The sequence below is a fragment of the Methylorubrum populi genome (assembly GCA_036946625.1).
In the GTDB taxonomy this organism is placed as follows: Bacteria; Pseudomonadota; Alphaproteobacteria; order Rhizobiales; family Beijerinckiaceae; genus Methylobacterium; species Methylobacterium populi_C.
Window position 1 is genome coordinate 1,581,405 of sequence record JAQIIU010000002.1, and the last position, 108,596, is coordinate 1,690,000.

At 70.2% G+C, this 108,596-nt stretch carries 95 protein-coding genes, 1 tRNA gene and 4 pseudogenes (1 of these 100 only partly in view); 45 read left to right on the forward strand and 55 right to left on the reverse strand.

Going from position 1 to position 108,596, the window contains the following annotated elements; translation table 11 throughout:
• Window positions 1-64 carry the end of an inorganic diphosphatase gene (gene ppa / locus PGN25_09430; GenBank protein ID MEH3117797.1) on the forward strand. 476 nt of this gene lie to the left of the window's left edge, so only the last 64 of its 540 coding nucleotides appear in the window; its start codon lies off the left edge, out of view; its stop codon occupies window positions 62-64.
• Window positions 65-380: 316 nt separating this feature from the next.
• Here ppa and pyrH read toward each other — a convergent pair whose 3' ends face one another.
• The 5 genes from pyrH to PGN25_09455 form a co-directional block, all read right to left on the reverse strand.
• Window positions 381-1,103 (reverse strand): UMP kinase, encoded by a 723-nt coding sequence (pyrH, locus tag PGN25_09435; protein ID MEH3117798.1) that lies wholly within the window; start codon window positions 1,101-1,103, stop codon window positions 381-383.
• Between the two features lie 127 nt (window positions 1,104-1,230).
• Window positions 1,231-2,151, reverse strand: coding sequence for a translation elongation factor Ts (gene tsf / locus PGN25_09440; GenBank protein ID MEH3117799.1), 921 nt, complete (start codon window positions 2,149-2,151; stop codon window positions 1,231-1,233).
• A gap of 152 nt (window positions 2,152-2,303) precedes the next feature.
• Window positions 2,304-3,371, reverse strand: a complete 1,068-nt coding sequence (locus PGN25_09445) for a 30S ribosomal protein S2 (protein MEH3117800.1) — start codon at window positions 3,369-3,371, stop codon at window positions 2,304-2,306.
• A 161-nt stretch (window positions 3,372-3,532) separates the two neighbouring features.
• Window positions 3,533-5,203 (reverse strand): methyl-accepting chemotaxis protein, encoded by a 1,671-nt coding sequence (locus PGN25_09450; GenBank protein ID MEH3117801.1) that lies wholly within the window; start codon window positions 5,201-5,203, stop codon window positions 3,533-3,535.
• Window positions 5,204-5,680: 477 nt separating this feature from the next.
• Entirely contained in the window at window positions 5,681-7,663 is a 1,983-nt protein-coding gene (locus PGN25_09455) for an acyl CoA:acetate/3-ketoacid CoA transferase (GenBank protein MEH3117802.1), read from the reverse strand.
• A gap of 835 nt (window positions 7,664-8,498) precedes the next feature.
• Here PGN25_09455 and PGN25_09460 point away from each other — a divergent pair.
• Both PGN25_09460 and PGN25_09465 read left to right on the forward strand, forming a co-directional pair.
• On the forward strand, window positions 8,499-9,809 hold the full coding sequence (locus PGN25_09460; protein ID MEH3117803.1) for an IS4 family transposase: 1,311 nt from the start codon (window positions 8,499-8,501) through the stop codon (window positions 9,807-9,809).
• A 128-nt stretch (window positions 9,810-9,937) separates the two neighbouring features.
• On the forward strand, window positions 9,938-11,140 hold the full coding sequence (locus PGN25_09465; GenBank protein ID MEH3117804.1) for a pyridoxal phosphate-dependent aminotransferase: 1,203 nt from the start codon (window positions 9,938-9,940) through the stop codon (window positions 11,138-11,140).
• Between the two features lie 60 nt (window positions 11,141-11,200).
• On the opposite strand, the gene PGN25_09470 is transcribed toward PGN25_09465, so the two are convergent.
• Window positions 11,201-11,641 (reverse strand): type II toxin-antitoxin system VapC family toxin, encoded by a 441-nt coding sequence (locus PGN25_09470; protein ID MEH3117805.1) that lies wholly within the window; start codon window positions 11,639-11,641, stop codon window positions 11,201-11,203.
• On the reverse strand, window positions 11,638-11,961 hold the full coding sequence (locus PGN25_09475) for a type II toxin-antitoxin system Phd/YefM family antitoxin (GenBank protein ID MEH3117806.1): 324 nt from the start codon (window positions 11,959-11,961) through the stop codon (window positions 11,638-11,640). The genes PGN25_09470 and PGN25_09475 overlap by 4 nt, the downstream gene beginning before the upstream one ends.
• Window positions 11,962-12,405: 444 nt before the next feature.
• On the opposite strand from PGN25_09475, the gene PGN25_09480 reads away from it, so the two are divergent.
• Entirely contained in the window at window positions 12,406-12,705 is a 300-nt protein-coding gene (locus PGN25_09480; protein ID MEH3117807.1) for a hypothetical protein, read from the forward strand.
• A 59-nt stretch (window positions 12,706-12,764) separates the two neighbouring features.
• Here PGN25_09480 and ppx read toward each other — a convergent pair whose 3' ends face one another.
• The 4 genes from ppx to PGN25_09500 form a co-directional block, all read right to left on the reverse strand.
• Window positions 12,765-14,261, reverse strand: coding sequence for an exopolyphosphatase (gene ppx, locus PGN25_09485; protein ID MEH3117808.1), 1,497 nt, complete (start codon window positions 14,259-14,261; stop codon window positions 12,765-12,767).
• Between the two features lie 188 nt (window positions 14,262-14,449).
• Window positions 14,450-16,816 carry an RNA degradosome polyphosphate kinase gene (locus tag PGN25_09490; GenBank protein ID MEH3117809.1) on the reverse strand — a complete coding sequence of 789 codons (2,367 nt, stop codon included), beginning with the start codon at window positions 16,814-16,816 and terminating at the stop codon, window positions 14,450-14,452.
• A 94-nt stretch (window positions 16,817-16,910) separates the two neighbouring features.
• Window positions 16,911-17,666 (reverse strand): hypothetical protein, encoded by a 756-nt coding sequence (locus PGN25_09495; GenBank protein ID MEH3117810.1) that lies wholly within the window; start codon window positions 17,664-17,666, stop codon window positions 16,911-16,913.
• Window positions 17,667-17,693: 27 nt separating this feature from the next.
• Window positions 17,694-18,806 carry an AI-2E family transporter gene (locus tag PGN25_09500; protein MEH3117811.1) on the reverse strand — a complete coding sequence of 371 codons (1,113 nt, stop codon included), beginning with the start codon at window positions 18,804-18,806 and terminating at the stop codon, window positions 17,694-17,696.
• Window positions 18,807-18,963: 157 nt separating this feature from the next.
• On the opposite strand from PGN25_09500, the gene PGN25_09505 reads away from it, so the two are divergent.
• The 3 genes from PGN25_09505 (at window position 18,964) to purN (ending at window position 21,175) form a co-directional block, all read left to right on the forward strand.
• Window positions 18,964-19,221, forward strand: a complete 258-nt coding sequence (locus PGN25_09505) for a DUF6429 family protein (GenBank protein ID MEH3117812.1) — start codon at window positions 18,964-18,966, stop codon at window positions 19,219-19,221.
• 118 nt (window positions 19,222-19,339) lie between these two features.
• Window positions 19,340-20,407 carry a phosphoribosylformylglycinamidine cyclo-ligase gene (gene purM / locus PGN25_09510; GenBank protein MEH3117813.1) on the forward strand — a complete coding sequence of 356 codons (1,068 nt, stop codon included), beginning with the start codon at window positions 19,340-19,342 and terminating at the stop codon, window positions 20,405-20,407.
• Window positions 20,408-20,512: 105 nt separating this feature from the next.
• A complete protein-coding gene (gene purN / locus PGN25_09515; protein MEH3117814.1) occupies window positions 20,513-21,175 on the forward strand; it encodes a phosphoribosylglycinamide formyltransferase in 663 nt (220 codons plus the stop codon).
• Window positions 21,176-21,178: 3 nt separating this feature from the next.
• Here the strand turns inward: purN and PGN25_09520 are convergent, their stop codons facing one another.
• Window positions 21,179-24,181 carry a glycosyltransferase gene (locus tag PGN25_09520; protein MEH3117815.1) on the reverse strand — a complete coding sequence of 1,001 codons (3,003 nt, stop codon included), beginning with the start codon at window positions 24,179-24,181 and terminating at the stop codon, window positions 21,179-21,181.
• Between the two features lie 348 nt (window positions 24,182-24,529).
• Here PGN25_09520 and PGN25_09525 point away from each other — a divergent pair, with 348 nt between their 5' ends.
• Both PGN25_09525 and PGN25_09530 read left to right on the forward strand, forming a co-directional pair.
• Window positions 24,530-25,846, forward strand: coding sequence for a hemolysin family protein (locus PGN25_09525; GenBank protein MEH3117816.1), 1,317 nt, complete (start codon window positions 24,530-24,532; stop codon window positions 25,844-25,846).
• An 8-nt stretch (window positions 25,847-25,854) separates the two neighbouring features.
• Window positions 25,855-26,568 (forward strand): NAD-dependent deacylase, encoded by a 714-nt coding sequence (locus PGN25_09530; protein ID MEH3117817.1) that lies wholly within the window; start codon window positions 25,855-25,857, stop codon window positions 26,566-26,568.
• Between the two features lie 48 nt (window positions 26,569-26,616).
• On the opposite strand, the gene PGN25_09535 is transcribed toward PGN25_09530, so the two are convergent.
• From PGN25_09535 to map, 6 genes are all read right to left on the reverse strand, one after another.
• The gene (locus PGN25_09535) at window positions 26,617-27,363 is read right to left on the reverse strand and encodes a peptidase (GenBank protein ID MEH3117818.1); all 747 of its coding nucleotides are present in this window, start codon (window positions 27,361-27,363) and stop codon (window positions 26,617-26,619) included.
• A gap of 237 nt (window positions 27,364-27,600) precedes the next feature.
• A complete protein-coding gene (locus PGN25_09540) occupies window positions 27,601-28,497 on the reverse strand; it encodes a transglutaminase family protein (protein MEH3117819.1) in 897 nt (298 codons plus the stop codon).
• A gap of 365 nt (window positions 28,498-28,862) precedes the next feature.
• Window positions 28,863-29,807 (reverse strand): alpha-E domain-containing protein, encoded by a 945-nt coding sequence (locus PGN25_09545; protein ID MEH3117820.1) that lies wholly within the window; start codon window positions 29,805-29,807, stop codon window positions 28,863-28,865.
• Between the two features lie 107 nt (window positions 29,808-29,914).
• On the reverse strand, window positions 29,915-31,369 hold the full coding sequence (locus PGN25_09550) for a circularly permuted type 2 ATP-grasp protein (protein ID MEH3117821.1): 1,455 nt from the start codon (window positions 31,367-31,369) through the stop codon (window positions 29,915-29,917).
• A 336-nt stretch (window positions 31,370-31,705) separates the two neighbouring features.
• Window positions 31,706-32,458, reverse strand: coding sequence for a DNA repair protein RadC (radC, locus tag PGN25_09555; GenBank protein ID MEH3117822.1), 753 nt, complete (start codon window positions 32,456-32,458; stop codon window positions 31,706-31,708).
• Window positions 32,459-32,468: 10 nt separating this feature from the next.
• Complete coding sequence (map, locus tag PGN25_09560; GenBank protein MEH3117823.1) at window positions 32,469-33,308, reverse strand: type I methionyl aminopeptidase; 840 nt, start codon at window positions 33,306-33,308, stop codon at window positions 32,469-32,471.
• 241 nt (window positions 33,309-33,549) lie between these two features.
• On the opposite strand from map, the gene PGN25_09565 reads away from it, so the two are divergent.
• From PGN25_09565 to PGN25_09575, 3 genes are all read left to right on the forward strand, one after another.
• A complete protein-coding gene (locus PGN25_09565) occupies window positions 33,550-33,816 on the forward strand; it encodes a zinc-finger domain-containing protein (GenBank protein ID MEH3117824.1) in 267 nt (88 codons plus the stop codon).
• Window positions 33,817-33,832: 16 nt separating this feature from the next.
• Window positions 33,833-35,020 (forward strand): FAD-dependent oxidoreductase, encoded by a 1,188-nt coding sequence (locus tag PGN25_09570; protein MEH3117825.1) that lies wholly within the window; start codon window positions 33,833-33,835, stop codon window positions 35,018-35,020.
• A gap of 33 nt (window positions 35,021-35,053) precedes the next feature.
• A tRNA-Leu gene (locus tag PGN25_09575) sits at window positions 35,054-35,140 on the forward strand.
• 222 nt (window positions 35,141-35,362) lie between these two features.
• Here the strand turns inward: PGN25_09575 and PGN25_09580 are convergent.
• A pseudogene (locus PGN25_09580) lies at window positions 35,363-36,346 on the reverse strand (IS481 family transposase).
• Window positions 36,347-36,475: 129 nt separating this feature from the next.
• Complete coding sequence (locus tag PGN25_09585; GenBank protein MEH3117826.1) at window positions 36,476-37,015, reverse strand: hypothetical protein; 540 nt, start codon at window positions 37,013-37,015, stop codon at window positions 36,476-36,478.
• 415 nt (window positions 37,016-37,430) lie between these two features.
• On the opposite strand from PGN25_09585, the gene PGN25_09590 reads away from it, so the two are divergent.
• The 3 genes and pseudogenes from PGN25_09590 (at window position 37,431) to PGN25_09600 (ending at window position 38,320) form a co-directional block, all read left to right on the forward strand.
• On the forward strand, window positions 37,431-37,634 hold the full coding sequence (locus tag PGN25_09590) for a hypothetical protein (GenBank protein ID MEH3117827.1): 204 nt from the start codon (window positions 37,431-37,433) through the stop codon (window positions 37,632-37,634).
• Between the two features lie 93 nt (window positions 37,635-37,727).
• Window positions 37,728-37,982: pseudogene (locus tag PGN25_09595) on the forward strand (recombinase family protein).
• 242 nt (window positions 37,983-38,224) lie between these two features.
• Window positions 38,225-38,320, forward strand: a pseudogene (locus PGN25_09600) (SOS response-associated peptidase).
• Between the two features lie 129 nt (window positions 38,321-38,449).
• Here the strand turns inward: PGN25_09600 and PGN25_09605 are convergent.
• Entirely contained in the window at window positions 38,450-39,337 is an 888-nt protein-coding gene (locus PGN25_09605) for a TIGR01459 family HAD-type hydrolase (GenBank protein MEH3117828.1), read from the reverse strand.
• A 218-nt stretch (window positions 39,338-39,555) separates the two neighbouring features.
• On the reverse strand, window positions 39,556-40,068 hold the full coding sequence (locus PGN25_09610) for a TetR-like C-terminal domain-containing protein (protein ID MEH3117829.1): 513 nt from the start codon (window positions 40,066-40,068) through the stop codon (window positions 39,556-39,558).
• Window positions 40,069-40,336: 268 nt separating this feature from the next.
• Between PGN25_09610 and PGN25_09615 the strand changes: the two genes are divergently transcribed.
• Window positions 40,337-43,753, forward strand: a complete 3,417-nt coding sequence (locus PGN25_09615) for an acyl-[ACP]--phospholipid O-acyltransferase (protein ID MEH3117830.1) — start codon at window positions 40,337-40,339, stop codon at window positions 43,751-43,753.
• Between the two features lie 195 nt (window positions 43,754-43,948).
• Here the strand turns inward: PGN25_09615 and PGN25_09620 are convergent.
• Window positions 43,949-44,203 (reverse strand): annotated as a pseudogene (locus PGN25_09620) (type II toxin-antitoxin system prevent-host-death family antitoxin).
• 108 nt (window positions 44,204-44,311) lie between these two features.
• Between PGN25_09620 and PGN25_09625 the strand changes: the two are divergent.
• A complete protein-coding gene (locus PGN25_09625; protein ID MEH3117831.1) occupies window positions 44,312-45,010 on the forward strand; it encodes a thioredoxin domain-containing protein in 699 nt (232 codons plus the stop codon).
• 7 nt (window positions 45,011-45,017) lie between these two features.
• On the opposite strand, the gene PGN25_09630 is transcribed toward PGN25_09625, so the two are convergent.
• Window positions 45,018-46,037: a gamma carbonic anhydrase family protein gene (locus PGN25_09630; GenBank protein ID MEH3117832.1), complete on the reverse strand. Its 1,020-nt coding sequence runs from the start codon at window positions 46,035-46,037 to the stop codon at window positions 45,018-45,020.
• 163 nt (window positions 46,038-46,200) lie between these two features.
• Here PGN25_09630 and PGN25_09635 point away from each other — a divergent pair, with 163 nt between their 5' ends.
• Both PGN25_09635 and PGN25_09640 read left to right on the forward strand, forming a co-directional pair.
• The gene (locus tag PGN25_09635) at window positions 46,201-46,653 is read left to right on the forward strand and encodes a molybdenum cofactor biosynthesis protein MoaE (GenBank protein MEH3117833.1); all 453 of its coding nucleotides are present in this window, start codon (window positions 46,201-46,203) and stop codon (window positions 46,651-46,653) included.
• A gap of 82 nt (window positions 46,654-46,735) precedes the next feature.
• The gene (locus tag PGN25_09640) at window positions 46,736-47,896 is read left to right on the forward strand and encodes an AI-2E family transporter (protein MEH3117834.1); all 1,161 of its coding nucleotides are present in this window, start codon (window positions 46,736-46,738) and stop codon (window positions 47,894-47,896) included.
• 297 nt (window positions 47,897-48,193) lie between these two features.
• Here PGN25_09640 and mqo read toward each other — a convergent pair whose 3' ends face one another.
• Entirely contained in the window at window positions 48,194-49,927 is a 1,734-nt protein-coding gene (gene mqo, locus PGN25_09645; GenBank protein MEH3117835.1) for a malate dehydrogenase (quinone), read from the reverse strand.
• 170 nt (window positions 49,928-50,097) lie between these two features.
• Entirely contained in the window at window positions 50,098-51,090 is a 993-nt protein-coding gene (locus PGN25_09650) for an IS481 family transposase (protein ID MEH3117836.1), read from the reverse strand.
• Window positions 51,091-51,332: 242 nt separating this feature from the next.
• On the opposite strand from PGN25_09650, the gene PGN25_09655 reads away from it, so the two are divergent.
• Entirely contained in the window at window positions 51,333-51,755 is a 423-nt protein-coding gene (locus tag PGN25_09655) for a phage integrase N-terminal SAM-like domain-containing protein (protein ID MEH3117837.1), read from the forward strand.
• A gap of 26 nt (window positions 51,756-51,781) precedes the next feature.
• The gene (locus PGN25_09660; GenBank protein ID MEH3117838.1) at window positions 51,782-52,447 is read left to right on the forward strand and encodes a DUF2268 domain-containing putative Zn-dependent protease; all 666 of its coding nucleotides are present in this window, start codon (window positions 51,782-51,784) and stop codon (window positions 52,445-52,447) included.
• A gap of 385 nt (window positions 52,448-52,832) precedes the next feature.
• On the opposite strand, the gene PGN25_09665 is transcribed toward PGN25_09660, so the two are convergent.
• Window positions 52,833-54,185: an MFS transporter gene (locus PGN25_09665; GenBank protein ID MEH3117839.1), complete on the reverse strand. Its 1,353-nt coding sequence runs from the start codon at window positions 54,183-54,185 to the stop codon at window positions 52,833-52,835.
• Window positions 54,186-54,312: 127 nt separating this feature from the next.
• On the opposite strand from PGN25_09665, the gene PGN25_09670 reads away from it, so the two are divergent.
• The 9 genes from PGN25_09670 to PGN25_09710 all read left to right on the forward strand — a co-directional run bounded on the left by PGN25_09670 (window position 54,313) and on the right by PGN25_09710 (window position 65,731).
• Window positions 54,313-55,188: a dienelactone hydrolase family protein gene (locus tag PGN25_09670; GenBank protein MEH3117840.1), complete on the forward strand. Its 876-nt coding sequence runs from the start codon at window positions 54,313-54,315 to the stop codon at window positions 55,186-55,188.
• 353 nt (window positions 55,189-55,541) lie between these two features.
• Complete coding sequence (rlmH, locus tag PGN25_09675; GenBank protein MEH3117841.1) at window positions 55,542-56,039, forward strand: 23S rRNA (pseudouridine(1915)-N(3))-methyltransferase RlmH; 498 nt, start codon at window positions 55,542-55,544, stop codon at window positions 56,037-56,039.
• Window positions 56,036-57,424: a peptidoglycan DD-metalloendopeptidase family protein gene (locus PGN25_09680; protein ID MEH3117842.1), complete on the forward strand. Its 1,389-nt coding sequence runs from the start codon at window positions 56,036-56,038 to the stop codon at window positions 57,422-57,424. The genes rlmH and PGN25_09680 overlap by 4 nt, the downstream gene beginning before the upstream one ends.
• On the forward strand, window positions 57,424-58,746 hold the full coding sequence (locus tag PGN25_09685) for a S41 family peptidase (GenBank protein ID MEH3117843.1): 1,323 nt from the start codon (window positions 57,424-57,426) through the stop codon (window positions 58,744-58,746). The genes PGN25_09680 and PGN25_09685 overlap by 1 nt, the downstream gene beginning before the upstream one ends.
• Before the next feature lie 152 nt (window positions 58,747-58,898).
• The gene (locus PGN25_09690) at window positions 58,899-60,104 is read left to right on the forward strand and encodes a divergent polysaccharide deacetylase family protein (GenBank protein MEH3117844.1); all 1,206 of its coding nucleotides are present in this window, start codon (window positions 58,899-58,901) and stop codon (window positions 60,102-60,104) included.
• A 385-nt stretch (window positions 60,105-60,489) separates the two neighbouring features.
• Entirely contained in the window at window positions 60,490-62,178 is a 1,689-nt protein-coding gene (locus PGN25_09695; protein MEH3117845.1) for a methyl-accepting chemotaxis protein, read from the forward strand.
• Between the two features lie 152 nt (window positions 62,179-62,330).
• Window positions 62,331-62,915, forward strand: a complete 585-nt coding sequence (locus PGN25_09700) for an RNA pyrophosphohydrolase (protein ID MEH3117846.1) — start codon at window positions 62,331-62,333, stop codon at window positions 62,913-62,915.
• 30 nt (window positions 62,916-62,945) lie between these two features.
• A complete protein-coding gene (locus PGN25_09705; GenBank protein ID MEH3117847.1) occupies window positions 62,946-63,602 on the forward strand; it encodes a DUF2939 domain-containing protein in 657 nt (218 codons plus the stop codon).
• 200 nt (window positions 63,603-63,802) lie between these two features.
• On the forward strand, window positions 63,803-65,731 hold the full coding sequence (locus tag PGN25_09710; GenBank protein ID MEH3117848.1) for a KUP/HAK/KT family potassium transporter: 1,929 nt from the start codon (window positions 63,803-63,805) through the stop codon (window positions 65,729-65,731).
• 192 nt (window positions 65,732-65,923) lie between these two features.
• Here the strand turns inward: PGN25_09710 and PGN25_09715 are convergent, their stop codons facing one another.
• The 10 genes from PGN25_09715 to PGN25_09760 all read right to left on the reverse strand — a co-directional run bounded on the left by PGN25_09715 (window position 65,924) and on the right by PGN25_09760 (window position 73,797).
• Window positions 65,924-66,229, reverse strand: a complete 306-nt coding sequence (locus PGN25_09715) for a hypothetical protein (protein MEH3117849.1) — start codon at window positions 66,227-66,229, stop codon at window positions 65,924-65,926.
• A gap of 206 nt (window positions 66,230-66,435) precedes the next feature.
• Window positions 66,436-67,227 carry a hypothetical protein gene (locus PGN25_09720; protein ID MEH3117850.1) on the reverse strand — a complete coding sequence of 264 codons (792 nt, stop codon included), beginning with the start codon at window positions 67,225-67,227 and terminating at the stop codon, window positions 66,436-66,438.
• Window positions 67,228-67,319: 92 nt separating this feature from the next.
• Complete coding sequence (locus PGN25_09725) at window positions 67,320-68,048, reverse strand: pseudouridine synthase (protein ID MEH3117851.1); 729 nt, start codon at window positions 68,046-68,048, stop codon at window positions 67,320-67,322.
• Complete coding sequence (locus PGN25_09730; GenBank protein ID MEH3117852.1) at window positions 68,045-68,971, reverse strand: methyltransferase; 927 nt, start codon at window positions 68,969-68,971, stop codon at window positions 68,045-68,047. The genes PGN25_09725 and PGN25_09730 overlap by 4 nt, the downstream gene beginning before the upstream one ends.
• 192 nt (window positions 68,972-69,163) lie before the next feature.
• Window positions 69,164-70,108: a GTPase Era gene (era, locus tag PGN25_09735; protein ID MEH3117853.1), complete on the reverse strand. Its 945-nt coding sequence runs from the start codon at window positions 70,106-70,108 to the stop codon at window positions 69,164-69,166.
• A 20-nt stretch (window positions 70,109-70,128) separates the two neighbouring features.
• Window positions 70,129-70,902: a ribonuclease III gene (rnc, locus tag PGN25_09740; GenBank protein ID MEH3117854.1), complete on the reverse strand. Its 774-nt coding sequence runs from the start codon at window positions 70,900-70,902 to the stop codon at window positions 70,129-70,131.
• 19 nt (window positions 70,903-70,921) lie between these two features.
• On the reverse strand, window positions 70,922-71,701 hold the full coding sequence (gene lepB, locus PGN25_09745; protein MEH3117855.1) for a signal peptidase I: 780 nt from the start codon (window positions 71,699-71,701) through the stop codon (window positions 70,922-70,924).
• 1 nt (window position 71,702) lies between these two features.
• Window positions 71,703-72,509 carry a signal peptidase I gene (gene lepB / locus PGN25_09750; protein MEH3117856.1) on the reverse strand — a complete coding sequence of 269 codons (807 nt, stop codon included), beginning with the start codon at window positions 72,507-72,509 and terminating at the stop codon, window positions 71,703-71,705.
• A gap of 125 nt (window positions 72,510-72,634) precedes the next feature.
• Entirely contained in the window at window positions 72,635-73,051 is a 417-nt protein-coding gene (gene acpS / locus PGN25_09755; GenBank protein MEH3117857.1) for a holo-ACP synthase, read from the reverse strand.
• Window positions 73,048-73,797 carry a pyridoxine 5'-phosphate synthase gene (locus tag PGN25_09760; protein MEH3117858.1) on the reverse strand — a complete coding sequence of 250 codons (750 nt, stop codon included), beginning with the start codon at window positions 73,795-73,797 and terminating at the stop codon, window positions 73,048-73,050. Before PGN25_09760 ends, acpS begins: the two co-directional genes overlap by 4 nt.
• Window positions 73,798-74,107: 310 nt before the next feature.
• On the opposite strand from PGN25_09760, the gene PGN25_09765 reads away from it, so the two are divergent.
• Entirely contained in the window at window positions 74,108-76,696 is a 2,589-nt protein-coding gene (locus tag PGN25_09765; GenBank protein MEH3117859.1) for an FtsX-like permease family protein, read from the forward strand.
• Window positions 76,697-77,130: 434 nt separating this feature from the next.
• Window positions 77,131-77,898: a Bax inhibitor-1/YccA family protein gene (locus PGN25_09770; protein MEH3117860.1), complete on the forward strand. Its 768-nt coding sequence runs from the start codon at window positions 77,131-77,133 to the stop codon at window positions 77,896-77,898.
• A 198-nt stretch (window positions 77,899-78,096) separates the two neighbouring features.
• On the opposite strand, the gene yidD is transcribed toward PGN25_09770, so the two are convergent.
• Window positions 78,097-78,417 (reverse strand): membrane protein insertion efficiency factor YidD, encoded by a 321-nt coding sequence (gene yidD / locus PGN25_09775; protein MEH3117861.1) that lies wholly within the window; start codon window positions 78,415-78,417, stop codon window positions 78,097-78,099.
• Window positions 78,418-78,419: 2 nt separating this feature from the next.
• Entirely contained in the window at window positions 78,420-78,881 is a 462-nt protein-coding gene (locus tag PGN25_09780; protein MEH3117862.1) for an iron-sulfur cluster assembly scaffold protein, read from the reverse strand.
• Between the two features lie 257 nt (window positions 78,882-79,138).
• Here PGN25_09780 and folE point away from each other — a divergent pair, with 257 nt between their 5' ends.
• The 3 genes from folE to PGN25_09795 are packed head-to-tail and all read left to right on the forward strand — an operon-like array spanning window position 79,139 to window position 81,452.
• Window positions 79,139-79,954 (forward strand): GTP cyclohydrolase I FolE, encoded by an 816-nt coding sequence (gene folE, locus PGN25_09785; GenBank protein MEH3117863.1) that lies wholly within the window; start codon window positions 79,139-79,141, stop codon window positions 79,952-79,954.
• A gap of 20 nt (window positions 79,955-79,974) precedes the next feature.
• Window positions 79,975-80,397, forward strand: a complete 423-nt coding sequence (hisI, locus tag PGN25_09790) for a phosphoribosyl-AMP cyclohydrolase (GenBank protein ID MEH3117864.1) — start codon at window positions 79,975-79,977, stop codon at window positions 80,395-80,397.
• On the forward strand, window positions 80,394-81,452 hold the full coding sequence (locus PGN25_09795) for a patatin-like phospholipase family protein (GenBank protein ID MEH3117865.1): 1,059 nt from the start codon (window positions 80,394-80,396) through the stop codon (window positions 81,450-81,452). The genes hisI and PGN25_09795 overlap by 4 nt, the downstream gene beginning before the upstream one ends.
• Window positions 81,453-81,595: 143 nt before the next feature.
• Here PGN25_09795 and PGN25_09800 read toward each other — a convergent pair whose 3' ends face one another.
• The 3 genes from PGN25_09800 to PGN25_09810 all read right to left on the reverse strand — a co-directional run bounded on the left by PGN25_09800 (window position 81,596) and on the right by PGN25_09810 (window position 84,346).
• Window positions 81,596-82,027, reverse strand: coding sequence for a CBS domain-containing protein (locus PGN25_09800; protein MEH3117866.1), 432 nt, complete (start codon window positions 82,025-82,027; stop codon window positions 81,596-81,598).
• A 455-nt stretch (window positions 82,028-82,482) separates the two neighbouring features.
• On the reverse strand, window positions 82,483-83,367 hold the full coding sequence (locus PGN25_09805; GenBank protein MEH3117867.1) for a transporter: 885 nt from the start codon (window positions 83,365-83,367) through the stop codon (window positions 82,483-82,485).
• Window positions 83,368-83,521: 154 nt separating this feature from the next.
• Window positions 83,522-84,346 (reverse strand): rhomboid family intramembrane serine protease, encoded by an 825-nt coding sequence (locus PGN25_09810; GenBank protein MEH3117868.1) that lies wholly within the window; start codon window positions 84,344-84,346, stop codon window positions 83,522-83,524.
• Between the two features lie 284 nt (window positions 84,347-84,630).
• Here PGN25_09810 and PGN25_09815 point away from each other — a divergent pair, with 284 nt between their 5' ends.
• The 6 genes from PGN25_09815 (at window position 84,631) to PGN25_09840 (ending at window position 90,465) form a co-directional block, all read left to right on the forward strand.
• On the forward strand, window positions 84,631-85,308 hold the full coding sequence (locus tag PGN25_09815; protein MEH3117869.1) for a PAS domain-containing protein: 678 nt from the start codon (window positions 84,631-84,633) through the stop codon (window positions 85,306-85,308).
• A 136-nt stretch (window positions 85,309-85,444) separates the two neighbouring features.
• Entirely contained in the window at window positions 85,445-86,071 is a 627-nt protein-coding gene (locus PGN25_09820) for a PilZ domain-containing protein (protein MEH3117870.1), read from the forward strand.
• A gap of 478 nt (window positions 86,072-86,549) precedes the next feature.
• Window positions 86,550-87,227, forward strand: a complete 678-nt coding sequence (locus PGN25_09825; GenBank protein ID MEH3117871.1) for a transglutaminase-like cysteine peptidase — start codon at window positions 86,550-86,552, stop codon at window positions 87,225-87,227.
• Between the two features lie 211 nt (window positions 87,228-87,438).
• On the forward strand, window positions 87,439-88,143 hold the full coding sequence (locus tag PGN25_09830) for a transglutaminase-like cysteine peptidase (GenBank protein MEH3117872.1): 705 nt from the start codon (window positions 87,439-87,441) through the stop codon (window positions 88,141-88,143).
• 35 nt (window positions 88,144-88,178) lie between these two features.
• Window positions 88,179-89,369, forward strand: coding sequence for an ATP-binding protein (locus tag PGN25_09835; GenBank protein MEH3117873.1), 1,191 nt, complete (start codon window positions 88,179-88,181; stop codon window positions 89,367-89,369).
• A 169-nt stretch (window positions 89,370-89,538) separates the two neighbouring features.
• Complete coding sequence (locus tag PGN25_09840; GenBank protein MEH3117874.1) at window positions 89,539-90,465, forward strand: TIM44-like domain-containing protein; 927 nt, start codon at window positions 89,539-89,541, stop codon at window positions 90,463-90,465.
• 406 nt (window positions 90,466-90,871) lie between these two features.
• Here PGN25_09840 and PGN25_09845 read toward each other — a convergent pair whose 3' ends face one another.
• The 6 genes from PGN25_09845 to PGN25_09870 all read right to left on the reverse strand — a co-directional run bounded on the left by PGN25_09845 (window position 90,872) and on the right by PGN25_09870 (window position 96,413).
• Window positions 90,872-91,078, reverse strand: coding sequence for a Trm112 family protein (locus PGN25_09845; GenBank protein ID MEH3117875.1), 207 nt, complete (start codon window positions 91,076-91,078; stop codon window positions 90,872-90,874).
• A gap of 60 nt (window positions 91,079-91,138) precedes the next feature.
• Window positions 91,139-91,807 carry an LON peptidase substrate-binding domain-containing protein gene (locus PGN25_09850; GenBank protein ID MEH3117876.1) on the reverse strand — a complete coding sequence of 223 codons (669 nt, stop codon included), beginning with the start codon at window positions 91,805-91,807 and terminating at the stop codon, window positions 91,139-91,141.
• 67 nt (window positions 91,808-91,874) lie between these two features.
• Window positions 91,875-92,786: a co-chaperone YbbN gene (locus tag PGN25_09855; protein MEH3117877.1), complete on the reverse strand. Its 912-nt coding sequence runs from the start codon at window positions 92,784-92,786 to the stop codon at window positions 91,875-91,877.
• 127 nt (window positions 92,787-92,913) lie between these two features.
• Window positions 92,914-93,438 carry a hypothetical protein gene (locus PGN25_09860; protein MEH3117878.1) on the reverse strand — a complete coding sequence of 175 codons (525 nt, stop codon included), beginning with the start codon at window positions 93,436-93,438 and terminating at the stop codon, window positions 92,914-92,916.
• Window positions 93,439-93,717: 279 nt separating this feature from the next.
• Window positions 93,718-95,406 carry an acyl-CoA dehydrogenase family protein gene (locus tag PGN25_09865; protein ID MEH3117879.1) on the reverse strand — a complete coding sequence of 563 codons (1,689 nt, stop codon included), beginning with the start codon at window positions 95,404-95,406 and terminating at the stop codon, window positions 93,718-93,720.
• Window positions 95,407-95,522: 116 nt separating this feature from the next.
• The gene (locus PGN25_09870) at window positions 95,523-96,413 is read right to left on the reverse strand and encodes a DMT family transporter (GenBank protein ID MEH3117880.1); all 891 of its coding nucleotides are present in this window, start codon (window positions 96,411-96,413) and stop codon (window positions 95,523-95,525) included.
• A gap of 107 nt (window positions 96,414-96,520) precedes the next feature.
• Here PGN25_09870 and PGN25_09875 point away from each other — a divergent pair, with 107 nt between their 5' ends.
• Window positions 96,521-97,468: a YihY/virulence factor BrkB family protein gene (locus PGN25_09875; protein MEH3117881.1), complete on the forward strand. Its 948-nt coding sequence runs from the start codon at window positions 96,521-96,523 to the stop codon at window positions 97,466-97,468.
• On the opposite strand, the gene PGN25_09880 is transcribed toward PGN25_09875, so the two are convergent.
• From PGN25_09880 to PGN25_09895, 4 genes are all read right to left on the reverse strand, one after another.
• Window positions 97,380-98,408 (reverse strand): hypothetical protein, encoded by a 1,029-nt coding sequence (locus PGN25_09880; protein ID MEH3117882.1) that lies wholly within the window; start codon window positions 98,406-98,408, stop codon window positions 97,380-97,382. The two genes, PGN25_09875 and PGN25_09880, sit on opposite strands and share 89 nt — an antisense overlap.
• Before the next feature lie 89 nt (window positions 98,409-98,497).
• Window positions 98,498-99,904 carry a sulfate adenylyltransferase subunit CysN gene (cysN, locus tag PGN25_09885; GenBank protein MEH3117883.1) on the reverse strand — a complete coding sequence of 469 codons (1,407 nt, stop codon included), beginning with the start codon at window positions 99,902-99,904 and terminating at the stop codon, window positions 98,498-98,500.
• Window positions 99,904-100,833, reverse strand: coding sequence for a sulfate adenylyltransferase subunit CysD (gene cysD, locus PGN25_09890; protein ID MEH3117884.1), 930 nt, complete (start codon window positions 100,831-100,833; stop codon window positions 99,904-99,906). Before cysD ends, cysN begins: the two co-directional genes overlap by 1 nt.
• Complete coding sequence (locus PGN25_09895; protein ID MEH3117885.1) at window positions 100,833-101,642, reverse strand: phosphoadenylyl-sulfate reductase; 810 nt, start codon at window positions 101,640-101,642, stop codon at window positions 100,833-100,835. The genes cysD and PGN25_09895 overlap by 1 nt, the downstream gene beginning before the upstream one ends.
• A 249-nt stretch (window positions 101,643-101,891) precedes the next feature.
• On the opposite strand from PGN25_09895, the gene PGN25_09900 reads away from it, so the two are divergent.
• The 3 genes from PGN25_09900 (at window position 101,892) to PGN25_09910 (ending at window position 106,315) form a co-directional block, all read left to right on the forward strand.
• Window positions 101,892-102,395, forward strand: a complete 504-nt coding sequence (locus PGN25_09900; protein ID MEH3117886.1) for an Lrp/AsnC family transcriptional regulator — start codon at window positions 101,892-101,894, stop codon at window positions 102,393-102,395.
• 112 nt (window positions 102,396-102,507) lie between these two features.
• The gene (locus tag PGN25_09905; protein MEH3117887.1) at window positions 102,508-104,283 is read left to right on the forward strand and encodes a flavodoxin domain-containing protein; all 1,776 of its coding nucleotides are present in this window, start codon (window positions 102,508-102,510) and stop codon (window positions 104,281-104,283) included.
• A gap of 193 nt (window positions 104,284-104,476) precedes the next feature.
• On the forward strand, window positions 104,477-106,315 hold the full coding sequence (locus PGN25_09910; GenBank protein ID MEH3117888.1) for an NADPH-dependent assimilatory sulfite reductase hemoprotein subunit: 1,839 nt from the start codon (window positions 104,477-104,479) through the stop codon (window positions 106,313-106,315).
• A 121-nt stretch (window positions 106,316-106,436) separates the two neighbouring features.
• On the opposite strand, the gene panC is transcribed toward PGN25_09910, so the two are convergent.
• From panC to PGN25_09925, 3 genes are all read right to left on the reverse strand, one after another.
• Entirely contained in the window at window positions 106,437-107,294 is an 858-nt protein-coding gene (gene panC / locus PGN25_09915; GenBank protein MEH3117889.1) for a pantoate--beta-alanine ligase, read from the reverse strand.
• Between the two features lie 73 nt (window positions 107,295-107,367).
• A complete protein-coding gene (locus tag PGN25_09920; protein ID MEH3117890.1) occupies window positions 107,368-107,739 on the reverse strand; it encodes a hypothetical protein in 372 nt (123 codons plus the stop codon).
• A gap of 69 nt (window positions 107,740-107,808) precedes the next feature.
• Window positions 107,809-108,414: an XRE family transcriptional regulator gene (locus tag PGN25_09925; protein ID MEH3117891.1), complete on the reverse strand. Its 606-nt coding sequence runs from the start codon at window positions 108,412-108,414 to the stop codon at window positions 107,809-107,811.
• Window positions 108,415-108,596 lie beyond the last annotated feature (182 nt).

Sequence of the window (108,596 nt, forward strand, 5' to 3'; positions counted from 1 at the left end):
GGAGGAGGCCCACCGCCTGATCCTCGAAGGCATCGAGCGCGAGAAGGCCCACAAGGCCGGCTGAGTTTTTTCTTTCCGAAAGATCCTCTGGAGTTGCGGCGATCTCGCCGCGGCTCCTGCCGTTTCGGCTCTTCGCCAAGACAGGTGATGCCCCGCGCTTGTCGCGGACTTTCTGCGGTCCCGGCGGCCATGGGCGATCGAAATCGTCACCGTCGCGGTGCTGGATTGCTTCGCTGCGCTCGCAATGACGGTGCGGGCTTTCCTTTCCCGTCATTGCGAGGCGGAGCCGAAGCAATCCAGCAGCGCCACGTTTCCGGAAGGACGGTGTCTCCGACTTTCGGCACCGACCCTTCGGAGGAGTCCGTCGTGGCGCACGCCCCTCAGGGCACCACGCGGGTCGAGACCGAGGCGCCCGTCAGGATCGCGCCGATCGAGCTCGGCGCGTGCACCGAGCCCACCACGATGGTGAGCCGGCTCTCGCGGGCGAGGGCGAAGGCGGCGGTGTCCATCACCTTGAGGTCGCGGGCGATGGCCTCGTCGTGGGTGAGCCGGTCGTAGCGGATGGCGTCGGGGTCGTTCTTCGGATCGGCCGAGTAGACCCCGTCCACCTGCGTCGCCTTCAGCACGGCGTCGCAGCGCAGCTCCGCCGCGCGCAGCACGGCCGCCGTGTCGGTGGTGAAGTACGGGTTGCCGGTGCCGCCCGCGAGCACCACGACCTGACCCTTGTCGAGGTGGTGCAGGGCCGGCTGGCGGGCATAGGTCTCGCAGATCGTCGGCATCGAGACCGCCGACATGGTGCGGGCCTGCACGCCGGCGGCGTTGAGCGCGGTCTCGATGGCGAGCGAGTTCATCACGGTGGCCATCATGCCGAGGGAATCGCCGGTCGCCCGGTCGATCCAGCCGGCCTGGGAGATGCGCGCCCCACGGATCATGTTGCCGCCGCCGACCACGACCGCGACCTGGATGCCCTGGGCGATGGTGTTCGAGATGTCCTCGGCGAGCGCGGCCAGCGTCGGCGGGTGCAGCCAGTAGCCGTCGGGAGCGGCCAGCGCCTCGCCGGACAGCTTGACGAGGACGCGGCGGTAGGTCGTCGTTTCCGACATCGAAGATCCTCGTCGTCTCGGGCCTGGTGCGCCGCGGCTTCTAGCAACACGGGAGCCCGAACGTCGAGGGGCGGCGGCATCGCTGCCGCCGCCCCTTTATCGGACGACCTGTGAGGATCGGTGACGATCAGCGCGACATGCTCGCCACTTCGGCGGCGAAGTCCGGGCCCTCTTCCTTCTCGATGCCCTCGCCGAGCGCGTAACGGACGAAGCCCTTGATCGCGACCTCGCCGCCGGCCTTGCCCGCGGCCTCCTTGAGGACCTGGGCGACGGTCTTGGAGCCGTCGTGGACGAAGGGCTGCTCCAGGAGGGTGACCTCCTTGTAGTAGCTCTTCAGGCCGCTCTCGACGATCTTGGCGAGCACGTGGTCCGGCTTGCCGGCGTTCTTCTCGCGCAGGATGTTCGACTCGCGCTCGACCACCGACGCATCGACGCCCGAGGCGTCGAGCGCCGCCGGGTTGGTGGCGGCGACGTGCATGGCGATCTGACGGCCGAGCGTCGAGAGGACCTCGACGTCGCCCTCGGACTCGAGCGCGACGAGCACGCCGATCTTGCCGAGGCCCTCGCTGATCTGGCCGTGGACGTAGGAGGCGATCACGCCCTTGGCCACTTCGAGCTTGGCGACGCGGCGCAGGGTCATGTTCTCGCCGATGGTGGCGATGAGGTTCGAGAGCGTGTCCTTCACGGTCGCGGACGAACCGGGGAAGGTCGCGGCCTCCAGGCCCTCCAGGGTGCCGTCGGTGTTCAGCGCGAGCTTGGCGGCCTCGCGGGCAAACGCCTGGAAGCCATCGTTGCGGGCGACGAAGTCGGTCTCGGAGTTCACCTCGACGACCGCGGCGTGGCGGCCGGCGGACTCGACGGCGACGAGACCCTCCGCCGCGACGCGGCCGGCCTTCTTGGCGGCCTTGGCGAGACCCTTCTTGCGCAGCCAGTCAACCGCCGCTTCGAGATCGCCGTCGGTCTCGTTGAGCGCGCCCTTGCAATCCATCATGCCGGCGCCGGTCTTTTCGCGAAGCTCCTTCACGAGAGCGGCGGTGATGTTGGCCATGGCGGTCCTCTTGAGGTCTGGAAGAGCAGGTCTTGAAGTGAGCGAGCCCGGCGCTCGTTGAAAGCACCGGGCTTTGCAAAACAGATGACGATCGGCAAAACAGATGACGATCGGGCCGCCGGGCGGGAAACCCGGCGGCGGAGCGTTGCAACTTACGCCGCAGCCGCCTCGACGAAGGCGCGGGACTGTTCGATCCAGCCATCGCGGGCGAGGCGGCCGTTGAGCTTCAGGTCCGTGTCGAGCTTGGCCACGTCCTCGGGCTGCATGGCGGCGATCTGCCAGTAGTGCCACACGCCGGCATCGTTGAGCTTCTGCACGAGCTGCGGGCCGACGCCGTTGAGCTTGGTCAGGTCGTCGGGCGCGCCGCGGGGTGCGGCGAGCTGCTCGAAGTGCCCGGTCGACTCGGCGAGCGCGGCGACGTCGGCCGGGGCGATCGCGTCGGAGGCGACGGAGGCCGCGAGGTCGTCGTTGGCCGGCGGCAGCTCCTCGGCGGTCGGCTCCTCGGAGGCGCCGACATCGATGCCGAGGGCGCCCTGGCCGCGGCCGATGCCCTCGATCGCCGCGCGGGCGATCAGGTCGCAGTAGAGCGCGATGGCGCGGCCGGCGTCGTCGTTGGCCGGGACGATGTAGGAGATGCCGTCCGGGTTGCAGTTCGTGTCGACGATGGCCGCGACCGGGATGCCGAGGCGCTGGGCCTCCTTGATCGCGAGCTGCTCCTTGTTGGTGTCGATCACGAACAGGAGGTCGGGCACGCCGCCCATGTCCTTGATGCCGCCGAGCGCCTTCTCGAGCTTGTCCTTCTCGCGCGTCAGCATGAGGCGCTCCTTCTTGGTGAGGCCGACGGCCCCGCCTTCGAGCGTCTCGTCGACCTTGCGCAGGCGCTGGATCGAGCCGGAGATGGTCTTCCAGTTGGTCAGCATGCCGCCGAGCCAGCGGGAGTTGACGTAGTACTGGGCCGAACGCTTGGCCGCCTCGGCGATGGCGTCCGCCGCCTGGCGCTTGGTGCCGACGAACAGAACGCGGCCGCCGCGGGCCACGGTGTCGCTCACCGCCTGGAGCGCGGCGTGGAGCGCCGGCACCGTCTGGGCGAGGTCGATGATGTGGATGTTGTTGCGGGTGCCGAAGATGTAGGGCTGCATCTTCGGGTTCCAGCGGTGCGACTGGTGCCCGAAATGGGCGCCGGCCTCGAGGAGCTGGCGCATAGAGAAATCGACGGCCATGATCTTTTGGTCTCTCCGGTTGATACCGCCGCGGAGGATGCAGCCGGCGTTTCGCCGGCCACCGGAAACGCCTCATTCAGGCATGAGGCCGGCTCCGCGTGTGGAATGGGCGCGGCGTTAGCAGGGAAAGTCCGGAATGGCAAGCCGGCGCGGCTCGGACCCTACGCAGCTCTCACCGACGCGAGGAAGCGGGACATCTCGGTGCTGAGACGTTCGGCCTGCCGCGACAGGTCGGAGGCCGAGGCCAGCACTTGAGCGGCCGCCGCTCCGGTTTCCTCCGCCGCCGTGGCGACGCCCGCGATGTTGCTCGTCACCTCGCCGGTGCCGGTCGCCGCCTGGCCGACGTTGCGCACGATCTCCTGCGTCGCCGCCCCCTGCTCCTCCACCGCCGCCGCGATGCCGGTGGCGACGCCGCTGATCTCGCGGATGCGGGTGCTGATCCCGTCGATGGCCGTCACGGCCTCGCCGGTCGCGCCCTGGATCCGTGCGATCTGGCCCGAGATCTCCTCGGTGGCCCGCGCGGTCTGGTTGGCGAGTTCCTTGACCTCGGCGGCCACCACCGCGAAGCCGCGGCCCGCCTCCCCGGCGCGGGCGGCCTCGATCGTGGCGTTGAGCGCGAGCAGGTTCGTCTGCGCTGCGATGGTGGAGATCAGCGCGACCACGTCGCCGATCCGCGCGGCGGCCTCCGACAGATCCCGCACCAGCACGACGGTCTGCCCCGCCTCGCCGGCCGCGACCCCGGCGAGTTCGGCCGATCCGGCGACTTGCCGGCCGATCTCCCACACCGAGGAGCCGAGTTCCTCGGTGGCGGCGGCGACCATTCCGACATTGCCGGCCGCCTGCTCGGCGGCGGCCGCCACGGTGGTGGACTGGCCGGCGGTCTGCGTGGCGATCGCGGTCATGCTCTGGGCGGTGGCCTGCAGCTCGGTCGCCGCCGCGGTGACGGTTTCGAGAATGCCGCCGACCGCGTGCTCGAAGCCGTCGGCCATGCTGCGCATGCCGGCCTTGCGCTGCTCCTCGGCCGAGGCGCGGGCGAGGGCGGTCTCCTCCTCCAGGGCACGGGCGCGCAGAAGGTTGTCGCGGAACACGTGGACGGTGGCCGCCATCGCGCCGATCTCGTCCCGACGCCGGCCGAAGGGGATCGGCGAATCGGTATCGCCGCCCGCGAGACGCCGCATCGCCTCCGTCATCCGCTCGATCGGGCGCGACACGCCGACGAAGGAGAAGATCATCGCGCCGACCGCCGTCAGGGTCGTGATGCAGAGCGCGGCCAGGGTGATGCGTATCGCGGTGGCCTGCTCGGCACGGACGGCGGCATCGGCGGCCTTGCTCCCCTCGATGTTGACGTCGACGAGGGCCCGCGCCGCATCGGAAACCGCGAGATAGCGCGCGTTCATGGATCCGCGGAAATGGGCGAGCGCCTCGTTCTGCCGGTCGCTCGGGAAGGCGCGCAGCCGGTCCCATTCCGGCTTCAGCAAGTCGAGCTTGGCCAGGAGATCGTCGTAGGCCCGCCGCTCCTGCGCGGACGAGATCAGCGCCGCATAGGCCGCGACCTTGGCGTTGCGGTCGCGCATGAAGGTCGCGACCTTCTCGGCGTAGCCCGCCCGTGCCGCTTCGTCCTCGGCCGTGACGTAACGGAACTGCCAGAGCCGCGTCCGGATCACGAGGGCGTTGATGGTGTGGGCCTCGTTGATCGACGGAATGGTGTTGTCGAGGAGGCTCGACGTTCGCGCGCCGATCGCGTCGAGCTTGATCAGGGCGAGGACGCCCTGCCCGACCGCCAGCAGCAGCATGAGCGCGAACAGGCCCGCGAGGGTGCGCTTGAGTGTCATCGTCATGGGAAGCATGCGCCTTTCCTTGGCTCATGCACGCATTGCGCTGCGACAATTAATGAGCTGCAAATTCGAGAGAGATCCGTTGAAACGATGGTAAACGCCAAGGCACACAGATATGCGTCGAGATAATCCTCGTATATCCAAGGAAATTTGGCGATATGCTTTAATTCGAACGATCCAGCTCCGCACGTTCGGTATGGCGCTCCCCTGGTTCCGCCCGCTCCGCCAACCGGATTTGTGATCATCCTCCGATGGGCGCATGCGGCCACCGCGGGCCGCTAGAGCATCCTCCCGAAAGGCGGCCTCCGGCTTTCGGAAAAAGACGATGCAAAAACAAGAGTCCAGCGCATCCCTGCCGGCTGTCGGTGCCCGGCGAGGCCGCCTCCCGAACGGTGACTGCCGGGATGCTGCCGAACGAAAGCCTTCCCCCGTCGGCGGAAGGCACATTCCGCCGCGAACCCGGAGCCTCCGCCGTCAGGCGGCGGAGGCCACCGCCGGCGAGATCATTTTCCGCGCGCGTCTGTCCTCGGTGCTGCCGAGGAAGGCCTGGGCCTCCTCCTTGCGCTCGAAGACGTGGGGGGCGACGCCGCGCTTGGTCAGGGCCTCCTCCATCTTCAGGCGCAGGAAGGCGCTGGTCGCGTAGCGGGTCGTCGTCGCGTAGTAGTTCGCCTGGAGATACTGGATCATCCCGGCATAGTCGTCGTAGAGGTTCTCGTTGAGCCGGAAGCCGTCGTGGTTGATCACGGCGTTGACCCGCTGGCCGGCCTTCCGGCAGGCCTCGACGATGGTCATGCGCAACTCGTCCATGTCGCTCTTCACCCGGCAGTACCAGCCCTCCAGGTTGATGAAGAGGATGTTGCGCTCGGCATCCAGGCTGACGCGCGACGTGAGATCGAGGTTGAGCAGGTCCGAGATCAGGCCCATCGGCCCGTCGCGGAAGATGCGGGCGTCCATCGTCACCGGATTGCGCACCACGGGGGCGAAATCCATGTGGGCGAGGATGTCGCGCTCGATGTCGATCCCGGGCGCCACCTCGATCAGTTCGAGCCCGTCCTTCGTGAGCTGGAACACGCAGCGCTCGGTCACGTAGATCACCGGCTGCGCGCGCTCGACCGCGTAGGGGCCGGAGAAGGTGTTCTGCTGCACCTGGGTGACGAACTTCCGGGCCCGGCCCTCGGTGACGATCTTCACTTGGCCCTCTTGCACGGCGATCTCCAGGCCGCCCGCGGTGAAGGTGCCGGCGAAGACGACCGAGCGGGCGTTCTGCGAAATGTTGATGAAGCCGCCGCAGCCGTTGAGCTTGCCCCCGAACTTCGAGGTGTTGACGTTGCCGGCGCCGTCGCACTCGGCCATGCCGAGGCAGGTCATGTCGAGGCCGCCGCCGTCGTAGAAGTCGAACATCTGGTTCTGGTCGATGATGCAGTCGGCATTCGTCGCCGCGCCGAAGCTGGAACCGGAGGCCAGCACCCCGCCGACCGCGCCGGCCTCGGTGGTCAGCGTGATGTAGGGGGTGATCTTTTCCTCGTTCGCCACGGAGGAAATGCCCTCGGGCGCACCGACGCCGAGATTGACCACGCCGTTGGGCGGCAGTTCGAAGGCGGCGCGCCGCGCGATGATCTTGCGCTCGTTGAGCGGCATCCGCTTGATGCCGGTGACCGGCACCCGGATCTCGCCGGCGAGCGCCGCATCGTACACGACGCCGTAGTTCATGCGGTGCATCTCGGGCTCGGCGACCACCACGCAATCCACGAGGATGCCGGGGACGCGGACATCCTTGGGCAGCAGGTAGCCGTCGTCGACGATGCGCTCGACCTGGGCGACGACGATGCCGCCGTTGTTGCGCGCGGCCATGGCCTGGGCGAGGCAGTCGAGGGTCAGCGCCTCCTTCTCGAAGCTCAGGTTGCCCGACGGGTCGGCGGAGGTGGCGCGGATGAAGGCCACATCGATCTTGGTGGCGGTGTAGAACAGCCACTCCTCGCCATCGACCTCCACCAGCTTGACGATGTCCTCGGTGGTCAGGTCGTTGACCTTGGCCCCGCCGTGGCGCGGATCGACGTAGGTCTTCAGGCCCACCTTCGAGAACAGCCCCGGCTGGCCGGCGGCGCAGGCGCGGTAGAGCTGCGAGATCACGCCCTGCGGCAGGTTGTAGCCGCGGATCAGGTTGGCCTGCGCAGCCTGGGCGACCTTGGGCATGCGCCCGAAATTGGCGGCGATGACCCGCGACAGCAGTCCGTCATGGTGCAGGCGGCCAGTGCCGAGGCCTTTCGAGTCGCCCGCGCCCGCGGTCATGATCAGGGTGAGGCCCCGCGGCGAACCGGTGTCGACGAAGCGCTTTTCGAGGGCCGCGTGCAGCGCCTCCGGGATGCAGCTCTGGACGAAGCCGGTGGTGGTCAGGACATCGTTCTCGCGGATCAGCGCGATCGCCTCCTCGGCCGTGATGACCTTGTTCTTCTTCATGGGACCGCCGTCCTCCGCTCGCCTTCGGTCCGGCCGGGCGGTGCCCTCCGCCTCTTGCCGTCTCCACCCGACATCCTCCCGGCCGCCCGCGAAAATTCGGACGGCTTCCGCCGCCGGCCAGCCGGTCGAATCCTGCATGCATTCATCGTTGCGGCGCATCGATATGCTGTCGCACTGCAATAAACTGCACGTCTTTCGTGAGATAATACCGCAGAACCCCGGCAGCGTATGCCTGAAAAACTCTTCGTTCCAGCTTGAGAAAAATTGCAGGGCTTTTCACCCCGATCGTCGGCAGGCCGCCCGCGCCGGGAAGCAGAGTCCCGCCGGGACAATCGCTCGAAGCCGCGTGAGCGGCTTCGCGGCGCCAAGAGGCACAATCAAGAGCGCCGCGCGGAGCGGGCTTTTCAGGACGGATGTCCTGAAAAGCGTCGAGCGGAGCGAGAGCCCAAGGAGCCGAGATGTCCGCGGAGGCGGGCGCCGGCGACTGAGAGCCTGTTTGACTGCGATCATCCCCTCCCCACCCTCATCCTGAGGTGCCGCGTGAGCGGCCTCGAAGGATGCTCCAGGGATCGCGCGGGATCTGGAGCACCCTTCGAGGCCTCCGCTGCGCTCCGGCACCTCAGGATGAGGGTCGGGATGGGAGTCATGGCTTTCCTCTCGCCTTGCCGTGGCCCGACGAAGACACGTCGGCCGGCCGAACAGGCTCTAAGAGTTATGCCTTTTAAGGTTCGTTTATATTAACTATATCCTTGCAATGAGCGAAGCATTGCAAGGATCCGATCCAGTCTGGTCTGCCGTCATTGAACGGTTCGAGAACTATGCGCCGACGAGCCTGATGGCCCGCACGGCCTTGGAACACGCGCTGCCGGCCGGCTGGATCGACGAGGTGTTCGAGCAGCATCGCCAGCGGCAATACACGCGGGAGTTGCTGTTCTCCACTGTCGTCAGGCTGACGATGCTCGTCGCTCTCGGCCTGCGCTCGTCGTTGCACGCCGCTGCGCGCGAAGCCGAAGACCTGACCGTCTCGCTGCCCGCCCTCTACGACAAGGTCAACCGCACCGAGCCCGACCTGCTGCGCGCCCTCGTGCGCGGCAGCGCGACCCGACTGGCCCCGGTGATGACCGCGGCGGGCACCGGCCATCCGAGCCTGCCGGGCTACGCACTGCGCGTGCTGGACGGCAACCATCTGCCCGGCAGCGACAAGCGCCTGAAGCCTCTGCGCGCGCATCGCGGCGCCGCCCTGCCGGGGCAGACCCTGGTCGTCTACGATCCCGATACCGGCCTGGCCGTCGATCTGGTGGCGGCCGAAGATGCTTATGCCGACGAACGGGCGCTGGCCCGGGCCCTCCTGGACGCTGCCGCGCCCGGTCAGGTCTGGGTTGCCGATCGGCACTTCTGTGTCCGGACCTGGCTGCAGGGTCTGGTTGAGGCAGGCAGCCACTTCGTGGTGCGTCGGCACGGCAACCATCCCCGCCTGGGCGCGCAGGGGGATTGGCAGGCGTGCGGCTCCTGCGAGACCGGCACACTGTGTGAGCAGAGCATTACGCTGGAGGGGAGCGGCGATGCGTGGCGGCGCATCGCGCTGAGCTTGACGGCGCCAACGACGGAGGGAGACCGGACGATCTGGCTGTGGAGCAACCTGCCGGCGAGCGTCAGTGCGGCGCAGATCGCGCAGGTGTATCGGCGACGCTGGCGGATCGAGGGTCTGTTCCTGCAGATGGAACGGGTGCTGCACAGCGAGGCCGGTCGCCTGGGTCGTCCGCGGGCGGCCCTGCTGGGGTTTGCCGCTGCCGTTCTGGCCCACAACGTGCTGAGCCTGCTGAGCGCGTGCATCGAGCAGGTGCACGGGCCCGAGCCGCGGGTCTCGGTGTTCCACCTGAGCCGTCAGATCGGTGCCGGCTACGAGGGGCTGATGGTGGCGCTCGGACACGGCTCTGTGTTGACGGGCCAGGAGGATGCGGCGAGCGTCGCGGCCCGCTTGCTCGCCTTGGCGGAGCGGGTCGACCCAGGGCGGATTGCAACCAGCCCGCGTGGTCCCAAGCGCAAGGTCGACAAGCCCTATGTAGCGGCGGCTACGGCCCGAAAACACGTCGCCACCGCCAGGGTCCTCGAAAAGGCCAAGCTAATGGCTAAGAAAACACCTTAAAAGGCATGGCTCTAAGAGTCCCGCCCGCCGCGCTTGCCCGCGCGGCAGCGCATGATTACGAGGGCCGGCGATGCCCGAGACACCCTTCGGGCTCATGCACGCTCGAAGACCTTTTTCGGAGACCTCCCATGGGCTTTCTCGCCGACGCCCTCTCGCGGGTGAAGCCGTCCGCGACCATCGCGATGACCCAGAAGGCGCGCGAGCTGAAAGCCTCGGGCGTCGACGTCATCAGCCTCTCGGTCGGCGAGCCGGACTTCGACACGCCCGACCACATCAAGGAGGCGGCGATCGACGCGATCCGCCGCGGCGAGACCAAGTACCCGCCCGTCTCCGGCATCAACCCGCTGCGCGAGGCCATCGTCAGGAAGTTCAAGCGCGAGAACGGGCTCGACTACAAGGTCTCCCAGACCATCGTCGGCACCGGCGGCAAGCACGTCATCTACAACGCCCTGCTCGCCACCCTGAACCCCGGCGACGAGGTGGTGATCCCGCGCCCCTACTGGGTCTCCTACCCGGAGATGGTGATCCTGTGCGGCGGCACGCCGGTCTTCGCCGACACCGACATGGCGCACGACTTCAAGCTGCAGCCGGAGGATCTCGAGCGCGTCGTCACGCCCAGGACCAAGTGGATCATCCTCAACTCGCCGTCGAACCCGTCGGGCGCCGCCTATACCCGCGACGAGATGAAGAAGATCACCGACGTGCTGATGCGCCATCCGCAGGTCTGGGTGCTCACCGACGACATGTACGAGCACCTGACCTACGGCGACTTCGCGTTCGTCACGCCGGCCCAGGTCGAGCCCGGCCTCTACGAGCGCACGCTGACCATGAACGGCGTCTCGAAGGCCTACGCCATGACCGGCTGGCGCATCGGCTACGCCGCCGGCCCGGAGCCGCTGATCAAGGCGATGGACTTCGTGCAGGGCCAGCAGACCTCGGGCGCCTCCTCGATCTCGCAATGGGCGGCGGTGGCCGCGCTCGACGGCACGCAGGCGCACCTCGCCCGCTTCAAGGCGGCGTTCCAGGAGCGGCGCGACCTCGTGGTCTCGATGCTGAACCAGTCGAACGGCCTCAAGTGCCCGGTGCCGGAGGGCGCGTTCTACGTCTACCCGTCCTGCGCCGAGCTGATCGGCAAGACCACCGAGAGCGGCAAGACCCTCGCCTCGGACGAGGACTTCGTCACCGAACTGCTCCAGGCCGAGGGCGTCGCCGCGGTCCACGGCTCGGCCTTCGGCTTGGGGCCCAACCTGCGCATCTCGTATGCCACCTCCAACAAGACCCTGGAGGAGGCCTGCCGGCGCATCCAGCGGTTCTGCGGTTCGCTGCGGTAGGTGCGCCGCCCGGCGGCTGTCGTGGCGTGGGACGGGCCTCCCGCGGCAGCCGCTGCGGCCTCAATCGACGGCAGTCCCTTCAAGCCAGGGATTCAGCACCACGACACGCGCCCTCCTGAAATCATCGACGTCGCGCGTCACGAGCGTCAGCCCATGCTGGAGCGCGGTCGCCGCGATGATGAGATCGGGTTGCGGAAAGGTGTGGCGAACCGTCCGGCCCTCCTCGACGAGCATTCGCCAGCGGAGCATGACATCTTCGCTGACCGGTAGGATGCGCTCCGCGAACATCGGCCGGATGCGGGCGTCGAGCCAGTTGCGAAGGGCTGCCCGCTTCGCTTCGTCATCCGCGCGCTCGATACCGTATCGTATCTCGGCCAAGCTGACCGTACTGACATGCAGGCTGACGAGCGGCTGAGTGCTGACGAAGGCGGTGACTCTCGGATTCGGGCGCGGTCGACGAAGTTCCGAGAGCACGTTCGTATCGAGGAGCCAACCCGTCACAAGATCGGATCGCGTACGGGCATTGGAAAACGCTCCGGCTCGATCTCGATCTCCCGATCCGGCGAGGCCTGAAGGGCTGCGACCAGAGCCTCCCCCGTCGTCTGGCCCTTCAAACGGCGAAAGTCCTCGGCAGAGATGACGACGACCTCCTCCTGCCCGCGAACGGTGACATGCTGCGGCCCTTCGCTCCGGACGCGCCGAACGAGTTCGCCGAAACGCGCCCTGGCATCGGCCAGACGCCAAGAGCGCTCGGGCGTGGTCTCCGGGTCGGTCGAGTGGGTGCGTCCCGTCATACGGTTCAAAGTAGCAGGTCCGATCATCGCTTCAACGCGGCAGATCAAGGGATCGACGCGCCGTATCTCCGATCTCTGCGGAGCGACGTCACGGCGCGGTTGCCCGCGGCGGCGCAGACATCTACATCGGCCCTCCCCGCAACCGAGGCGCCCGATGGTTTCGCGAGCCCTCTCGGGCCGGCGTGGCGGCGGGGCCGGCAGTGACGGGGCGGTGCGGACCAGTTCTCTGCGCCGTTCCTGTGACGCTCAGTGGGCCGAGCGGCTGTCGGTGCGTCGGGAGCACGGGGAACAGGAACCGCGATCCCGGCGCATGGCCCACCTGTCGGTTTTCCGCCGGCCACGATCCGGCATGCGTCGGGACGGCCGCGGGGTTCCCGGGCTCCGGCGCGAGAACCGTTAACGATCTTTCTCAAGGGAAAGCGAACCGGTCGCGTGCAATCTTTTCGGACCTTATCGCTAAAAGGTTCCACCATGTCCCATTCCGGCAGAGCCCGCGCCGCCGCCCGCCAGTACCTGCCGGAATCGAAGCTGGAAGACCTCGCCAGCAGCCTGAGGCGGCTCGCCAACCATCGCGGCCTCGTCCGCAGCGAGATCGCCAGTCCGATGCTGCTGCGCCTGCTGCCGCCGCCCCGGCGCGCCGAGCAGAAGAGCTACGAGGCCGACCTGCGCCAGCGCCTCGCCGACGCCAATCTCGACGCACCCCGCATCGCCTATCTCATGGCCGACGCCGAGCGGGAGATCGCGGTCGCCCATACACGGCTGTCGGGCTGAGCCGGCCCGTCAGCGAAAAGCGGCGATACCGAAGCGAACAGTCACCGGGCCGACACCGGTCAGGCGACCTCGACCCGCCCGTCGAGGCCGATCAGGCGGCCGAGGCCACGCACCCGGTTCAGCAGACGCTCGCCATTGAGCTCGGCCCATTCGGCCGGCAGGCGCAGCACCACCTTGCCGTCCTCCACCGCGAGCGGCATCCGCTTGAGCGGCCCCTCCATCCCGGCCGAGACCGGGAAGGCCACGCGCATCAGCGCGCCGACGAGGCGGGCGCGGTCGAACAGGCGGGGACCGGCGAGCGCCCGCAGGGTCGGGCTCGCCCGTTCCGGCGCCACGCCCTCGTGGCGGAAATAGCCCGACAGGGCGAGATAGGCGCGGCCGGGATGGTCGATCCCGGCGAAGGCGGCGTTGGCGATCACGTTGAGGCTCTGCTCGCCGCGATAGTCGGGATGGGCCCGCCAGCCGATATCCGAGAGCAGGCAGGCGGCGTGGCGCAGGCGCCGCTCGCCCGCGGTCTCCGGGCCGTCGAGGGTGGCGATGAAGTGGTCGGTCCAGTCGCGCAGTTCCTCGCCGTGGCCGGGGGAGCGGGCGCGCTGCCCGTTCAGCGCCTGCGCCGCGACGATCAGCGGATCGGTGAGTCGGGCCTCGCGGTCGAGCTGCTCGAACAGCAGCCCCTCGCGCACGCCGGAGGCGGAGATGGCGATCTCGCGGGGGCGCCCCAGCCGGATGATCTCCTCCAGCACCACGGCGCCGAAGGCCAGCAGCGGCCGGCGCGCCTCGGAGATGGTCTCGACCTCCTGCAGGGTCGCGGCGTCGCTCGCCTCGACCATTTCGAGGAAGCTCAGCTCGTCGGAGGGCTCGACCGCGTAGCCGTGCATGACGTGGAGCGGGTAGCCGCGCGCCGCCTGATGCAGCCGTGCCAGCGCCCGCCACGTGCCGCCGACCGCGTAGAACGAGCGCCCGCGCAGGGTGTCGAGCTGCGGCTCGGCCTTCTTCAGGTGCTCCCGCGCGAGCTTGCGCGCCTTCTTCAGCGAGCCCTCCGAGAGATCCTGAAGAGCGAGTCCCCCGAGCGGCATGGTCACGCCCTGGCCGACGGTGGTGCCGTTGACGTCGACGAGTTCGAGCGAGCCGCCGCCGAGATCGCCCACCACGCCGTCGGGCGCGTAGAAGCCGGAGACGACGCCGAGCGCCGACAGCTCCGCCTCGCGCCGGCCGGAGAGAAGCTGGATGTCCTGGCCGAGCGCCGCGCGCGCCGCTTCCAGGAAGGCCGGGCCGTTGGCCGCGTCCCGGGCGGCGGCCGTCGCCAGCACGAAGATGCGGGCGATCCGCATCGTGTCGCACAGGACGCGGAAGCGGCGCAAAGCGGTCAGCGCCCGCTGCACCGCATCCTCGTTGAGGCGCCCCGTGGAGAAGACGCTGCGGCCGAGCCCGCACAGCACCTTCTCGTTGTAGAGCGGCGTCGGCGCCCGCTGCAGCCCGTCATAGGCGACGAGCCGCACGGAATTCGAGCCGATATCGATGATCGCGACGGGGCTGGGCGTCTGTGCGGTCGTCATGGAGGCCGGCCGTTCGGCGGAGTGGGCGAGCGTCAGGTGCGGACGTGTCGGACCCATGCATCCCCCATTTGAGCGCATCGTCCCGAAAGCCGGAAACCACCTTTCGGGACGATGCTCTAGGACGGCGCCCCGCGCCGGGAGCGCCCACGTTCGTGCCGGGCGGGTCGCCCGCCCGGCGCAGCCCGTCGTCAGGACCGCTGCGAGCGGCGGCTGAGCGCCCGCGGGCTCGATTTCTTCGACGACTTGCCGCGCCCGGACAGGCTCGGATTCGTCATGAAATACTTGTGGGCGTTGAACGGTTCCTCCCCTTCCGCGGGGCCGATCCGCTCGCTGGCGCCCGATGCCAGTACACGCCAGCTTTGCCGGTTGTCGAGGAGGTTGGCCAGCATGATCTGGTCGAGCACCTGCTGATGCACAGTCGAGTTCGTGATCGGCAGGAGCGCCTCGACCCGCCGGTCGAGGTTGCGCTGCATCAGGTCGGCCGAGGAGATGTAGACCGTGGCCTTCGGATGCGGCAGCCCGGCGCCGTTGCCGAAGGCGTAGACGCGCTCGTGCTCGAGAAAGCGCCCGACGATCGACTTGACGCGGATCGTGTCGGACAGGCCCGGGATGCCGGGCCGCAGGCAGCAGATGCCGCGCACGATGCAGTCGATCTGCACGCCCTCCTGGCTGGCATCGTAGAGCGCGTCGATGATCTGCGGATCGACCAGCGAGTTGCACTTGATCCAGATCGCCGCCGGGCGCCCGGCCCGGGCATGGGCGATCTCCTCCTCGATGTGCTGGAGCAGGCGCGGCTTCAGCGTCAGCGGCGAGACCGCCATGCGCTCCAGTTCCGCCGGCTCGGCGTAGCCGGTGACGAAGTTGAAGATGCGCGAGACGTCGCGGCCGATGGCCGGGTCGGCGGTGAAGAAGGACAGGTCGGTGTAGATGCGCGCGGTGATCGGGTGATAGTTGCCCGTGCCGACGTGGCAGTAGGTGACGAGGCGGTCGCCCTCGCGGCGCACCGCCATCGACAGCTTGGCGTGGGTCTTCAGTTCGACGAAGCCGAACACCACCTGCGCGCCGGCCTTTTCGAGGTTGCGCGCCCAGCGGATGTTGGCCTCCTCGTCGAACCGGGCCTTCAGCTCGACGAGCGCGGTGACCGACTTGCCGGCCTCCGCGGCCTCGGCGAGCGCGGCGACGATCGGCGAGTTCGAGGAGGTGCGGTAGAGCGTCTGCTTGATCGCCACCACGTTCGGGTCGCGGGCGGCTTGCGCCAGAAACTGCACCACCGAGTCGAACGACTCGTAGGGGTGGTGGACGATGAAGTCCTTCTGGCGGATCGCGGCGAAGACGTCGCCGCCCGATTCACGGATCCGCTCGGGGAAGCGCGGATTGTAGGGCTTGAACTTGAGATCCGGCCGGTCGATCCCGACGATCTGCGACAACTCGTTGAGCGCCAGCATCCCCTCGACCACGAACACCGAGTCGGGGGCGATCTCCAGTTCGTCGGCGACGAAGGCGCGCAGCTCCTCCGTCATCCCCGCCTCGATCTCTAGGCGGATCACGACGCCGCGGCGGCGGCGCTTGATCGCCGATTCGAAGTGCAGGACGAGGTCTTCGGCCTCCTCCTCGATCTCCAGATCGGAATCGCGCACCACGCGGAAGGCGCCCTGCCCTTTGAGCGAGTAGCCGGGAAAGAGCCGGCCGGCATACTTCGCGATCACCTGCTCGATGGCGACGAAGCGGGCGGTGCCGTCGCCGGCCACGTCGGGCAGGCGCACGAAGCGGTCGAGCAGCGACGGCAGGCGGATCAGGGCGCGCAGGGTGCGCCCGTCGCGGGGCCGCACCATCATCAGCGCGACGGTGAAGCCGAGATTGGGGATGAACGGGAAGGGGTGGGCCGGATCGATGGCGAGCGGCGTCAGGACGGGGAAGACGTAGGTGAGGAAGTAGTCGTCGAGCCAGGCGAGGTGCTCGGGCGACAGCTCGGCCGGATCGGCCAGATGGATGCCGTTGGCGTTCAGCTCCTCGCGTAGCGCCCGCCAGCGCTCCTGCTGGTCGAGGGCCAGCCGCGACACCTCGTTGCCGATCCGCGCGAGCTGCTCGGAGGGGGTCAGGCCGTCCTGCGAGGGCACGACGAGGCCGGCGCGGACCTGATCGTGCAGGCCGGCGACGCGCACCATGAAGAACTCGTCGAGGTTGTTGGCCGAGATCGAGAGGAAGCGCAGTTGCTCCAGAAGCGGGTGATTCGGGTTGGAGGATTCCTCCAGGACCCGGCGGTTGAACTGGAGCCAGGACAGCTCGCGGTTGACGAAGCGCTCGGGCGAGTGGCGCAGCGACCGGCCGGCCTCGAGCACCGGCTCGCGGGCGGCCTCCGCCGCAGCGCCCTCGGCCCCCGCGTCGGGTTCGGCCGGCTTCTCCGCCGCCTTCTCGGCGGCGAGGATGCGGGCGGCACGGGCGGTGCGGGCGCGGGCGGATTCGCTGCGCACGCCCCGCTCGGTGGCGAGGCTGGTCTCCTCGGCCTCGGTCGCCTCCACGTCCCGGGCGACGACATCCGACTCCCCTTCCGACAACGCGCTGGCTCCCTTCCGCTTCGGTCCTGTCCGGCGGCTCCCTAGCACGGGGCGGCCGGCCCTGTTTGACGGTTTCGTGACAACGGGCCGGGGCTCACGACGCTCCCTCGTCCGCGTCAGTCCCTTCATCGCCGCCCACTTCGCCGTCCTCCTCCGGGCCGTCGGCGCCGTCGAGCCGGTCGAGCACGGCGAGCGCCAGCGGGCGGGTGATGCGGCGGCGGCGGCCGAGCGCGTCGCGGTCGAGTTCGGCCACGACCTCGCGGGCGCGGGCGAGCGAACGGTCGATGCGCAGCGCCAGGGCGTCGACCACCGAAGTGTCGATGCCGAGCTGCCGGTCGGCGAACAGCTTGACGATGACGGCCTTGAGCAGCGCGTCGTCCGGCGGGCCGATCTCGGCGCCGGGCGCGAGCCGCAGGCGCGAGCGAAGATCCGCCACTTTCAGACCGAACCCGTCGACGGGTCCGCAGGCCGTGAGCAGGACCGGAAAACGCCGCTCGCGGGCGAGGTTGAGCAGGTGGAACAGCCCCGCCTCGTCGCGGCCGGCCTCGCGGTCCACGTCCTCGATCACCAGGGCGCCGTTGGAGATCAGGTGCGAGACACGCTCCATCGCCACGTCCGAGGCCGAGACCGTCCAGGCTTGCGCCCGCGTCGCCCAGATCGAGGCGAGATGGCTCTTGCCGCTGCCTGCCGGTCCGCGCAGCAGGAACACGGTGTCCGGCCAGTCGGGCCACGCCTCGATCAGGGCGCAGGCCTCCTCGTTGGAGGGGCTGACCAGAAAGTCCTCGGCACCGTAGCGCGGATCGAGCGGCAGGTCGAAGGCGAGCTGCTTCGGGGGGGCGTTGTCGCGCATCCGGGCACTCTACACCGTCGCGCGCGATCAATCGCGGGCCGGCAGCGGGCGACCCTCGGCATCCCCGATCAGCACCGGCCCGTCGCCCCGGTAGAGCCGGCTCTCGAGATAGCGCGCGATGCCGAAGCGCACGACGACGCCGATGGAGGCGGCCACCGGCACGGCGAGCAGCAGCCCGAGGAAGCCGAACAGCGAGCCGAAGGCCAGCAGCGCGAACATCAGCCAGACCGGATGCAGGCCGACCGAGTCGCCCACGAGCTTGGGCGAGATCACGTTGCCTTCGAGGAACTGCCCGACCAGGAACACGCCGACGGTGAGCCCGATAGGCAGCCAGTCGCCCGAGGGCCACCACTGCACCAGGGCGACGCCGACCGAGAGCATGAAGCCGGTGAGCGTGCCGACATAGGGGATGAAGGTCAGAAACCCTGAGATCATCCCGATCAGTACGCCGAAGTTCAGCCCGACGAGGAACAGGCCGACCGCGTAGAACGAGCCGAGGATGAGGCAGACGAGGCTCTGGCCGCGCACGAAGCCGGTCACCGCCCCGTCGATCTCGCCCGCGAGCCGCCGCGCGGTCGGGCGGTGGCGCGGCGGCACCCAGCCGTCGAGGGCGGCGATCATCCGGTCCCAGTCGTGCAGCACGTAGAAGGCGACGACCGGCGTGACGACGAGGAGCGAGGCGATGGAGACGAGCGCTTGGCTTCCCGTCCAGAGCGACTTGAGGAAGGCCAGGAACCACGTCCCGCCCTGCCCGACCAGGGCACCGACCGAGGATTGCAGCTCGTTGACGACTTCCGCGCCGCCGATGCGCTGGAGGAGCGGCCCGGCGCGCTCGACGAGGATGCTCTGGAGCCGCGCCACCATCGTCGGCAGGGCGTTGACGAGCGAGGCGATCTGCCCGGCGGCCAGCGGCACGACGATGATGAGCACCACCACGAGCCCGATCACGAAGCCCGCCAGGATCAGCAGGGTCGCGGCGAGCCGCCCGAGGCCGAGCCGTTCCAGGCGGTCGGCGAGCGGATCGAGCAAGTAGGCCAGCGCCAGCCCCGCCACGAAGGGCAGCATCACCTCGCGCAGTTCGTAGAGCAGGAAGACGAGGACCGCGAGAATGGACAGCCCGATGATTGCCCGCCCGCGCATCGAGACCCCCTTCGCCGCCCTTTCGCAATGCGAAAGAGTGGGAAGCGTGGCGGTCCCGGTCAAGGCGGGCGATCGATTCGGGACTTGCGGCGCGGCCCGCGGCGCGTTCGATGGTGCCCCGATTCCGAGGGAGATGCGCGAGGGAGATGTGCGAGCCATGGGATCTTACGAAGACCTTGATCGAACCCACGACCTCGACCGGATCGACGATACGGTGCTGGCCCTCCTTCAACTCACGCTGCACGACGGCGTCCGAGCCTGGAAGGGCCATTCCTGGGACGTGCTGGGCCGGCTCCACGCCAAGGGGCTGATCGACGACCCCGTCGGCAAGGCGAAGTCGGTCTGGCTCACGCCGGAGGGCCAGGAACGCTCGGCCGCCCTGTTCGAGGAACTTTTCGCCCGCAGCCAGGCATGATGCTGTGCCCGAACGGGCCGCCTTCCATCCGTGACGGTGGTCAATCGCGGCGCGATGTGGCAGCGGGTTTGCGCATGATCAGCCAAAAGACCAGCATAGACCGGACGACGGGGCGGCGATGACGGCGCAGGACGGGAACGGGCTCACCTACGCGCAGGCCGGCGTCGACATCGACGCGGGCAACGCGCTCGTCGAGACCATCAAGCCGCTGGTGCGCGCCACGCGCCGGCCGGGGGCGGATGCGGAGATCGGCGGCTTCGGCGGCCTGTTCGACCTGAAGGCCGCCGGCTTCAAGGATCCGATCCTGGTGGCCGCCAACGACGGCGTCGGCACCAAGGTGAAGATCGCGATTCTGACCGGGCGCCACGACACGATCGGCATCGACCTCGTGGCGATGTGCGTCAACGACATCGTCGTCCAGGGTGCCGAGCCGCTGTTCTTCCTCGACTACTACGCCACGGGCAAGCTGGTGCCGGGAGTCGGCGCGGCCATCGTGCGCGGCATCGCCGAGGGCTGCCGACAGGCGGGCTGCGCGCTGATCGGCGGCGAGACCGCCGAGATGCCGGGCCTCTACGACGGCTCCGACTACGACCTCGCCGGCTTCTCCGTGGGTGCGGCCGAGCGCGGCACGCTGCTGCCGCGCCCCGGCATCCTGCCCGGCGACGTCGTGCTCGGCCTGTCCTCCTCGGGCGTGCACTCGAACGGGTTCTCGCTGGTGCGGCGGATCGTGGCCAAGACGGGCCTCGGCTGGGATGCGGACGCCCCGTTCGCACCGGGCCGCAGCCTCGGCGAGGCGCTGCTGGAGCCGACCCGGATCTACGTGAAGCCGCTGCTCGCCGCGCTGAAGCGGGCCGGCGGCATCCGGGCGCTCGCCCACATCACCGGCGGCGGCTTCCCCGACAACCTGCCCCGCGTCCTGCCCGAGGGTGTGGGCATCGCGATCGACCTCTCGGCGATGGCCGTGCCGCCGGTCTTCGGCTGGCTGGCGCGGGAGGGCGGCGTCGCGGAACCCGAGATGCTGCGCACCTTCAACTGCGGCATCGGCATGGTGGTGGTCGCCGCCGCCGACGCGGCCGACGCCGTGGCGGATGCGCTCTCCGAGGCCGGCGAGGCGCCGATCCGGCTCGGGCGCATCACCCGGCGCGGGGCGGACGCCGTGACGTTCACGGGGCAATTGGCGCTCTGAAAGCGCATCGTCAGGTCAGCAAACCGGCTGGTCACGGCACCATCCCTCCCCCCGCAGAGGGGGGAGGGTTACCGCGCGTCGAAGCTCCGGTTCGTCGGAAGTCGCATGAACGTCGCTCCCCGCCCCAAAAAACGCGTCGCGATCCTCATCTCCGGCCGCGGCTCGAACATGGCCTCGCTGATCGAAGCGGCCCGGGCGCCCGATTACCCGGCCGAGATCGTGCTCGTGCTCGCCAACCGCCCCGAGGCAGGCGGCCTCGCGCGGGCGCGGGAGGCCGCCATCCCGGCCCGCACCGTCGACCACAAGGCCTATCCCGACCGGGCGAGCTTCGACGCCGCGCTTCAGGCGGAGCTCGAGGCCGCCGGGATCGAGCTGATCGTGCTCGCCGGCTTCATGCGGATCCTCACCGACGCGTTCGTGGAAGCCTGGGCCGGGCGGATGATCAACATCCACCCCTCCCTGCTGCCGTTGTTCAAGGGCACGCACACCCACGAGCGGGCGCTCGAAGCCGGCATGCGCCTGCACGGCTGCACCGTCCACTACGTCGTGCCGGAACTCGATGCCGGACCGATCGTGGCGCAGGCGGCGGTTCCGGTTCTGCCCGGCGACGACGCCGAGGCGCTCGCCGCGCGGGTGATCGTGCAGGAGCACCGGCTCTACCCAGCGGCGCTGGCCCTGATCGCGGCGGGCGACGCCGTGCTGGAAGGCGGACGCGTGCGCTTCACCACCCGTGACCGCAGCGCCGATGCGGCGATCCTGGCGCTCTGAGGATCAACCTGCGGCCGCGGGCCGGCGCGTTTCGGCGGGGGGTGCGGCCAGCCCGTAATAATCCTCCAGAATCCGCGGGTAGACCGTGGGGCGAAACGGCCGGCGGACGGCCCAGAGCGCGTCGACGGGGAGCGCGAGCAGCGCCGCGTTCAGCGCCTGCGGTTCGTCGGCCAGGCCGATGTCGAGCCGGTGGCCGCCCCCGATCGCGCGCAGGCGCTCGGCCTGGGCGCCGAGATCGAACACCACCGGGGGCACGCCCGCCGCCAGCGCCAGGGACAGCGTGTAGCAGTAGGTCTCCGGCCAGATCGACGGGAGCAGGGCGAGGTCGGGATCGAGCCGGGCGATCTCGGCGAGCGCTGCCGCGTCGCTGCGGTAGAGCCCGGTCTCGCGCACGCCCGCGGCCTCCATCGCCCGCGGCTCGGCGGAATGTCCGACGATGGTGAAGACGATGGGAAGCTGCCTCAGGCGGGCGTCGAGGGCGAGGTTGTGGACGATGTCGTAGCCCTTGTGCGCGCCGATCGATCCGATCACGGCCACCCGCAGGGGACCTTCCCTGCGGCGGCGCGGCGCGAGCGCGACGCTCGAAAGCGTCTCCTCGTGCGGGCGCAGGGTGATGCGGTCGAGGGCCAATACCCCGCCGATGCGGCCGGCGAGGTCGGCCGAGGGCGCGAAGACCGCCCGGGCCTTCCCCAGGAAGGCGGCCCAGATCCGGCGCCGCTCCTCGGGATCGGGCGGCGCGATCGCCTCCGCGTCGCGGTCGAGGCGGATGCAGTCGCGGCAGGCGGCGGGCGCCGCCAGCCCACAATAGACGCCGTCGGGCCGCACGAGGTTGTTGCGGTGGCAGACCGGGGCGTAGTCGTGGAGCGTCACGTCGTAGCCGGCTCCCAGCCCCTCGATCAGGCGCATGGCCGCGCCGGTGGCGGGCGCGTCGAGCCCGGCCAGGGAGTGGACGTGCACCATCGCCGGATCGAGCCAGCCGATCAGCTCGGCGAGGAGGTCGGCGTCCCGGCCGAGGGAGAGCGGATCGAGCAGGGAGACGGGGAAGTCGACGGCGCTCGCCTCCGGCAGGTCGAGCCTGAGCGCGCCGGGCTCCTCGATGCGCAGCAGCACGGCGGCGCGACCGGCCTCGGCGAGCCGGGCGCTCATCGCCTCGATATGGGTCTCGATGCCGCCGCCGAGATCGTGGGTGACGATCAGGGCGATGCCGTGCTCCGCCCCCGCCCGCGCGCACCGGGCGAAGCGGTAGAGATCGAGCCGGCGGCGGGCGAAGCGGGCGGGATCGAGCGCGATGTGGTTGTGGACCCGGCGCTGATAGTCCGGGTGCTTGGTCAGGATCGTGCGGAAGATGTCGGCGCCCTTGGTCGCGAGCAGCGTGCCGAAGGAGACGCTTCCGGAGTGGAACACGAACACGTCGTGGGCGAGGCGGTTGGTGAAGCCCGCCTTGAGGGCGCGCATGCAGAAGTCGTTCTCCTCGCCGTAGCCGCGCCCGAAGGTCCCGGCGTCGAGGAGGCCGACCGCGGCGATGGCCGCGCGGCCCATCGCCATGCAGAAGCCGACTCCGGTCGGCACCGGCGAGCCGGTGCGGGCGTTGCAGACGCGCGCATAGGCGTCGATCTCGGCGGGCGCGACCTCCAGCCGGGCCTGGTTGTCGACGTTCGGGGTCGGGTAGCTGCAGATCGTGGCGTTGTTGGAGAACGGCGTGACCGTCGCGACGCGCGGATCGGCGTCCAGATGCCAGAGCAGGCGGTCGAGCCAGTCGCCGTGGACGACGATGTCGGCGTTGAGGAGCACGGCGTCCTTGCCCGCCGCCCGCTCCAGGCCGCGGTTGCAGGTGCGCACGAAGCCGAGATTCTCGTCGTTGACGGCGAGGACGAACAGGCCGTCGGCGGCCCGTTCCGCCAGCGCCGCGCTCAGGCGCGCGTCCGGGCTGCCGTCGTCGATGACGAGGAGGGCGAAGGGCGTCGCCTGGGGGGCGCTCAGCACCGCGTGGATCGCCCGCAGGGTGTCGTCGTAGCCCTTGTAGACCGGCATGATCAGCACGGCCCGCGCCCCGTCGATGTCGGCGGCGGGGCGCGCCGAGCGCCACTCGGCCGGCGTCGGCGCGACCTGTGCGGGCCACGTGCCGAGGCCGAAGGCGGTCGGGCGAAAGCCCCTGGCGCGCCCCGCCGCGAGGTAGTGGAAGTACGGGTTGACCCCGGTGCCGATCTCCCGGCGGTACTGCTTGCGGTAGTAGCGCACCGAGAAGTCGGGGCTGGGGTCGCGGTCTTCGCGGGCGCCGAAATCGAGGAAGTGGCGGACCGGATCGACGCCGGACCGGCGGATGTCGGCGTTCTTCTCCAGGTAATGCTCCCGGTCGAACGCGGCCGCGACGGTCTCGTAGACCTGCGCGTCGGACGCCTCCGCCGGATCGCCGGGAAGCGAGGCGGCCTGCGGCCTGGGGCGCGGGATCGACGGGGCCGCCTCCGCCGCCTGGAGCCGGCGCGTGGCGACGAAATGGTAGAACGGGCTGACGTCGAGGCGCCGCATATGGGCGTGGCGCTGAAGGTAGGTCTCCCCCCTGAAGGCGTCGTTCGGGTCGAGCCCCCGCCGCCATCCCTTGGTCAGGTAGTGGGCGAGCGGATCCTCGCCGCCCTCCAGCCCGGCGACACGGGCGTAGAACGCCGCGTCGAAATAGGGCGCGACGCCCTCGGCCTGCAGGGCCGGGAAGTCGGCTCCCGGCAGGGTCGCGACCCGCAGCCGTTCCGCCCCGGACAGTCGCGCGTAGTGCAGGAGCGGATTGGTCGGCGCGCCATCCGCGAGGTGGCGATCGAGGTAGTACAGGGTCGAGAACACCGCCGAGGGGTCGCGGCCCTCCCGCCAGCCGTGATCGAGATAGTGCAGGAGCGAGTCGCCCCCGCCCGCGGCGACGTCGGGATAGGCGGAGCGGTAGAAGGCGGGATCGAAGAAGGGGGCGGCGATCGCCGCATCGCGGCGCTTGGGCCGAAGCAGCCTCGGCAGCTTGATCACGACCACTTCCTTCGAAACGCGGATACGGGGCCCGGCGCGCCGGACGCACGGATCCCCGCCGCCCGCTCGACCGCCCTGGTTCCGGCCCGGCGGGAAGCATGGGAACGAAGTGTGGCGCGGCCGGGGCGGCGTTTTCCCCACAACCGAAGCCGGACGCAAGGCGGGAATGGCTCCGAACCCCTTCCCCCGTCACCGGGTTCGGCTCTAAGAGTGCCTCACGAAACTCCCGATCACCGACCGCGCTCGCTCCGGGTGCGACGGCGCAGCGGGAGTTTCGTGAGAGACACTGAGCATCGGTGCCGCCGTCGCGCGCGGCGGTTGGGTGCGGCTTGGCCCCGGGAGGGCACGATTTCGGACGGTCTCTGGTCTTCGGCGCTCGGCCTCGTCGCCGTCGTCGCGCTCGTCTTCGCCAACGGCTTCTTCGTCGCGGCGGAATTCTCCCTCGTCGCGGTGCGGCGCAGCCGGATCGCCGAGCTGGTCAACGCGGGCCGGCTCAATGCCCGGGCGCTCCAGCGCGCCACCGACCGGCTCGACGCGCATCTCGCCGCGACGCAGCTCGGCATCACCCTCTCCTCGCTGGCCCTGGGCTGGGTCGGCGAGCCAGCTCTGGCCCACCTGATCGAACCGCTGTTCGGCTGGCTGCCGCCGACGGCCGCCGGCATCACCGCGCACACGCTGTCGATCGCGCTGGCGTTCGCGGTCATCACCACCCTGCACATCGTGCTGGGCGAGCTGGCGCCGAAGAGCCTCGCGCTCCAGCGCAGCGAGCGCACCGCGCTGGTGATCGTGCGCCCGCTCACGATCTTCCTGACGATCTTCGGCCCGGCGATCCACTTCCTCAACGGGCTCGGCAACGGCGTGCTGCGGCTGATGGGCCTGCAACCCGGCGAGGGTGAGGGCAACCTCCCCTCGCCGAAGGAGCTCAGCCTGCTCGTCACCGCGAGCCACGAGGCGGGCCTGCTGCACGAGGCGCAGGAGGACGCCGTGGCGCGCATCCTCGCCATCGGCGGACGGCGCATCCGCGAGATCATGACGCCGCGCAACGAGGTGGACTGGGTCGACCTCGACGAGACCGAGGAGGAGATCATCGAGGCGGTGCGCACCTGCCGCCACGAGCAGATCGTGGTGAGCCGCGCGCAGATCGACGACGTGCTCGGCGTTCTGAGGAAGCAGGACCTGCTCGACCAGTTCCTCGACGGCAAGCCCCTCGACGTGAAGGCCGCCACCCGCGAGCCCATCGTCGTGCACGAGGGGCTGGCGATCCTGAAGGTGCTGGAGATGTTCCAGACCAAGCCGGTGCGCATGGCCATCGTCGTCGACGAGTACGGCAGCCTGGAGGGCATCGTCACCCAGACCGACCTGTTGGAGGCGATGGCCGGCGAGATCCCCGAACCCGGCGAGGAGCGGATGGTGACCGAGCGCGAGGACGGCTCGCTGCTCATCGACGGCATGATGTCGGCGACCGACGCCTTCGACCGCCTCGGCTTCCCGGACCGGCCGCGCTCGGACGACTTCTCGACGCTGGCCGGCTTCGTCATCGTCCAGCTCGGCCGCATCCCCACGGAAGGCGACGCGATCGAGACGCAAGGGTGGCGCATCGAGGTGGTCGACATGGACGGGCGGCGCATCGACAAGGTGCTCGCCACCCGGCTGGCGGACGCCTGAGCGGCCCCATGTCCAACACCATCTTCATGCTGACCGGGGCCGGGATCTCCGCCGAGAGCGGGCTCGGCACGTTCCGCGACACGGACGGGGTCTGGGCCCGGTTCGATCCGATGCGCCTCGCCACGCCCGAGGGCTTCGCCGCCGACCCGGTGCTGGTGCACGACTTCTACAACATGCGCCGCCGCGACACGCTCCGGGCCGAGCCCAACGCCGCGCACGCGGCCTTGGCCCGGCTGGAAGCGGGACTGGCGAAGCGCGCCGGCCGGCTGTTCCTGTGCACGCAGAACATCGACGACCTGCACGAGCGGGCGGGGGTGCGCCACGTCGTGCACATGCACGGCGAACTGCTGAAGGCGCGCTGCACCGTCTGCGGCACGCAAGCCGTCTGGCACGACGACCTCACCGTCGGGACCGCCTGCCCGCATTGCCGGCAAGCCGGGGGAATGCGCCCCGACGTGGTGTGGTTCGGCGAGAGCCCGAAGCACCTCGACACGATCGACGAGGCTCTGGCCGAGGCCGGCCTGTTCGTCGCGGTCGGCACCTCCGGCGCGGTCTATCCGGCGGCGGGCTACGTGGCGCAGGCGCGCGCCTTCGGCATCCCGACGCTGGCCCTCAACCTGGAGGCCGCCGACAATGCCGGGATGTTCGAATCGACCCGCCTCGGACCGGCGAGCGAGACGGTGCCGGCCTTGGTGGAGGAGGTTCTGGCCGGGCGGGTGTGACCCTGCCGCCGTCATCGCTTCGCTGCCGCTCGCGATGACGGCAAGCGCCTACCGCGGCGGCCCGTAGGGCGGCCTCGGGATCGCGCGGTGGGCGGCGCGCAGGGCCGCCGACCAGCGCTCGCGCAGATCGTGGAAATAGCTCTCGCCGGCCTCGATGCGGTGGCTCACTTCGAGGTCGAGGTGGCCCCGGCGCTGCACCGCGATGTCGAGGGGCAGGCCGACGCCGAGATTCGAGCGCATGGTCGAATCCATCGAGACGAGGCCGACCTTGAGCGCGTCGTAGAGATCGGTCTCGTAGGTCACCGCCCGGTCGAGGATCGGCTTGCCGTATTTGTGCTCGCCGATCTGGAGGAAGGGCGCCTCGCGGCTGCACTCGATGAAGTTGCCGGCCGAGTAGATCATGAACAGCCGCATCGGCTCGTCGCCGATCTGCCCGCCGAACAGGAACGAGACTTCCATCCGCAGATTGGCCGCCTCGAACCCCGCCGCCTCGATCTCGCGCACCCGGCGGATCGCCCGGCCGACGAGCTGGGCCGCCTTGAACATGCTGGCCGCCTCCCTGAGCTTCGGCGGCGTCTCGCCCTCGACGTCGTCCACGCCCTCGCGGAGCATGCTCAGCACCGACTGCGTCATGGAGAGGTTGCCGGCCGAGGCCAGCATCATCACGCGCTCGCCGGGCACGTTGAACATGTGCAGCTTGCGGTAGGTCGAGATGTTGTCGAGCCCCGCATTGGTGCGGGTGTCGGCGATCATCACCAGCCCGTCCTCGACGAGCACTCCCACGCAATAGGTCATGGCGGCATCCGCCTTGAGACAGGCCCGGGCGCCGGGCGGGATCGGGCGGTCCGCATCGCACGCACCGCCCCGACGCGGCAAGACACCTTTAATACCAAGCTGCAGGGAAGCCGACCGATGGTCGTATCCCTTGCGTCCGGCGGACGCCCGCCGCCGCGCCTTCGCGCGGGCAACGGGCGATGCGTCGGGATCATCGCCCGTTGGTATAAGACACCTTTTGAAACGCGGCCGCCGGGCTCAGCCCTGCGACTGGCTCTGCTGGCCGCGGGCTTGGGCTTGGGCTTGGGCTTGGGCTTGGGCTTGGGCTTGGGCTTGCGACTGGGATTGCACCTGCTCGACCCGCAGGGCCACGTCGAGGGTCTCGGTGCCGCCGCCCATGCGGCTGCCGCGGATCGGCGCCGCGCCGAGATAATCGAGGCCGACGGCGACCCGCGCATGCGCCTCGGTCGCCGAGAGGCCGTTGGCCGGATCGAACCCGATCCAGCCGAGATCCGGCACCAGCGACTCGGCCCAGGCATGCCCCGCCTTCTGGTCGTCGCCGCCGTCGTTGCGGCGGAAATAGCCCGAGACGTAGCGCGAGGGGATCGCCAGGTGCCGGGCGGCGGCGAGGAAGATGTGAGTGAGGTCCTGGCACACCCCCTTGCCCGCCTCGAAGGACTGCGCCGCGCTGGTGCTGGCGCTGGTCGGGCCCGGCTCGAAGGCGACGGTGTCGTGCACGGCGGCGAGCAGACGGTGCAGGGTCGGGAGCGGGTCGCGCTCCCCCTCGCCGGCGACCCGCTCGGCGAAGGCCCTGATCTCCGGGCTCGCCTCGGTGAGCGGGGTGTCGCGCAGGTAGAACAGGTCGGGCAGGCGCTCCACCGCGCCGCGAACGATGCCGCTGGTCTCGAAGGTCTCGATCTCGCCGGTCACCCGCACGGTGAGCGCGTCGGTGGGATCGTCGGCGGTGAACCAGTGGACGAGGTTGCCGAACCCGTCCTCGCGGGCGGTGAGCCGGCCGTTGACCGAGGGCTCGATCCGCCACTCGCGCACGTGCTGCCCGTCATGGTCGCGCGGCGTCAGCCGCAGGATCTGGATCAGGCCGCGGGCCGGCTGCTCGTAGGTATAGACCGTATCGTGGACGATCCGGATGCGCATGCCTTGATCCTGCCGGGACGAGTCGGGTCAAGCTAGGGCACGAGGCCCGATTTGGAAATCGGTGGCCGTGCCCAAAGCGTTGCCATAACGGGATTTCCCGGCCTTCGGCATCGCGAGCGACGGCGCGGCGCGACCTTTCCGGACAGGGCGGTGCACCGGACCGCTTCGCTCACGCGCGCTGACGGGAGGCGGACGTCCTCATACCGTTTCCGCTTGATCGCTTCGGGTTTGGCCCCACGCCGTCCTCGCGAGCGGCCGCGAAGCGATCCAGGGCGCGACAGGTCCGGAAAGGGCGCGCCCTGGATCGCCACGGCTTCGCCTCGCGATGACGCAGGACAGGCCGAAGTCATCAACCGGATGGCGTATCACACCAGATACTGCTCGCTGATCGCCGCGCCGAGCCCGTTGTTCTCGGCGATGAAGCCCTGGATGAACTCGTGCAGGCCCGAGGCGAAGATGCGCTCGATGTCGGCGCCGCCGAGCTTCGCCCGCATGTTGCTCGCCAGACGCTGGCTCTCGCCGCGGCGGCCGTAGGCGTCGGCGATCAGGTCGAGATGCTCCACCAGCATCCGGTAGCAGCTCGCGAGCGAGCGCGGCATCTCGGTATTGAAGATCAGCAGGTCGGCCACCAGCAGCGGCTTGATGCTCTCGCGGTAGACCCAGTGATAGGCGTTGAAGGCCGAGACCTCGCGCAGGATCGTGGTCCACTGGAAGTAGTCGAGCGAGCCGCCGACCCGCTCGGAGGCCGGCAGCAGGATCTGGTACTTCACGTCGAGGATGCGCGCGGTGTTGTCCGCCCGCTCGATCGCGGTGCCGGCCCGGGTGAACCAGTAGGCGTCGTTGCGCAGCATCGTCCGGTAGGCCGAGCCGTCGAAGGTGAGCGAGACCCGCTTCACCCAGTCGAGGAACTGCGTGAGCTCTTCGCGCGAGAGGTCGCGGCCCTCGTAGGCGCGCAGTTCGAGCCACGCACCGTTGATCGTGTCCCACATCTCGGTGGTGAGCGCCGTGCGGATCGAGCGGGCGTTCTCCCGCGCCGTGGCGAGGCAGGAGCGGATCGAGGACGGGTTGTGGGGCGAAAACGCCAGGAAGTTGCAGACCGTGTGCTCGTTGACCGCGTCGTAGAGCGTCTTGAACAGTTCGGGATCGCCCGCCGAGGACAGGGCCGAGGCCCACTCGTTCGAGGTGCGCCCGCCGTAGCTCGACGGCAGCGCCGTGAGCCGCAGGGCCGCGTCGAGGATGCGGGCCAGGAAATCCGCCCGCTCGGCGTAGCGCGAGAGCCAGTAGAGATTGTCGGCAGTCCGGGACAGCATGGGGTCAGCTCGCGGGCGCGGTGGCGACCGGGGCGGCATCTGCGCGGTGTTTCGGCACCGACGCCGCCCGGCTCGCCTGAAAATTGCAAAACGATCGGGCAAATCGCTCAGGCATCGAGCACCCAGGTGTCCTTGGTGCCGCCGCCCTGGCTCGAATTGACCACGAGCGAGCCCTCCTTCAGGGCGACGCGGGTCAGCCCGCCCGGCACGATGCGGATCTCGTCGGCGCCGGCCAGCACGAAGGGGCGCAGGTCGACGTGGCGCGGGGCCACGCCCGAGGCGACGAAGGTCGGACAGGTGGAAAGCGAGAGCGTCGGCTGGGCGATGAAGTTGTCCGGCGCGTGGCGCAGTTTTTTCGCGAACTCGTCGATCTCGCGGCGCGTCGCGTGCGGGCCCACCAGCATGCCGTAGCCGCCCGAGCCGTTGACCTCCTTCACCACGAGGTCCTTGAGGTTGTCCATCACGTAGGAGAACGCTTCCCTCTCGCGGCAGCGATGGGTCGGTACGTTGTGCAGGATCGGCGCCTCGCCGGTGAAGAATTTCACGATTTCCGGCATGTAGCTGTAGACGGCCTTGTCGTCCGAGATACCGGTGCCGACGGCATTCGAGAGCGTGACGTTGCCGCGCTCGTAGGCGTTCATCAATCCTGGCACGCCGAGCACGGAATCGGGCCTGAAGACGAGGGGATCCAAAAAGTCGTCGTCGAGGCGGCGGTAGATCACGTCGACGCGGCGCGGCCCCTCGGTGGTGCGCATGTAGACGATCTCGTCCTTGGTGAAGAGGTCGCCCGCCTCCACCAGCTCGACGCCGAGCTTGTCGGCCAGGAACGAGTGCTCGTAGAACGCCGAGTTGTAGCGGCCGGGGGTGAGCAGCACCACGGTCGGGTCGCGGGTGGCGGAGGCCGGCGCGAGGCTGCGCAGGGTCGCGAGCAGGGCGTCGGGATAGTTCTCGACCGGCGCGACGCGGTGGCGGGAGAACAGTTCGGGGAAGAGCCGCATCATCACTTCGCGGTTCTCCAGCATGTAGGAGACGCCGGACGGGGTGCGGGCGTTGTCCTCCAGCACGAAGAAGTCGTTCTCGCCCGTCCGCACGATGTCGATGCCGGCGATGTGGACGTAGAGGTCGTGCGGCACGTCGAAGGCGCGCATCTCCATGCGGTAATGCGGGTTGCGGTAGACGAGGTCGGGCGGGATGATCCCCGCCTTGATGCACTCCTCAGGCCCGTAGATGTCGTTGATGAAGGCGTTGAGTGCGCTCACCCGCTGCTTGAGGCCGCGCTCGAGAAAGTCCCATTCGGGCTTGGTCAGCACCCGCGGGATGATGTCGAAGGGGATCAGCCGCTCGGTCGACTCGTTGGCGCCGTAGACCGCGAAGGTGATGCCGATGCGCCGGAACAGCATCTCGGCCTGGCTGCGGCGGGTGTGGAAGTGCTCCGGCGGCGTCTTGTCGAGCCAGGCCTTGAGGATGTCGTAGGCCTCCCGCACGCTGGCCGGATCGGACTGAGCCGGGTCGGGCCGGCCCTCCCCTCCCCCGTTCATCTCGTCGAACGCCGTGAGCGCCATCCGCGCGATTCCCCCTGATGTCTCGTCCCGATGGAGCAAGAGGCAGGCCACCCCGAAAGGATACCGCTTACCCCGTCCGGCCTCGCCTCAACCTGCCGTGGCACCCTACCCCGGGCAACGGCGCCCGCGCCCCGCTCGGCGGCGGGTTTGTCGGACAACCTGTCATCGATGTAGCGGACGGAGCGCGCGCGCCTAGAGCCTCGTCCTGGATACCGGATCCAGGACGAGGCTCTAGGTTTTTGATTCCGCATCGTCTTTTCAGACAGGCCGGCCGCCGCCTTTCGGGACGATGCCCTACCTCGCGGCCATGCTCGCCTCGCCGGCCCGCGCCGGGCGTCAGATCAGCTTGAGCCCCTTCAGGCTGGCATGCCCGTCGCGGCCGAGGATGACGTGGTCGTGCACCACGATGCCGAGCGGGTCGAGCACCGAGACGATCTCCCGCGTCATGCGGATGTCGGCGCCCGACGGCGTCGGATCGCCGGACGGGTGGTTGTGGGCGAGGATGATCGCGGTGGCGGCGAGTTCGAGGGCCCGGCGGGCGACCTCGCGGGGATAGACCGGGGTGTGGTCGACGGTGCCGCGCCCCTGCACCTCGTCGGCGATCAGGTGGTTGCGCCGGTCGAGGAACAGCACCCGGAACTCTTCGCGGCCCGAGAAGGCCATGGTGGCGCGCAGGTACTCGATGACGGCGCTCCACGCGGAGAGGAGCGGGCGCGCGGCGATGGCCCCCCGCGCCAGCCGCCGGCCCGCGGCCTCGATCAGCTTCAGGTCGGCGGCGACGCCGGCGCTGACGCCCTCGACCTCGGCGAGCCGGGCGGGATCGGCGCTGACGACTTCGGCGAACGAGCCGAACCGGCGGATCAGCGCCTTGGCCAGCGGCTTCACGTCCCGCCGCGGGATCGCGCGGAACAGGGCGAGTTCGAGCAGTTCGTAATCGGCCAGAGCCTCGGCGCCGGCTTCCGCGAAGCGGGCGCGCAGGCGTTCGCGGTGGCCGTGATAGTGCGGCGCCTCCCCGGCGGCCGACACCGTCGCGGCCGACGCCTCGGAGAGGCCCGGCAGGGCGGGCGGTTCGGCCGTCCGGCGGGCCATGCTCGCCTCGTCAGGTTTCGGACGCGCCCTGCGGCTTCGGCTGGTCGAGCCCCTTGGGCGAGAGGGTGAAGATCTCGAAGCCGTCCTCCGTCACCGCCACCGTGTGCTCGAACTGGGCCGAAAGCGAACGGTCGCGGGTCACGGCGGTCCAGCCGTCGGAGAGCACCTTCACCGCCGGGCGGCCGAGATTGATCATCGGCTCGACGGTGAAGAACTGTCCCGGCTTCAGGGGCACGTCGTAGCTCGCCTCGACGTAGTGCAGGATGGTCGGCGCGTCGTGGTAGACGCGGCCGAGCCCGTGGCCGCAGAAATCGCGCACCACCGAGCAGCGCTCGGATTCGGCGTAGGTCTGGATGGCGAGGCCGATGTCGTTGGTGGAACCGCCGGGCTTCACCGCGCGGATGCCGCGCATCAGCGCCTCGTAGGTGATCTCGCACAGGCGCTGCGCCTTGCGCGGCACCTCGCCGATATAGGCCATGCGGCTCGAATCCCCGTGCCAGCCGTCGAGGATCAGGCAGATGTCGAGGTTGACGATGTCGCCCTCGCGCAGGGGCTTGTCGTTGGGGATGCCGTGGCAGACGACGTGGTTGATCGAGGTGCAGATCGACTTGCGGTAGCCGCGGTAGAACAGCGAGGCCGGATAGGCGCCGTGGTCCATCCCGAACTCGAAGGCCAGCTTATCCAGATGCTCGGTCGTCACGCCGGGCCGGGCGGCCTCGACCAGAAGGTCGAGCGCCTCCGCCGTGAGGCGGCCGGCGCGGCGCATCCCCTCGAACCCCTCCGGTCCGTGGATCGGCGGCTCGGGGGCGCGGCGCCCGCCTTCGGCGACGGCTTGCTCTTCACGGCTCATGGGAGGATCGGGCGCTGGCGAGGACAATTCGAGGCGGTCGAGAACGTCTTACGCCGCCCCGGGGCCGGCGCCAACCCGAGCGCGCGTTCCGTCGGGGCCATCGCTTGAAGCGATCGCCCTGGTTTTTTAAGGCCTCGGTCGCCGAAGGCGCCCTTCGCAACGGACCCGAGCCAGGGCGCCCCTGTCTAGGATTGCGGCCGCGAACGCGCTAGACCATCGGCTCGATCTTCAGGGACGTGCGATGGCTGACAAGGCGGTTCCCCACTTCCACAACCAAGCCGGCATGAGCGTGATCGCGGTGGGCTCGAAGGAGCTCATGTGCATCGGCGCGCTGCCGCCCTTCGATCACCCGCACGTCTTCCTCGACATGGGCAGCGACACCGAGATCATCTGCCAGTACTGCTCGACCCTGTTCCGCTACGATCCGAAGCTGAAGCCGGGCACGGCGGAGCCGGCCGGGTGCGCGTGGCACGACGAGGCGTCCGAAGAGACCTCCAAGGCGGCCTGACGGGCCGGGCCTCCCCGTGGCGGCGCTCTCCATCGTCATCGTCGGCGCGGGCATCGGCGGGCTCACCGCCGCCCTGGCGCTCGCCGATGCGGGGCATGCGATCACGCTGATCGAGCGCCGCACCGGTTTCTCCGAGGTCGGGGCCGGGCTCCAGCTCTCGCCGAACGCCAGCGCCGTGCTGATCGGCCTCGGCCTCGGGGCGGCCCTGCGCCGGGCCGGCGACGAGCCGCCGGGCGTCACCGTGCGGGCGCTCGCCACCGGCCGCGTCATCGGCGGCATCCGGCTGGGCCCGGGCCTGCGCGAGCGCCACGGCGCGCCCTATTACGTGCTGCACCGGGCCGACCTTCAGACCATCCTGCTCGATGCCGTGCGCGGGCGTCCCGGCATCCGCCTCTGCGTCGGGCGCGAGGTCTCGGATCTCACCGAGCGCGAGGACGGCGTCGGCCTGACGATGAAGAGCGTCGCCGGCGACCGCAGCGAGACCTTGAACGCCGATCTCGTCGTCGGTGCGGACGGCGTGCGCTCGAACCTGCGCCGACGTTTCGACGGGCGCCCCTTGCAACTCCATCGGCAGGCGGCGTGGCGGGCGGTGATCCCGCGGGAGGCGGCGCCGGAGACCCTTCAGGGCAGCGAAACCGGCCTGTGGCTGGGACGCGGGCGCCACGTCGTCCACTACCCGATCAACGGCGGCAGGCGGCTCAACGTCGTGGCGATCGCGCCCGAGCGCGACGGCGACGAGGATTGGGGCCGTCTCGGCGACCCGGCGGCCCTGCGCGGCCATTTTCCGGACGCGGCCCCCCCGCTGATGGCGCTGCTCGGCCTGCCCGATACCTGGGTGGTGTGGTCTCTGGTGGACCGCCCGGCGGCGCGGCCGATGGCGCGGGGCCGGATCGCCCTGCTCGGCGACGCCGCCCACCCGGTGCTGCCCTTCCTGGCCCAGGGTGCGGCGCTCGCCATCGAGGACGCCGCGGTGCTGGCGTCGAGCCTCGCGGCCCACGCCGCCGTTCCGGAGGCGCTGGCCGCCTACGCCGCGGCACGCCAGCCCCGGGTCCGCGCGGTGCAGCGCGCCGCCCGCCGCAACGGCCGCTTCTACCACGCCGGCCGCCTGATCGGCCTGGCCCGGGACACGGCGATGCGGCGCCTGGGGCCCGAGGGCATGAGTGCGCGCTACGCCTGGGTCTACGGCTGGCACCCGCCCGCTTGATCTGCCCGCACCGGCCCGCTACCGCTGCCTTATGCGGACGTGGCGAAACCGGTAGACGCACGAGACTTAAAATCTTGCGGTCGCAAGGCTGTGCGGGTTCGAGTCCCGCCGTCCGCACCACGGATTTGAAATTGCAAGCCCCGCCAGTAAGATACTGGCAGACAGGTGTTTTTCGGCGCCCACCGCTACAAAGGGCGCTACAAAGTGGCCGTTCCCATGACATCCCTGAGCCGCGCCGCGAATGGCGATTGGTTCGCCCGCAAAGGCATCCCTAAGGACATCCGAGCGGCCTACAAGGCGGCCTACGGCGTGGCCCAGGAGGAGCGTTTCCGTCGCCCTGTTTGGTCCCGGCATTTGGTGGAGCGGGTTTGACCTGAAGCGGCCGGGCTCAGCGGACCATGCCTTGCAGATGGCTTCGTAGGGCGTGAGGCCGCGCAGGGTCTTCAAACGGCGTGCGAAGTTGTAGGCGCTGACAAAGTCGGCCAAGTGCGCACGGAGTTGCGCGTGGCTGTCGTAATGGTAGCGCTTGACCGTCGCGTCCTTGATCGTGCGGTTCATCCGCTCGACCTGACCGTTCGTCCAGGGGTGGCGCGGTTTGGTCAGCCGATGGTCGATATCGTTGCGGGCGCAGGCAAGTTCGAAGCTGTGGGCTCGGAAGGTCTCGCCGGCTACAATCGCCTCCTTGATGACGGAAGCGGCCGAGGCGACGTTGCCGGGCGTGGTGAAGTGGGTGCCGTTGTCGGTGAGCACCGTGTGCACCTTGTAAGGCACGGCCTCGATGAGATGGCGGAGGAAGTCACCTGCGACCCGCCGCGTGGCCTTCTCGTGGAGCTCAACGAAGGCGAACTTGGTCGTGCGGTCGATAGCGACGAGCAGGTAGAGTCGCCCTTCGGCTGTGTGAACCTCGGCCAGATCGATGTGGAAATAGCCGAGCGGGCAGGTCTTGAAGCGTGACCGCTTGGGCTTGTCACCGTCGACCTCCGGCAGTCGGCTGATGCCGTGGCGCTGCAGGCACCGATGCAGCGACGAACGGGTCAGGTGCGGGATCGTCGCCTGGAGCGCGTAGAGGCAGTCGTCCAACGGCAGGAGCGTATGGCGGCGAAAGGCGACGACGACCGCCTCGTCCTCCTGTGACAGCACCGTCGAGCGGGGATCCTTCGGACCCGTGCGCTGATCGGCGACCGAGGTCCGCTGCCGCCACTTGGCGACCGTCTTCCGGTTGATCCCGTAGCGCTTCGAGAGCGCCCTCAGGCTCGCTTGACTATGCTGGATCGCTCGACGGACTGCCTCCGTCGTGGTGGCGCTGCCGTGAAGAACTTGGCCCATAGCGCGTCCCTCCACTCCAACGTGAAGAGTGCACCATCAAACCCTGGGATCAAACATCAAGCGCGAGGCTGGGACGGCGGTTCGATCTCCGGGCCGCCGTTCTCTTGTGCGATGCCTGCAAAGTCGTTTTCAGGTTCCGCGCGGGATGCGAACACTGATGCCCGAGCCGGGACCGGGCGGAATACCTAATGCGGTCTCCACCCCAACGCTGCCCCGAACGTCAATAAGAAGCACTTCTGGATCAACAAGGAGCCCAATCAATCGCTCAGACTCGGGGCGTGGTTGGGCAACCTGTTTGGCTCTATAAACCTCAAGCCTAGGGATACCGTTTGCTATTGCCCTTCGGCTTAGGCCGCGGACGTAGAACCGATTGAACTCACTCTCAGCTAGAACTTCGGCTGCATTGTGCGGCACTTTAACTTGGGTAAAGCCACTTTTCGTCCGTCGCATTGTCGTAGCGGTCAGCGACGTTGTAGACCTGAGCTGCGAAGCTAAGCCGTCGTCTGAGCCGTTTCTGGCTGCATCTCGAAGATAGTCCGGCCAGTTGCCCTGTGCTTGCTGGGTCAGATATGCGCTGATGTAGAGCTTTTCCTCCGCCGCATCCATCTCGATTTCTTCGAGCATGAAGGCACGCGTCTCAGCAACCAAGTTCTCGAAATTCAGTCCCATAGCTCTCACACATTTATAAGTAACAACATTGAAAAAAACATCGACTGGCAGTGATTCGTCAACGATTAAATACCAACTTTCTTGTGGTTTAGTGATTTAACTCAGATTAATACAATTATGATTGCCACGAAACATAGCACCATAGAGTACGACAACGAGTTGCCAAAATATCAAATGTGCTTTGCCGCTGGATTTTACCGAAATATTTTTGGCAAAAATCTGAGAGGGCATCGATCAATCGGCACGCACGTAATTCCCCCCGTGCCCCCTGGGGTGTCCGCCTCCGCCCACCCAGGCACGCGCCCGCCCGCGGCATCGAGCACGCCCGCACAGGCGCGTTCAGCGGCACGTGAGCACGCGCGGAGAGACGACCCTAGATTGGCACGGGATATCGCCGAGGCTGGAGGTTTGAGACGTGGTGACGGTCCATCATTTCCGGGTGTGGGACGCGGCCAAGGACGAATGGCGCTATCCACCGCTCAAGATCCCGGAGAGCCGCATCCGGGATGAGGCGCGAGGCGAGATCATTCCCGGTACCTCGGAGGACGTTGACCCTTCGAACCTGGACGCATCCGGCCGATACGATCCTGCGAAGAGCGCTCGGCAGCGGGACGAGTGATACGGGCCGCCAAACCCTAATGCGCCGCTTGACGATGGGTCACGAGCATCACAACAATCTGGTCAACGCTCGTTGATTGGAATGTGATGGCTCATGGCACAGGGTGCGTTCGTCGCCTACTACCGCGTTAGCACGGCCCGTCAGGGCGCTTCTGGGCTGGGCCTTGAGGCGCAGAAGGAAGCCGTCCGCCGCCACCTCAACGGGGGTGGCTGGAGCATCCGGTCCGAGTTCGTGGAGGTGGAGAGCGGACGCAAGAACGACCGCCCTGCCCTGGAGAAGGCACTGGCCGCCGCTCGTCTTCATCGCGTCCCGCTCATCGTCGCGAACGTCTCCCGCCTCACGCGCTCAAACTCGCCTACGCCCGTGCTCGTGCACCCGTCACAACCATCATCACGACCCTTTCAATCACCTGGACGGGGCCCCTTCGCGGGGGCTCCGCCCACCCCTTACGCATGGAATGAAACGATGACCGAAGAGACCCCGCGAGAAGTGACCGTGACGTTCACCGGGAGCTGCAAGGGCAATCCCGGACCGGGGAGCTGGAAGGCTCACCTGTGGGAACCGGCGACCCGCAAGCAGGACACCGCGACACGGAAGAGGCGTTGAGGCTGCAACGCCCGTTGCCTGATGGGTTGATGAAGGAGGTGGCGCGGGGTGAACGTCACGACGGAGAGGCTCGGAGCTGAGACGCGGCCGGCACCTTCCGCCCCCTCGCCAGCCGCCACAAAAGCCGCTACAAAGAGCCCTCCGTTCGCGCTCGAAAAACATCAACAATTTCAACGCGCAATGCTGGTACGGAGGGTCTCCCGCCGAGCCTACCAGACCAGCCGCTCGATCACCGCGTCGGGCCGGACCGGCTGCCTCGAGAGCCAGTCGGCGATGTCGCCCAGGCTGTGGTGCTCGGCAGTGACGCCCAATTCCTCCGCGTGGATGCCGCAGGCCACCAGGATCGAGGGGATGCCGAAGCCGGAGGCGCCGGCGATGTCGGTGCGGATCGCGTCGCCCACCGCGACGGTGCGGGCCACCTCCGGCGCCGGCCCGCCATCGAGGTCGCCGGCCATGGCGAGCGCCGTCTCGTAGACCGGTCGGTAGGGCTTGCCGGCATAGACCACATCGCCGCCGATGGCCTCGTAGGCTTGGGCGATCAGGCCGGCGCAGGGGATCAGCCGCTTGTCGCGCTCGACCACGAGATCGGGATTGGCGCAGATCATCGGCACGTTTCGCCGACGGAAGCCGGCCAGCGCCGCGCGGTAATCCTCGGCCGTCTCGGTGTCGTCGTCGAACAGGCCGGTGCAGACGATGCGCTGCGCGTCCTCCGCCGGCACCAGGGTGAGGTCGAGGCGATCGAAGACCGGCCCGTCGCGCTCGGGCCCCAGGTGGTACACCCGCTCGCCCGGATGCGCGGCGATCAGGCGCCGGGTCAGGTCGCCGGAGGTGAGGATCGCGTCGTAGGCCTCCCGCGGCACGCCGTAGCCGTCGAGGATTTTCTGGACGCCCTGCCAGGGTCGGGGAGCGTTCGACACGAGGATGACGCGTCGTGGCCGGGGGCCGGGGAGCGCCCGGAAGCGGATCAGGGCCTCGCCCGCGGCCGCGTGTCCGCGCGTCCCGTCATGCAGCACGCCCCAGACGTCGCACAGGATCAGGTCGTAGCGCTCGGCCACCGCCTCGAAGCGGCGGAGCGTCGGGACGGGCGGATGAGTCATCGATGCGGAAATCCGGTCGGGCGGCGTTGCGGGCTCCGGCGCCTCGTCCTGGACATCGGCTCCAGGACGAAGCGCTGGACTCTTGTTCTGGCATCGTCCCGAAAGCCGGAGGCCGCCTTTCGGGACGATGCCCTATAGCGGGCTTTGCCCGTCCGAGGGGAGCGCCGTCTCCGGAGAGACCGCCTCCGGAGAGACCTGGGCCGGCCCCTCGCCCACCTTCACCCCAGGAACCGCCCCACCAGCAGCCGGGCGAGGTCCCGCGGCGGGTCGGGGGTGAGGACGGCGAGCTTGCCCGAGGTCGCGAGGGAAGCCAGCCCGTGCAGGGCGGCCCAGAGGGCGGCGACCGCCCGGCGGCGCTCCTCCGGGTCGGCGATCAGCGGCGCCAGCACCGTATCCACGAGCCCGACCGGCCGGGTGAGTTCCGTCGCGTACCAGTCCGGAAACGGCTGGTCCGGCGCGGCGAAGTGCTCGAACAGCAGGCTCCACACCCGCGGGTCGGCGGCGACGAAGACGAGGTAGGCCTCCGCCAGCGCCAGCGCGTTCTCCCGCGGCGCCCGGGCCGGGTCGATCGTCGCCGCCAGGGCCGCGTGCAATCGGGCGAGCGTGCGGGCATTGACCCGCAGGACCACCTGATCGAGGTCGCCCACCGCGTTGTAGATCGAGTTCGGGGCGTAGCCGATGGCGGCGGCCAGCCGCCGCATCCCGAGCGCGCGAAAGCCCTCGTTGCGCACGAGGCTCTCCGCCGCGCCCGCGACGAGGGCGACGAAGCCCTCCCGGTCATGCTCGCCCCGTGGGCCGCTGCCGCGCGCCTTCTCCGTCAAACCGGCCTCGCTCCACACGTCGCCGTGCGTGTCCGCACCCGACGCGGCGATAGATTGCACATCGTGCAAAATCAAGCTTGCGCCCGATCCGGACCGCCATAATTTGAACGTCGTGCAAAAGCCCGATTTGACGCCTCGCCCCTGCGCAGGCAGTCATTCCTGAAGCCGGGAGACCACGATGTTCCGCACGCTGATGACCACGCGGCGCTTCGCGCCGCTGTTCTGGTGCCAGTTCTTTTCCGCCTTCAACGACAACTTCCTGAAGAACGCGCTCGCCCTGCTGATCCTGTTCCAGGTCGGCGCGCGGGGCGAAAGTTCGGGCGGGGTGCTCGTGACGCTGGCGAGCGCCGTGTTCATCGGCCCGTTCTTCATCCTCTCGGGCCTGGGCGGGCAGCTCGCCGACCGCTACGACAAGGCGGTGCTGGCCAAGCGCCTGAAATTCGCGGAGATCTTCGCCGCCCTGCTCTCGGTTCTGGGCTTCTGGCTGCACGCGGTTCCGCTTCTCTTCGCGGCCCTCGGGCTGTTCGGGGTCATCGCGGCGCTGTTCGGGCCGATCAAGTACGGCATCCTGCCCGACCACCTGAAGCGCGAGGAACTGACGGCGGGCAACGCGCTGGTCGAGGCCGCGACCTTCCTGGCGATCCTGCTCGGCACCATCACCGCCGGGCTCGCCATGGCGATGGGCGGCCACGCGCTGGGGCTCGGCGCCGGGCTGATGGGCATGGCGGTCCTGTGCTGGCTCTCCGCGCGGATGATTCCGGCCACCGGCGAGGGCGCGCCCGATCTGCATGTCGACCGCAACGTGGTGCGCTCCACCGCCGCCCTGCTGCGCGACCTGTGGTCCGACACGCGGCTGTGGCGCGGCTCGGTGATCGTGAGCTGGTTCTGGCTCGTCGGCGTCGTCGTGCTCTCGCTGCTCCCCGTTCTGGTGCGCCAGACGCTCAACGGCACCGAGATCGTCGCCACCACCCTGCTCGCGATCTTCTCGGTCGGCATCGCCGTCGGCTCCGGCCTCGCCTCGTGGCTCGCCAGCGGACGCATCGTGCTGCTGCCGACTCCCGTCGGCGCGGTGCTGATGGGCCTGTTCGGGCTCGACCTCGCCTGGACGGTCGCGCACCTGCCCCCGCCCGCGGGCGAGCCGGTCGGCGCCTGGGACTTCATCGCCAGCGCCACCGGCCTGCGCATCGCCGCCGACTTCGCCGGGCTCGCGGTCGCGGGCGGGCTCTACGTCGTGCCCTCCTTCGCCGCGGTGCAGGCCTGGACCGAGAAGGCCAAGCGCGCCCGGGTCATCGGCGCGGTCAACGTCCTCACCGCCGCCTTCATGGTCGGCGGCACCCTGGCGCTCGCCGTGCTGCAAGGGCTCGGCCTGTCCATGGCGCACCTGCTCGCGCTGGTGGGCGTGCTCAACCTGATCGTCGGCGCCGTCATCCTGAAGACCCTGCCGACGAACCCCTTGCGCGACGCCCTGTCGATCCTGTTCCGCGCGGTCTACCGCCTGGAGGTGAAGGGCCTGGAGAACGTCGAGAAGGCGGGCCCGAACGCCATCGTCGCGCTCAACCACGTCTCCTTCCTCGACGCGCCGCTGGCGCTGTCGCTGCTCGACAAGGATCCGGTCTTCGCCATCGACCACGGCATCGCGCGACGCTGGTGGGTGAAGCCCTTCTTGAGCGTCGCCAAGGCGATGCCGCTCGATCCGACGCGCCCGCTCGCCACCCGCACGCTGATCAGCGCGGTCAAGGGCGGCGAGACGCTGATCATCTTTCCCGAGGGACGGCTCACCGTCACGGGGAGCCTGATGAAGGTCTACGACGGGGCGGGCCTGATCGCCGACAAGTCCGGCGCCATGGTCGTGCCGGTGAAGATCGACGGGCCGGAGCGCACCGTGTTCTCGCGCCTGAAGCGCGATCAGGTGCGCCGCGCCTGGTGGCCGAAGGTGACCGTGACGATCATGCCGCCGGTGCGGCTCCACGTCGATCCGGAACTGAAGGGCAAGAACCGCCGCCGGGCGGCCGGCGCGGCGCTCTACGACATCATGTCGGACCTCGCGTTCGAGACCGCCGACATCGAGCGCGGCGTCTTTTCCGCCCTGGTCGAGGCGGGCGCGCTTCACGGCTGGCGGCGCACGGCGCTGGAAGACCCGGTCTCGGGCACGATGAGCTACGCCCGCCTCGTGATGGGCGCCAACATCCTCGCCCGGAAGCTGCAAGCGCTCCTGCCCGATGACAAAAAACCGGTCGGGCTGATGCTGCCCAACGCCAACGGCGCGGCGGTGACGTTCTTCGCGCTGGCCAGCGCCGGCCGGGTGCCGGCGATGATCAACTTCTCCGCCGGCCCCGCCGCGGTGCTCTCGGCCTGCAAGGCGGCCGAGGTCGACACCATCCTCACCTCCCGCGCCTTCATCGAGAAGGGGCGCCTCGGCGCCCTGATCGAGGGCATCGAGGGGATTGTGCGCCTGATCTATCTGGAAGACGTGCGGGCCGGCGTCACCACGGGCGACAAGATCCGCGGAGCCCTGAGCCCCCGCCGCCCGCTGGTGGCGCGCAAGGGCGGCGACCCGGCCGCGATCCTGTTCACGTCGGGCTCGGAGGGCACGCCGAAGGGCGTGGTGCTCGCCAACCGCGCCATGCTCGCCAACACCGCGCAGGTCGCCGCCCGCATCGATTTCGGCCCGCGGGACAAGGTGTTCAACGTGCTGCCGGTGTTCCACGCCTTCGGGCTGACGGCGGGCCTCGTGCTGCCGGTCACCTCGGGCGTGCCGGTCTACCTCTACCCCTCCCCGCTGCACTACCGGATCGTGCCCGAACTCGTCTACGGCTCGAACGCCACGGTCCTGTTCGGCACCGACACCTTCCTCGCCGGCTACGCCCGGACGGCGCATGCCTACGACCTGCGCTCCCTGCGCTACGTCGTGGCCGGCGCGGAAGCCGTGAAGCCGTCCACCCGCAGGACCTGGGCGGAAAAGTTCGGCTTACGCATCCTCGAAGGGTACGGCGTCACCGAGTGCGGGCCGGTGCTCGCGCTCAACACGCCGATGTTCAACCGCTTCGGCACCGTCGGCCGTCTCCTGCCGGGCATCGAATCGCGGCTCGAGCCCGTGCCCGGCATCGACGAGGGCGGGCGCCTCGCCGTGCGCGGCCCCAACATCATGCTGGGCTACCTGCGGGCGGAGAAGCCCGGCGTGCTGGAGCCGCCGGCGGACGGCTGGCACGACACCGGCGACATCGTGGCCTTCGACGCCGACGGCTTCGTGACGATCAAGGGCCGGGCCAAGCGCTTCGCCAAGATCGCGGGCGAGATGGTCTCGCTGGCGAGCGTCGAGGCGCTCGCCGCCGAACTCTGGCCCGACGCCCCGAGCGCGGTCGCCGCCGTGCCCGACGCCCGCAAGGGCGAGCGCCTGATCCTGTTCACGGAAGGAAAGGACGCGACGCGGGCCGCCTACCAGAGCTTCGCCAAGGGCCGGGGCGCGGCCGACGTCGCCGTCCCCGCCGAGGTGGTGACCCTGGAGAAGTTGCCGATGCTCGGCACCGGCAAGGTCGATCAGGTCGGCGTGACGAAGCTCGCCAAGGAGCGGGCGGCGACCGCGGAGGCGGCGTGAGGGTTGGATCATAGACCGCTCCGAGCCACCGCCTCATCCTGAGGTGCCCGCGCCAGCGGGCCTCGAAGGATCCTCCCGTGATCGCGTGATGCCTGGAAGATCCTTCGAGGGCGACGCTTCGCGCCGCCGCCTCAGGATGAGGGCGTGGATGGGAAGGGCCGGAGCAGGTGCTCCACGCACCGGAACCTCAGTCACATCGGCCAATCCATCCTCGCCGTAGAGCCAATCCTGGCTGTGGGCGGCGTCCGGTCCGGCGGCTGCCTTCATCGCGGCGGACCGCCGTACGTCGGCCAGCACGGCCCGCCGCGTTCGTCGATCCGGCACACGCCCGATCGGTTCGGGCCGCGCGATCGGCCGCCCGTCCTGCGTGAGAATGATCGTCTCGCCCGCTTCGGCCCGCCGGACGAGATCCGGCAACTGATCCTCGGCATCCGCCACGGAAACACGCATTGGCACCTCCTGTCGCAACGCTCCGGTCTCGGCCCTCGGGGAAGTCGAACTTAAACCATTCTTGGCCCTATCCTCGGGTGCCTCCCACCGTCCGCTGGTCCGTTGCCGATGCTCCTCTCCCGCCGCCGCTTCCTCGCCTCCTCGCTCGGCCTCGCACTCGGCGGCTCCTTGGCCGGCCCGGCCGCCGCGCAGAGCTACGGGCAGTTCTTCAAGGTCGAGAACGACGAGGGGCGGCCGGTCGCCAACATGCGGCTGCCGGGCGAGATCACCGGGCAGATCCAGGAATTGCGCGGCGTCACCTATGTCGGGCCCCGCGAGGCCGAGGTCACGCTCTACGAGTTCTTCGACTACAACTGCCCGTATTGCCGCAAGGCCGCCGCCGACGTCACCGCGCTCGCGGCCAGCGACGCGGCCCTGCGGATCGGCCTCGTCCACAACCCGATCCTGTCGCCGATGTCGGCCCAGGCCGCCAAGGTGTCGCTGGCGGTCCAGCGCAAGCTCGGCTCGGCGGCGGCCTTCGCCTTCTACGGCCGGTTGCTCGCCACCAGGGGCCAGATCGACGGGAACAAGGCGCTCGACCTCGGCGCCATGACCGGCGTGGCGCGGGCCGAACTCGAAGAGATCGCCGACGGCGAGGAGGTGCGCGAGGCGATGCGCGCCCACATGCACGTCGCGGCCAATCTCGGACTCACCGCGACGCCCTCCTACGTGCTCGGCAACACCGGCGTGCTGGGCCATCCCGGCGTGAAGTCGCTCGCCCGGATGATCGCGGCGATGCGGCGCTGCGATCGGATCGCCTGCGGGTAGGGGAGCCTCACCCCTCCTGCGCCTGCAACTGGCGATACTCCCGCCCGTGCCGGCAATAGCCCTCGACGATGTGGCTCATCATCGCCCGCTTCTTCGGGTCGAGCGTGCCCAGGATGCGCGCCGGGCGTCCGCCCCAGAGATGGCCGCCCTCCAGCAACTGGCCCGGATCGGTGGTCGAGCCGCCGGCCAGCATCACGTCGTCGGCCACCACCGTGCCCGGCGCCAGCACCGAGCCGATGCCGATGAGGCTGCGGGCGCCGATCCGGCAATCGGCCATGCGCACGTTGTGGCCGACCGTGGTGTCGCGCCCGATCACCACGCCCTCGCCGCGGCTGCGGATCGCCGTGTTGTCCTGGATGTTGGTGTCGGCGCCGACCACGATCGGCCCGACCTCGGCCGCGAGTTCGCAGGAGAACAGCACCGTCGCCCCGGCCCCGAGCGCGATGCGGCCGGAGAGCCGCGCCGTGCGGGCCACGAACACGCTCTCTTCGGTCTCCGGCGGCGCGGTCTCGGGCGGGCTCGTCCCCTCGCCCGCCGCCTCGCGCAGGCGCTCGGCCCGCTCGGCGAGTTCCTCCGCCGCGATCGGGCGCAGGCGCTTGGCCGGGTTGCCGCCGTAGGCGAAGCCGCTTTCGAGGTTCGAGCGCGGGAAGATGGTGGCGCCGGCCTCGATCAGCACGCCGTCGCCCACGGTCGCGCCGTCGAGGATGATCGCGTCGTCCTCGATCACCACGTCCGAGCCGACGGTGCAGGCATGCACCACCGCGTTGCGGCCCACCGTGACCCGGTCGCCGATCCGGGTCGGCAGCGATTCGGTGGCGATGTGGACGGTGGAGCGGGCCCCGAGCCAGAAGCGCTCGCCCGCGGTGATCGGCTGCCCGTCGCTGCGGATCACGCTGTCGTCGCCGAGCCAGGCCTGGGCCCCGAGCGTCGCCGCGCCGATCACGGTGCTGGCGCGCCCGCACCAGACGGGGCGGCTGGCGAAGACGGGCAGGACACCGTCGTAGGGCAGGATCAGGTCGGGCGTCACGGGCGCGGCTCGCTTTTCGAGAAAGGGCGCCGGTGGCGCAGTCTCATTGCCGAGCCATATAGGCGCACGGGCAAACGAGGTAACAGGGCCTCGCGAAAACGGATCGCGCGGCCCCCTCCGCCCGACAAGAGGGGTTCCGGCGGCGTTCCCGAAAAAGACGGTCATGACGGTCAGCATCCAGTCCGAGCCCTTCGACACCGCCGCCGAGATCGCCCGGATCGAGGCCGAGCTGGCCGGGCGCGCGGGGGCGGTCGTGACCTTCTCCGGCCTGTGCCGCGACGAGGCCGGCCGCCTCGCCGCGCTGGAGCTGGAGCATTACCCCGGCATGGCCGAGGCCGAGATCGCCCGGGTGGCGGCGGAGGCGCGGGCGCGCTGGCCGGTCCAGGCCCTGCGGGTGATCCACCGCCACGGGCTGGTGCGGCCGGGCGAGGGCATCGTCCTCGTCGTCACCGCCTCGCCCCACCGCAAGGCCGCCTTCGCCGCGGCCGATTTCCTGATGGACTACCTCAAGACCCGCGCCCCCTTCTGGAAGCGCGAGCACCTCGCCGACGGCCGCACCGGAGGCTGGGTGGAGGCGACGCAGGCCGACGCCGACGCCGCCGAATCCTGGGTCTGACATCCTGGGTCTGACATCCTGGGTCTGACATCCTGGGTCTGACATCCTGGGCCTGGCCCGAACACCGCGAACGGAATCCCTCATGACGGCATCCTCTCCCAGCCTGCCCGGGGCGCGCGGCCTCGCTGCCGCGGGCATCGCGGTCGTGGCCTTCGCAGCCCTGCTCTGGCTCGCCTGGACGGCGGCGGCGACGCTGCTGCTGATCTTCGCCGGCGTGCTGTTCGCCGTCTTCCTCGACGGGCTGACCCGGGGCCTCGGCCACGTGCTGCCGATCCCGCGGGGCTTTCGCCTCGCGCTGGCCTGCCTCGCGCTGGCCGCCCTCGCCTTCGGGCTCTCCGCCTTCGGCGGCGCCACCGTGGCGAGCCAGGCGCGCGACCTCGGCACCACGGTGCGCCAGCAATCGGAGACCGTGCGCGACTGGCTGAAGCAGCGCGGCATCGAGATCGACCTGTCGCAGGGCGCTCCGGCCGTGAGCCAGGGCGGCGGGCAGGGGACCGGCCCGGGCGCCGGTGACGACGCCGGTCAGAGCGAGGACGGGAAGAGCCGGAAGGAGAGCGGCCTCGCCGGCCTCGCCTCGGGGGCGCTGAAGAGCCCCGGCTCGCTCCTGTCGGATGCCGGCAGCGTGCTCGGGCCGGCGGCGACCGTGGTGATCGCCCTGTTCGACGCGCTCGGCAACGTCCTCGTGATCGTCTTCCTCGGCGTCGCCATCGCCGTCGATCCGGGCAGCTACCGCGACGGCGCCCTGCGGCTGGTGCCGCCGCGCCACCGCGAGACCGGCGCGCGGGTGCTCGACGGCGCGGGCGAGACCCTGCGGCACTGGCTGTTCGGCCAGCTCGTGACCATGGCGGCGATCTTCGGGCTGACCTGGGCGGGGCTCGGCGTCCTCGGCATCGGCGGCGCGCTGATCCTCGGGCTCCAGGCGGGCCTGCTCGCCTTCGTGCCGACGATCGGGCCGCTGATCGCGGGCGTGGTGATCGTGCTGAGCAGCCTCGCCTCCGGCTTCAACGCCCTGCTCGGGGCGCTCGGCGTCTATCTCGCGGTGCAGGCGGCGGAGAGCTATGGGCTCACCCCCTTCATCCAGCGCCGCGCCCTCGACCTGCCGGCGGCGACGATCTTCGCCGGCCAGCTCCTGCTCGGCGTGCTGTTCGGCCTGTGGGGCGTGGCCCTGGCCCTGCCGTTGGTGGCGGTGATCAAGGTGCTGCTGGAGGAACTCTACATCGAGGACGGGGCCAGGGAGGCGTGAGAGCGGCTTCGGATGGTTTCGGCTTCGCGAGCCTCGTCCGGCACCGTTGCGGCCTGGATTGCTTCGGCTCCGCCTCGCAATGACGAGGAGGGTGCCTCAGACCGTCGTCGCGAGCGTCAGCGAAGCGATCCGGCGGCGCGACGCCGGACGGCCTCGCGATGACGGGCGTATCCCGCAGGCTTGCACGGGCCCGCGGGATCGGTCGGCTGCGGGCCTTGGTGTCTCTCACAAAACTCCCGCTGCGCTGTCGCGCCCGGAGTGGGCGCGGACGGTGATCGGGAGTTTTGTGAGGCACTCTTACGGCGCCATGTCGGGGACCGGCTTGACGGTTCCCATCTCGGCCGGGGCGGGGGCCGGCGCCGGGGCGCCGATCTGCGGCGGCGGGGTGAGCTGCAGGTGCTCGCTGGTATAGGCCAGCGCCTGTTGCACCCGCTGCGGATCGTCGTTCAGCCGCGTGCCGTAGCTCGGCACGATCTGGCGGATCTTCGCCTGCCACTCGGGGCTGGCGACCTTCTTCGCAAAAACCTTCTCCAGCACGTTCAGCATGATCGGCGCGGCGGTCGAGGCGCCCGGCGAGGCGCCGAGCAGGGCGGCGATGCTGCCGTCCTTCGCCGCGACCACCTCGGTGCCGAGCTTCAGCACGCCGCCCTTCTCGGGATCGCGCTTGATGATCTGCACGCGCTGGCCGGCCTGGACGAGGCGCCACTCGTCCTTCTTCGCGTCGGGGAAGTATTCGCGCAGGGCCTGGTAGCGGTCCTCGTCGGAGAGCATCACCTGGCCGGCGAGGTACTCGATCAGCGGGTACTGCTCCACGCCGACCTGGATCATCGGCCAGACGTTGCTGGTGGTCGTGGAGGAGAGCAGGTCAAAGTAGGAGCCCTCCTTCAGGAACTTGGTCGAGAAGGTCGCGAACGGCCCGAACAGGATCGCGCGCTTGCCGTCGAGCATCCGCGTGTCGAGGTGCGGCACCGACATCGGCGGCGAGCCGACCGAGGCCTTGCCGTAGGCCTTGGCGAGGTGGCGCAGGGCCACGTCCTGGTTCTCGGTGACGAGGAACGAGCCGCCGACGGGGAAGCCGGCATAGTCGTCGGCCTCCGGGATGCCGGATTTCTGCAGAAGGTGCAGGGCGCCGCCGCCCGCACCGATGAACACGAACCGGGCATCGACCGTCTGCCGGGTGCCGTCCTTCAGGTTCTTCGAGGTAACGCGCCACCTGTACCCATCGTTCGTGTGCCCATCGTTGCCGTCCTTGATGCGCTCGAAGCTCTCGACCTCGGTGGAGAGGCGCAGATCGAAGTTCGGCCCGCTCTTCAGGGCGGCGACGTACTGGCGGGTGACCTCGCCCCACTCGCAATCGGTGCCGAGCGGCGACCACGTGGCGGCGACCTTCTGCTTCGGGTCGCGCCCCTCCATCATCAGGGGCACCCACTTCTTCAGTTGCTCGGGGTCGGTCGAGAATTCCATCCCGGCAAACAGCGGGCTCGCCTTCAGCGCCTCGTAGCGCTTGCGCAGATACGTGATGTTGTCCTCGCCCCAGACGAAGCTCATGTGGGGCGTGGCGTTGATGAAGGAGTGGGGGTTCTTCAGCACGCCTTGCCGGACCTGCCAGGCCAGGAACTGACGGGTGACCTGGAAGGCCTCGTTGATCTCGACGGCCTTGCCGATCTGGATGTTCCCCTTGGAATCCTCCGGCGTGTAGTTCAGCTCGGCCAGCGCCGAGTGGCCGGTGCCGGCGTTGTTCCAGCCGTTGGAGCTTTCCAGCGCCACGCCGTCGAGCCGCTCGACCATCTCCAGCGACCAGTCGGGTTCGAGCGCGCGCAGCCAGACGCCGAGCGTCGCGCTCATGATGCCGCCGCCGATCAGCAGGACGTCGACCTTCCGGGGCTCGTCGGCGGCCAGCAGCGGCGATCCCGGCAGCGCCGTCGCCGCCAGCCCCGCCAGGGCGCCGCCGATGACGTGACGACGGTTCATCGCGAACGGGCTATGCTGCGCATCGGCGGGGCGGATGTGCATTTTATCGTCATTCTTCATTTTATTTTTCGCACCGTTCAAAAATTTATTGACCCCGGTGGTCGGCTACTACAAGCGCGGGGGGCGTACAACCCGGTGATTACATGGCTGCCATGCCGTGAAACCTTGAACACGTGCAACGCGCTGTCGCGCCGTCGTCGAGGTTGGTTCGCGGCGGAGCGCGAACCGCTCTATCTGTTTGGTCCCGGCATTTGGTGGAGCGGGTTTGACCTGAAGCGGCCGGGCTCAGCGGACCATGCCTTGCAGATGGCTTCGTAGGGCGTGAGGCCGCGCAGGGTCTTCAAACGGCGTGCGAAGTTGTAGGCGCTGACAAAGTCGGCCAAGTGCGCACGGAGTTGCGCGTGGCTGTCGTAATGGTAGCGCTTGACCGTCGCGTCCTTGATCGTGCGGTTCATCCGCTCGACCTGACCGTTCGTCCAGGGGTGGCGCGGTTTGGTCAGCCGATGGTCGATATCGTTGCGGGCGCAGGCAAGTTCGAAGCTGTGGGCTCGGAAGGTCTCGCCGGCTACAATCGCCTCCTTGATGACGGAAGCGGCCGAGGCGACGTTGCCGGGCGTGGTGAAGTGGGTGCCGTTGTCGGTGAGCACCGTGTGCACCTTGTAAGGCACGGCCTCGATGAGATGGCGGAGGAAGTCACCTGCGACCCGCCGCGTGGCCTTCTCGTGGAGCTCAACGAAGGCGAACTTGGTCGTGCGGTCGATAGCGACGAGCAGGTAGAGTCGCCCTTCGGCTGTGTGAACCTCGGCCAGATCGATGTGGAAATAGCCGAGCGGGCAGGTCTTGAAGCGTGACCGCTTGGGCTTGTCACCGTCGACCTCCGGCAGTCGGCTGATGCCGTGGCGCTGCAGGCACCGATGCAGCGACGAACGGGTCAGGTGCGGGATCGTCGCCTGGAGCGCGTAGAGGCAGTCGTCCAACGGCAGGAGCGTATGGCGGCGAAAGGCGACGACGACCGCCTCGTCCTCCTGTGACAGCACCGTCGAGCGGGGATCCTTCGGACCCGTGCGCTGATCGGCGACCGAGGTCCGCTGCCGCCACTTGGCGACCGTCTTCCGGTTGATCCCGTAGCGCTTCGAGAGCGCCCTCAGGCTCGCTTGACTATGCTGGATCGCTCGACGGACTGCCTCCGTCGTGGTGGCGCTGCCGTGAAGAACTTGGCCCATAGCGCGTCCCTCCACTCCAACGTGAAGAGTGCACCATCAAACCCTGGGATCAAACACCTAGGGTCAAAACCCAATCAGCTTGACTGTGCGAATGGCTGCTACGGGTGGATGAACGAACCCGCTCGCGCGGGATGGGTGGCAGCTTCGAGGTCGGCGGATTGACCCGAACGCCCTGCGCCGATTGAGGGGCGCCCAGCTCGGGCGGACGATCCCGGCTCCCTTCCTTCGAGCGGAGCCATCCCATGACCGTCCTTGCCGTTCCCGCCGCTGCCGGCGGCTCGCTGCGTCAGCGCCTGATCGACGATATGACCCTGCGCCGGTTCTCCCGGGCGACGCAGCGCAACTACATCCGCGACGTCGGGCGGCTGGCTGCCTTCCTGCGGCGATCGCCCGATACCGCGACCGGCGACGACCTGCGCCGCTTCCAGATCGCCCAACAGGAGGTCGGCCTCGGCGTGCCGACGATGAACGCCATCGTCTCCGCCCTGCGCTTCTTCTTCGTCCACACGCTCATCCACGACTTTCGTACGCCTCACGGCGACCGAAACTCTTCAGGATCTGCCGATCCGCTTTCGGGCCGCAATGGCGTGAAGCGGACGTCGCCGCCGCGCTTGTCTCCGACCCGTAGGCGGAGTTGTCCCATCCTGCCACCCACGGCAGGATGAGGCTATGGAGCCCGACGAGGCATAGGATGACGTGGCGGCTACATTGGCTTGAGGCGTCCGGCGATTTGGGTCCCTGGCGTAGCACCATCGCCGAGGAGGTCGAGATCGCCCGAAAGGCTGTAGCGGGCGTGCTGCCAGTGTCACCACTCGATATCCTCGTGCAGCGTCTGCCCGGCGCGGTGATCCCGGAGACTGGCACGACAGGACAGGCCATGCGCCCTGGCTTGTTCTCCCTCACCATCGACCCCGACAACCCCAACTTCTCGCGCGCACTGCGCAATGGAGACCTGCGCCGGACCGTGGCGCACGAGGCCCACCACTGCATGCGCATGGCCGGTCCCGGCTACGGCTGGACGCTGGGTGAGGCCCTGGTGAGCGAGGGCTTGGCGGGGCAGTTCGTCAGCCGCCTGTTCAGCTCGCCACCCGAGCCGTGGGAATGCGCCGTCACCGACGAGGTGCTCGCGGCCAACTTGCCGGACAATGCGACGCTCGTGGGCAACGGACATGACCACCGCGCGTGGTTCTTCGGCTTCGGAGGACGGTATCCGCGCTGGCTCGGCTACACCCTCGGCTACCGGATCGTGGGCGACTGGCTGGAAGCGGGGGCGGATACTGGCGGCGACGCCTGGGTCAACATCCCCGCGCACGAAGTCATCAAGGCGGCCCGCGGGCGCACGCTGTCGAACCTCTGATAGCTGACCAGCAGGGGCCGCTTCCGACCCCGAGACGAAGTTGCCAAACGGCCTACGATGGCTGCTTTCGGGATCAGCCGGTGACTGTCCGCACGACTGGCATGGGTCGAAACGTGCCGGATGGCGTCGGTTCGCTACGGGTGTACTCCAGCCGAACCGAAAAGGCCGGTCTGTTTCGGATGCCGGCGAAGACCATCCGAAACGAACTTTTTCAAAAGAACCATCCATAGGAAACCAGCATAGCGAAATGCCGTGAAGCGGACATCGTGAAGGTCTGCGTGAGATCGAGAGCGGATCAACCCCAACGATCAGCTTCGGCGATCCGCGCATCGTCTTCTTCCGGAAGACCGGAGCCGCCTTGCGGAATGCTGCGAGACCGGACGCCTCACCCCCGCGTCGCGGCATCGACATGGATGTCGCGCCCCCGCGTCTCCGGCAGCAGCCCGGCGGCGACCGTGCCGATCAGGCTGAAGGCGGCGAGGTAGTAGGCCGGGGCCATCCGGTCGCCGGTCGCGGCGATGAGCCAGTTCACGAGGTAGTTCGTGCTGCCGCCGAAGATCGAGACCGCGAGGGCGTAGACGATGGAGAGCCCGGCGCTGCGCACCGCCCGCGGCAGCGATTCGGGGATGCCGACGATGATCGCCGCCGCGTTGATCGAGGACAGGGCCGAGAGCAGGAAGGTGACGGCGTAGACGCTGAGGGCGCTCGGGGCGCGCAGCATCCACAGGAAGGCCGGCACGGCGAGCACGAGGATCAGCGCGCGCGGCCAGATCATCACCGGTTTGCGTCCGAACCGGTCGGCGAGCCAGCCGCCGAGCAGGGGGAAGGCCACCGAGGCGAGGCCGAGCGCGATCGGCACGGCGTTGGCCGCCATCTCCGAGAGGCCGAGCGTCGCCCCGGCATAGACCGGCATGTTGGTGCCGACGGCGTTCGAGACGGTCGAGGCGGCGATGACGAGGAAGGTGAGGCCGAGCATCCGCCCGTGCCGGCGCAGCAGCCGGCCCAGCACCGCGCCGGTCGAGGACGCGGCGGCGGGGTCGAGGCCCTCGCCCGCCGTCTCCGGCAGGTGGCTGCGGATCACGAGGCCGACGGGCACGACGAGGAGGCCGAGGCCGAACATCAGCCGCCAGCCCCAATCGGCCATGGCCGCATCGCCCAGAACCAGCGTCAGCCCGGTGGCGGCGAGGCCGGCGACCAGGGCGGCGCAGCCCTGGCTGGCGATCTGCCAGCTCGCGACGAAGCCGCGGTGGCGGGCCGGGGCCGCCTCGATCAGGAAGGCGGTGGAGGGCCCGACCTCGCCGCCGAGCGCCAGCCCCTGGATCAGCCGCCCGGCGATGACGACGACCTGCGCCCAGCCCCCGAGCACCGCCGTGCCGGGGCAGGCCGCCAGCATCAGCATGCCGACGGCCATCAGGGCGATGGTGACGAGCATGGCGGGCTTGCGCCCGGCCCGGTCGGCGAAGGCGCCGATCACGACGCCGCCGACCGGGCGCATCACGTAGCCGATCCCGAACAGGGCCAGCGAGGCGAGCAGGCTGTCGGTCGCGCTGTCCGAGGGGAAGAAGGCGGCGCCGATCGACTTGGCGAAGAAGGCGTAGATCGTGAAGTCGTAGAATTCCAGCGCGTTGCCGAGGACGACGGCGCCGACCGCCTTCCGGTCGAGGCGGGCCGGCGCCGCATGCCCTGTGTCGTGCGCTGTGTCATGCGCTGTGTCATGCGCGGGATCGTGGAAGGTCATTCGTGTCCTTGCGTGGCCAAGGCACCGGGCAAGGCACCGGGCGCGGTTCGAGGCGGGGCGGCCTCGCGCCGGTTCCCGCGGACCGGCGGTGCAGGTAGAAGGAATCGAACCCGGGAGGAAGGGCGCCATGCAGGAAGAACCCCGACACGTTTGCGCGAGCGCGGGCGCCCAGCCCGGCCGCCGCGCCTTCCTGAAGACGAGCCTCGGAGCCGGGTTCGCCCTCGCGGTCCAGCCGGTCGCGGCGGCGACGATCACGACGCCCACGGACGGGCTGACGGCGGACGAGGTGAAGGTGCCCTCGCTCGGCGTCGAGATCCCGGCCTACCGGGCGATGCCGGCCACGGGCGGCCCCTTCCCGGCGATGCTGGTCGTGCAGGAGATCTTCGGCGTCCACGAGCACATCCGCGACGTCTGCCGGCGGCTGGCCAAGCTCGGCTACTACGCCATCGCACCCGACCTGTTCGCCCGCCAGGGCGACGCCTCCACCGCCGACATCCCGACGATCCGCACGCAGATCGTGCCGAAGGTGCCGGACGCGCAGGTGATGAGCGACCTCGACGCGACGGTCGCCTTCGCGGGCCGGAGCGGCAGCGCCGATACCGGGCGGCTCGGCATCACCGGCTTCTGCTGGGGCGGGCGGATCGTCTGGCTCTACGCGGCGCAGTCCCCGGCGCTGAAGGCGGGCGTCGCCTTCTACGGCATCCTCGGCGGCGCGGCCGCGCCGGTCTCGGATTTGAAGCCGCGCAACCCGGTCGACGTCGCCGCCGCCCTGAAGGCGCCGGTGCTCGGGCTCTACGGCGGCAAGGACGACACCATTCCCGCCCCGATCGTCGCCGAGATGCAGGAGAGGCTGAAGGCGGCGGGCAGCCCCTCGCGGATCGAGGTCTACCCGGACACGCCGCACGGTTTCTTCGCCGATTACCGCCCGACCTACCGCGAGGCCGCGGCGGCGGACGCCTGGGCCAAGCTGCGGGCGTGGTTCCGCGAGCACGGGGTCGCCTGAGCCGTCCCGGGTCAGGCCGCGTCCCGACGAACCGTGCCATCAGCGCCGCGGCGAGACACAGGGAGCCGGCGGGCACGAAGGCGGAGAAATCCTCGCCGGCGTCGGTCGCGCCGACAAGCGAACCCGCAACCTACGACCGGCCTCGGCGCCCCATCACGGATGGATTCCGGGTTCCGCTCGCGGCCCCGGAACGACGGCCGCGAGGGACTGGGGAGAGGCGCTGAAAGAACGTCGGTTCGCGTCCGGCGCCCTGTCGTCCGCGCCGCCGGTTTCGGGGCTGACGCCGCGCACGATCGTGCTATGGGCGTGCCGTCCCGGCGATGCTTCGCCCGCTCTCGAACCACCGCCCGCCCTTGCGTCTCCTCGTCGTCGCCATCGGCCGCCTGAAGAACGGGCCGGAGCGGGATCTCGCCGTCCGCTACCGCGAGCGCGCCGTCGCGCTCGGCCGGGGCCTCAGCATCACGGCCTGCGACCTTGCCGAGATCCCCGAATCCCGGGCGCGCCGCGCTCCCGACCGCGTGGCGGAAGAGGCCGAGGCGATCCTGGCGCTCGTGCCGGCGGATGCCGCGGTGATCGCCTGCGACGAGCGCGGGCGCTCCGACTGGCCGAGCGAGCGCATCGCCGCCCGGGTCGGAGCGTGGCGCGACGCGGGGCGCAGCGCCCTCGTCCTCGTCGTCGGCGGGGCGGACGGGCTTCACGAGCGCGTGCGGGCCCGCGCCGACCATATTCTCGCCTTCGGAGCGGCGACACTGCCGCACGGTCTGGTGCGCGTGCTCGCCCTCGAGCAGGCCTACCGGGCCCTGACCATCCTGGCCGGTCACCCCTATCACCGGGGCGATCCCGAGGCATGAGACGAGCGGTGACGGCTCACCCACGGCGCGCGCCCCTCCCGACCGCCCTGCTGACGGCCCTCGCCGTCGCGGGCGTCGTCGGCGCGCCGGTGCGTGCGCAGCAGGGCACGCCCGATCCGGAGGCGATGCGGCGCACGCAGGAGGAGCGCGACCGGCGCGCCCAGAGCCTCGGGCAGATCGAGGAGGCGCTCGCGGCGAGCGCCGGCAACCGCGCCGCGCTCGAAGCCGAGATCGCCGCGATCGGCTCGGACCGGACCAAGCTCAGCGCCGCCCTGCTCGATGCCGGGCGCCAGGCCCGGGCGACCGAGGATCGGCTGAACCGGCTGGAGGAGCGCCTGCGCGCGCTGACCGACAGCGACGCGGCGATCCGCAAGTCGCTGATCGCGCGCCGGGCGGTGATCGCCGAGATCCTGGCCGCGCTCCAGCGCATGGGCCGGCGCCCGCCCCCCGCGGTGCTGGTGCGGCCCGAGGACGTGCTCGCGGCGATCCGCACCTCGATGCTGCTCGGCGCCGTGGTGCCGGAACTGCGCGGCGAGGCGGACACGCTGGCGGGCGACCTCGCCGAACTGGTGCGCGTGCGCGGACTGATCGCCGCCGACCGCGAGGCCCTCAGGAAGGATCTCACCGGCTGGGCCGCCGAGCGCCAGCGCCTCGACGCCCTGATCGCGGCCCGCCGCAGCCGGCAGGCGGAGGTGGAATCCAGCCTCACCGCCGAGCGCCAGAAGAGCGCCGAACTCGGCAGCCAGGCCAAGTCGCTGAAGGATCTCGTCGACCGGATGGAGGGCGAGTTGTCGAGCGCCCGCCGCGCCGCCGACGAGGCCCGGGCCGCCGCGGAGCGGGAGCAGCGGGCGGTCCAGGAAAAGTTCGCGGCGGCCGGCGCCCGCGATCCGGCCCGGCTCGCGCCCAAGGTGAGGTTCGCCGAGGCCCGCGGCGAGCTGCCCAGGCCGGCGAGCGGCACCCTCGCGCGCGGCTTCAACCAGCCCGACGGCCAGGGCGGCACCACCCGCGGCATCTCGCTGCGGACGCGGGCCAAGGCCGTCGTGTCCTCTCCGGCGGACGGCTGGGTCTCGTTCGCCGGGCCCTTCCGGTCCTACGGCCGTCTCTTGATCATCAATGCGGGCGACGGCTACTATCTCTTGCTCGCGGGGATGGATCGGATCAACGTCGAGGTCGGCCAGTTCGTGCTGGCGGGCGAACCGGTGGCCGTGATGGGCGAGGGCAGCGGCATCCCGGCAAGCACGCCGCCGAACGGGGCGCAGGCTGCGTCACAGAGGGACGATGATCGCGCCGATCCCGTCCTGTACGTCGAGTTCAGGAAAGACGGCGGCTCCATCGATCCGGAGCCCTGGTGGGCGAGAAGTTCCAGCGAGAAGGTTCGCGGATAATGCGCAAAGTGTCCCTCGTGTTGCTCGGCGCGGCCCTCGGCATCGGCGCCTCGGCCCTGTCGACCCAGACCCAGCTCCTGTCCGGTACGAGCGCCATCGCGGCCTCGGCCGAGACCTACCGCCAGTTGAGCCTGTTCGGCGACGTGTTCGAGAAGGTGCGCACCGACTACGTCGAGAAGCCCGACGAGTCGAAGCTGATCGAGGCGGCCGTCAACGGCATGCTGACCTCGCTCGACCCGCATTCGAGCTACATGGACGCGAAGGCGTTTCGCGACATGCAGACGACGACGCGCGGCGAGTTCGGCGGCCTCGGCATCGAGGTCACCATGGAGGACGGCCTGATCAAGGTGGTCTCGCCGATCGACGACACGCCCGCCTCCAAGGCCGGCCTGCTCGCCAACGACATCATCACCCAGATCGACGACGATCAGGTCCAGGGTCTGACCCTGAATCAGGCCGTCGACAAGATGCGCGGGCCCGTGAACTCCACGGTGAAGCTGAAGATCTCCCGCAAGGAGTCGAAGGACCCGATCGACGTCTCGCTGACCCGCGACATCATCAAGATCCGCCCCGTGCGCTCGAAGGTCGAGAGCAACGACGTCGGCTACGTGCGCCTGACCCAGTTCAACGAGCAGACCTTCGACGGCCTCAAGACGGCGATCGAGAAGCTCCAGACCGACATCGGCGCCGACAAGCTCAAGGGCTACGTCCTCGATCTGCGCAACAACCCGGGCGGCCTGCTCGACCAGGCGGTGATGGTCTCCGACGCCTTCCTCGACCGGGGCGAGATCGTCTCGACCCGCGGCCGCAACCCGGACGAGACGCAGCGCTTCTCCGCCAAGGCCGGCGACCTCGCCAAGGGCAAGCCGATCGTCGTGCTGGTGAACGGCGGCGCGGCCTCGGCCTCCGAGATCGTGGCCGGCGCCCTTCAGGATCACAAGCGCGCGACGATCATGGGCACGCGCTCCTTCGGCAAGGGCTCGGTGCAGTCGATCATCCCGCTCGGCGGCCAGGGCGCCCTGCGCCTCACCACCGCGCGCTACTACACGCCGTCCGGCCGCTCGATCCAGGCCAAGGGCATCGAGCCGGATCAGGAGGTGCTGCAGGAGGTGCCCGACGATCTGAAGGGCAAGGACGAGACCAAGGGCGAGGCCGGCCTGAAGGGGCACTTGAAGCAGAAGGATGTCGAGGAGCGCGGCGGTTCCTCGGCCTACATCCCGCCGGACCCGGCCAAGGACAAGCAGCTCATCGCGGCGGTCGACTTCCTGCACGGCATCCAGAAGGGTGCGGCCAACGTGACGAAGCCCGCCACGCAGAACTGATCGTCCCGCCCGCGGTGGACAACCGCCGCGCGGTTAGCGAAAGATTAACCATGACGGCCCGCAATACCGGCTCAGACCGGGTTTGCGGGCCGTCTCTCGTCGAAGGCCCGCCTCCGGTCGTCCGATCATGCGCCAGCGGGGCGGGACGGCGGGTGAGCGACGCGGCCGACGACATCCTGACGAAGCCCCTCGGTGTCGGGGGCAAGGCGGTCCGCGCACGCTTCGCCCTGCGCCCGACGCCGGGCGCGGCGGCCGGCGCCGTCTCGCTGGCGCTCGCCCTCCTCGCCGCCGGCGTCGCGCTCACCGGCGATCCCCGCGGCGGCGAGCCCCGCGCGAGCGCGACGATCGAGATCCGCGAGCCCGCCGCGCCCGCTCCGCGCGTGGCCGAGGCTGCGCCGCCGACCCTTCCGGGCCCGTCGCAATCGGCGCGGGAGGTCGAGCAGGCCTCCGGCGTCAGCGTGGTCCGCCCCGACGGCTCGACCGCGCCCGACGCGCCGGTCATCATCCGCGTGCCGAACGCGACCCAGGTCAAGCTCAACCCGGCGCCCGACCCGCGCCTGACCGAGCGCGGGCGCCACGGCCCCCTGCCCCGCATCGGCGAGGGCCGGCTGCGGCCGCTCGACGTCTACGCCCGGCCGGAGGAGCCCGGCACCAGCCCGCGCATCGCCGTGCTGGTCTCGGGGCTCGGGATCGGCGAGGCCGCCACCCTGGGCGCCATCGCCCGGCTTCCCGCCGCGATCAGCCTCGCGCTCTCGCCCTACGGCGGCGATCTGGAGAAGACCGCCGCACGCGCCCGCGAGGCCGGCCACGAGATCCTGCTCCAGTTGCCGATGGAGCCGTTCGACTATCCCGACAGCGATCCCGGACCGCAGACCCTGCTCGCCGCCGCGCGGCCCGGGGAGAACCTCGACCGCACCGCCTGGGCGATGAGCCGGTTTCCCGGCTTCGTCGGCGTGGTGAACTTCATGGGCGCCAAGCTGATGAGCGAGGCCGCCGCCCTGGAGCCGGTCCTGAAGGAACTCTCCGCCCGCGGGCTCGGCTTCGTGGACGACGGAAGCTTTCCCGGCACGCCGTTCGCGGGGGTGGCGGCCAGGACCAAGCTGCCGGCCGCCCGCGCCGGGATCGTGGTCGATGCGGTCCCCCGGCCCGACGCCATCGACGCGGAACTCGCCCGCCTGGAGACGCTGGCGCGGCAGAAGGGTTTCGCGCTCGCCTCCGCCGGCGCCTCGCCGCTGACCATCGACCGTCTGTCCCGCTGGTCGCGGGATCTGGAGGCGCGCGGCGTGCGGCTGGTGCCGGTCTCCGCCTCCCTCCGGCAGGCGGGCGGCGTGGCGAAGCTGTCGAGCGCCGCGCCCTAACGCATCGTCTTTTCCGACAAGCCGGCAACCACCTTTCGGAACCGCCCCAGAAGAACGATGTTCGATATCGGCCGGGCCTTTCCAGTGTTCCGCGCGGACAACTGCGTCCGGCATCGGCCAGGGAGCCGAGTGGAGACAGCGCCTCCAACGATGCTTCGATGACGATCGCTTCCCCACATGACAGAACCAAAACTTACACATGCAATATCTGTAACGGCGAGTACTATCTAATAATACCGACGGCTCCAACGAACCGCGAAGAGTCCAATCCGGAGTGCGACAAACGAATCCGTTCAACAGTTGGCGATCCGGTAACTGTTTAACCGGCAGGATCGTTCCGCCCGCAGAGCCGATCCGGGCATGAGGTTCCTGCCCGGAGTTTTTCGTGTCGCTCCAATCCCTTCCCATCCGCAGCAAGCTGGTCGCGTCCTTCGCGGTGCTGACGCTCTTCCTCGTCGGCCTCGGGACACTCGGACATTTCAGTACCCAGGCCATGCGGGAGCAGGCGCTCGACATCGAGCGCAACTGGCTCCCCAGCATGCGCCTGCTCGGCGAGATCGACACGGCGGCGGCGCGGATGAACGGCGTGATGCTGCGGCACAGCCAAGCCACCGACCCGCAGATGGTGGCGGCCATGGAGCGGGACTTCGAGCGCTTCGGCAAGCTCGTGGCCGACAGGCGCGCGGCCTACGAGCCGCTGATCGCCTCCCCCGAGGAGCGGGCGCTCTACGAGACCTATCTGCGCGAGAACGCCGTGTTCGAGGCCGAGCGCAGGGTCGTGATGGACCTCTCGCGCCAGGGCCGGAAGGCCGAGGCCTTCACCTACTACGAGTCCAACGGCCTCGCCCCGCGCCGGGCGATGTCGGCCGCCCTGGAGAAGCTGATCGCCTTCAACAACGAGGGCGCCGCCCACGCGATGGAAACGGGCGAGTCGGTGTTCCGGTGGGCCCGCAACCTCGGCTTCGCGGTGACCGCCCTCGGGCTCGTTTTCTCGATCCTGCTGGCCCTGCTGATCATCCGCGGCGTGACCCGCGGCATCGCCTCGGTGGTCGCGCCGATGCAGGCGCTGGCCGCGGGCGATCTCTCCGTCGCGATCCCGCATCGGGGCCGGCGGACCGAGATCGGGTCGATCGCCGATGCGGTGCAGATCTTCAAGGACGGCCTGATCCGGATGCGCGGCCTGGAAGAGGAGAGCGCGCTGGCACGCGCCGGGGCCGAGGCCCAGCGCAAGGCGGCGATGCACGAGACGGCCGACGGCTTCGAGCACGCGGTCGGCGGCGTCGTCAGCCTCGTCTCGGCCGCCGCGAGTCAGTTGCAGGCCTCGGCGCAGGGCATGACCGCCGCCGCGACCCGCACCGCCGGCCAGTCGGTCAGCGTGGCGGCGGCGGCGGAGGAAGCCGCCGCCAACGTCAACACCGTCGCGGCGGCGGCCGAGGAACTCGGCGCCTCGGTGCAGGAGATCGGGCGGCAGGTCGGCGGCTCGTCGATGCTCGCCCAGGCCGCGGTCGGCGAGGCGGCGCGGACGGCCGCCCATGTGCGGGAACTGAGCGCGGCGGTCGCCAAGATCGGCGACGTGGTGACGATGATCACCACCATCGCCGGGCAGACCAATCTCCTGGCGCTGAACGCCACCATCGAGGCGGCCCGCGCCGGCGAGGCCGGACGGGGCTTCGCGGTGGTCGCGTCCGAGGTCAAGGAACTCGCCAACCAGACGGCCCGGGCGACCGAGGAGATCTCTGCTCAGATCGGCCGCATCCAGGACACCACCGGCCATGCCGTCACGGCCATCGGCAGCATCACCGGACGGATCGAGGAGATCAGCGCGGTGGCCGCCTCCATCGCGGCGGCGGTGGAGCAGCAGGGCGCGGCCACGCAGGAGATCGTGCGCAACGTCTCCCAGGCGGCGATGGGCGCGGGCGAGGTGACGAGCAACATCGCGGGCGTGGCCCAGGCCGCCGAGGAATCGGGCGCCAATGCCGCCCAGGTGCTCGCCGCCTCCTCGGAGCTGTCGCGCCAATCCGCGCATCTGAGCGGCGAGGTCGGCCGCTTCCTGGCGCGCGTGCGCGCCGCGTAAGGATCGCACGGCGGGCGGGGACGGGCGCGGGGGGCCGCCGGGGCGGCGCCCGCGCCTTTTCATGGACGCGTCGGAGCCGTGCGGTCGGTGCAGGTCGGCGTTGCCCGCATCGGTTCGGCCTCCTATGGTCGCGCCGCCAGCACGAGCCCGCGATGACCCGCCCCAGCGACGACCTCCTGCGCCTGCCCGAGGGCAGCCCGCTGCCCTACCGCCCCTGCGTGGGCGTCGCCCTGTTCGGCCGCGACGGCCGCGTCTTCATCGGGCGGCGCAGGCGCGAGGCGGGTCCCGAGCACGTCGACGGCGATCGGGCCTGGCAGATGCCGCAGGGCGGGATCGACGCCGACGAGGCCCCCCTCGACGCGGCCCTGCGCGAACTCCACGAGGAGACCAACGTGCCCGCCGAGGCGGTGACGCTGCTGGGCGAGACCCGCGACTGGCTCGCCTACGACCTGCCGCCGGAGATCATGAAGCAGGCCTGGAAGGGCCGCTACCGCGGCCAGCGCCAGAAATGGTTCGCCTTCGGCCTCACCGGCAGCGAGGCGGCGATCGACGTGGACGCCCCCGGCGGCGGCCGGCACAAGCCCGAGTTCGACGCGTGGCGCTGGGAACGGCTGGAGGCGCTGCCCGACCTCATCATCCCCTTCAAGCGCCCGGTCTACGAGGGCGTGGTCGCGGCCTTCTCGGGGCTGTCCGGCTGGCACGGGGCGACCGGCGAACCGGCGCGGGATCCGGCATGACGCGCCCGCGGCTGACCCGCGGCTGATCCGATGCGGTGGTGGCTCGTTCCCCTTCTCGCCGTGGTGGCCTGGTTCGCCTACACGCTGACGCCGTTCTGGTCGCTCTACGGCTTCGCCGCCGCCGTCCAGGCCGGCGACACGGCGGCGGTGGAGCGGCGGGTCAACTTCCGCACGCTGCGCCTGTCGCTCGCCCGTCAGATCAGCGCCGCGGTGAAGGCCGACAGCACCGCGCTCGATCCGCGCGAGCGGCAGCGCATCGCCGACGCGGCGGCGGCCTTCGCGCTGCCGGTGATGGAATCGGCCCTGACGCCGGAGGCGGTGATCGATCTCCTCGACGACGGCTGGCCGCAGGGGGCCGAACTCGCTGCGCCCGCCGACCGGCACGAGCGGCGCGACGGGCTGCGCATCCCCGACCTGAAGCGGCTGCTGCGCTACTATCTCTCCTCCGACATGCGCGGCTTCCGCTCCGTGGTGGTCGCGGTCCCGCCGGACCGGCCCCGCCACGAACAGTTCCGCCTGCGCCTGCGCCTGCGCGACTGGGGCTGGCGCCTCGTCGATATCGAGCTGTCCGAGGATCTGCGCACCCGCATCGGCGAGAAAGCCGCCGCCGGGGCCGCGCGCCTGCGCGACAAGGGCTCCGCTCCGGACAGGGCGGCACCGGACGCGGCCCCTCCCCAGTCGCCCTGACGGCCGACGCCGCGCCGACACGAAGGGCCCTGGCTTTTATTCCGCGGCTCCGTAGATGATACGGTCGCCGCCTGATGAGAGCGGCGACCGTATCGGCAAGCCTGCGCGGCGCTTGAGCGAAGCCGGCATCCGCCATCCCGAAGGGATCGATCGGATGCCATGTGAGCCGCCACGATCGGCCCCGCTTCCGGAGCACCGTCTTGAGCCAGCCCGCCGCCCACGACCCCGACGCGGATGTTTCGGCCTCCGGGCCGGGGCGGCGCCTCGGGGCGGGCCTCCTCGTCGGCACCCTCGGCGTCGTCTACGGCGATATCGGCACCAGCCCGCTCTACGCCCTCAAGGAGGCGGTGCGCGCGGCGAGCCAGGGGACCGAGCCGAGCGCGGCCGCGGTGACCGGTGCCGTCTCGCTGATCCTGTGGGCGCTGATCCTCGTCGTCTCGCTGAAATACGCGGTGCTGATCCTGCGCGCCGACAACCGCGGCGAGGGCGGCATCGTCGCGATGCTGGCGCTGCTCGGCGCCCGCCACGCCCGGCCCGGCTCTTGGCAGGCGCTGCTGCTCGTCGTCGGACTCGTCGGCGCCGCCCTGCTCTACGGCGACGGGGCGATCACGCCCGCGATCTCGGTGCTCTCGGCGATCGAGGGCCTCAAGGTCGATGCCCCGAGCCTCGACCGCTCCGTGGTGCCGATCGCGCTCGCGATCCTCGTCGCGCTGTTCCTCGTTCAGCGCCAGGGGGCGGCCTTCATCGGCCGGATCTTCGGCCCGGTGATGCTGCTCTGGTTCGTCGTGCTGGCGGCGATGGGCGTGGGCGGCATCCTGCAGGCGCCGCAGATCCTGTCCGCGGTCAATCCGCTGCGCGCCGTGGAATTCACGGCCCATGCCGGCCTGCATGTCGGCTTCGCCATGCTCGGCGCCGCCTTCCTCGCGGTCACCGGCGGCGAGGCGATGTATGCCGATCTCGGGCATTTCGGGGCGCGGGCCATCCGGGTCGCGTGGTTCGCCCTGGTGCTGCCGGCGCTGGTGATCCACTATTTCGGGCAGGGCGCGATCCTGCTGGTCGATCCGTCCGCGGCCGAGAACCCGTTCTACCGCCTCGCGCCGACCGCCCTGCATTACCCGCTGATCGGGCTGGCGACGCTGGCCGCCGTCATCGCCTCGCAGGCGGTGATCTCGGGCGTGTTCTCGCTGACCCGGCAATCGATCCAGCTCGGCTTCCTGCCGCCGCTGCGCATCGTCCACACCGCCTCCGACGAGCGCGGACAGATCTACGTGCCGACCGTGAACTGGATCCTGGCCGCCGCCACCCTCTCGGCGGTGCTGATCTTCCGCTCCTCCGACGCCCTGGCGGGCGCCTACGGCATCGCCGTGTCGCTGCTGATGGCGATCACGACGCTGCTCGCCGGCCTCGTCGCCCGCAAATGGGGCTACGCGCTCGCCGCCGTGCTCGCCGTCAACGGGTCCTTCCTGCTGATCGACCTGATCTTCCTGTCCGCCAACAGCGTGAAGCTGTTCGAGGGCGGCTGGTTTCCGCTGCTGCTCGCGGGCGCCGTCGCCTTCCTGATGCTGACATGGCGCAAGGGCAATGCCTGTCTGGAGCAGGCACGCAGGGCCCTGCGCCGGCCGGAGGACCGCTTCCTGGACGGCCTGCGCCGGGATCCGCCGAAGACGCTGCCGGGCTCGGCGATCTTCCTGTCCTCGGCCACGGAGGGCGTTCCGCTGCCGATGATGCGCCTCGTCGAGCGTCTGGGCGCGCTGCACGCCCGCATCCTGATCGTCACCGCCCTGTTCGAGGAAACGCCGACGGTGCCGCGGGAGGAGCGCGCCGAGGTCACCGAGATCACCCCCGACATCCGCCGCGTGGTGCTGCGTTACGGCTTCATGCAGACGGCCTCGATCCCCGAGGGCCTGGACTGCGCCGTCGGCGCCGGCCTGCTGCCGCGGGAATTCGCCGAAGACGTCACGGTCTTCGTCGGCCACGAGACGATCGTCCCCGTCTCCGACCGGCGCGGCATGTCGGATTGGCGCGAGGCGGTGTTCGCGGTGATGCAGAACAACGCCGAGCGCACCGGCGTCCACTTCGGCGTGCCGGCCCGCCAGGTCATCGAGATCGGCACCGAGATCGAGATCTGATACCGTTTCCGATCGATCGCTTCGGGTTTCGCCACCCTCCGTCATCGCGAGCGGCAGCGAAGCGATCCAGGACGCGCGACCTGTCCGGAAAGGGCGCGACCTGGATCGCCACGGCTTCGCCTCGCGATGACGTAGGAGAGGCCGAAGTCATCAACCGGATATCGTATGAGGAGCGCTGCTCGTGTCCCAGTGCTACTCGTCGCCCTGGCCCTTGCCGGTCATCCGGAGCTGCGAGGCGACGCATTCGCGCATCGCGTCCTCGATCTTGGCCTTCTGCGCGTTCGCGTAGCCGGCCACCTCGTCGATGCATTTGACGAAGTAGCCCGCGGTGAAGCTCTCGTTGAGCGAGACGAACGACTTGCCGAAGCGGGTGGCGAGCTGGAGGCGGTCCATGGCCGAACTCTGCCGCCACGCCTCCAGCGTATCGGTCATGGTCAGGGCCTGCGCCGTCCCCGGCAGGAGGACGGCGGCGAGGAACAGGGCGGAGAAGCGGCGCATCGTGCAAGAACCTCCCGACTGCATTTTCTGGTTTTTCCGCGTGTCGCTTCCGAATACTCCCTCGTTCGATCGAATGAATAAGGGCGAATCGGATGAAGCAGTCAGATAAGCCGTGGAGATCGGCGAGACAGCCGGACCGCCGGAACTCGTCTCTTAAATTGCTCTGAGAATTGTGCGGGCGATTGGCCTCCACGCTGCGCTCTCGCTCATCGCCGCCACTCGGAAAAACCGACGACGCGGTGGACCAGGCGGCGGCCGCGCGCCGTCTCGCCGAACGGGGCGAGATCCCACTCCCATTCCCGCTCGGGCGCGCCGAGCCGCGCGCCGTAGAGCAGGTCGTGCCGTGCGTGCACGCGGCCCTGCCGATCCTCCTCGGTCTCGTCGATGTCGGTGACGAGGCAGACCTTCGCCGACAGCCGGGCCAGCCCATCGAGATGCCCCTCGACGATGCGCCGGCCGAAGGCGTCACCCTCGTCGGGTGTCCAGGGACCGAAGCCGCGCCGGGACGCCTCCAGCCGCTCGACCGGCCGGATCGGCAGTTGCGACAGGAGGTTGGCCGAGATCACGAGATCGGTCGAGGGCGCGGCGCAGACCGGCGGCAGGCCCGGTTCGAGGTCGGGGGCCGTGCCCACCATCAGCGCCATGGCGCCGCTCAGATCCGCCGTCAGGATCTCGACGTTGGGGAATGCCCGCGCGGCGCGCAGGGCCGGCCGCGGATGAACCGCGTCGACCAGCACGACCCGCCGGAAGCTCCCGGCCAGATCGTCCAGCGGCACGTCGGCGAGAGGACCGGAGCCCAGCACCACGGCGGTGTCGCGCCGCCGCGCCGCCGCGATGGCCGTGCGCATCGCCGCTCGGCTGGCGTCGAGGTGCGGCGCCCACGCCTCCCGGCAGCGGCGCGCCCGCGACATCAGCCAGATGCTGTCGCGCCGGTAGCCGAGCCGGCGCTGGGGGCGCGGCGCCGGGGTGGTCAGGAGGTGAAGGAGATCGAGCAGCACGTGAGCCTCGTCCCGAAAGGTGGCGGCGGGCCTTCGGAAAAAGACGACGCGACATCGGGAATCTGGAGCATCGTGCCGGCTCCGGAAGCCGCTCACCCTGCGAAGACGGCGGCGATCTCGCCCGGCCCCAGAATCCGGAACGCCCCCGCCTCCAGATCGGCCGGCAGGGTCAGGCCGCCGACGCGGTCGCGGTGGAGCGCGTCGACATGGTTGCCGAGCGCCGCGAACATGCGCCGGACCTGATGGTAGCGGCCCTCGTGCAGCGTCACGGTGCAGCGGGTCGCGTCGGAGGCTTCCATCTCCACCGGCAGCAGCGGCTTGTCCTCGCCCTCCAGCATCAGTTCGCCGGAGGCGAGGATCGCCGCCTCGTCGCCCTGGAGCGGGCGGGCCAGCGTCACCGCGTAGCGCTTGGCGACGTCGGCCTTGGGCGAGATGATCCGGTGCAGCAGGGCGCCGTCATCGGTCATCAGCAGCAGGCCCGAGGTCTCCTTGTCGAGGCGCCCGACCGTCGAGACGGCGGGATCGCGTCGCCGCCAGCGCTCGGGCAGCAGGCCGTGGACCAGCGCCCCCGCCTCCTTGTGCGAGCAGGTGACGCCGAGGGGCTTGTGCAGCATCAGGCAGACGCCCGGCAACGGATCGAGCCCCTCGCCCTGGACCGTCATCCGGGCCGGCAGGTCGGGATCGAGCGGGATGCGCTGCGAAGCGTCCGTCAGCGCCTGCCCTTCGAGGCGGATGCGGCCGGCGCGGGCCAGCCCCTCCACCTCCCGGCGGGAGCCGTAGCCGAGATTGGCGAGCAGCCGGTCGAGCCGCACCGCCTTCACTTGCGCGCCTCGAACAGCTTGTAGCCGCCTTCCGTCACGCCCGGCGTGACGGTGCGGAAGGCGGCGCGCAGGGGCGCCTCGTAGGGCAGGTGGGCGTTGGCCACGAGATGCAGCGTGCCGCCGGGCCGCAGGGCCGCCGCCGCGCGGGCCATGAAGATGCTGCCGAGCGCCTGATCCTCGGCGCCGCCGTCGTGGAAGGGCGGGTTGGTGACGACGAAGTCGAGCCCCGACAGGGCCGGCTCCGGCCCGCGCAAGTCGGCCCAGTGCACGCTGGCGCGCGCCTCGCCCACATTGCGCCGGGCCATCTCGACGGCGCGGCGGTCGATGTCGACCAGCGCGAGCGAGGCGACCTTTTCGGATTTCAGCACCGCGCGCGCCAGGATGCCGAGGCCGCAGCCGAAATCCGCCCCGCGCCCGGAGAGCGTCGGCAGGTGGCGCAGCAGCAGGGCGGTGCCGGGATCGAGCCGGTCCCAGGAGAAGAGGCCGGGCTGGGTGCAGAGGCCGAGATTGTCGATGTGGCGCGGGGCGCCGCCCGCGACGGCGACATCAAGGCCGGCGGGCGCCTCGGGCCGTGTCGCGGTGCAGATGCGGTGATGGCGCCGCGCCTCGTCGGTGACCGCGCAGCCGAAGCCGCGCAGTTCCTTGGCGAGCCGCGCGCCGCCCTTGTCCTTGGGCGCCAGCGCCACCAGCCGACCGCCGGGCCGCAGCGCCCGGAGCGCCAGGGCCAGGGCGTAGCGGCGCTCGGCCGTGCCGGGCGGTGCCAGCAGCAGGGCGGCGTCGAGGCGCGCCTCGGAGACGTCCTCCAGGCGCGCGGAGCCGGGGATCAGCGGCGAGACCTGGGCGGCGCCGTCGGGCACCTCCGCGAGATCCGCCGGGGGGAGGCCGTAGAGGAGGGCCCGGATGTTTGAATCGGGGTGGAGCATGGGGGTTGCGTTCAGGCCGGGGTCACCGACGTCAGGAGTTCGTCCAACCCTCTCCCTCATCCTGAGGTGCCCGCCTCGGCGGGCCTCGAAGGATCATCCAGGAAACGCGCGGGCACTGGAGGATCCTTCGAGGCCGCCGCTCCGCGACGGCACCTCAGGATGAGGGTGAGGGTTGGACGAGGAGAATAGAGGTCAGCCGGTCGGGAATTCGAGGCCCATCTCGCGGTAGCGAGCGGGATCGTCGGCCCAGTTCTCGCGGACCTTCACGTGCAGGAACAGGTGGACCCTGGCCTCGGCGGCCTCGGCGATCTCGATGCGGGCCGCCTGCCCGATCGCCTTGATGGTCTGGCCGCCCTTGCCCAGCACGATCGAGCGCTGGCTCTCGCGCTCGACGAAGATGGTCTGCTCGATGCGCACGGAGCCGTCGGGGCGCACCTGCCACTGGTCGGTCTCGACGGTGGAGCGATAGGGCAGTTCCTCGTGCAGGCGATCGTAGATCTTCTCCCGGGTGATCTCGGCGGCGAGCATCCGCAGCGGCGCGTCCGAGATCTGGTCCTCGGGATAGAGCCAGGGGCCGGGCGGCATCCGCCGGGCGAGCGCCTTGCGCAGGTCGGCCACACCGTCGCCGTTGAGCGCCGAGATCAGGAAGGTGTCCTCGAACGGCACCGTCGCGTTGAGCCGGGCCACCAGTTCGAGCAGGCGCTCGCGGGCGATCAGGTCGATCTTGTTGAGGATCAGGATCCTGGGCCGCTTCACCTCGGGCAGGCGGCGCAGGATGGCCTCGACCGCCTCGTCCACGCCCTTGCGGGCATCGACCAGCAGGCAGACCGCGTCGGCATCGGCCGCGCCGCTCCAGGCGGAATGCACCATCGCCCGGTCGAGGCGGCGCTTGGGCGCGAAGATGCCGGGCGTGTCGACGAGCACGACCTGCGCCTCGCCCTCCATGACGATGCCGCGCACCAGCGCCCGCGTCGTCTGGACCTTCCGCGAGACGATCGAGACCTTGGCGCCGACCAGCGCGTTGAGCAGGGTCGACTTGCCGGCATTCGGCACGCCGATCAGCGCGACGAAGCCCGCGCGCGTCTCCCGCGGGGGTGCGCCTTCGCCGACCTCGTGTTCCGGCTCGTGCTCAGACATCCGACTCGACCATTCGCGGCTCAACCACTCGTGCCACCCTGTCCCTGCGTCCCGCCGATGTTTTCGCGCGCGAGGACGGCGCGGGCCGCCTCCTGTTCCGCCACCCGCTTCGAGGCGCCCTCGCCGTAGCCGGGCTCGATGCCCTCGACCCGCACCGCGATCCGGAACACCGGGGCGTGGTCGGGCCCTGAGCGCTCCACCACCTCGTAGAGGGGGATCGCGAGGCTGCGCGCCATCGCCCATTCCTGCAAGGCCGATTTCGCGTCGCGCCCGCGCGGCGCCGCGGTCTCCTCGCCGAGGCGGAAGGCGCGCTGCACGATGGCGCGCGCCGCCTCGTAGCCGGCGTCGAGGAACACCGCGCCGAGGATCGCCTCGCAGACATCGGCCAGGATGGTCTGGTTGCGCCGCCCGCCGGTCTGGATCTCGCCGGGGCCGAGGTTGAGGTGCGGCCCGACCTCCCAGGCCTCGGCCACCGCGGCGCAGGTCTCGCGCCGCACGAGGCCGGCCAGCCGCCGCGACAGTTCGCCCTCCTCCGCGTCGGGCAGCACCTTGTAGAGCGTCTCGGCGACCGCGAGCCCGAGCACCCGGTCGCCCAAAAATTCCAGGCGCTGGTAGCTGCCGACCCGGCCGGACTGCCCGGCCTTGCTGACATGGGTGAGCGCCAGCGGAAGCAGGGTGGGGTCGGCGAACGTGTGGCCGATCCGTTCCTCCAGCACGGCGAGGCCCGGCCGCGGACGGTGCGCGCGCCGGGCGCGGCTGGAGGAACGGTCCCGTGCGGTTTCGTCGCCCGACATGGCATCGTCCTTCGCCATGTCAGCGGATCGCCGCCATGAAGCGGCTCCAGCGCAAGGCCGCCGTCGCGGAGCTGTTGCCTCCGGCCGCGTCAGCAAAAGAGAACAGGACAAGATCGGCCCGGCCAACCAAGTTTCGGATCGGAACGTAGCCGACACTCGCCAGATCCCGCGAATCGACGGAATTGTCGCGGTTGTCGCCCAGGGTGAAGACGTGCCTGGCCGGAACCTCGTAGACTTCGGTATTGTCATAGAAGCTGCGGTCGCCGTCGCGCTCGATCACGCGAAAGGTCGCGCCGCCCGGCAACGTCTCCTCATACTGCGCCACCTTGTCCACCTTGCCGTAGGACTGGACGAGCTCGTAATCGGCGACGCGCTCACGCTTGACCGGTTTGCCGTTGATGGTGAGCACGCCCTCGATCATCTGGATCGTGTCGCCCGGCAGGCCGACCACGCGCTTGATGTAGTCGGTGGCGTTGTCCTTCGGCAGCTTGAACACGATGATGTCGCCACGTTTGGGCAGCGCACCGGGCAGCAGCGTGCCCGCCAGCGGATAGGGCAGCACGTCGCTCAACGGCAGCGAATAGCGAGAGAAGCCGTAGGCGTACCGCGACACGACCACGTAGTCGCCGACGACGATCCCCGGTGCCGTCGATGTCGAGGGGATGCTGTAAACGCGGAACAGAAAGGGACCGACGGATAGCAGTGCCACACAGATCCCGGTCGCGACGGCGAGGCCGGCGAGCTCGAGAAACCCGCCGCGCTTGGCACCGGGTTTTTTGGCGAGGTCAATCGTCGTCACATCAGTGGATCGTGGAGAAGATGCGGTTCCAGCGCACGTCGGTCGGCCAGCGCCAGAGCTGCCACGCCGGGGTGCGCTCGTCGATCGAGAAGAAGATCATCTCGGCCCGGCCGACGAAGTTCTCGAAGGGCACGTAGCCGACGCTGGCGAGATCGCGCGAGTCGGTCGAGTTGTCGCGGTTGTCGCCCATCATGAAGAAGTGACCCGGCGGCACCGTGTAGACCTCGGTGTTGTCCCAGAAGCCGCGGTCGCCGTCGCGCTCGATCACCCGGTGCGTCACGCCGCCCGGCAGCGTCTCCATGTATTGCGGCACCCTCACGGTCTGGTCGAAGGCGTCGAGCGTCTCGTAGTCGGCGATGCGCTCGCGCTTCACCGGCTTGCCGTTGATGGTGAGCACGCCCTCGATCACCTGGATCTTATCGCCGGGCAGGCCGATCACGCGCTTGATGTAGTCGGTGGCGTTGTCCTTCGGCAGCTTGAACACCGCGATGTCGCCGCGCTTCGGCTCGGCCGCCCAGATCCGGCCCTGCGCCTGGAACGGCAGGTATTCGGACAGCGGCAGCGAGTATTTCGAGTAGCCGTAGGTGTACTTCGATACGAACAGGTAGTCGCCGATCAGCAGCGTCGGGATCAGCGAGCCCGAGGGGATGTTGAACGGCTGGAACAGCAGCGTGCGCACTACCAGCGCGATCAGCAGCGCCTGGACGCCGACCTTCACGGTCTCCCGGATGCTCGCCCAGGTTCCGGGCTCGGCCGTCCGGATCTCCGTCTTGCCCTCGCGATCCACGCGCGCGTGTCCCATGTCCATGAGTGATTCCGCCTTCGGCCCCGCCGTGTCGTCCGGCAGCCGCGTCCTGACGTGGCGGTGGCTGTCCCGCTGGGCGGCGGGTCTAGACCAAGCCGCGCCCGCCCGCAACGCGGGGATGGGCCGGCTCAAACCTGCGGTGCGTTTCGGAGCGGCACCGCCTCGATGACGACGAAGGCCTGCGCCAGGGGCGGTTCGTCGGTGAGGGTGAGGTGCAGCCGCGCCTCGTGCCCCGCCGGCACCATGCGCGCGAGGTGCTCCCGCGCACCTCCGGACAGGCGCAGGGTCGGCTTGCCGCCGGGCAGGTTGACGACCTCCATGTCGCGCCAGAACACGCCCGCGCCGATGCCGGTGCCGAGCGCCTTGGCGCAGGCCTCCTTGGCGGCGAAGCGCCGGGCGTAGGAGGGGCCGCGGGCGGCGCGCCGGTCGCACTTCGCCCGCTCGCCGTCGGTGAAGACGCGGTGGGTGAACCGGTCGCCGAACCGCTCCAGGGAGTTTTCGATGCGACGGATGTCGCAGAGGTCGGTGCCGATGCCGAGGATCACGGTTCGAGTTGCCGCCGCGCCCGGTCCATCGCCGCGCGCATGTCGTGGACCGCCTGCCGCAGGCCGACGAAGATCGCCTCGGCGATGAGCGCGTGGCCGATGTTGAGTTCGCGGATCTGCGGCAGCGCCGCCACCGGCCCGACGCTCTCGACGGTCAGGCCGTGGCCGGCATGGATCTCCAGGCCGAGCCCGGCCCCGTGGGCGGAGGCGCGCACGATCCGGTCGAGTTCGCGCGCGATCTTCGCCGCGTCGCCCGCGATCACCGCCTCGCAATAGGAGCCGGTATGCAGCTCGACCACAGGGGCCCGCAGGGCGTGGGCGGCCTCCATCACCGCCTCGTCGGGCTCGACGAACAGCGAGACGCGGATGCCGGCCTCCGACAGCGCCGCGATGCGGGGGGCGAGATGCGCCCGGCTGGAAACGATGTCGAGCCCGCCCTCGGTGGTGCGCTCCTCGCGCTTCTCCGGCACGAGGCAGGCGGCGTGCGGGCGGGTGGCCAGCGCGATGCCGACCATCTCGTCGGTCGCCGCCATCTCCAGGTTGAGCGGCACCGGCAGCCGTCTCAGGGCCTCGATGTCGGCGTCGCGGATGTGGCGGCGATCCTCGCGCAGATGCGCGGTGATGCCGTCGGCGCCCGCCGCCACGGCCTCGCGGGCGGCGCGCACCGGATCGGGCGAGAGGCCGCCGCGGGCGTTGCGGACGGTGGCGACGTGATCGATGTTCACGCCCAGGCGCAGGGACGACACGGGAGCTTCTTCCGGCTTCGACGGGAACGGGCTGCCGGTTTAGCGGGTGCCGCCGGGGCTTGGAAGCGCCCGCGACGCGGAGCATGCCGACACGGGACCGGATCGGCGGCACCACGCCGCCTCGCGGCCGGTGCGCCGGCTCGGGCCTCGGAAGGAAGACGGCCCGGGACGCCCCAGCGGGCTCCCCCTCGCATCGCGCCGCGATCGGGGTGACGGCGCGCGATGCGGCGGTGCAGGCAGTTGCGCCGGCCGCGCCGATCGCCAGATTGAGCCGCGCCGGCCCGACCGGCAGTGAAACGCTTGAGCGCCCATGCACGGCACGTTGTCCCGGCCGGTTTCCCCGCCCTCGCGGCCGGCCTCGGCCGCCCGGCTGCCGCTCATCCTGCGGCTGGCGCTGCGCGAACTCCGCGGCGGCCTTTCCGGCTTCCGGGTGTTCATCGCCTGCATCGCGCTGGGCGTGGCGGCGATCAGCGGCGTCACCTCGATCGCCGCCTCGCTCTCCGGCGGGCTCGGGCGCGAGGGCCGGCGCATCTTGGGGGGCGACATCACCTACGGCCTGATCAACCGCGAGGCGAGCCCGGCCGAGCGCACCGTGCTCGACGGGCAGGGGCCCGTCGCCGAGGTCGCGAGCCTGCGGGCCATGGCCGTGGCGGGCGACGGCGGGGCGGCCCTGGTCGAGTTGAAGGCGGTCGATTCCCGCTATCCGGCGGTCGGCGCCGTCGAGACCGACCCGCCAGGACCGGTGCAGGACCTCATCGCCGAGCGGAACGGCGTCCACGGTGCCGTGGCCGACCCGGCCCTGCTGACCCGGCTCGGGCTGAAACCCGGCGACCGGGTGACGCTCGGCGGCTTTCCCGTCGAGATCCGCGCCGCGCTGGTCTCCGAGCCCGACCGGATCGGCTCCGGCATCGGCTTCGGGCCCCGCCTGCTCGTCTCGCTCGGCGCCCTGCACGCCACCGGCCTGATCCAGCCGGGCAGTCTCAACCGCTTCACCTACCGCCTGCAGGTGCCGGACGCGGACGACGCCCGCCTCGCCGCCATCGACGCGGCGGTCCGGAAGGCCCTGCCCGAGGCCGGCTTCGAGATGCGCGCGCGCGACAACGCCGATCCGCGCTTCGCCAAGGGCATCGAACGCTTCACGCAGTTCCTGACGCTGGTCGGGCTCACCGCGCTCATCGTCGGCGGGGTCGGCGTGGCGAACGCCGTGCGCGCCTTCGTCGACGGCAAGCAGGGCTCGATCGCCACCCTGAAGAGCGTCGGCGCGCCGGGCTCGCAGGTGGTCGGGCTCTACCTGATCCAGGTCATGCTGATCGCCGCGATCAGCACCGCGCTCGGCCTCGCCGTCGGCGCCGCCCTGCCCTTCGTGCTCGACGCCGCGCTGCGCGACCAGTTGCCCCTGCCCCTCGACCCCGAGATCGCTCCGGCCCGCCTCGCGCTCGCCGCCGCCTACGGCCTGCTGACGGCGCTCGCCTTCGCGATCCTGCCGCTCGGCCGCGCCCACGACGTCTCCGTCGCCGGCCTGTTTCGCGACACCGTCGATCCGGCCGGGCGCCGGCCGCGTCGGCGCTACCTCGCGGTGCTCCTCGCGGCCCTCCTGGCGCTCGCCGGCCTCGCCCTCTTCACCGCCTTCGACCGGAAGGTCGCGCTGATCTTCATGGCCGCCGCCGCCCTGGCCTTCGGGGCCCTGCGCCTCGTCGCGTCGGGGCTGACGGCCCTGGCCGCCCGCCTGCCCCGGCCGAAGGGAATGGTGCCGCGCATGGCGCTGGCCAATCTCCACCGCCCCGGCGCGCTGACGCCGGCGGTGGTGCTCTCGCTCGGCCTCGGCACGACCCTGCTGGTGGCCCTCGGCGCCATCGACAGCAACATCACCCGCACCCTCGAAAGCTCGCTGCCGGGCCGCGCCCCGAGCCTGTTCTTCCTCGACGTGCCCTCGCGCGACGCCGAGGCCTTCTCCGCCTTCCTCGGCGCCCACGCGCCCGACGCGAAGATCGAGCGGGTGCCGATGATGCGCGGCCGGATCACCGCCCTCGACGGCGTGCCGGCCGGGCAGATCAAGCCGCCGGAGGACGCCGCCTGGGTGCTCGACGGCGACCGGGGCATCACCTACGCCGACGCCCTGCCCGACGGCTCCTCGCTGGTCGAGGGCGCGTGGTGGGGCGAGGAGGAGGCGCGCCGGCCGCTCGTCTCCTTCGACGCCGAGCTGGCGCACGCCCTCTCGCTCAAGGTCGGCAGCAGCGTCACCGTCAACGTGCTCGGCCGTTCGATCACCGCGCGGGTCGCCAACCTGCGCAAGATCGCGTGGCGCTCGCTCGGCATCAACTTCGTGATGGTGTTCTCGCCCGGCACCTTCCGCGGGGCGCCGCACGCCGATCTGGCCACGCTGACGCTGCCGAACGGGCCCGACCCGAAGCTGGAGGCGGAGGTGGTGCGCGACGCGGCCAGGGCCTTCCCCTCGGTGACCAGCGTGCGGGTGAAGGACGCGCTGGAAGCGGTCAACGACCTCGTGCACAAGCTCGTCCTGGCGATCCGCGGCGCCAGCGTCGTCGCGGTGCTCGCGAGCCTGCTGGTGCTCGCCGGCGCGCTCGCCGCCGGGCACCGCGCCCGGCTCTACGACGCGGTGGTGCTGAAGGTGCTCGGCGCCACGCGGATGCGGCTGCTCTCGGCCTACGCCCTCGAATACGGCGCCCTCGGATTCGCCACCGCCGTCTTCGGCATCCTGGCCGGCTCGGTCGCGGGCTGGGTGATCGTGTCCCGCGTCATGCGCCTCGACTTCGCGCCCGATCCGGCCGGGGCGCTTGCGGTCGCGGGCTTCGCGGTGGTGTTCGCGGTGGTGGTCGGGCTCGCGGGCACCTGGCGCATCCTCGGCCAGAAGCCGGCGCCCTATCTGCGACAGTTCTGAGAGCCTGTTTGACTGCGGTGATCCCATCTCGCCCCTCATCCTGAGGTGCCGGAGCGCAGCGGAGGCCTCGAAGGGTGCTCCAGAAATCGCGCGGGATCTGGAACACCCTTCGAGGCCGCTCACGCGGCACCTCAGGATGAGGGTGGGGATGGGAGCCTGGCCTTCTCGCCTTGCCGTTGCCTGGCGAAGACACGTCGGCCGGTCAAACAGGCTCTGAGACCATCGACATACGTTCAATGAGGAGATTTCATCCATGAAAAATCATGAAAATCTTGCGCCTCCGTAAGGCTCGAAAACGCGGCCGTTCGACCGAAGCCCACTTGTTTACGGCTGTTTCAGCGAACATATTCGGGCACGAGGCGCACTCGGGGCGCCAGGGGTCGCGCGTGGCCCCCGTCACAACTCCGCGCCGGGAGCTTCCAAGGGAAACTTTCATGGCATTCGACAACAGCCCGTTCCGTGCCGGCGCCCAGCCGCAGGGGTACGCCGGCTCTCCGGTCGAAGTCGACCAGGGCCTGCGCAGCTTCATGCTGGGCGTCTACAACAACATGGTCGTCGGCCTCGGGATCTCGGGTCTCGTGGCGCTCGCCCTCAACATGGCCGCCGTCGCGCAGACCGGCGCCGGCCGCCTCGCCCTGACGCCGTTCGGGCAGTTCCTCTACACCAGCCCCTTCAAGTGGGTGCTGATGCTGGCGCCGCTCGCCTTCATCTTCGTGTTCTCGTTCCGGATGGACCGCATGTCGGCCTCCTCCGCGCGCACGATGTTCTGGGCCTTCGCGGCGGTGATGGGCGCCTCGATGTCCACCCTGCTGCTCGTGTTCACGGGCGCCAGCGTGGTGCGGGTGTTCTTCATCACGGCGGCGACCTTCGGCGGCTTGAGCCTCTACGGCTACACCACGAAGCGCAGCCTGTCGGGCATGGGCTCGTTCCTGATCATGGGCCTGATCGGCCTGATCATCGCCTCGCTGGTGAACCTCTTCCTGGCCTCTTCCGCGCTGCAGTTCGCGATCTCGGTGCTCGGCGTCCTGATCTTCGCCGGCCTGACCGCCTACGACACGCAGAAGCTCAAGGAGATGTTCCTCTACAGCGGCCTCGACGCCGAGGGCGCGGCCAAGATGTCCGTCAACGGCGCCCTGACGCTGTACCTGGACTTCATCAACATGTTCCAGTTCCTGCTCTCGCTGCTCGGCGACCGCCGCTGAGCACCGCGACTGCAAGGGCCTGAAACGCGGAAGAGCCCCGGCCGGAAGGCCGGGGTTTTTTCGTGCCCGCAACATCCGTCCTGGCCCCGGCTCCACAATCGTGCCGGCATGCGGGGCGCGAGGCTGGAAGCGGCACCCCTCCCCCGCATGATCGGCCAATGTCTGACGACGGCAAGAGACTCGCCCAATGACGAGCCTTCAGCGGCCCTCCTCCACCGCCTCGCAGACCAGCGGCGGCGCCTCGACGCCGCGCCAGCGGCCATAGGACCAGGGGCGGTGCCAGGCGGCGCGCTCCGGCAGGCGCTCCGGCACGAGGTCGATGCCGTGGGTGCCGAACGGGCCGCAGCGGCAGATCCGGGCGAACCCCATCCAGCCCCCGGCCCACAGGCCGTACCGCTGGATCGCCGCGTCGGTATAGGCCGAGCAGGACGGCCAGTGCCGGCACTGGCGCCCGATCACGCCCGACAGGGTGAGCTGGTAGGCGCGGATCGCCCCGTGCGCCGCCCGGCGGATCGTCACCGTCAAGCCGCCTCGGGCGCGCCGGAGCCCTTCCGGACGGCGATCTGGTCGAGGGCATCCACCACCGCGTCGAAGGTCAGCAGGGTCGAAGCGTGGCGGGCGCGGAAGTCGCGCACCGGCTCCAGGACGGAAAGGCCCGCCCATCGGCCCTCCGGCGGCGGGCCGTTCTCCTTCAGCATCGCCCGCATCCGGGCGCGGACCGCGTGCAGTTCGTCGACGGTCGCGCCGACGACGTGGCGGGCCATCAGCGAGGAGGAGGCTTGGCCGAGCGCGCAGGCCTTCACGTCGTGGGCGAAGTCGGCCACCGCGGCACCGTCCGCGTCCAGCTTGAGATCGACGGTGACGGTCGAACCGCACAACTTGGAATGGGCGGTCGCGCTGGCATCCGGTGCCGCGAGCCGTCCCAGGCGGGGGATGTCGGCGGCCAGTTCCAGGATGCGGCGGTTGTAGATGTCGTCGATCATGGCTGACGCGTCCGGACGCTGCTTCGGCAAGGTTACGGGAAGGCTTCGGCACGGCTGAAGGAGGTCCGGGGGCCGGATTTCCTTCAGCCCGATGCGCGCGCCACGCATTGCGCGACGGCACGATTGCGACGATATAGGCTCGGGATCGCCGTTCCGCGAGAATGGCACCGTCGACCCCGGTCACGCCCTGGCCCAGGATTCGGATCGCTCGAGGGCGTCGGCACTTGAGGATCTTAAGACGCCGGGACGGATCGACGATGTACGCCAAGCCCGACAGCACGACCATGAAGGCGCGTGTGGCGAAGGCCGGAGATGCCATGGATGCCGCTCTCAAATCCCTCTCTTACGGCATGAGCGACGACGAACGGCGCATGAGCGCGGTCGGTCTCGAAGCGATGCGCGGCGCCAACGATTCCCGTCCCGGCAGCACGACCAACATCGCCCCCAATATCGCCCCCTTGCCCGAATCGGCCCAGCGGGTGCCGAACGAGGTCGCGCTCGGCCGTCCGAGCCGGCAGGAGGCGGAGGCCGCCGTGCGCACGCTGCTGCGCTGGGCCGGCGACGACCCGACCCGCGAGGGGCTGATCGACACGCCCGCCCGGGTGGTGAAGGCCTACGAGCAGATCTTCGGCGGCTACCGCATGGATGCCGACGCCCTGCTGGAGCGGGTGTTCGAGGAGGTCGAGGGCTACTCCGACGCCGTGCTGGTGCGCGACATCCCGTTCTACTCCCATTGCGAGCACCACATGGTGCCGTTCATGGGGCTGGCCCACATCGCCTACTATCCCAGCAAGGGCGTGGTCGGCCTGTCGAAGCTCGCCCGCGTGGTCGATGCCTTCGCCCGCCGCCTGCAGACGCAGGAGACGATGACGGCGCAGGTCGCCGACACCATCGAGAGCATCCTCCAGCCCCGCGGCTGCGCCGTGATGGTCGAGGCCGAGCATCTCTGCATGGCGATGCGCGGCGTGCAGAAGGCCGGCGTCTCCACCATCACCACGCAGTTCCGCGGCGTCTACAGGAACGATCCGAACGAGCAGGTCCGCTTCCTGACCTTCGTGCGGAACAAGGCCTGAGGCGGCCGGACGTCCCGACCATGACCGACCGGTTCGCGTCCCCCGGCTCCCGCGCCGAGGTCGAGGAGGGCGGCGCGCTGACGCCGCGCTTCGGCCCCGACGGGCTCGTCGCCTGCATCGCCGTCGATGCGGGCGACGGGCGCGTGCTGATGCTCGCCCACATGAACGCCGAGGCGCTCGCCCGCACGCTGGAGACCGGCGAGGCGTGGTACTGGTCGCGCTCGCGCGGCGAACTCTGGCACAAGGGCGCGACCTCCGGGCAGATCCAGCGGGTCGTCGAGATGCGGGTCGATTGCGATCAGGACGCGATCCTGATCCGCGTCGCGGTCGGCGGCGACGGCGGCTGCTGCCATACCGGCCGGCGCTCCTGCTTCTACCGCGCGGTGACGCGCGATGCCGCGACCGGTACGGTCGCCCTCGTCCCCGCCGATCCGGGCCGATGAGGTTCGAGGCGCTCGGCTCCCCCGCGCCCCGCTTTCCGGAAGGGGCGGTGGAACCGGTGGTGCCGCGCTTCCGCTCTCCCCGCATCGGCCTCGCGCTCGGCGGCGGCTCCGCCCGGGGGTGGTCGCATATCGGCGTGATCGAGGCGCTGGAAGAGGCCGGGATCCATCCGGAGGTCGTGGCCGGCTGCTCCATCGGCGCGGTGGTGGGCGGCGCCTACGCCGCGGGGCGCCTCGGCACGCTCAAGGCGTTCGCGCTCTCGCTCACCCGGCGCCGGGTGGTCGGGATGCTCGACCCCCGCATCACCGGCTCGGGCCTGATCGCCGGCGAGCGCCTGCGCCGCCGCCTCTCCCGCGAACTCGAAGGCCTGCGCATCGAGGATCTGCGCCTGGCCTTCGCCAGCGTGGCGACCGAACTCGGCACCGGCCACGAGGTCTGGCTCTCCCGCGGCCCCCTGGTCGAGGCGGTGCGGGCCTCCTACGCCATCCCCGGCCTCTTCCCGCCGGTCGCCCTCGACGGGCGCCTCCTGATGGACGGCACCCTGGTGAACCCGGTGCCGGTGCGGCTCGCCCGCGAACTCGGCGCCGACCTCGTGATCTGCGTGAACCTGGCCTGCGAGACGCGCGCGCCCGCCACGGTGATCCGGCCCGAACGGGAGGGGCCGGTCCTCGCGGGGGCCGACGAGCCGGTGGAACGGGCGATCGAGCAGACGCTGGAGGCGACCGTGCGCCGCCGCGGCCGCTGGGGCCTGTTGCACGGGGCGAGCCGGCGCCTGATGGGCCGACGCCGGGCGAGCCCGCCGCGAGACCCCGCCGGGCGGCCGACGCCGGGCGTCGCCCGGGTGATGCTCGACGCCTTCAACATCACCCAGGATCGGATCTCCCGGGCGCGGCTCGCGGGCGACCCGCCCGACGTGTCGATCCGGCCGCTCCTGGCCGAGTTCGGCCAGTTCGAATTCCACCGCGCCGCCGACGGGATCGAACTCGGCCGCGAGGCGGTGCGGGCGGCGCTGCCGGAGATCCGGCGGATGATCGAGGGTGCAGCGGCCCGCAACTGATCCCAGGTTGCACGCAAGCCGATCCGATGGTCGGCTTCCCCTGCGTCCGGCGGACGCCCGCCGCGCCTTCGCGCGGGCAACCGGCGATGAGCGGGATCATCGCCGGTCGGCATGAGCCGCCGCTGCAAGCGTCCGGGCTCGCGTCAGGCCATGGTGATGTAGTCACGCATCGCCTGATGCTCGGCCTCGACCGCGGCGATGCGGCGCTTCACGACGTCGCCGATCGAGACGACGCCGACGAGGCGCCCCTCCTCCACCACCGGCAGGTGGCGGAAGCGGCCCTCGGTCATGGTCTCCATCACGGCCTCGACGGTGGTGCGCCGGCTGCAGGTCACGACCTTCTCGGTCATGTAGTGCGACACCGGCCGGTCGAGCGCCCCCACGCCTTCGGTCGCCAGGGCCCGCATCACGTCGCGCTCGGACAGGATGCCGATCACGCGGCCCTCGGCATCGCCCACGACGAGGGCGCCGATCCGCTTCTCGGCCAGCATGTGAATCGCCTCGTCCACGGTACGGTGCGGCGACACCGTGACCACGGAGCCTCCCTTCTCTGCCAGGATACGCGCAACGGTCATGAAGTCTCCTCCCTGAAAGACCGCGCCGTCAGCCCGCGGCACGGCACCGGATGCGGCCGGGTTCGGCCCCGGCTCCGTGCGGCGATTGTGTGGCGCCTTGGCTGCGCTGGCAAGCGTCAGACGCGGAGCAGGCCTTCGTGCGGAGGGGGACTCAAGAAGAAAAGTTCACCTCCACCCTGAAACGATCCGGAGAAACGGCCGAAAGTTCCTGAAAACGGCCGATCACCGGCTGGAGGTGCCACGAGATTGCGCGATAGTTCATGACGCGCACGCGCTCGGGAGGGAGCGCCGCGCCGCGAAAAGAAAGAGGCGGTCCCGACACCGGACGATCGTCATCCCGGGGCGCTGACGAGCGAGCCCGGAATGACGGCAGTGAGGGACCGGAGAGGGGCGGTCGGAGCGTCAACCCGCGTTCGGAGCCTGGTTCCGGCGCGGGTTGACGGCGATGCCGTCGCTCAGCGGCCCTCGGCCTGTCGGCGGGTGATCAGGGTACGGTTCGGCTCGGCCTCGCCCTTGTCCTGACCGAACGGGACGATGACGCGCAGCCAGCCGCGGGTCTCCTTGCCGCCGTAATTGCGCTCGGCCACGTCGCGGGTGACGTAGCCCTGCACGTTCATGAAGCCGAAATTGTAGCCGACGAGGCCACCGACCGCGATCTGGCCCTGTTGCCGGTAGCCGATCACGTTGGTCTTGAGGTCGGTCGAGCCGAAGGCCACCGGGCCGACCTGCCACTTGCCGAACTTCTTGGTCAGGGCGACGTCGAGGTTGAGGTAGTCGGGATACAGCACGCCGGTGGGCGAGCGCGGGTCGAGCATGTGGCCGTAGAGCAGGTTGGCGGTGATCGCCCAGTCGTTGGCGGCATACGTGATCGCGAAGCGGTGGCTCAGCGAGGCCGACTGCGTCAGGAAGCGGGTGTCCCAGGGAAGGTAGCCGCCGAGCAGGTAGCTGACGCCGACGCCGGCCCCGAGATCCCAGGCGAGCTGGCCCGCGAGCAGGGGCTGGCCCCAGCCGCTGTTGTAGGGGGCGCCGCGCACGCTGGAGGCGGCGATGGGCGCGACGAAGATGAACTGCACCTGCCCGCCGAGGATGGAGAAGGGGGTCGCCCACAGCAGGGTCGGCAGGTTGACGTTGCTCTCGGAGTCGAGCGGCGAGGTCTCGCGCACGCCGAAGCTCGACAGGTTCACGGCGTAGAAGCCCTTGGGGAACGGTGCGCCGAACGGCACGCCGATGGTCTGGCCGGGCTGGGCGGCCGAGGCGGCATGGGCGGCCGTGCCGCCGAAGCTCCAGGCACAGGACAGGGCGAGCCCCAGGCGGGCGACGATGGCTGCTCGATGTCTCACCGGTGTCCAATCTCCATCAGGAACGGAGCCGTCATCTGATGTTTTACGTTTAATCCGCTCTCGTTCCTGAAATCGACGGGCGGCCCTCCTTTTTTATTTCCGGCAAAGCTGCAAATGACCCGGCTGTGGCCTGGACAGCACAGCCGGCCGGCGCTCAGGGCCGCGTCCGCCCGCTCCTCCGCTCCATCAGCGGCAGCAGGAAGAAGCCGGCCGCGAACCCGCCGAGATGCGCGTCCCAGGCGATCGGGCCCTCGCTGCCCCCGAGCGGCGGGGCGAGCACGCCGAACAGCAGGTTGGTGACGAACCAGATGCCGAGGAACAGCATCGCCGGCCGGTTGCGCATCAGTTCGGGGATCGTCTGGAGCCGGGGCCGCGGCGGGAGCTGCCACGGCGCGCCGGAGACGAAGGGCGGCGGAGGCTGGAACACGAACCGGGCGGCGGCGGCCATGAGGGCCGAGATGCCGGCCGAGGCTCCCACCAGCGGCATCAGGCTGTAGCGGTCGAGCGCGAAGTGGAGCAGCGCCCCCGCCACGATGCCGGCGAGCGCCAGCACGCCGTAGCGCAGGGCGCCGTAGCGGCGGGCGACGGGCGAGCCGAAGGCGGCGAGCCACACGGCGTTGAAGATCAGATGCATCCACGAGCCGTGCAGCAGGGCGTAGGTCGCACCGCTCCAGGGCATGGCGGCGGGGTCGGCGACGAGGGAGCGGGCGAAGTCCTGGCGCGCGGCCGCCATCTCCGGCCCGCCCGCCCCCTCCCCCGCCGCCCGGACGATCTCGGTCGCCGCCGACGGATCGAACGCGGCGCTCCAGCGCGCGGGGATGAAGGCGAGGTCGAGGAGGACCGTCACGTCGAGGTCGTCCGGCAGAGCGCTGCGGACCAAGTGGATCGCGGCGAGAACCGCGATCGAGACCGTGACGATCCCCGGTAGGTTGAAGACGGGAACGCGGCCCTGCCGCGGCGGATCGGGAGAGGCATCCATGCCGCACCATGTCGATCAAGCACGCGCCGCCGCAAGGTCCAATCGGGCAAGGGCCGCGTCATCGCAGGCGGGCGTGGTGCCGCATGGCGGGCGCGATGGCCGGCCCTTCGAGCGGCCGGGAAAGGCCGTCGTTAAGGTTAAGGATAAGTTGCGCGAGCGTGGCCGTAGGCGACGGCATAGGGTGTGCGGATCTTACCGATCAAGGGCGGGATGGACGTTGCGTCTGTCCCAAGCCGACCCGAACCGAGGCCTGTTTGGACCGGGCCGTACCGATGCGGAACATCATGAAGCATCCGACCAGCCGTCAGCTTCACGCCTATTGGGACCGGCTGCGGGGCGAGCGGGCCGCGCCCGAGCGAGGCGAGATCGAACCCGGCGAGATCCGCAACCTGCTCGCCGACAGCTTCATCCTGGAGACCGAACCGGCCCGGCGCTCCGGCGCGGTGCGGCTCGCCGGCACGCGCCTGTGCGCCCTGTTCGGGCGTGAATTGCGGGGCAGTTCCTTCGTCGACCTGTGGGGTGAGCCGCAGGGACGCCCCGATCCGTCCCAGGTCGATCCATTCCAGGCGGATCCATTCCAGGCGGATCCATTCCAGGCGGATCCTTGGCGGCTCGTCGAGACGGCGGCCTGCGACACGGTGGGGATCGTGGCCGGCCTCACCGGCTTCACCGCCCGCGGCGAGCCTCTCGACCTCGAATTGCTGCTCCTTCCCCTGCGGCACCGGGGCAAGACCCAGGCGCGTCTCCTCGGCTCCCTGAGCCCTCACTGCATCCCGGCGTGGCTCGGCAGCCGCCCGATCCTGCGGGTCGAGACGATCTCGCTGCGGGTGCTCGAAGCGGCCGCGGTGGAACCGACGGCGGTGCGAAGCTTCGTGGAGGCGCTGCCCGAACCCGCCAACGACGCCCGCCCCGTCCGCTTCGGCCACCTGCTGGTCCACGAAGGGGGACGCAGCAAGGCCTAGAGGCGCGATGCCCCGATGTTCCGTCGCCGCACGACTTCGGCATGGGGCTGCGTGGGATGAACCGATTTCGCGCAAGTCTTTTGTAACCCCGCGACGGCTAGACAGGCGGTTGAACCATCGAGACTGCCGAGCCGACATGACCGAGCTTTCCCGATCCGGGATCGTCTCCCCCCCGTCTCCCGCCCGTGCCGCCGAGCAGCGTCGGCACCAGCGGGTGCGCGCGACCCTGCTCGGCCGCTACATGCTGGCCGACCGGCGCGAGTATCCCTGCCAGACCGTGGACGTGTCCCCCGGCGGTGTCCGCCTGACCTGCGCGGTCATCGGCGCGATCGGCGAGCGCGTGGTGCTGTATCTCGAACAGATCGGCCGGCTGGAGGGGGTGATCGCGCGTCATCCGCCCGGCGGCTTCGCGATGCGGATCAACGCCACTCCGCGCAAGCGCGACAAGATCGCCTCGCAACTGATGTGGCTCGCCAACCGCGAGAGCCTCGGCCTGCCCGAGGGCCGCACCCACGAGCGACTGGTGCCGAGTCAGCCGGGCGTGACCCTGCGCCTGGAGAACGGCCGGTTCATCCCCGCCCGGATCATCGACATCTCCATGTCGGGCGTGGCGCTCGCCACCGCCTCGGCCCCGCCGATCGGCACCCACCTCATGGTCGGGTCCACGCCGGGCCGGGTGGTGCGCTACTTCGAGGGCGGCATCGGCGCCCAGTTCATGCTGCCGATCTCGCCCGACCGCTTCCACGAGGGCATCACGCTTTAGGGTGGAGCGACGCGTTGCGCCGGTCGTAGGGCCCGTCCGGGAACCGGGGCATGGAGAAGCCGGCCCCCTGTCCGAGGCGGGCCATGTCCGCGCGCAACAGCCTGTCCGCCGCGACGAGCGCGCCCCGCCCGCGCCGGGCGTCGCCTCCGCCTGCGGTCGGCGCATCCGTCGCCGTCACGCTGCCGCGCAGCGGCCTCATAGGGTGCCTCACGAAACGCCCGGTCACCGGTCGTTTCCCTTCGGGCGCGGCGGCGCGGCGGGAGTTTCGCGAGAGAGACATCGCCCGCTCCCGGCGAGACTCAGGGTTTCTTCCCTCCTAACGCGGTCCCCCGCATTTGCCGCAGATCCGTGAGCCGCGATTCGCCCTCGCGCGGGTGCGGATCGGGGACCGGGCGATTCGATAAAATTGCGCGGATCGGCTTCAGCGCGGCGGAGGGGGTGCGGCGACATCCTGGCCTCGTTCGAAGGAAACGCCGCGATGCGCACCACCAGGACGGATCATCTCAAGACGGGGCTCGCGATGGGCCTGCTGGCGGTGCTGGCCTTCTGCGTCGGCCTGCTCTGCGATGGGGCCAGGGCGCAGACGACGACGCAGACGGCGACGCAGACCTTCGCCGCCCTGCCCGCGGCGGGCGCCGGCCTGACCGCCGGGGCCGAGGCGCGCCCGATCCTGGCCTGGACCGAATTCTGCCAGTCCTACCCGGCCGAATGCGCCTTCGACCGGACCGAGCCGGCCCGCATCACCCTCACTCCCGCCCTCTGGTCGACGATCGTGTCGGTCAACCGCCGGGTGAACGGGGCGATCGACCCCGTCACCGATCAGGAGCATTGGGGCCGCCCCGACCGCTGGGACCTCGCCGAGGACGGTCGCGGCGATTGCGAGGACTATCAGCTCCTCAAGCGCCGGATGCTCGCCGCCGCGGGCCTGCCCCGCCGGGCGATGCGGATGACGGTAGTGATCGACGAGAAGGGCGAGGGCCACGCCGTGCTCACCCTGATCACCGACCGCGGCGACTACATCCTCGACAACAAGACCAACACGGTGATGCCCTGGGCCCAGACCGGCTACGTCTTCATCAAGCGCGAGGGGCAGGAGACCTTGGCATGGGTTTCGCTGGGCGGAGCGAGCTCTCCCGCCACCACGGCGAACCGCTGACGCCCGGTTCGCCGCTTGGATCGCGCGCGCGGGTGGAGGAGGGTCGAGATGAACGCGACCGGTGTGGCCGCTTTGCAAGCCTGATCGAGGTTGTCTCGCCGTGGCACGGAAAAGCGACGATCCGGTTTCATCCTTTCTTCATTTTCGTATTGAGCCGGGCCCCGGCCCGTGCAAGCTTTGCCGAGAAACAGGGGCGGCAGGACGGTCGGCCATGCGGTACGCGGTGCTTCGGAGCGTCGGCGACGGATCGGCGTTCCCCCGCGGGAACGTGCGGCGGCGCCTCCGCCGGACGGCCCACCTCGCCCTGGTCGGCGCCACGCTGCTCATCGGCGGCGCCGCGGCCCCGGTCCAGCCGAGCCAGGCCCGGACCGTCGCGGGCTTGCCCGAGCCCGGCACCGCCGCCGATCCCGGCGCGCCGGCCCGGCCGGTGGCGGCCTGGAACGAATTCTGCGCCCGCTACCCGTCCGAATGCGCGGTCGATCTCTCCGAGCCCGCCCTCGTCATCCTGACGCCCGCGGTCTGGCACACGCTGACCACCGTGAACCGCCGGGTCAACGGCCGCATCAAGCCGATCACCGACATGGCCCATTGGGGCGTGGTCGACCGCTGGGACTTCCCCGACGACGGCTTCGGCGATTGCGAGGACATCCAGCTCCTCAAGCGCCGGATGCTGGCCGAGCGGCGCCTGCCCCGCCGGGCGATGCGGATGACGGTGGTGATCGACGAGATCGGCGAGGGCCACGCCGTCCTGATGGTGCGCACCGACCGGGGCGACCTGATCCTCGACAACAAGACCAACGCGGTGCTGCCCTGGCAGCGCACCGGCTACAGCTTCGTCAAGCGCGAGGGACAGGACGGCAAGGCCTGGGTCAGCCTCAACGACGGCGCCTCCCCCGTCACCACCGCCAACCGCTGATCCGGATGCGGCTTCGGGCGTTGAAGGGCATGCCGATGCCGTGCTCCGAAGACGATCCGGGCGATCCGCCCTCCCGCCGCCCCTCGCCTGCGGCCGGCGCCGAGGAGCGAACCGATACCGGCTTCCTCGCCGCTTTCCTCGCCGCCCTCCCCCTGCCCGCCCTCCTGCTCGAAGCGTCGGAGGCCGGGCTGACGATCACGCAGGCCAACCCCGCCCTGCTGGCGCTGACCGGACGCGCCGAGACCGAACTGCTCGGCCGTGAGATCGAGGCGCTCGCCTGCCGCCACGGCGACCATGCCGGCTGGCATGCCCTGCGGGAGGCGCTGGGACGCGGCGAGGCGGCGGAGGCCGAGCTGCTGTTCGCCCGCGGCGCCGCCTCGTTCTGGGGCACGATCCACCTCATGCCCATCGGAACCCTGCCCATCGAAACCTCGCCCGTCGAGACCCGGCCCGGCGCGACCGCACGCGTCCTCGGCCAGATCGTCGACGTGACGCGGCGGCGGGACGCGGAGGATGCGCTCGCCCTGTCGCGGCAGCGCGAGGCGCTCGGGCTGCTCACCAACAGCGTGGCCCACGAGTTCAACAACTTCCTGCAGATCCTGATCGGCTACATCGACGGGCTGAAGCGGCGCCTCGGCGACCGGCCCGAACCGTTCATCCAGCGGGCGGTGACCCGCTCCACCGAGGCCTCCGAGCGCGCCGCCGTGCTCACCCGCCAGCTTCTCGCCCATTCCCGGCGGATCGCCCCGGACGTGCGCCCGGTCGATCTCGGCGCCGCCGTGACGGCGGGCATCGATCGCCTGCGGCCCGGCCTGCCGCCGGGAATCCGGCTCGACCTGTCGATCCCCGACGACCTCCCGCCGGCCCTGTGCAATCCGATCCAGCTCGAACTGGGCCTGAGCCACATCCTCGCCAATGCCTGCGAGGCCATGGCCGGGCGGGGCCATATCCGCGTGGCGCTGTTCGCGATCGCGCCCGGAGACCGCTCGCTGCAGCGCCCGGAGGCCGGAGCGGTCGGCCTCACGGTCTCGGATACCGGGCACGGCCTGTCGCCGGAGATGCTGTCGCGGGCGCTCGCCCCCTTCGCCACGACGCGGGAATCCGGCCGGGGCGCGGGGCTCGCCATCGTCCACGGCCTGATGAAGCGCCAGAACGGCACGATCTCCATCGAGAGCCGGCCCGGCGAGGGGGCGAGCGTACGCCTCGTCTTCCCCGCCGCCCGCTGATCCTTTGCGAGCCACGCGCGAGACGACGGCGGCCGGCGGGAAATTCGCCGGGACCGATGAAAAAGTCGAGCTTGTGAAAAAGTCGAGCTTGGACGGGCCTAAAAAGGCGCCTCGAACGTCACCATCTTGAAAGGGGCATCCTGCCCTCTTGGTGACCGAGGTTCTTTCGATGGCTTCCTCCCCCGCGCGCCGTCGGCGCGTCGTGACCCTCCTCGCGCTCGCGGCCGCGCTGGCCGTGGCGGCGCCCGCCGTCGATGCGCGGCCGGGCGGCGGCGGTGGCATGGGCTCGCGCGGCTCGAAGACCTTCAGCGCGCCGCCCGGCACCGCGACCTCCCCCGGCGCGATGGGCCCGATCCAGCGCTCGCAGACGAGCCCAAGTTCCGGCTTCAACAATCCCGGCATGGCCGGTCCGAACCAGGGTCGGCGCTTCGGCGGCGGCTTCCTCGGCGGCATGCTCGGCGCGGGCCTGCTCGGCGCCCTGCTGGGTGCGGGCTTCGCCGGGGGCCTCGGCGGCATCGGCTCGTTCCTCGGCCTGATCTTCCAGATCGGCCTGATCGCCTTCCTCGTGATGCTGGCGGTGCGCTTCTTCCGCCGCCGCCAGGAGGGTCAGCCCGCCATGGCCGGCAACGGCGGTCACGCCCGCTCGGGCCTGCCGCAAGGTGGGACGAACCCGATGGGCGGCGGTGCCCGGCCGCAACCGGTCCAGGTCCAGCCGGCCGACTTCCAGGTCTTCGAGCGCTCGCTCACCGAGATCCAGGGCGCCTATGGCCGCGAGGACGTCGCCACCCTGCGCCGCCTCGCGACGCCGGAGATGGTCGGCTACTTCGAGGAGGAGCTGCGCGCCAACGCCGCCCGCGGCGTGGTCAACCGCATCTCGGACGTGAAGCTGCTGCAGGGCGACCTGTCGGAGGCGTGGCGCGAGGGCCCCGTCGAGTTCGCCACCGTGGCCATGCGCTTCTCCCTGCGCGACGAGGTGTTCGAGCGCGCCGGCAACCGCCACGTCGAGAACGGCCCGCAGGAGGCCAAGGAGTTCTGGACCTTCGTGCGCGAGCCGGGCGGCCCGTGGCTGCTCTCGGCGATCCAGCAGGGGCGCTGAGTTTTTCCGATGCTCAAAAAGAAGGGGCGTCCGGTAAAAGCCGGACGCCCCTTCTTTCATGACTGATACCGCTTCTGATCGATCGCTTCGGGTTTGGCCCCACTCCGTCGTCGCGAGCGGCCGCGAAGCGATCCAGGGCGCGACAGGTCCGGAAAGGGCGCGCCCTGGATCGCCACGGCTTCGCCTCGCAAGGACGCAGGACAGGCCGAACGCATCAACCGGATGGCGTATGAAACGCTCCTCACGTCATCGCGAGGCGAAGCCGGAGTCAATCCAGTGCTCGGCGCTTCAAGGTAAAACGCCGGAGCGTTTCCGTTCTTTCATATCGATCGCGCTCATGACGTCGAACATTGCGCCGCTGGATGGCTTCGCTGCGCTCGCAATGACGAGCGTGATCCGATAAAGATCACTCCGTCAGCGAGCGGGCCTCTTCCGGCAGCATGATCGGGATGCCGTCGCGGATCGGGTAGGCGAGCTTGGCGGAGCGGCTGATCAGTTCCTCGCGGGCGGAGTCGTATTCCAGCGGTTCCTTGGTCAGCGGGCAGACCAGCAGTTCGAGCAGGCGGGGATCGACCCGGGTCGCTTCGACGGGCGGGGTGGCGGTGTCGGCCATGTCTTCTTGCTTTCCGTAGGTCGGCTCCCGACCGCGCGGACGGTCGGGAGCGTTGAGAAACTATTGCAGCGTCGGCTCGGAGCCGCTGGCGCGGACGAGCTCCATCTCGGTGACCGCGACCAGCACCTCGGCCCGGGTCTTGAGGTCGGCGGCCTCCAGCATCGCCTGCTTCTCGCGCACCCCGAACGGGCTCATCATGCACAAGGCGTTGACGAGCGCCTCGTTCGGCGCTTCCTCGATGCCGGCCCAGTCGACCTGGAGGTCGTTGGCCTCGATGAAGTTGCGCAAGGCGCGCAGCACGTCCGCGCGGTCCACCGCCTCCTCCCCGGCCCGCGGCTCGAAGTCCCGGGCGAAGGCGTCGTAGGACACTTGGCAGCGGCGATAGGCGGTGGTGACGGCGAGTTCGCTCTCGACCCGGAATCGGCTGACACCGGTGAGCGAGATCAGATAGCGCCCGTCACCGGTCTCGGCGAACTGGCTGATCCGCCCGGCGCAGCCGACCCGGTAGAGCCGCGGCGCCAGCGGCGAACCGCCCCCGTCCGCGTCCGGCTGGATCATGCCGATGATCCGCTCGGAGCGCAGCGCGTCGTCCACCATGGCGAGGTAGCGCGGCTCGAAGATGTTGAGCGGCATCTGTCCCCGCGGCAGGAGCAGCGCCCCCGGCAGCGGGAAGACCGGGATGAGGGCGGGACAATCCGCCGGCGACTTGAACCCCGGCTGCGTGCTCATGCGCGGCTCTCCTGCTGAGGGCGGGTGCGCGCGACGCCCCGTCCGGCGGCGGCGCTCGCGGCCCCGCTCACGAGAACAGCAGCGTCGAGAGCTGCCGGCGCCCGCGGATCGCGGCCGGGTCCATCAGGCCCCAGGCCTCGAAGAACTGGAGCAGTTGCTTGCGCGCGGCATCCTCGTTCCAGCTCCGGTCGGCCCGGGCGATGGCCACGAGCTGATCGACCGCCTCGTCGCGCTTTCCGGCCCCGTTGAGGCCGAGCGCGAGGTCGAAACGGGCCTGGAAGTCGTTTGCGTCGGCTTCGATCCGCCTCCGCAACCCGGCAAGGTCGCCCAGGCTCCCGGCCTGCTCGGCGAGTTCGAGCGCGGCGCGCACGCCCGCGAGCAGCGGATCGTCGGCCTTGGCTGCGGGGACCATGGCGAGAACCTGCCTGGCGTTCTCGGTCTCACCGAGTTCGAGCCGGGTCTTGGCCAGTCCGGCGATGGCCTTCAGGTTCGCCGGCTCCTCGCGCAGCACGGCGCCGTAGAGTTCGGCGGCCGAGGCGAGGTCGCCGGCGGAGGCGACCGCCGCGGCCTCCTCCAGCACCTGATCGATCTCGGAGGGGCCGGCGAGGCGGTCGACGAAGGCGCGTACCTCGGATTCCGGCACGGCGCCCATGAAGGCGTCGGCGGGCCGGCCGCGGTCGATCGCGATCACAGCGGGGATCGATTGCAGGCCGAGCTGCTGGCCGATCTGCTGCCAGACGCCCGGATGCTCGTCGATGTTGAGCTTGGCGAGCTTCACCCGGCCGCCCGCCGCCCGCACCACCTTCTCCAGCACCGGGGTGAGCTGCTTGCAGGGGCCGCACCAGGGCGCCCAGAAATCGACGATCACCGGCTGGTTCATCGATTCGGCGATGACGTCCTGCCGGAACCCCGCCGTGGTGGTGTCCTTGATGAGGCCGTCGGCGGCGGGTGCGCCGGCGGCGGCATTGGCATCGAGCATGGAGCCCTCGGGAATCGTGTAAGAACACGCGTGCGCGTGCGTTGCACCGGGCCCGTTACATGGGGCCTGACGCCGCGCCTGACCAGACGTTTTCCGACTCTCGTGGCTCTCCGGGGCCGATCCGGGCTCAGGGCCTGGCCGGGGCGGCCGCACCGTCCTTCGGGGCGCCCTTGTCAGGTTGAGCTCCCGACTTGGCATCGGTGACGAACACGCCCGCATAGGTCTTGCCCTGCGAGGTCGCCTCGCAGGCGATCATGGTCTTGCCGGGCTCCGGCGAGGAGAACTTGCAGGAGCCGACCGCCGGGGCGGGATTGCGCACGATCCCCTCCTTGTTCCTCATCCCCGGCACCACGAGGCTGATCGGCTGGAGCGGCTCGGTCTCCCCGGTCTGCTCGTGCTGCGCGCCCGAGCCGCCGAAGCTCAGGGTCTGGCCGTCCCAGGCGGCGAAATCGAAGCTGGTGCGCCCGCGCGCGACCGAGTTGACGAGCTGTTCCTTGCAGTTCCGGGTGATGTCGAGACCGCCGATCACCAGCTTCTCGCATTGTCCGGTCAAGTGCATCTCGGCCTGCTGGGCCGAGGCCGGACGAGAGGCCGGGCTTACGGCGAGCAGGCCGAGGAGCGCGAGAAGGCGCGCGCGCGAGCGGGTCGTCATGGCGTGAGGTTCTCTGAGCGAGCACGGCGTCACGTATATGCCCGCCTTGGCTTCATTCGCCAGGGTCCGCGCGGCCGGCGGCAACCGATACCGTTTCCGATCGATCGCTTCGGGTTTGGCTTACCCTCCGTCCTCGCGAGCGGCCGCGAAGCGATCCAGGGCGCGACAGGTCCGGAAAGGCCGCGCCCCGGATGGCCACGGCTTCGCCCCGCAAGGACGTGAGGACAGGCCGAACGCATCGACCGGATGGCGCATCAGGCCGGCAAGAAACCAGGGCGCTTACTGCTCCAGCAGGCGCCGGGCGATGACCTGGGCCTGGATCTCGGCGGCCCCCTCGAAGATCGAGAGGATGCGCGCGTCGCACAGCACGCGGCTGATCGGGTATTCCAGCGCGAAGCCGTTGCCGCCATGGATCTGCAGGGCGTTGTCGGCCGCCGCCCAGGCGACGCGGGCGCCGAGCAGCTTGGCCATGCCGGCCTCGAGATCGCAGCGCTTGCCCTCGTCCTTCTCGCGGGCGGAGAAGTAGGTGAGCTGGCGGGCGATGTTGATCTCCACGGCCATCATCGCGAGCTTGTCGGCCACCCGCGGGAACTCGACCAGCGCCTTGCCGAACTGCACCCGCTCCTCGGCGTAGCGCAGGCCGATGTCGAGGGCCGACTGGGCCACGCCGATGGCGCGGGCCGCGGTCTGGATGCGGGCGGATTCGAAGGTCTGCATGAGCTGGGCGAAGCCCTTGCCCTCGACCTCGCCGAGCAGGTTGGCGGCTGGCACGGCGAAGCCCTCGAAGGAGAGTTCGTACTCCTTCATGCCGCGATAGCCGAGCACCTCGATCTCGCCGCCGGACAGGCCCTCGACCGGGAAGGGGTTTTCGTCGTCGCCGCGCGGCTTCTCGGCGATCAGCATCGAGAGGCCGCGGTGGCCCTTCTCTTCCGGCTTGGTGCGCACCAGCACGGTCATGATGTCGGCGCGCACGGGGTGGGTGATCCAGGTCTTGTTGCCCGTGATCCTCCACACCTCGCCGTCCTTCACCGCCTTGGTGCGCAAGCTGGCGAGGTCGGAGCCGGTGTTCGGCTCGGTGAAGACGGCGGTCGGCAGGATCTCGCCGCTCGCGATCCGCGGCAGGAAGCGGTTCTTCTGCTCCTCGGTGCCGCCGCACAGGATCAGCTCGGCGGCGATCTCCGAGCGGGTGCCGAGCGAGCCGACGCCGATATAGGCGCGCGACAGTTCCTCCGAGACCACGCACATCGCGGCCTTGGGCATGCCCATGCCGCCGTATTCCTCGGGAATGGTGAGGCCGAACACGCCGAGTTCCGCCATCTTCTCGATGATCGACATCGGGATGTAGGCGTTCTCGCGGTGCCAAGCCTGCGCCTGCTCCACCACCTCGGCCTTGCCGAAGCGGCGCATCTCGGTGCGGATCGCCTCCATGTCCGCGTCGAGGCCCGAGGCGCCGATGGTGGCCGCGCCCGAGGTCGCCGCCTCGCGGATCCTGGCCACCAGCGCGGCGCGGTTGGCCGGCGTGTTGCCCTCGGCGATCGCCGCGTCGATGGCCGGCGTGCGCAAGGACGCGAGTTCGGCGGCGGTGAAGCCGAGCGCAGTCGGGCGCACCATCTCGCCCTGGCTCATCGGGATGCCGCCGAACATCTGGTCGAGATACTCGCCGACGCCGATCTTCACGAGCAGCGCCTCGGTCTCGCCGAAGCTGCCCTCGCCCTGGAGCCGCTCGGCGTAGCCGGCGAGTTCGCGCACCGCCTCGCCGTAGGTGGCGAGCCAGGACAGGCCGTGGGCGGCGTGCTGCTCCCGCTCCAGCGCGCCCGCATCGAGCTTGCCCCCGGGGCCCGTCACCCGCGCCTTCACGCGGGCGGTGGCCTCGGCGACGAGGGCCTTGGCGCCCGCGGCGGCGTCCTTGGCCAGGGCGACGAAATCCTTCGGGTCGTTGGCGGGCTGGACGGCGGGGGAAGCGGCCATGTCGGACTCTCTTCTACCAAAACGGTCGGATGGTTCCTTTATAGCCGGGACCGCCGACACAATAGCGGTTTCTCGTCGCCGCATCCCCCGTCTTCAGGCTGAATTCATCATGCGCCTCACCGCCTTGCGCCGGCCCGAGGCCCGCTCGCCAGGCCGACGCCGGCGGCCGCCACCGCCATGCCGGCGATCTGCACCGGGGTCAGCGCCTCGCCGAACATCGCGTAGGCGATCGCCGCGGAGACCGGCGGCACGAGGAAGAGCAGCGAGGCGACGCCGGCCACCGCCCCGCGCCGGATCAGCGCCAGCAGCAGCAGGATGCCGCCGACCGAGTTGACGAGGACCGACCACGCCATGCCGAGGCCGAGCGGCAGGCTCGGGCTCAGATGGATCTCCCCGGCAACGAGCGCGAGCGGGACCGCGAAGGCGGTGCCGCCGACGAATTGCAGGCAGGCATTGGTGACGAGGTCGGCGCCCGCCCCCTTCCGCTTCTGCCAGAGGGTGCCGGCGGTCATCGCCAGCATGGCGGCGAGCGAGACGGCGAGGGCATCCGGCGGGATGCCGGCGGCATCGACCGCCCCGAGCTTCGGCCCGAGCACCAGCCCCGTCCCGAGGAAGCCGAGCCCGATGCCGGCCCAGCGCCGCTTCCCCACCCGCTCGCCGAGCAGCGGCTGCGACACGGCCGCCGTCAGCAGCGGCTGAAGGCTGCCGACCAGCGCCGCGATGCCGGAGGGCAAGCCGCGATGCACCGACCAGAACACCCCGGCCACGTAGATGCCCTGCATCATCACGCCCGCGACCATGCCGTCGCGCCAGCCGGCGGCGCTCCTCGGCCAGCGGGCGCCCAGGGCGAGCGCGAGGCCCGCCAGCACCCCCGCCACCAGGGGGAGGCGGAGCGCCACGAAGGCGAGCGGATCGGCGTAGGGCGCGACGTAGCGCGCGGCGACGAAGCCGCTCGCCCAGATCAGCACGAAGGCGGCGGGGATCAGGCTGGAGACGAGGGTCGGCATGGTGCCCGCCAGGCAGCACGCGGCCGACCTGAAGGCAATCGCGGAAACCTGAGGGCGGCCATGCTCTCCCAGCCCCCGCGATTGACGCGCCCGCCCCGATGGCCCGTATGGAACGGCCCGCCTCGACTCAGCCGCAGAAACCGCCACCGCCCTTGAGCCGATCTCGAAAAATCCTCGACGTGGCCGGCCTCGCCGCGCAGCGCTTCGTCGCCCATGACGGCTGGGCGATCGCGAGCCACATCGCGCTGTCGATGCTGACCTCGCTGTTCCCGTTCCTGATCCTGCTCGCGGCGCTGGCCGGCCTGATCGGCACCAAGTCGCTGGCGGACGAGGCCGGCACGCTGATCTTCGACGCGGTGCCGCGGGAGGTGGCCAAGCCCATCGTCGGCGAGGTGCACCGCCTGCTCACCGAGCAGCGCGGCGGGGTGCTGACGATCGGCGCCCTGCTCGCGCTCTACTTCTCCTCCTCGGGCGTCGAGTCGCTGCGGGTCGGGCTCAATCGCGCCTACGGCATCCGCGAGATGCGGCCCTGGTGGCTCACCCGGCTCGAATCGATCGGCTACGTCGTCTGCGGCGCCTTCGCGATGCTGGCCTTCGCCCTGCTCGTGGTGCTCGGCCCCCTGATCTGGCGCCAGCTCGTCTTCGTGGCGCCGGGGCTGGAACCGCTGGGGCTCACCGTCGCCATCGGGCGCATCGGCGTGACCGCCTTCCTGATCGCGCTGGTGCTGGTGATCGCCCACAAGTTCGTGGCCGCCGGGCGGCGGCCGGTGCTGTCGGTGCTGCCGGGCATCGCCGTGACGCTGTGCCTGTGGTTCCTGGCCGGCCTCGGCTTCGGCTTCTACCTCGACCGCTTCTCGAACGCCTACGCCTCGACCTACGGGGGGCTGGCCACAGCGATGATCTTTCTGGTGTTCCTCTACTGGCTCGCGGCGATGTTCCTGTTCGGCGGCGAGGTGAACGGCACGGTCATCGCGGCACGGCGCCGACGCCTTCAGGCGCGGATGCGGGCGCGGCAGGCGGAGGCGGCGCGGGTGACGGCAAATCCCCTTGCGTGAGTTTCCGCTCGCGGGCGAGGTCCGCGAGGCGCTCGATGCGGATGCCGTGCGGCGGCACGTCGATCACGAAACGCTCCGCCATCTCGCCGAGGACGAAATCCGGCCGGACCGCTTCGAGGATGTGCCAGTCGATCCCCGTCGACCACAGGAAATGCACCTCGCGAAACGTGTCGGCGAAGAGCGCGGTCAGCGTCGCGACCGGGCTGTGGGCGGTGTGCTGGGCGAAAGAATCGCCGAAGATCACGAGGCGGCGCGGGTCGGCGAGCGGGTCGTCGTTGCGGAACACGGCATGCGTGCCGAGATGGGCGTCGCCGCCGCGCCCGAGCGCTTCCATCTCGCGCAGGAGGCCGTTGGCGTGGGTGCGCCGGGCCCCGCTCGCGAGGGTGGTGCCCGCCGCGCGTTCCGTGCGCGGGGGCTCGAACTTGCGGCCGAGATCGCCCGAGAACGTCTCTTCCGTCCGGTCGCGCCGGACGTCCCAGTCATCGCGCGGGGGCACCCCCATCCGCGACAGGATCGTCCGATAGGCGAGGACGCAGCCCTCGAAGGTCCAGTGGGTGTCGGTGCGCAGGTAGAGCGGCGGGCCGTCCCTCGCGGCCCGAAAGGCGCCGGCGAGATCGACCCAGGCGCGGGCACTCGGCGAGGCGGTGAGCCAGCGGGCGAGCCGCAGGGCGGGCGCGCGGGCGGGGTCGAAGGCGAGGCCTTCGGCGCGTTCGGGATAGACGGTGAGCTTTTCCGGCGCCAGAGCGTGGAGGTAGGTCGCGCCGAGCCGGGCGCAGCGGCGCACCCGGGTCTCGACGATCCGCCGCCAGCGCCACAGCGTCCGGCGCGAGACGCCCGGCCGGCCGTACTGCTCCAGCACCCGGTTGTTGCCGCGGATCAGGAACAGCCAGCCGTCCCGGCCCTCGTACACGTCGGCGGCCGGATCGGGGGCGGGGGTCATCGGGGGGTTCTAGCGAGACCAACGGCCCGGGGACAGTCCGCCGTAAAGCCCCTCTCCCGCAGAGGGGAGAGGGCGTTGAGGCGCGGGTCCTATCCGCCGAACAGCCGCTTGAGACCGGCGAGCAGGCCGCCGCCGCGGGCCCGTTCGGGCTGCGTCGCCGCGGATGCGGCCGGCACGGAGGCCTTGGCCGAGGCGGCGACGGTCTGGACGAGGCCGAGTGCCGCCGTGTCCGTGGTCTCCCGGTCGATCAGGATCAGGCTGCCGGTGTCGCGGTTCTCGACGTAAGGGTCGACGGCGATCTGCCGGTCGAGGGTCAGCGTCACGTCGCCGATATCGTTGACCGCGAGCCTTTCCGCCGGGCCGGCCTGCCCGGTCTCCGGATCGATCCGGCAACGGACCGCCTTCACCGTGGCGTTCACGGTCTGCGTGCCGACCTTCGCCCAGAGGCCGGCGCCCGGAGCGAGTTCGGTCTCCGCGGCCCAGAACAGGCGCACGTCGAGGCTGTCGGTGAGCGTCAGCGGCGCGTCCGAGGCCGCGATCACGGCGCCGCGCGAGGCGTCGATCTCGTCCGCCAGCACGAGCGTGACCGATTGGCCCTCGCTCGCCCGCTCCAGATCGCCGTCACGGGTGAAGATGCGGGCGACGGTCGAGCTCTTGCCCGAGGGGGCGACGGTCACGGCGTCGCCGGGCGCGACCGAACCGCTGGCGATCAGCCCGGCAAACCCGCGGAAATCCGGGTTCGGGCGGTTCACCCACTGCACCGGCATGCGGAAGGCGGCGGCGCGCTCCTCCGGCTTCACCGGCACCTCTTCGAGGTAGCGCAGCAGCGGAACGCCATCGTACCACGCGGCGGCGGTGCCCGGCAGCACGACGTTGTCGCCGTTCTTGGCCGAGAGCGGGATCGCGCGCACCTCGGAGAAATTCAGCGGCGCGGCGAAGGCCTGGAAGCCGGAGACGATGGCATCGAACCTGTCCTGCGACCAGCCGACGAGATCCATCTTGTTGATGGCCAGGACCACCCGGTGGATGCCCAGCAGCGAGACCAGCAGCGCGTGGCGCCGGGTCTGGCGGGTGAGCCCGTGGCGGGCATCGACCAGGATCACGGCGGCGTCGGCCGTCGAGGCGCCGGTCGCCATGTTGCGGGTGTACTGCTCGTGGCCGGGGGTGTCGGCGACGATGAAGGAGCGCCGGTCGGTCGAGAAGAAGCGGTAGGCGACGTCGATGGTGATGCCCTGCTCGCGCTCGGCCTGGAGGCCGTCGACCAGCAGCGCGAGATCGACCTCGCCCCCTTGGGTGCCGTGCTTGCGCGAGTCGCGCTGGAGCGCCGTCACCTGATCGTCGAAGATCTGCTTGGTGTCGTGCAGCAGCCGCCCGATCAGGGTGGACTTGCCGTCATCGACCGAGCCGCAGGTGATGAAGCGCAAGACCTCCTTCGACTGGTGCTTGCGCAGGAAGGCTTCGTAGCCGAACGCTTCCGGCGACTGATGGATCGTCATCAGAAGTAGCCCTCCTGCTTCTTGCGCTCCATGGCGCCGGCGCCGTCCTTGTCGATGACCCGGCCCTGGCGCTCCGAGGTGCGGGCGGCGAGCGTCTCGCCGATGATCTCCGGCAGGGTCGCGGCCGGGCTCTCGACCGCTCCGGTCAGCGGGTAGCAGCCGAGCGTGCGGAACCGGACTTTTCGCAGTTCCGGGGTCTCGCCGGCTTCCAGCGGCAGCCGGTCGTCGTCCACCATGATGAGCTGGCCGTCGCGGTTCACGACGGGGCGCTCGGCGGCGAAGTAGAGCGGGACGATCGGAATATTTTCCTGCTCGATGTAGAGCCAGATGTCGAGCTCGGTCCAGTTCGAGAGCGGGAACACGCGGAAGGACTCGCCGCGCCGCTTCTTGAAGTTGTAGAGGTGCCACGGCTCGGCGCGCTGGCGCTTCGGGTCCCAGCGGTGCTGCGCGTTGCGGAGAGAGACGATGCGCTCCTTGGCGCGGCTCGCCTCCTCGTCGCGGCGCGCGCCGCCGAAGGCCGCGTCGAACCTGTGCTTGTCGAGGGCCTGCCGCAGGGCCTGCGTCTTCATCACGTCGGTGTGCACCTCCGAGCCGTGGCTGATCGGGCCGATGCCCTTGGCGAGCCCGTCCTGGTTGGTGTGGACGATGAGTTCGAGGCCGAGTTCCTTCGTGCGCCGGTCGCGGAAGGCGATCATCTCGCGGAACTTCCAGGTCGTGTCGATGTGCATCAGGGGGAACGGCAGGCGCCCGGGCGCGAACGCCTTCAGGGCGAGATGCAGCAATACGGAAGAATCCTTGCCGATCGAGTAGAGCATCACCGGGTTCTCGGCCTCGGCGACCGCCTCCCGGAAGATGTGGATGCTCTCGGCCTCCAGACGCTGGAGATGCGTCAGGCGGGTGCGCGCGGGCGCGGCGACAGCGGCGCTCATCAGACCAGTTCCCTTCTCTGTTCGCGTGCGATCGCGGCGCTCGCCGGCTCCTCGAAGGCGGCGGCTTCCTGTCCGGGTGCCACGTCGCCTTCCGGCCTGTGCAGGTGCAGGCCGCATTCCTTCCTGGATTCCTGCTCCCACCACCAGCGGCCGGCGCGCTCGTCCTCGCCGATCTTCACGGCGCGGGTGCAGGGGGCGCAGCCGATGGAGGGGAAGCCGCGGTCGTGCAGCACGTTGTAGGGGATGAAGTTGTCGCGCACGAAGCGATCGACGTCGGCCCGCGACCAGTCGGCGAGCGGGTTGACCTTGATCAGGCCGCGGCCCTCGTCGGCCTCCGCCAGCGGCGTGTCGGCCCGGTTGGCGGACTGTCCGGCGCGCAAGCCCGTGAACCACGCCGCCGCGCCGTCGAGCGCCCGGCTCAACGGCTCGACCTTGCGGACGCCGCAGCAGGCCTGCCGCGCGGCGACCGAGTGGCGGAAGCCGTTGATGCCCTCCGCCGCGACGAACGCCTCCTCGGCCGTCCGCTCCGGCGCGTAGGCGCGAATGCGGATGCCGTAGGCGGCCTCCGTCTCGGTCCAGACGTCGTAGGTCTCGGGGAAGAGCCGACCGGTATCGAGGGTGACGATCTCGGTGCGGCCCTTATGCAAGGCGAGCGCGTGGGTCAGCGCCTGATCCTCGATGCCGAGGCTGGTGGTGAAGACGAGCCGGCCCGGGATGCGGCCCTCCACGAGGCGGATGCGCCCCGCGAGATCCAGCCCCGCCATCTGGCTGGCGAGGTCCCCGGCCGCCCGGACGAGGGCAGCGGTCATGTGCGTAAAATCGATTTGCCTGCTTGTCGGAGTTCTGAAATGTTCGCTATAACGAACGCTGTCAAGGCGTCGGAGCCGCCGCGCACGCAATCCTCTGCTGCGGCGCGAACGAGGCGGCAACGGCTGCGGCAGCGGATCGTTGCCCACGTATGAAAAATTCTTCTCGGCGGAGCCTGCCGGCCGCCAGGGTCGTGCCGGCGGCCCGGCCCACCGAGAGACACCCTCGCCACCCCTTTCGGAGAGGCCCCCTTGGACTCGATCGACCTGAAGATCCTCGCGCTCCTGCAGAAGGACGCCACGCTCTCCATCGCCGCCATCGGCGAGCAGGTCGGGCTGTCGCAGACCCCGTGCTGGAAGCGGATTCAACGGCTCGAAGCGGATGGCGTCATCGACCGGCGCGTCGCCGTGCTCGATCCGGTGAAGCTCGGGCTCGGGCTCACCGTGTTCGTCTCGATCGAGACCGCCGACCACTCCAAGGACTGGCTGGAGCGCTTCGCCGACCGCATCTCCGCGATGCCGGAGGTTCTGGAATTCTACCGCATGGCCGGCGACGTCGATTACATGCTGCGCGTGGTCGTGGCCGACATGGCCGCCTACGACACCTTCTACAAGAACCTGATCGCGACCCTGCCTCTCAAGAACGTGACCTCGCGGTTTGCCATGGAGAAGGTCAAATCGACCACGGCCCTGCCCCTGCCGGCCCCGCCGCCGCGGGGGCGCGCGGAGCCGCGTCTCGCCGTGGTCGGGGAATGATCTTCTTTTTCGCGGCGCAACAACGAACAATCTCTTCTCTGTCGTGGGCGTTCTTTAAAACGGACATTTCTCCGTTGACAGCGGCGCCCCGGCGGACGACATGGCACCCACGATGTCCAGGCAAGCACTCCTTCCCCGCACGGCTCCCTTCGGAGACCAGGAACGGGCTCATCTCGACGCGGCGCTCGGCGCGGCGACGCCGATCCAGCGCGCGTGGCTGACGGGCTTCCTCGCAGGGCTCGACGCGGCCTCCGGCCAGCCCGCCGCGGCCGCCGCCGCCCCGGCCGCGCCTCCGAAGGCGGCCGAGCCGCTGACGATCCTGTTCGCTTCCGAATCGGGCAATTCCGAAAAGCTCGCGGGCGACGTGGGCAAGCTCGCGCGCAAGCAGGGCTTCAAGCCGAAGGTCGTGGACTTCGCCGACCTCGATCTCGCCACGCTGCCGAAGGCCGGCAGGGTCATCGCCATCGCCGCGACCTGGGGCGAGGGCGAGCCGCCGGCCCGCGCGGTGCGCGCCTACGGCGAGTTGATGGGCGAGGCGGCGCCGCGGCTGGAGGGCGTCGAATTCGGCGTGCTCGCGCTCGGCGACACGAGCTACGCGGAGTTCTGCGCCATCGGCAAGGCGCTCGACGCGCGCTTCGCGGCGCTCGGCGCCAAGCGCGCGGTCGAGCGGATCGACCTCGACCTCGACTTCGAGAAGCCCGCCGCCGACTGGATCAAGGGCGCGCTGAAGGCGCTGGCCCCCGCCGAGGCGAAGGCCGACAACGTCGTGGCGGTCGATTTCCGCGCCGGCACGGAGGACGAGGACGGCGAGGTCAGCCGCGAGCCGGCGGTGGTCGAGGTGATCGACCACGTGAACCTCAACTCTTCGCGATCGGACAAGGAGACGATCCACCTCGCCCTGGAATTCGAGGACGGGGCGCCGGCCTACGAGCCGGGCGACTCGCTGGAGATCTTCCCGGAGAACGACCCGCAGCTCGTGGACGAGATCTTGCGCGCGACGGGTCTCGGCGGCGACGAAGCCTTGCGCAAGGCGCTGCTCGCCGAGCGCGACATCACCACGCTCTCGGCCACCACGGTCGAGCGGTTCGCCAAGGCCACGGGCCATGCCGACGCGCAGAAGTTCGTGGAGAGCGGCGAGGTCAGGGCCTGGATCGAGGGCCGCCACCTGATCGACCTGATCGAGCGCTTCCCCGCCGAACTGACCGCCGAGCACCTCAACACGGTGACCCGGCCGCTGCCGCCGCGGGCCTACTCGATCGCCTCGTCGCGAAAAGAGGTCGGCGACGAGGCGCATCTCACCATTGCCGCCGTGCGCTACGAGACCCACGGCCGCGCCCGCTCCGGCGTCGCCTCGGTCCACGTCGCCGACCGGATCGCCAACGGCGCCAAGCTGCGGGTGCGGGTGAAGCCGAACAAGCATTTCCGCCTGCCCTCCGACCCATCGACCGACATCATCATGGTCGGCCCCGGCACCGGCGTCGCCCCGTTCCGCGCCTTCGTGCAGGAGCGCCGCGCCACCGAAGCCCCCGGCCGCTCCTGGCTGTTCTTCGGCGACCGCCACTTCACCCACGACTTCCTGTACCAGCTCGAATGGCAGGACGCCCTGGAGGACGGGTCGCTGGCGAAGATCGACGTGGCCTTCTCCCGCGACCAGCCGGAAAAGATCTACGTGCAGGATCGTATCGACGCACACGCTGCCGAGGTGGTGGCGTGGCTCGACGGCGGTGCCCACTTCTACGTCTGCGGCGATGCCAGGAACATGGCCAAGGACGTGCGCGCCGCCGTGGTGCGGGCCTTCGAGAGCACGAAGGGCCTGAGCCATGCGGATGCCGAGGCGCATGTCGCCTCGCTGGAGCGTGAGAAGCGCTACCAGCAGGACGTCTACTGAGGAAGGACGGCGCTCCTTCCCGAACCGGGCCTCGTCCTGAGGTGCTCGCGCCAGCGAGCCCCGAGGGAGGGCTCCAGGGATCGCCGCGAGATCTGGAGCCCTCCCTCGAGGCCTCCGCTTCGCTCCGGCTCCTCAGGATGAGGGGGTGGGCGGGGATGAGCGGCCGAACTCGGATACCATAGAGATCACCGCCATGGACGACCACAAGCCGATCGACACCCCTGACGGCCCCGCCGTGGACACGCCCGGCATCGGCGCGCGCCGCTACGAGCCGCCGCCGACCGGCCGTCCGATCACGGAAGCCGAGGCCGCGAAGGCCGCCGGGCTCGCCCACAACGAGCACCTGAAGATCGCCAGCGGCTACCTGCGCGGCGGTCTGGCCGACGGGCTCCTCAAGCACGCCACCGGCGCGATCTCCGAGGACGACGGCCAGCTCGTCAAGTTCCACGGCATGTACATGCAGGACGACCGGGACATCCGGGCGGAGCGCACCAAGAAGAAGCTCGAGAAGGCCTACAGCTTCATGATCCGCCTGCGCATCGCCGGCGGCGTCGTGACGCCGAAGCAGTGGCTGATCCTCGACGACATCGCCACGACCTATGCCGGCAGCGCCCTGCGGGCGACGACGCGGCAGACGTTCCAGTATCACGGCGTCATCAAGTCGAACCTCAAGCGCACCATGGCGGCGATCGACTCGGCGCTGCTCGACACCATCGCCGCCTGCGGCGACGTGAACCGCAACGTCATGGCCGCGACCAACCCGGCCCAGGCCGGCGCCCACAAGGTCGCGCTCCAGCTCGCCAAGGACATCTCCGACACCCTGCTGCCGAAGACCGGCGCATGGCGCGAGATCTGGCTCGACGGCGAGCGCGTGGCCGGCGGCGAGGACGGGACGGAAGTCGAGCCGATCTACGGCAAGACCTACCTGCCGCGGAAGTTCAAGACCGTGGTCGCGGTGCCGCCCTCGAACGAGGTCGACATCTTCGCCCACGACCTCGGCTTCATCGCCATCCTCGACAAGAAGAATCAGGTGACGGGCTGGAACGTCACCGTCGGCGGCGGCATGGGCATGACCCACGGCGAGGCCGACACGTTTCCCCGCACCGCCGACGTGCTGGGCTTCGTGAAGCCGGAGGACGCCCTGAAGGCGGCGGAAGCGGTGATGACGGTCCAGCGCGACTGGGGCAACCGCAAGAACCGCAAGAACGCCCGCCTCAAGTACACGATCGAGCGTTTCGGCCTCGACGCCTTCCGCGCGGAGGTCGAGACGCGCATCGGCAAGAAACTGGGCGAGCCCAAGCCCTTCACCTTCGCGGGCAACGGCGACCGCTACGGCTGGGTCGAGGGCGAGGACGGGCGCCACCACCTGACGCTCTACGTGCCGTCGGGCCGGATCAAGGACATCGACGGGGGACCGCAATTCCTGTCGGGCCTGCGCCGCATCGCCCAGGTGCACGAGGGCGATTTCCGCCTCACCGGCAACCAGAACGTCATCATCGCCAACGTGCCCGCCGGGAAGCGTGCCGCGATCGAGGCGCTCGTCGACGAATACGGCCTGACCAGGGGCGCCTCGGCGCTGCGCCGCAACGCCATGGCCTGCGTCGCCCTGCCGACCTGCGGCCTCGCGCTCGCCGAGAGCGAGCGCTACCTGCCCGATCTCCTGACCGAGTTGGAGGAGAGCCTCGCCCGCCACGGGTTGCAGGAGCAGGAGATCACGATCCGCTCGACCGGCTGCCCCAACGGCTGCGCCCGGCCGTTCATCGCCGAGATCGGCCTCGTCGGCCGCGGGCCCGAACGCTACCACCTCTATCTCGGCGCCGCCTTCGACGGCTCCCGCCTGAGCAAGCTCTATCGGGAAGACGTGACGGCCGGCGAGATCAAGGACACCCTGGAGCCGCTGTTCGCCGCCTACGCCCGGGACCGCAAGCCCGGCGAGCATTTCGGTGACTTCGTGATCCGCGCCGGTTTCGTGGCCGAGACGGGCAACGGGCCGGACTTCCACGAGAGGACGGGGCCGCTCCGGGCGGCCTGACGTTTCCGTCATCGCGAGGCTCGGTGCAAGCGATCCGGAGCGCGGCCCTTTCCGGAAAGGTCGCGCGACTGGATCGTTTCGCATCCGCTCGCGATGACGATGGCTGCTTCCGGCCGCCTGCTCAGACCGGCACCACCGCCACGTTGTCGATGAGCCGCGTGCTGCCGAGATACGCCGCCGCCAACACCCGCGCCTCGCGCCCGGCCCGGGCGACGGGCTGGAGCGTCCGCGCGTCGCGGACCTCCAGATACTGCACCGGGCCGAAGCCCGCCGCCTCCAGGGCCGCGATCCCTTCCGCCGCCAGCGGAGCCGCCTCGCCGCCGCGGGCGAGGCGCTCGGCGATGCCGGCGAGCACCGCGTGCAGGCGCGGCGCGATCGCGCGTTCGCGCGGGGCGAGGTAGCGGTTGCGCGAGGACAGGGCGAGGCCGTCCGCCTCGCGCAAGGTCGGCACGCCCTCGATGACGACGGGGATGTCGAGGTCGCGGATGACCGAGCGGATCACCTGCAACTGCTGAAAATCCTTCTCGCCGAACAGGGCGATGTCGGGTCGCACTTGGCTGACCAGCTTGGTCACGACCGTGGCGACGCCGGAGAAGTGGCCGGGCCGGACCGGGCCGCACAGCCCCTCCGCCGCCGGGCCCGGCTCGATCCGCGTGGCGAAACCCGGCGGGTACATGGTCTCGACGGACGGCAGCCACGCCGCATCGGCACCGGCCTGCACGAGCAGGGCGAGGTCGGCCTCGATGTCGCGCGGGTAGCGCGAGAAATCCTCGTTCGGGCCGAACTGGGTCGGGTTCACGAAGATGCTGACCACGGCCCGCCGGCCGATCGCCTTGGCATGCGCGACGAGGGCGAGGTGGCCCGCATGCAGCGCACCCATGGTCGGCACCAGCACGATCCGGTCGCCGCCCGCCCGCCACGCGTCGACCCGCGTGCGCAAGGGTTCGAGCGTCTCGAAGCGGAGAACGGTGTCGGACATGGGCGGCGGGCTCGGCAAAGGGGAAACGCGCCGCACTGGTTAAGCGCCCTGGTCGCCGGAAGCCAGCCGCATGTCAGGGGCAATAGCGCAGGGGACGGTCGAACGGGTCGTCGTAGCCGAGTCCGGGACGGAGGCCGTAATAGCTCGGCTTGCCCAGGCCGTATTCCGAACCGACATAGCTCGGGTCGTAGGGCCCGTTGGTCGGCACCGGCGCGACGCGCGGGGCGCAGCCGACGAGACGCCGCGGGAGCGGACGGGGGAGCCGGTCGCCCTCGGCATCGCCGTCGCCGCGGGGGAAGAAACGCGGCGCCGGGGGCGGCCGCACCGGGTCGGCGACCCCGTACTCCGTCAGGTCGGCGGCGGCGGCCGGCCCACCGGAGAGACAGGCGAGGACGCATCCGAGGGCGAGGAGGGCACCGTGCGCCCGCTGCCGTCCGCCCGTCATCGCCCCGCTCTCCCGCCCGCTTCGCGATGCTTCGCAGTCGCTGGTGAACGGAAGGTTACCCATCCGCTTTCACGCCCGCGGATAGACGATCACCGAGAGGTAGGTCATCGGCGTCTTGAGGAGCTTGGCCGGGCCGTGCAGGCCGTTCGAATCGAACATCAGGGCGTCGCCGGGCTCCAGATGATAGTCCTGGCCCGAGTGATGATAGATCACCTCGCCGGTCAGCATGTAGATGAACTCGGTGCCGAGATGCCGGAAGCTCGTATAGGCCTCCGCCTCGTCCCGCAGGGTGATGAGGTAGGGCTCCACCACCACGTCGCCGCGGATGCCAGCCCCGAGCAGCTCGTAGAGATGCCCGACCTTGGTGCCGCGCCGCTCGATCGGCACGCCCTGGCCGCGTTTCACGTGGCTGCAGTCGCGCGTCTCCTCGAAGGCGGCGAAGAGGGCGGTGATCGGCACGTTGAGGGCCGAGGCGATGGCGTTGATCGAGGCGAGCGAGGGCGAGATCGCGCCGTTCTCGATCTTCGAGATCATGCCCGGGGAGATGCCCGCGGCACCGCCGAGATCGGCCACGGAGAGATCGCGCTCGCGCCGCAGCAGGCGAACCTGATGGCCGAGCGCCTTTTCCAGCGGCCGCTCCTCGGCAATCGGCGCGTTCGACGCTGTGTTCAGCATGGATCTCTGGCGACCTCTGCGCGCCCTCGCGGCACGAAACCATTATGGCGCAGGATTTTGAGTGTGCCACCGGGGTCGGTTCAATCGACGGGACGGCGCAACTCCGGCAGCCGGGTCTCCGGTCAGCCACCAGGGGATCCAAGCGGAACGATGTTATAGCCGGCCGGCCCGTGAAGCCTTCC

Coding starts and splice junctions, on each gene's coding strand:
- pyrH (MEH3117798.1), bottom strand. CDS start 1,103: ATGTCGGAAACGACGACCTACCGCCGCGTCCTCGTCAAGCTGTCCGGC.
- tsf (MEH3117799.1), bottom strand. CDS start 2,151: ATGGCCAACATCACCGCCGCTCTCGTGAAGGAGCTTCGCGAAAAGACC.
- PGN25_09445 (MEH3117800.1), bottom strand. CDS start 3,371: ATGGCCGTCGATTTCTCTATGCGCCAGCTCCTCGAGGCCGGCGCCCAT.
- PGN25_09450 (MEH3117801.1), bottom strand. CDS start 5,203: ATGACACTCAAGCGCACCCTCGCGGGCCTGTTCGCGCTCATGCTGCTG.
- PGN25_09455 (MEH3117802.1), bottom strand. CDS start 7,663: ATGAAGAAGAACAAGGTCATCACGGCCGAGGAGGCGATCGCGCTGATC.
- PGN25_09460 (MEH3117803.1), top strand. CDS start 8,499: ATGGCCCGCACGGCCTTGGAACACGCGCTGCCGGCCGGCTGGATCGAC.
- PGN25_09465 (MEH3117804.1), top strand. CDS start 9,938: ATGGGCTTTCTCGCCGACGCCCTCTCGCGGGTGAAGCCGTCCGCGACC.
- PGN25_09475 (MEH3117806.1), bottom strand. CDS start 11,961: ATGATCGGACCTGCTACTTTGAACCGTATGACGGGACGCACCCACTCG.
- PGN25_09480 (MEH3117807.1), top strand. CDS start 12,406: ATGTCCCATTCCGGCAGAGCCCGCGCCGCCGCCCGCCAGTACCTGCCG.
- ppx (MEH3117808.1), bottom strand. CDS start 14,261: ATGACGACCGCACAGACGCCCAGCCCCGTCGCGATCATCGATATCGGC.
- PGN25_09495 (MEH3117810.1), bottom strand. CDS start 17,666: ATGCGCGACAACGCCCCCCCGAAGCAGCTCGCCTTCGACCTGCCGCTC.
- PGN25_09500 (MEH3117811.1), bottom strand. CDS start 18,806: ATGCGCGGGCGGGCAATCATCGGGCTGTCCATTCTCGCGGTCCTCGTC.
- PGN25_09505 (MEH3117812.1), top strand. CDS start 18,964: ATGGGATCTTACGAAGACCTTGATCGAACCCACGACCTCGACCGGATC.
- purM (MEH3117813.1), top strand. CDS start 19,340: ATGACGGCGCAGGACGGGAACGGGCTCACCTACGCGCAGGCCGGCGTC.
- purN (MEH3117814.1), top strand. CDS start 20,513: ATGAACGTCGCTCCCCGCCCCAAAAAACGCGTCGCGATCCTCATCTCC.
- PGN25_09530 (MEH3117817.1), top strand. CDS start 25,855: ATGTCCAACACCATCTTCATGCTGACCGGGGCCGGGATCTCCGCCGAG.
- PGN25_09535 (MEH3117818.1), bottom strand. CDS start 27,363: ATGACCTATTGCGTGGGAGTGCTCGTCGAGGACGGGCTGGTGATGATC.
- PGN25_09540 (MEH3117819.1), bottom strand. CDS start 28,497: ATGCGCATCCGGATCGTCCACGATACGGTCTATACCTACGAGCAGCCG.
- PGN25_09545 (MEH3117820.1), bottom strand. CDS start 29,807: ATGCTGTCCCGGACTGCCGACAATCTCTACTGGCTCTCGCGCTACGCC.
- PGN25_09550 (MEH3117821.1), bottom strand. CDS start 31,369: ATGGCGCTCACGGCGTTCGACGAGATGAACGGGGGAGGGGAGGGCCGG.
- radC (MEH3117822.1), bottom strand. CDS start 32,458: ATGGCCCGCCGGACGGCCGAACCGCCCGCCCTGCCGGGCCTCTCCGAG.
- map (MEH3117823.1), bottom strand. CDS start 33,308: ATGAGCCGTGAAGAGCAAGCCGTCGCCGAAGGCGGGCGCCGCGCCCCC.
- PGN25_09565 (MEH3117824.1), top strand. CDS start 33,550: ATGGCTGACAAGGCGGTTCCCCACTTCCACAACCAAGCCGGCATGAGC.
- PGN25_09585 (MEH3117826.1), bottom strand. CDS start 37,015: ATGGGACTGAATTTCGAGAACTTGGTTGCTGAGACGCGTGCCTTCATG.
- PGN25_09605 (MEH3117828.1), bottom strand. CDS start 39,337: ATGACTCATCCGCCCGTCCCGACGCTCCGCCGCTTCGAGGCGGTGGCC.
- PGN25_09615 (MEH3117830.1), top strand. CDS start 40,337: ATGTTCCGCACGCTGATGACCACGCGGCGCTTCGCGCCGCTGTTCTGG.
- PGN25_09625 (MEH3117831.1), top strand. CDS start 44,312: ATGCTCCTCTCCCGCCGCCGCTTCCTCGCCTCCTCGCTCGGCCTCGCA.
- PGN25_09635 (MEH3117833.1), top strand. CDS start 46,201: ATGACGGTCAGCATCCAGTCCGAGCCCTTCGACACCGCCGCCGAGATC.
- PGN25_09640 (MEH3117834.1), top strand. CDS start 46,736: ATGACGGCATCCTCTCCCAGCCTGCCCGGGGCGCGCGGCCTCGCTGCC.
- mqo (MEH3117835.1), bottom strand. CDS start 49,927: ATGAAGAATGACGATAAAATGCACATCCGCCCCGCCGATGCGCAGCAT.
- PGN25_09650 (MEH3117836.1), bottom strand. CDS start 51,090: ATGGGCCAAGTTCTTCACGGCAGCGCCACCACGACGGAGGCAGTCCGT.
- PGN25_09655 (MEH3117837.1), top strand. CDS start 51,333: ATGACCGTCCTTGCCGTTCCCGCCGCTGCCGGCGGCTCGCTGCGTCAG.
- PGN25_09660 (MEH3117838.1), top strand. CDS start 51,782: ATGACGTGGCGGCTACATTGGCTTGAGGCGTCCGGCGATTTGGGTCCC.
- PGN25_09665 (MEH3117839.1), bottom strand. CDS start 54,185: ATGACCTTCCACGATCCCGCGCATGACACAGCGCATGACACAGCGCAC.
- PGN25_09670 (MEH3117840.1), top strand. CDS start 54,313: ATGCAGGAAGAACCCCGACACGTTTGCGCGAGCGCGGGCGCCCAGCCC.
- PGN25_09680 (MEH3117842.1), top strand. CDS start 56,036: ATGAGACGAGCGGTGACGGCTCACCCACGGCGCGCGCCCCTCCCGACC.
- PGN25_09685 (MEH3117843.1), top strand. CDS start 57,424: ATGCGCAAAGTGTCCCTCGTGTTGCTCGGCGCGGCCCTCGGCATCGGC.
- PGN25_09700 (MEH3117846.1), top strand. CDS start 62,331: ATGACCCGCCCCAGCGACGACCTCCTGCGCCTGCCCGAGGGCAGCCCG.
- PGN25_09705 (MEH3117847.1), top strand. CDS start 62,946: ATGCGGTGGTGGCTCGTTCCCCTTCTCGCCGTGGTGGCCTGGTTCGCC.
- PGN25_09715 (MEH3117849.1), bottom strand. CDS start 66,229: ATGCGCCGCTTCTCCGCCCTGTTCCTCGCCGCCGTCCTCCTGCCGGGG.
- PGN25_09730 (MEH3117852.1), bottom strand. CDS start 68,971: ATGCTCCACCCCGATTCAAACATCCGGGCCCTCCTCTACGGCCTCCCC.
- era (MEH3117853.1), bottom strand. CDS start 70,108: ATGTCTGAGCACGAGCCGGAACACGAGGTCGGCGAAGGCGCACCCCCG.
- rnc (MEH3117854.1), bottom strand. CDS start 70,902: ATGTCGGGCGACGAAACCGCACGGGACCGTTCCTCCAGCCGCGCCCGG.
- lepB (MEH3117856.1), bottom strand. CDS start 72,509: ATGGACATGGGACACGCGCGCGTGGATCGCGAGGGCAAGACGGAGATC.
- PGN25_09765 (MEH3117859.1), top strand. CDS start 74,108: ATGCACGGCACGTTGTCCCGGCCGGTTTCCCCGCCCTCGCGGCCGGCC.
- PGN25_09770 (MEH3117860.1), top strand. CDS start 77,131: ATGGCATTCGACAACAGCCCGTTCCGTGCCGGCGCCCAGCCGCAGGGG.
- PGN25_09780 (MEH3117862.1), bottom strand. CDS start 78,881: ATGATCGACGACATCTACAACCGCCGCATCCTGGAACTGGCCGCCGAC.
- folE (MEH3117863.1), top strand. CDS start 79,139: ATGTACGCCAAGCCCGACAGCACGACCATGAAGGCGCGTGTGGCGAAG.
- hisI (MEH3117864.1), top strand. CDS start 79,975: ATGACCGACCGGTTCGCGTCCCCCGGCTCCCGCGCCGAGGTCGAGGAG.
- PGN25_09795 (MEH3117865.1), top strand. CDS start 80,394: ATGAGGTTCGAGGCGCTCGGCTCCCCCGCGCCCCGCTTTCCGGAAGGG.
- PGN25_09800 (MEH3117866.1), bottom strand. CDS start 82,027: ATGACCGTTGCGCGTATCCTGGCAGAGAAGGGAGGCTCCGTGGTCACG.
- PGN25_09810 (MEH3117868.1), bottom strand. CDS start 84,346: ATGGATGCCTCTCCCGATCCGCCGCGGCAGGGCCGCGTTCCCGTCTTC.
- PGN25_09815 (MEH3117869.1), top strand. CDS start 84,631: ATGAAGCATCCGACCAGCCGTCAGCTTCACGCCTATTGGGACCGGCTG.
- PGN25_09820 (MEH3117870.1), top strand. CDS start 85,445: ATGACCGAGCTTTCCCGATCCGGGATCGTCTCCCCCCCGTCTCCCGCC.
- PGN25_09825 (MEH3117871.1), top strand. CDS start 86,550: ATGCGCACCACCAGGACGGATCATCTCAAGACGGGGCTCGCGATGGGC.
- PGN25_09830 (MEH3117872.1), top strand. CDS start 87,439: ATGCGGTACGCGGTGCTTCGGAGCGTCGGCGACGGATCGGCGTTCCCC.
- PGN25_09835 (MEH3117873.1), top strand. CDS start 88,179: ATGCCGTGCTCCGAAGACGATCCGGGCGATCCGCCCTCCCGCCGCCCC.
- PGN25_09840 (MEH3117874.1), top strand. CDS start 89,539: ATGGCTTCCTCCCCCGCGCGCCGTCGGCGCGTCGTGACCCTCCTCGCG.
- PGN25_09845 (MEH3117875.1), bottom strand. CDS start 91,078: ATGGCCGACACCGCCACCCCGCCCGTCGAAGCGACCCGGGTCGATCCC.
- PGN25_09850 (MEH3117876.1), bottom strand. CDS start 91,807: ATGAGCACGCAGCCGGGGTTCAAGTCGCCGGCGGATTGTCCCGCCCTC.
- PGN25_09855 (MEH3117877.1), bottom strand. CDS start 92,786: ATGCTCGATGCCAATGCCGCCGCCGGCGCACCCGCCGCCGACGGCCTC.
- PGN25_09860 (MEH3117878.1), bottom strand. CDS start 93,438: ATGACGACCCGCTCGCGCGCGCGCCTTCTCGCGCTCCTCGGCCTGCTC.
- PGN25_09865 (MEH3117879.1), bottom strand. CDS start 95,406: ATGGCCGCTTCCCCCGCCGTCCAGCCCGCCAACGACCCGAAGGATTTC.
- PGN25_09870 (MEH3117880.1), bottom strand. CDS start 96,413: ATGCCGACCCTCGTCTCCAGCCTGATCCCCGCCGCCTTCGTGCTGATC.
- PGN25_09875 (MEH3117881.1), top strand. CDS start 96,521: ATGGAACGGCCCGCCTCGACTCAGCCGCAGAAACCGCCACCGCCCTTG.
- PGN25_09880 (MEH3117882.1), bottom strand. CDS start 98,408: ATGACCCCCGCCCCCGATCCGGCCGCCGACGTGTACGAGGGCCGGGAC.
- cysN (MEH3117883.1), bottom strand. CDS start 99,904: ATGACGATCCATCAGTCGCCGGAAGCGTTCGGCTACGAAGCCTTCCTG.
- cysD (MEH3117884.1), bottom strand. CDS start 100,833: ATGAGCGCCGCTGTCGCCGCGCCCGCGCGCACCCGCCTGACGCATCTC.
- PGN25_09895 (MEH3117885.1), bottom strand. CDS start 101,642: ATGACCGCTGCCCTCGTCCGGGCGGCCGGGGACCTCGCCAGCCAGATG.
- PGN25_09905 (MEH3117887.1), top strand. CDS start 102,508: ATGTCCAGGCAAGCACTCCTTCCCCGCACGGCTCCCTTCGGAGACCAG.
- PGN25_09910 (MEH3117888.1), top strand. CDS start 104,477: ATGGACGACCACAAGCCGATCGACACCCCTGACGGCCCCGCCGTGGAC.
- panC (MEH3117889.1), bottom strand. CDS start 107,294: ATGTCCGACACCGTTCTCCGCTTCGAGACGCTCGAACCCTTGCGCACG.
- PGN25_09920 (MEH3117890.1), bottom strand. CDS start 107,739: ATGACGGGCGGACGGCAGCGGGCGCACGGTGCCCTCCTCGCCCTCGGA.
- PGN25_09925 (MEH3117891.1), bottom strand. CDS start 108,414: ATGCTGAACACAGCGTCGAACGCGCCGATTGCCGAGGAGCGGCCGCTG.